General features: G+C 68.3%; 109 protein-coding genes, 3 tRNA genes and 1 riboswitch (2 of these 113 running past the window's edge). Of the genes, 50 read left to right on the top strand and 62 right to left on the bottom strand.

Going from position 1 to position 111,740, the window contains the following annotated elements; all coding sequences use genetic code 11:
- Positions 1-1,737, bottom strand: partial view of a molecular chaperone DnaK gene (gene dnaK / locus FHU39_RS20290; protein ID WP_183322544.1) — the 5' portion only. The gene continues 150 nt to the left of window position 1, outside the view; only the first 1,737 of its 1,887 coding nucleotides appear in the window; it begins with the start codon at positions 1,735-1,737; the stop codon falls past the left edge of the window.
- Between the two features lie 266 nt (positions 1,738-2,003).
- Here dnaK and FHU39_RS20285 point away from each other — a divergent pair, with 266 nt between their 5' ends.
- Complete coding sequence (locus FHU39_RS20285; RefSeq protein WP_183322543.1) at positions 2,004-2,690, top strand: N-acetyltransferase; 687 nt, start codon at positions 2,004-2,006, stop codon at positions 2,688-2,690.
- A 40-nt stretch (positions 2,691-2,730) separates the two neighbouring features.
- On the opposite strand, the gene FHU39_RS20280 is transcribed toward FHU39_RS20285, so the two are convergent.
- Genes FHU39_RS20280 through FHU39_RS20260 form a run of 5 tightly spaced genes read right to left on the bottom strand, consistent with a single transcriptional unit; the run spans position 2,731 to position 6,134 of the window.
- A complete protein-coding gene (locus tag FHU39_RS20280) occupies positions 2,731-3,588 on the bottom strand; it encodes an aldo/keto reductase (protein WP_183322542.1) in 858 nt (285 codons plus the stop codon).
- Positions 3,585-4,019, bottom strand: a complete 435-nt coding sequence (locus FHU39_RS20275) for a cupin domain-containing protein (protein WP_183322541.1) — start codon at positions 4,017-4,019, stop codon at positions 3,585-3,587. The genes FHU39_RS20280 and FHU39_RS20275 overlap by 4 nt, the downstream gene beginning before the upstream one ends.
- Entirely contained in the window at positions 4,016-4,366 is a 351-nt protein-coding gene (locus FHU39_RS20270) for a carboxymuconolactone decarboxylase family protein (RefSeq protein ID WP_183322540.1), read from the bottom strand. Before FHU39_RS20270 ends, FHU39_RS20275 begins: the two co-directional genes overlap by 4 nt.
- A gap of 32 nt (positions 4,367-4,398) precedes the next feature.
- A complete protein-coding gene (locus FHU39_RS20265; protein WP_221185748.1) occupies positions 4,399-4,791 on the bottom strand; it encodes a DUF2255 family protein in 393 nt (130 codons plus the stop codon).
- A complete protein-coding gene (locus FHU39_RS20260) occupies positions 4,788-6,134 on the bottom strand; it encodes an MFS transporter (protein ID WP_183322539.1) in 1,347 nt (448 codons plus the stop codon). Before FHU39_RS20260 ends, FHU39_RS20265 begins: the two co-directional genes overlap by 4 nt.
- Positions 6,135-6,307: 173 nt before the next feature.
- On the opposite strand from FHU39_RS20260, the gene FHU39_RS20255 reads away from it, so the two are divergent.
- Positions 6,308-7,201 (top strand): helix-turn-helix transcriptional regulator, encoded by an 894-nt coding sequence (locus tag FHU39_RS20255; RefSeq protein WP_343066040.1) that lies wholly within the window; start codon positions 6,308-6,310, stop codon positions 7,199-7,201.
- A 13-nt stretch (positions 7,202-7,214) separates the two neighbouring features.
- Here FHU39_RS20255 and FHU39_RS20250 read toward each other — a convergent pair whose 3' ends face one another.
- Entirely contained in the window at positions 7,215-8,660 is a 1,446-nt protein-coding gene (locus tag FHU39_RS20250; RefSeq protein WP_221185747.1) for an MDR family MFS transporter, read from the bottom strand.
- Positions 8,661-8,727: 67 nt separating this feature from the next.
- Between FHU39_RS20250 and FHU39_RS20245 the strand changes: the two genes are divergently transcribed.
- From FHU39_RS20245 to FHU39_RS20235, 3 genes are all read left to right on the top strand, one after another.
- Complete coding sequence (locus tag FHU39_RS20245; protein ID WP_183322536.1) at positions 8,728-9,315, top strand: TetR/AcrR family transcriptional regulator; 588 nt, start codon at positions 8,728-8,730, stop codon at positions 9,313-9,315.
- A gap of 54 nt (positions 9,316-9,369) precedes the next feature.
- Positions 9,370-10,005, top strand: coding sequence for an acyl-CoA-like ligand-binding transcription factor (locus FHU39_RS20240; protein WP_183322535.1), 636 nt, complete (start codon positions 9,370-9,372; stop codon positions 10,003-10,005).
- Between the two features lie 69 nt (positions 10,006-10,074).
- Positions 10,075-11,568, top strand: coding sequence for a DHA2 family efflux MFS transporter permease subunit (locus tag FHU39_RS20235; RefSeq protein ID WP_183322534.1), 1,494 nt, complete (start codon positions 10,075-10,077; stop codon positions 11,566-11,568).
- A 71-nt stretch (positions 11,569-11,639) separates the two neighbouring features.
- Here FHU39_RS20235 and FHU39_RS20230 read toward each other — a convergent pair whose 3' ends face one another.
- From FHU39_RS20230 to FHU39_RS20220, 3 genes are all read right to left on the bottom strand, one after another.
- Entirely contained in the window at positions 11,640-12,275 is a 636-nt protein-coding gene (locus tag FHU39_RS20230) for a pyridoxamine 5'-phosphate oxidase family protein (protein WP_183322533.1), read from the bottom strand.
- Positions 12,276-12,305: 30 nt separating this feature from the next.
- Positions 12,306-13,523: a threonine ammonia-lyase gene (gene ilvA / locus FHU39_RS20225; protein ID WP_183322532.1), complete on the bottom strand. Its 1,218-nt coding sequence runs from the start codon at positions 13,521-13,523 to the stop codon at positions 12,306-12,308.
- 77 nt (positions 13,524-13,600) lie between these two features.
- On the bottom strand, positions 13,601-14,062 hold the full coding sequence (locus FHU39_RS20220; RefSeq protein ID WP_183322531.1) for a phage tail protein: 462 nt from the start codon (positions 14,060-14,062) through the stop codon (positions 13,601-13,603).
- 133 nt (positions 14,063-14,195) lie between these two features.
- Here FHU39_RS20220 and FHU39_RS20215 point away from each other — a divergent pair, with 133 nt between their 5' ends.
- From FHU39_RS20215 to FHU39_RS20200, 4 genes are all read left to right on the top strand, one after another.
- Positions 14,196-14,801: a CDP-alcohol phosphatidyltransferase family protein gene (locus tag FHU39_RS20215; protein WP_183322530.1), complete on the top strand. Its 606-nt coding sequence runs from the start codon at positions 14,196-14,198 to the stop codon at positions 14,799-14,801.
- Positions 14,798-15,730 carry a phosphatidate cytidylyltransferase gene (locus FHU39_RS20210; protein WP_183322529.1) on the top strand — a complete coding sequence of 311 codons (933 nt, stop codon included), beginning with the start codon at positions 14,798-14,800 and terminating at the stop codon, positions 15,728-15,730. Before FHU39_RS20215 ends, FHU39_RS20210 begins: the two co-directional genes overlap by 4 nt.
- A gap of 9 nt (positions 15,731-15,739) precedes the next feature.
- On the top strand, positions 15,740-16,924 hold the full coding sequence (locus tag FHU39_RS20205; protein WP_183322528.1) for a lysophospholipid acyltransferase family protein: 1,185 nt from the start codon (positions 15,740-15,742) through the stop codon (positions 16,922-16,924).
- Between the two features lie 101 nt (positions 16,925-17,025).
- On the top strand, positions 17,026-17,406 hold the full coding sequence (locus FHU39_RS20200) for a YciI family protein (protein WP_183322527.1): 381 nt from the start codon (positions 17,026-17,028) through the stop codon (positions 17,404-17,406).
- A 1-nt stretch (position 17,407) separates the two neighbouring features.
- Here the strand turns inward: FHU39_RS20200 and FHU39_RS20195 are convergent, their stop codons facing one another.
- Positions 17,408-18,307 carry an EamA family transporter gene (locus FHU39_RS20195; RefSeq protein WP_183322526.1) on the bottom strand — a complete coding sequence of 300 codons (900 nt, stop codon included), beginning with the start codon at positions 18,305-18,307 and terminating at the stop codon, positions 17,408-17,410.
- 98 nt (positions 18,308-18,405) lie between these two features.
- Between FHU39_RS20195 and FHU39_RS20190 the strand changes: the two genes are divergently transcribed.
- On the top strand, positions 18,406-18,942 hold the full coding sequence (locus FHU39_RS20190) for an Lrp/AsnC family transcriptional regulator (protein WP_183322525.1): 537 nt from the start codon (positions 18,406-18,408) through the stop codon (positions 18,940-18,942).
- Positions 18,943-18,951: 9 nt separating this feature from the next.
- A complete protein-coding gene (locus FHU39_RS20185; RefSeq protein WP_183322524.1) occupies positions 18,952-19,419 on the top strand; it encodes an NUDIX hydrolase in 468 nt (155 codons plus the stop codon).
- A gap of 4 nt (positions 19,420-19,423) precedes the next feature.
- Here FHU39_RS20185 and FHU39_RS20180 read toward each other — a convergent pair whose 3' ends face one another.
- A complete protein-coding gene (locus FHU39_RS20180; RefSeq protein ID WP_183322523.1) occupies positions 19,424-20,236 on the bottom strand; it encodes a ribosomal RNA small subunit methyltransferase A in 813 nt (270 codons plus the stop codon).
- Between the two features lie 215 nt (positions 20,237-20,451).
- On the opposite strand from FHU39_RS20180, the gene FHU39_RS25105 reads away from it, so the two are divergent.
- From FHU39_RS25105 to FHU39_RS20160, 4 genes are all read left to right on the top strand, one after another.
- The gene (locus FHU39_RS25105; RefSeq protein WP_183322522.1) at positions 20,452-21,435 is read left to right on the top strand and encodes an NUDIX domain-containing protein; all 984 of its coding nucleotides are present in this window, start codon (positions 20,452-20,454) and stop codon (positions 21,433-21,435) included.
- A 94-nt stretch (positions 21,436-21,529) separates the two neighbouring features.
- Positions 21,530-22,204, top strand: coding sequence for a class I SAM-dependent DNA methyltransferase (locus FHU39_RS20170; protein WP_183322521.1), 675 nt, complete (start codon positions 21,530-21,532; stop codon positions 22,202-22,204).
- Between the two features lie 25 nt (positions 22,205-22,229).
- Entirely contained in the window at positions 22,230-22,616 is a 387-nt protein-coding gene (locus tag FHU39_RS20165; RefSeq protein WP_246336772.1) for a pyrophosphohydrolase domain-containing protein, read from the top strand.
- Between the two features lie 48 nt (positions 22,617-22,664).
- On the top strand, positions 22,665-22,823 hold the full coding sequence (locus tag FHU39_RS20160) for a hypothetical protein (RefSeq protein ID WP_183322520.1): 159 nt from the start codon (positions 22,665-22,667) through the stop codon (positions 22,821-22,823).
- On the opposite strand, the gene tadA is transcribed toward FHU39_RS20160, so the two are convergent.
- A complete protein-coding gene (gene tadA / locus FHU39_RS20155) occupies positions 22,807-23,292 on the bottom strand; it encodes a tRNA adenosine(34) deaminase TadA (RefSeq protein ID WP_343066039.1) in 486 nt (161 codons plus the stop codon). The two genes, FHU39_RS20160 and tadA, sit on opposite strands and share 17 nt — an antisense overlap.
- A 16-nt stretch (positions 23,293-23,308) precedes the next feature.
- Here tadA and upp point away from each other — a divergent pair, with 16 nt between their 5' ends.
- Positions 23,309-23,947, top strand: coding sequence for a uracil phosphoribosyltransferase (gene upp / locus FHU39_RS20150; RefSeq protein ID WP_183322519.1), 639 nt, complete (start codon positions 23,309-23,311; stop codon positions 23,945-23,947).
- Here the strand turns inward: upp and FHU39_RS20145 are convergent.
- From FHU39_RS20145 to FHU39_RS20135, 3 genes are all read right to left on the bottom strand, one after another.
- Positions 23,932-25,188 carry an MFS transporter gene (locus FHU39_RS20145; protein WP_183322518.1) on the bottom strand — a complete coding sequence of 419 codons (1,257 nt, stop codon included), beginning with the start codon at positions 25,186-25,188 and terminating at the stop codon, positions 23,932-23,934. The genes upp and FHU39_RS20145 overlap by 16 nt on opposite strands.
- Complete coding sequence (locus tag FHU39_RS24440; protein WP_183322517.1) at positions 25,185-25,745, bottom strand: ArsR/SmtB family transcription factor; 561 nt, start codon at positions 25,743-25,745, stop codon at positions 25,185-25,187. The genes FHU39_RS20145 and FHU39_RS24440 overlap by 4 nt, the downstream gene beginning before the upstream one ends.
- Positions 25,746-25,936: 191 nt before the next feature.
- The gene (locus tag FHU39_RS20135) at positions 25,937-26,929 is read right to left on the bottom strand and encodes a small ribosomal subunit Rsm22 family protein (protein WP_183322516.1); all 993 of its coding nucleotides are present in this window, start codon (positions 26,927-26,929) and stop codon (positions 25,937-25,939) included.
- A 187-nt stretch (positions 26,930-27,116) separates the two neighbouring features.
- Here FHU39_RS20135 and FHU39_RS20130 point away from each other — a divergent pair, with 187 nt between their 5' ends.
- The 9 genes from FHU39_RS20130 (at position 27,117) to FHU39_RS20090 (ending at position 33,330) form a co-directional block, all read left to right on the top strand.
- Positions 27,117-27,326: a hypothetical protein gene (locus FHU39_RS20130; protein WP_183322678.1), complete on the top strand. Its 210-nt coding sequence runs from the start codon at positions 27,117-27,119 to the stop codon at positions 27,324-27,326.
- Positions 27,327-27,370: 44 nt separating this feature from the next.
- The gene (locus tag FHU39_RS20125) at positions 27,371-28,135 is read left to right on the top strand and encodes a PH domain-containing protein (protein WP_183322515.1); all 765 of its coding nucleotides are present in this window, start codon (positions 27,371-27,373) and stop codon (positions 28,133-28,135) included.
- 89 nt (positions 28,136-28,224) lie between these two features.
- Positions 28,225-28,524, top strand: coding sequence for a WhiB family transcriptional regulator (locus FHU39_RS20120; protein ID WP_183322514.1), 300 nt, complete (start codon positions 28,225-28,227; stop codon positions 28,522-28,524).
- 83 nt (positions 28,525-28,607) lie between these two features.
- A complete protein-coding gene (gene def, locus FHU39_RS20115) occupies positions 28,608-29,183 on the top strand; it encodes a peptide deformylase (protein WP_183322513.1) in 576 nt (191 codons plus the stop codon).
- Between the two features lie 66 nt (positions 29,184-29,249).
- A complete protein-coding gene (locus FHU39_RS20110) occupies positions 29,250-30,119 on the top strand; it encodes an SMP-30/gluconolactonase/LRE family protein (protein WP_183322512.1) in 870 nt (289 codons plus the stop codon).
- Between the two features lie 118 nt (positions 30,120-30,237).
- A tRNA-Arg gene (locus FHU39_RS20105) sits at positions 30,238-30,310 on the top strand.
- Between the two features lie 88 nt (positions 30,311-30,398).
- Positions 30,399-30,731 (top strand): hypothetical protein, encoded by a 333-nt coding sequence (locus tag FHU39_RS20100; protein WP_183322511.1) that lies wholly within the window; start codon positions 30,399-30,401, stop codon positions 30,729-30,731.
- Positions 30,732-30,748: 17 nt separating this feature from the next.
- Positions 30,749-31,168, top strand: coding sequence for an NUDIX domain-containing protein (locus FHU39_RS20095; RefSeq protein ID WP_183322510.1), 420 nt, complete (start codon positions 30,749-30,751; stop codon positions 31,166-31,168).
- A 47-nt stretch (positions 31,169-31,215) separates the two neighbouring features.
- Positions 31,216-33,330 carry a phosphoinositide-specific phospholipase C-related protein gene (locus tag FHU39_RS20090; protein ID WP_183322509.1) on the top strand — a complete coding sequence of 705 codons (2,115 nt, stop codon included), beginning with the start codon at positions 31,216-31,218 and terminating at the stop codon, positions 33,328-33,330.
- Here FHU39_RS20090 and FHU39_RS20085 read toward each other — a convergent pair.
- Entirely contained in the window at positions 33,308-34,009 is a 702-nt protein-coding gene (locus tag FHU39_RS20085) for a response regulator (RefSeq protein ID WP_183322508.1), read from the bottom strand. The genes FHU39_RS20090 and FHU39_RS20085 overlap by 23 nt on opposite strands.
- Positions 34,006-35,163 carry a sensor histidine kinase gene (locus FHU39_RS20080; protein WP_183322507.1) on the bottom strand — a complete coding sequence of 386 codons (1,158 nt, stop codon included), beginning with the start codon at positions 35,161-35,163 and terminating at the stop codon, positions 34,006-34,008. The genes FHU39_RS20085 and FHU39_RS20080 overlap by 4 nt, the downstream gene beginning before the upstream one ends.
- A 129-nt stretch (positions 35,164-35,292) precedes the next feature.
- Here FHU39_RS20080 and FHU39_RS20075 point away from each other — a divergent pair, with 129 nt between their 5' ends.
- Together FHU39_RS20075 and FHU39_RS20070 are read left to right on the top strand one after the other, a co-directional pair.
- On the top strand, positions 35,293-35,970 hold the full coding sequence (locus FHU39_RS20075; RefSeq protein ID WP_183322506.1) for a hypothetical protein: 678 nt from the start codon (positions 35,293-35,295) through the stop codon (positions 35,968-35,970).
- A gap of 58 nt (positions 35,971-36,028) precedes the next feature.
- The gene (locus FHU39_RS20070; RefSeq protein WP_221185744.1) at positions 36,029-36,949 is read left to right on the top strand and encodes a glutaminase; all 921 of its coding nucleotides are present in this window, start codon (positions 36,029-36,031) and stop codon (positions 36,947-36,949) included.
- A gap of 228 nt (positions 36,950-37,177) precedes the next feature.
- On the opposite strand, the gene FHU39_RS20065 is transcribed toward FHU39_RS20070, so the two are convergent.
- Positions 37,178-37,264, bottom strand: a tRNA-Ser gene (locus FHU39_RS20065).
- Between the two features lie 140 nt (positions 37,265-37,404).
- Between FHU39_RS20065 and FHU39_RS20060 the strand changes: the two genes are divergently transcribed.
- Positions 37,405-37,779, top strand: coding sequence for a hypothetical protein (locus tag FHU39_RS20060; protein ID WP_183322504.1), 375 nt, complete (start codon positions 37,405-37,407; stop codon positions 37,777-37,779).
- Between the two features lie 199 nt (positions 37,780-37,978).
- Positions 37,979-38,257, top strand: coding sequence for an HU family DNA-binding protein (locus tag FHU39_RS20055; RefSeq protein WP_183322503.1), 279 nt, complete (start codon positions 37,979-37,981; stop codon positions 38,255-38,257).
- A gap of 119 nt (positions 38,258-38,376) precedes the next feature.
- Here FHU39_RS20055 and FHU39_RS20050 read toward each other — a convergent pair whose 3' ends face one another.
- The 5 genes from FHU39_RS20050 to cysK all read right to left on the bottom strand — a co-directional run bounded on the left by FHU39_RS20050 (position 38,377) and on the right by cysK (position 42,332).
- Positions 38,377-38,820: an SPW repeat protein gene (locus tag FHU39_RS20050; RefSeq protein ID WP_183322502.1), complete on the bottom strand. Its 444-nt coding sequence runs from the start codon at positions 38,818-38,820 to the stop codon at positions 38,377-38,379.
- An 86-nt stretch (positions 38,821-38,906) separates the two neighbouring features.
- Positions 38,907-39,869, bottom strand: coding sequence for a phosphotransferase family protein (locus FHU39_RS20045; protein WP_183322501.1), 963 nt, complete (start codon positions 39,867-39,869; stop codon positions 38,907-38,909).
- A gap of 17 nt (positions 39,870-39,886) precedes the next feature.
- Positions 39,887-40,645, bottom strand: coding sequence for an SDR family oxidoreductase (locus FHU39_RS20040; RefSeq protein ID WP_183322500.1), 759 nt, complete (start codon positions 40,643-40,645; stop codon positions 39,887-39,889).
- Positions 40,646-40,765: 120 nt separating this feature from the next.
- A complete protein-coding gene (epsC, locus tag FHU39_RS20035) occupies positions 40,766-41,392 on the bottom strand; it encodes a serine O-acetyltransferase EpsC (RefSeq protein ID WP_183322499.1) in 627 nt (208 codons plus the stop codon).
- A 7-nt stretch (positions 41,393-41,399) separates the two neighbouring features.
- The gene (gene cysK / locus FHU39_RS20030) at positions 41,400-42,332 is read right to left on the bottom strand and encodes a cysteine synthase A (protein WP_183322498.1); all 933 of its coding nucleotides are present in this window, start codon (positions 42,330-42,332) and stop codon (positions 41,400-41,402) included.
- A gap of 179 nt (positions 42,333-42,511) precedes the next feature.
- Here cysK and FHU39_RS20025 point away from each other — a divergent pair, with 179 nt between their 5' ends.
- The gene (locus FHU39_RS20025) at positions 42,512-44,782 is read left to right on the top strand and encodes a (Fe-S)-binding protein (RefSeq protein ID WP_183322497.1); all 2,271 of its coding nucleotides are present in this window, start codon (positions 42,512-42,514) and stop codon (positions 44,780-44,782) included.
- Positions 44,783-45,002: 220 nt separating this feature from the next.
- On the opposite strand, the gene FHU39_RS20020 is transcribed toward FHU39_RS20025, so the two are convergent.
- From FHU39_RS20020 to FHU39_RS20000, 5 genes are all read right to left on the bottom strand, one after another.
- Entirely contained in the window at positions 45,003-45,746 is a 744-nt protein-coding gene (locus FHU39_RS20020; protein WP_183322496.1) for an amino acid ABC transporter ATP-binding protein, read from the bottom strand.
- Position 45,747: 1 nt separating this feature from the next.
- Complete coding sequence (locus tag FHU39_RS20015) at positions 45,748-46,842, bottom strand: amino acid ABC transporter permease (protein WP_183322495.1); 1,095 nt, start codon at positions 46,840-46,842, stop codon at positions 45,748-45,750.
- A gap of 34 nt (positions 46,843-46,876) precedes the next feature.
- Positions 46,877-47,767, bottom strand: a complete 891-nt coding sequence (locus FHU39_RS20010; protein WP_183322494.1) for an ABC transporter substrate-binding protein — start codon at positions 47,765-47,767, stop codon at positions 46,877-46,879.
- Positions 47,768-47,965: 198 nt separating this feature from the next.
- Positions 47,966-49,015 (bottom strand): tellurite resistance/C4-dicarboxylate transporter family protein, encoded by a 1,050-nt coding sequence (locus tag FHU39_RS20005; RefSeq protein WP_343066038.1) that lies wholly within the window; start codon positions 49,013-49,015, stop codon positions 47,966-47,968.
- A 63-nt stretch (positions 49,016-49,078) separates the two neighbouring features.
- Complete coding sequence (locus FHU39_RS20000) at positions 49,079-49,606, bottom strand: DNA-binding protein (protein WP_183322493.1); 528 nt, start codon at positions 49,604-49,606, stop codon at positions 49,079-49,081.
- Positions 49,607-49,730: 124 nt separating this feature from the next.
- Here FHU39_RS20000 and FHU39_RS19995 point away from each other — a divergent pair, with 124 nt between their 5' ends.
- Complete coding sequence (locus FHU39_RS19995) at positions 49,731-51,755, top strand: vWA domain-containing protein (RefSeq protein WP_281379814.1); 2,025 nt, start codon at positions 49,731-49,733, stop codon at positions 51,753-51,755.
- Positions 51,756-51,759: 4 nt separating this feature from the next.
- Here FHU39_RS19995 and FHU39_RS19990 read toward each other — a convergent pair whose 3' ends face one another.
- A complete protein-coding gene (locus FHU39_RS19990) occupies positions 51,760-52,743 on the bottom strand; it encodes a serine/threonine-protein kinase (protein WP_183322491.1) in 984 nt (327 codons plus the stop codon).
- 106 nt (positions 52,744-52,849) lie between these two features.
- Between FHU39_RS19990 and FHU39_RS19985 the strand changes: the two genes are divergently transcribed.
- From FHU39_RS19985 to FHU39_RS25100, 3 genes are read left to right on the top strand one after another with little or no spacing between them, the layout of a single operon-like run.
- Positions 52,850-53,158, top strand: coding sequence for a hypothetical protein (locus FHU39_RS19985; protein WP_183322490.1), 309 nt, complete (start codon positions 52,850-52,852; stop codon positions 53,156-53,158).
- Positions 53,155-53,805 carry a hypothetical protein gene (locus tag FHU39_RS19980; RefSeq protein ID WP_183322489.1) on the top strand — a complete coding sequence of 217 codons (651 nt, stop codon included), beginning with the start codon at positions 53,155-53,157 and terminating at the stop codon, positions 53,803-53,805. The genes FHU39_RS19985 and FHU39_RS19980 overlap by 4 nt, the downstream gene beginning before the upstream one ends.
- Positions 53,798-55,315: a PGAP1-like alpha/beta domain-containing protein gene (locus FHU39_RS25100; protein ID WP_183322488.1), complete on the top strand. Its 1,518-nt coding sequence runs from the start codon at positions 53,798-53,800 to the stop codon at positions 55,313-55,315. The genes FHU39_RS19980 and FHU39_RS25100 overlap by 8 nt, the downstream gene beginning before the upstream one ends.
- 78 nt (positions 55,316-55,393) lie before the next feature.
- On the opposite strand, the gene FHU39_RS19970 is transcribed toward FHU39_RS25100, so the two are convergent.
- The 9 genes from FHU39_RS19970 to dcd form a co-directional block, all read right to left on the bottom strand.
- Entirely contained in the window at positions 55,394-57,400 is a 2,007-nt protein-coding gene (locus FHU39_RS19970; RefSeq protein ID WP_183322487.1) for an ABC transporter ATP-binding protein, read from the bottom strand.
- A complete protein-coding gene (locus tag FHU39_RS19965) occupies positions 57,400-59,136 on the bottom strand; it encodes an ABC transporter ATP-binding protein (RefSeq protein ID WP_183322486.1) in 1,737 nt (578 codons plus the stop codon). Before FHU39_RS19965 ends, FHU39_RS19970 begins: the two co-directional genes overlap by 1 nt.
- Positions 59,137-59,161: 25 nt before the next feature.
- Positions 59,162-59,773 (bottom strand): TetR/AcrR family transcriptional regulator, encoded by a 612-nt coding sequence (locus FHU39_RS19960; RefSeq protein WP_183322485.1) that lies wholly within the window; start codon positions 59,771-59,773, stop codon positions 59,162-59,164.
- 84 nt (positions 59,774-59,857) lie between these two features.
- Positions 59,858-60,790, bottom strand: a complete 933-nt coding sequence (locus FHU39_RS19955) for an ABC transporter substrate-binding protein (protein ID WP_183322484.1) — start codon at positions 60,788-60,790, stop codon at positions 59,858-59,860.
- Between the two features lie 32 nt (positions 60,791-60,822).
- Positions 60,823-61,560 carry an ABC transporter permease gene (locus FHU39_RS19950; RefSeq protein WP_183322483.1) on the bottom strand — a complete coding sequence of 246 codons (738 nt, stop codon included), beginning with the start codon at positions 61,558-61,560 and terminating at the stop codon, positions 60,823-60,825.
- Positions 61,557-62,201, bottom strand: coding sequence for an ABC transporter permease (locus FHU39_RS19945; protein WP_183322482.1), 645 nt, complete (start codon positions 62,199-62,201; stop codon positions 61,557-61,559). Before FHU39_RS19945 ends, FHU39_RS19950 begins: the two co-directional genes overlap by 4 nt.
- Before the next feature lie 5 nt (positions 62,202-62,206).
- Positions 62,207-63,349 carry an ABC transporter ATP-binding protein gene (locus FHU39_RS19940; RefSeq protein ID WP_183322481.1) on the bottom strand — a complete coding sequence of 381 codons (1,143 nt, stop codon included), beginning with the start codon at positions 63,347-63,349 and terminating at the stop codon, positions 62,207-62,209.
- Between the two features lie 39 nt (positions 63,350-63,388).
- Positions 63,389-64,087 carry an alpha/beta hydrolase gene (locus FHU39_RS19935; protein WP_221185742.1) on the bottom strand — a complete coding sequence of 233 codons (699 nt, stop codon included), beginning with the start codon at positions 64,085-64,087 and terminating at the stop codon, positions 63,389-63,391.
- The gene (dcd, locus tag FHU39_RS19930) at positions 64,084-64,659 is read right to left on the bottom strand and encodes a dCTP deaminase (RefSeq protein WP_183322480.1); all 576 of its coding nucleotides are present in this window, start codon (positions 64,657-64,659) and stop codon (positions 64,084-64,086) included. The genes FHU39_RS19935 and dcd overlap by 4 nt, the downstream gene beginning before the upstream one ends.
- Positions 64,660-64,761: 102 nt before the next feature.
- On the opposite strand from dcd, the gene FHU39_RS19925 reads away from it, so the two are divergent.
- From FHU39_RS19925 to FHU39_RS19910, 4 genes are all read left to right on the top strand, one after another.
- Positions 64,762-64,832, top strand: a tRNA-Gly gene (locus FHU39_RS19925).
- A gap of 267 nt (positions 64,833-65,099) precedes the next feature.
- Positions 65,100-65,311: riboswitch (cobalamin riboswitch) on the top strand.
- Between the two features lie 134 nt (positions 65,312-65,445).
- Entirely contained in the window at positions 65,446-68,262 is a 2,817-nt protein-coding gene (locus FHU39_RS19920) for a ribonucleoside-diphosphate reductase subunit alpha (RefSeq protein WP_343066036.1), read from the top strand.
- A complete protein-coding gene (locus FHU39_RS19915) occupies positions 68,259-69,269 on the top strand; it encodes a ribonucleotide-diphosphate reductase subunit beta (RefSeq protein WP_183322479.1) in 1,011 nt (336 codons plus the stop codon). Before FHU39_RS19920 ends, FHU39_RS19915 begins: the two co-directional genes overlap by 4 nt.
- A gap of 41 nt (positions 69,270-69,310) precedes the next feature.
- Positions 69,311-69,928 carry a TetR/AcrR family transcriptional regulator gene (locus FHU39_RS19910; RefSeq protein WP_183322478.1) on the top strand — a complete coding sequence of 206 codons (618 nt, stop codon included), beginning with the start codon at positions 69,311-69,313 and terminating at the stop codon, positions 69,926-69,928.
- 4 nt (positions 69,929-69,932) lie between these two features.
- Here the strand turns inward: FHU39_RS19910 and FHU39_RS19905 are convergent, their stop codons facing one another.
- The gene (locus FHU39_RS19905) at positions 69,933-70,841 is read right to left on the bottom strand and encodes a LysR family transcriptional regulator (protein ID WP_183322477.1); all 909 of its coding nucleotides are present in this window, start codon (positions 70,839-70,841) and stop codon (positions 69,933-69,935) included.
- 111 nt (positions 70,842-70,952) lie between these two features.
- Between FHU39_RS19905 and FHU39_RS19900 the strand changes: the two genes are divergently transcribed.
- Positions 70,953-74,396 (top strand): proline dehydrogenase family protein, encoded by a 3,444-nt coding sequence (locus FHU39_RS19900; protein WP_183322476.1) that lies wholly within the window; start codon positions 70,953-70,955, stop codon positions 74,394-74,396.
- An 18-nt stretch (positions 74,397-74,414) separates the two neighbouring features.
- Here the strand turns inward: FHU39_RS19900 and FHU39_RS19895 are convergent, their stop codons facing one another.
- The 6 genes from FHU39_RS19895 to paaA form a co-directional block, all read right to left on the bottom strand.
- The gene (locus FHU39_RS19895) at positions 74,415-75,149 is read right to left on the bottom strand and encodes an enoyl-CoA hydratase/isomerase family protein (RefSeq protein WP_183322475.1); all 735 of its coding nucleotides are present in this window, start codon (positions 75,147-75,149) and stop codon (positions 74,415-74,417) included.
- Positions 75,150-75,164: 15 nt separating this feature from the next.
- On the bottom strand, positions 75,165-76,256 hold the full coding sequence (gene paaE, locus FHU39_RS19890) for a 1,2-phenylacetyl-CoA epoxidase subunit PaaE (RefSeq protein WP_183322474.1): 1,092 nt from the start codon (positions 76,254-76,256) through the stop codon (positions 75,165-75,167).
- Positions 76,257-76,258: 2 nt separating this feature from the next.
- On the bottom strand, positions 76,259-76,771 hold the full coding sequence (paaD, locus tag FHU39_RS19885; protein ID WP_246336771.1) for a 1,2-phenylacetyl-CoA epoxidase subunit PaaD: 513 nt from the start codon (positions 76,769-76,771) through the stop codon (positions 76,259-76,261).
- Positions 76,772-76,774: 3 nt separating this feature from the next.
- On the bottom strand, positions 76,775-77,698 hold the full coding sequence (gene paaC / locus FHU39_RS19880; RefSeq protein WP_183322473.1) for a 1,2-phenylacetyl-CoA epoxidase subunit PaaC: 924 nt from the start codon (positions 77,696-77,698) through the stop codon (positions 76,775-76,777).
- Positions 77,699-77,857: 159 nt separating this feature from the next.
- Positions 77,858-78,151 carry a 1,2-phenylacetyl-CoA epoxidase subunit PaaB gene (gene paaB / locus FHU39_RS19875; RefSeq protein ID WP_183322472.1) on the bottom strand — a complete coding sequence of 98 codons (294 nt, stop codon included), beginning with the start codon at positions 78,149-78,151 and terminating at the stop codon, positions 77,858-77,860.
- Entirely contained in the window at positions 78,144-79,148 is a 1,005-nt protein-coding gene (paaA, locus tag FHU39_RS19870; protein WP_343066035.1) for a 1,2-phenylacetyl-CoA epoxidase subunit PaaA, read from the bottom strand. The genes paaB and paaA overlap by 8 nt, the downstream gene beginning before the upstream one ends.
- Positions 79,149-79,253: 105 nt before the next feature.
- Between paaA and paaZ the strand changes: the two genes are divergently transcribed.
- On the top strand, positions 79,254-81,374 hold the full coding sequence (gene paaZ / locus FHU39_RS19865) for a phenylacetic acid degradation bifunctional protein PaaZ (RefSeq protein ID WP_183322651.1): 2,121 nt from the start codon (positions 79,254-79,256) through the stop codon (positions 81,372-81,374).
- A 112-nt stretch (positions 81,375-81,486) separates the two neighbouring features.
- Here the strand turns inward: paaZ and FHU39_RS19860 are convergent, their stop codons facing one another.
- Both FHU39_RS19860 and FHU39_RS19855 read right to left on the bottom strand, forming a co-directional pair.
- On the bottom strand, positions 81,487-81,948 hold the full coding sequence (locus FHU39_RS19860) for a Fur family transcriptional regulator (protein WP_183322471.1): 462 nt from the start codon (positions 81,946-81,948) through the stop codon (positions 81,487-81,489).
- A gap of 26 nt (positions 81,949-81,974) precedes the next feature.
- Positions 81,975-82,613, bottom strand: a complete 639-nt coding sequence (locus FHU39_RS19855) for a CYTH domain-containing protein (RefSeq protein WP_183322470.1) — start codon at positions 82,611-82,613, stop codon at positions 81,975-81,977.
- A gap of 122 nt (positions 82,614-82,735) precedes the next feature.
- On the opposite strand from FHU39_RS19855, the gene FHU39_RS19850 reads away from it, so the two are divergent.
- Together FHU39_RS19850 and FHU39_RS19845 are read left to right on the top strand one after the other, a co-directional pair.
- Positions 82,736-84,595, top strand: coding sequence for an acyl-CoA dehydrogenase (locus FHU39_RS19850; RefSeq protein WP_183322469.1), 1,860 nt, complete (start codon positions 82,736-82,738; stop codon positions 84,593-84,595).
- 216 nt (positions 84,596-84,811) lie between these two features.
- A complete protein-coding gene (locus FHU39_RS19845; protein WP_183322468.1) occupies positions 84,812-86,878 on the top strand; it encodes a neutral/alkaline ceramidase in 2,067 nt (688 codons plus the stop codon).
- Positions 86,879-86,908: 30 nt separating this feature from the next.
- Here the strand turns inward: FHU39_RS19845 and FHU39_RS19840 are convergent, their stop codons facing one another.
- The 3 genes from FHU39_RS19840 to FHU39_RS19830 are packed head-to-tail and all read right to left on the bottom strand — an operon-like array spanning position 86,909 to position 89,697.
- On the bottom strand, positions 86,909-87,415 hold the full coding sequence (locus tag FHU39_RS19840) for a hypothetical protein (RefSeq protein WP_183322467.1): 507 nt from the start codon (positions 87,413-87,415) through the stop codon (positions 86,909-86,911).
- Positions 87,416-87,459: 44 nt separating this feature from the next.
- Positions 87,460-89,355 carry an NHL domain-containing thioredoxin family protein gene (locus FHU39_RS19835; RefSeq protein WP_183322466.1) on the bottom strand — a complete coding sequence of 632 codons (1,896 nt, stop codon included), beginning with the start codon at positions 89,353-89,355 and terminating at the stop codon, positions 87,460-87,462.
- Positions 89,356-89,403: 48 nt separating this feature from the next.
- Positions 89,404-89,697 (bottom strand): hypothetical protein, encoded by a 294-nt coding sequence (locus FHU39_RS19830; RefSeq protein WP_183322465.1) that lies wholly within the window; start codon positions 89,695-89,697, stop codon positions 89,404-89,406.
- Between the two features lie 63 nt (positions 89,698-89,760).
- Between FHU39_RS19830 and FHU39_RS19825 the strand changes: the two genes are divergently transcribed.
- Positions 89,761-90,387, top strand: coding sequence for a LysE family translocator (locus FHU39_RS19825; protein WP_183322464.1), 627 nt, complete (start codon positions 89,761-89,763; stop codon positions 90,385-90,387).
- On the opposite strand, the gene FHU39_RS19820 is transcribed toward FHU39_RS19825, so the two are convergent.
- Together FHU39_RS19820 and FHU39_RS19815 are read right to left on the bottom strand one after the other, a co-directional pair.
- Complete coding sequence (locus FHU39_RS19820) at positions 90,384-91,178, bottom strand: carbon-nitrogen family hydrolase (RefSeq protein ID WP_183322463.1); 795 nt, start codon at positions 91,176-91,178, stop codon at positions 90,384-90,386. The two genes, FHU39_RS19825 and FHU39_RS19820, sit on opposite strands and share 4 nt — an antisense overlap.
- A gap of 5 nt (positions 91,179-91,183) precedes the next feature.
- Entirely contained in the window at positions 91,184-93,193 is a 2,010-nt protein-coding gene (locus tag FHU39_RS19815; RefSeq protein ID WP_343066034.1) for a bifunctional copper resistance protein CopD/cytochrome c oxidase assembly protein, read from the bottom strand.
- A gap of 72 nt (positions 93,194-93,265) precedes the next feature.
- Between FHU39_RS19815 and FHU39_RS19810 the strand changes: the two genes are divergently transcribed.
- The 3 genes from FHU39_RS19810 (at position 93,266) to FHU39_RS19800 (ending at position 96,457) form a co-directional block, all read left to right on the top strand.
- Positions 93,266-94,057 carry a hypothetical protein gene (locus FHU39_RS19810; protein WP_183322462.1) on the top strand — a complete coding sequence of 264 codons (792 nt, stop codon included), beginning with the start codon at positions 93,266-93,268 and terminating at the stop codon, positions 94,055-94,057.
- 139 nt (positions 94,058-94,196) lie between these two features.
- Positions 94,197-94,706, top strand: a complete 510-nt coding sequence (locus tag FHU39_RS19805; RefSeq protein ID WP_183322461.1) for a MarR family winged helix-turn-helix transcriptional regulator — start codon at positions 94,197-94,199, stop codon at positions 94,704-94,706.
- Positions 94,703-96,457, top strand: a complete 1,755-nt coding sequence (locus FHU39_RS19800) for an MDR family MFS transporter (protein WP_343066032.1) — start codon at positions 94,703-94,705, stop codon at positions 96,455-96,457. The genes FHU39_RS19805 and FHU39_RS19800 overlap by 4 nt, the downstream gene beginning before the upstream one ends.
- 53 nt (positions 96,458-96,510) lie before the next feature.
- Here FHU39_RS19800 and FHU39_RS19795 read toward each other — a convergent pair whose 3' ends face one another.
- Positions 96,511-97,221 (bottom strand): GntR family transcriptional regulator, encoded by a 711-nt coding sequence (locus FHU39_RS19795; RefSeq protein ID WP_183322460.1) that lies wholly within the window; start codon positions 97,219-97,221, stop codon positions 96,511-96,513.
- A 16-nt stretch (positions 97,222-97,237) separates the two neighbouring features.
- Here FHU39_RS19795 and FHU39_RS19790 point away from each other — a divergent pair, with 16 nt between their 5' ends.
- Entirely contained in the window at positions 97,238-100,093 is a 2,856-nt protein-coding gene (locus tag FHU39_RS19790) for an FAD-binding and (Fe-S)-binding domain-containing protein (protein WP_246336770.1), read from the top strand.
- A gap of 110 nt (positions 100,094-100,203) precedes the next feature.
- Here the strand turns inward: FHU39_RS19790 and FHU39_RS19785 are convergent, their stop codons facing one another.
- The 4 genes from FHU39_RS19785 to hisC form a co-directional block, all read right to left on the bottom strand.
- Positions 100,204-101,646 carry a dihydrolipoamide acetyltransferase family protein gene (locus FHU39_RS19785; protein ID WP_183322458.1) on the bottom strand — a complete coding sequence of 481 codons (1,443 nt, stop codon included), beginning with the start codon at positions 101,644-101,646 and terminating at the stop codon, positions 100,204-100,206.
- A 94-nt stretch (positions 101,647-101,740) separates the two neighbouring features.
- On the bottom strand, positions 101,741-102,730 hold the full coding sequence (locus FHU39_RS19780) for an alpha-ketoacid dehydrogenase subunit beta (protein ID WP_183322457.1): 990 nt from the start codon (positions 102,728-102,730) through the stop codon (positions 101,741-101,743).
- The gene (pdhA, locus tag FHU39_RS19775) at positions 102,730-103,941 is read right to left on the bottom strand and encodes a pyruvate dehydrogenase (acetyl-transferring) E1 component subunit alpha (protein WP_183322456.1); all 1,212 of its coding nucleotides are present in this window, start codon (positions 103,939-103,941) and stop codon (positions 102,730-102,732) included. The genes FHU39_RS19780 and pdhA overlap by 1 nt, the downstream gene beginning before the upstream one ends.
- Before the next feature lie 267 nt (positions 103,942-104,208).
- Positions 104,209-105,306 carry a histidinol-phosphate transaminase gene (gene hisC / locus FHU39_RS19770; RefSeq protein WP_183322455.1) on the bottom strand — a complete coding sequence of 366 codons (1,098 nt, stop codon included), beginning with the start codon at positions 105,304-105,306 and terminating at the stop codon, positions 104,209-104,211.
- Positions 105,307-105,381: 75 nt separating this feature from the next.
- Here hisC and FHU39_RS19765 point away from each other — a divergent pair, with 75 nt between their 5' ends.
- Positions 105,382-105,777, top strand: a complete 396-nt coding sequence (locus FHU39_RS19765) for a phage holin family protein (RefSeq protein ID WP_183322454.1) — start codon at positions 105,382-105,384, stop codon at positions 105,775-105,777.
- 88 nt (positions 105,778-105,865) lie between these two features.
- Here the strand turns inward: FHU39_RS19765 and FHU39_RS19760 are convergent, their stop codons facing one another.
- From FHU39_RS19760 to FHU39_RS25095, 4 genes are all read right to left on the bottom strand, one after another.
- Positions 105,866-106,807 carry an NUDIX hydrolase gene (locus FHU39_RS19760; RefSeq protein ID WP_183322453.1) on the bottom strand — a complete coding sequence of 314 codons (942 nt, stop codon included), beginning with the start codon at positions 106,805-106,807 and terminating at the stop codon, positions 105,866-105,868.
- A gap of 181 nt (positions 106,808-106,988) precedes the next feature.
- Positions 106,989-107,726 carry a hypothetical protein gene (locus FHU39_RS19755; protein ID WP_183322452.1) on the bottom strand — a complete coding sequence of 246 codons (738 nt, stop codon included), beginning with the start codon at positions 107,724-107,726 and terminating at the stop codon, positions 106,989-106,991.
- A 104-nt stretch (positions 107,727-107,830) separates the two neighbouring features.
- Complete coding sequence (locus FHU39_RS19750; RefSeq protein ID WP_183322451.1) at positions 107,831-109,771, bottom strand: S53 family peptidase; 1,941 nt, start codon at positions 109,769-109,771, stop codon at positions 107,831-107,833.
- 165 nt (positions 109,772-109,936) lie between these two features.
- Complete coding sequence (locus FHU39_RS25095; RefSeq protein WP_183322450.1) at positions 109,937-110,833, bottom strand: L,D-transpeptidase family protein; 897 nt, start codon at positions 110,831-110,833, stop codon at positions 109,937-109,939.
- A gap of 217 nt (positions 110,834-111,050) precedes the next feature.
- On the opposite strand from FHU39_RS25095, the gene FHU39_RS19740 reads away from it, so the two are divergent.
- Positions 111,051-111,488 carry a hotdog fold thioesterase gene (locus FHU39_RS19740; RefSeq protein ID WP_343066030.1) on the top strand — a complete coding sequence of 146 codons (438 nt, stop codon included), beginning with the start codon at positions 111,051-111,053 and terminating at the stop codon, positions 111,486-111,488.
- A protein-coding gene (paaK, locus tag FHU39_RS19735) for a phenylacetate--CoA ligase PaaK (protein WP_183322449.1) crosses the window boundary here: on the top strand, positions 111,485-111,740 show its beginning. 1,046 nt of this gene lie beyond the right edge of the window; only the first 256 of its 1,302 coding nucleotides appear in the window; the start codon lies at positions 111,485-111,487; the stop codon falls past the right edge of the window. Before FHU39_RS19740 ends, paaK begins: the two co-directional genes overlap by 4 nt.

The following is a 111,740-nucleotide window of genomic DNA, read 5'->3' as shown; positions in this document are numbered from 1 at the left end:
ACCCATCTTCTGGGAGGCGTCGTTGACCTTGGTGGTCTTGGCCGAAATGTCCTCGGCAGAGGTGTTTTCGTCCTTCAGCGCATCCTTGAGCTCGCTGACGGCGGCCTCGACCTCGGACTTGGACTCGGCCGGGACCTTGTCGCCGTTGTCGGCGAGGAACTTCTCGGTCGAGTAGACCAGCTGCTCCGCGGTGTTGCGGGCCTCGGTCTCCTCACGCCGCTTCTTGTCCTCCGCCGCGTGCTCCTCGGCGTCGCGGACCATGCGGTCGATGTCCTCCTTCGGCAGCGCGGAGCCACCGGAGATCGTCATCGACTGCTCCTTGTTGGTGCCGCGGTCCTTGGCCGACACGTGCACGATGCCGTTGGCGTCGATGTCGAAGGTGACCTCGATCTGCGGCACGCCACGCGGCGCGGGCGCGATGCCGGACAGCTCGAAGTTGCCCAGCGGCTTGTTGTCCTTGGCCAGCTCACGCTCGCCCTGGAACACCTGGATCTCCACCGACGGCTGGTTGTCCTCTGCGGTCGAGAACACCTCCGAGCGCTTGGTCGGGATCGCGGTGTTGCGCTCGATCAGCTTGGTGAACAGGCCACCCTTGGTCTCGATGCCCAGCGACAGCGGGGTGACGTCGATGAGGAGCACGTCCTTGCGCTCACCCTTCAGCACACCGGCCTGCAGCGCGGCACCGACCGCGACGACCTCGTCGGGGTTGACGCCCTTGTTGGGATCCTTGCCGGTCAGCTCCTTGACGACCTGGGTCACGGCCGGCATACGGGTCGAACCACCCACCAGGACAACGTGATCGATGTCGTTGACGGTCACGCCCGCGTCCTTCATGACCTGCTCGAACGGGCCCTTGGTGCGCTCCAGCAGATCCTTGGTCGTCTGCTCGAACTGTGCACGGGTGATCGTCTCGTCCAGGTGGATCGGGCCGTTCTCGCCCATGGACAGGTACTGCAGGCTGACGTTGGTGGACGTCGAGCTGGACAGCTCCTTCTTGGCCTGCTCCGCGGCGTCCTGCAGACGCTGCATGGCGATCTTGTCCTTGGACAGGTCGACGCCGGTCTGGTTCTTCACCTGCTGGACCAGGTGGTTGACGACCCGCTGGTCCCAGTCGTCACCGCCGAGCTTGTTGTCACCGCTGGTGGCCTTGACCTGGATGGTGGAGAAACCGTCCTCGGGGTCCTTGCCGACTTCGAGCAGCGACACGTCGAAGGTGCCACCACCGAGGTCGAAGACGAGGATGAGCTCGTCCTCCTTGCCCTTGTCGAGGCCGTAGGCGAGCGCGGCCGCGGTCGGCTCGTTGATGATGCGCAGCACGTTGAGGCCCGCGATCTCACCGGCCTCCTTGGTCGCCTGACGCTCGGCGTCGTCGAAGTATGCCGGCACGGTGATGACCGCGTCGGTGACGTCCTCGCCGAGGTAGGCCTCCGCGTCGCGCTTCAGCTTCTGCAGGATGCGCGCCGAGATCTCCTGCGGCGTGTACTCCTTGCCGTCGACTTCCTTCTTCCAGTCGGTGCCCATGTGGCGCTTGACCGAGCGGACGGTGCGGTCGACGTTGGTGACGGCCTGACGCTTGGCGATGTCGCCGGCCAGCACGTCACCGTTCTTGGCGAACGCCACGACGGACGGCGTGGTGCGGCCGCCCTCGGCGTTGGCGATGATTTCCGGGTCGTTGCCCTCCAGGACCGCGACCGCTGAGTTGGTGGTGCCGAGGTCGATACCTACCGCACGTCCCATATCGATGTTCTCCCTTGGTTGAGATGTTGGTCTGTCATGTCTCGTCGCCGGACGCAGAGCAGCCCCACGTCATACCTGCGAAGTTGACTGCCTCCGACTCAACTCCGGCGTCGCGGTCATGTCAAACCGACGACTCCAAAGTTGCGCTTACTAGACTCAACTTTCGACCTGGTCGAATGATTCCCGGCTGCGGAAACTTACTTTGGTTTTTGTCACGACTGCGTGTCGGGACAGCCGGTTCCGTGGTGACAAGGGAGTCTCGGACGATGCCGACCGACCCCTCGCAGCGCTTGCTCCACCCGGTCGGACGGCTGCTCGAGCGCGCCGCGGCCGGCGAGCCACCCCCGGCGGATGGCACGTGGTCACGCGAACGCCCCTGGTCGGCAACGGTGTATGGCGTGCTCACCTTCACCGGTCACGCCGTGCTGTGTGTGCCGGACTCGGTGACGGACGCCGACCTCGCCGGACTGCACCCGGACGGTTTCGGTGGGGCGGCCGATCCGCGGCTCATCGTCGCGCTCGCCGGGCAGCGAGGCTGGATCGACTCGCTCGATCTCGTTCTGTCGGCGCCCGGGCTGGTCGGCCGACCGCAGTGGCTCGTGCCCCGCCCCGATCTGGCCGACCAGCCTCGCGCCCTACGCGCGGCCGGGTTGCGCACCGCCACCCGCGTGTTCGGCCTCGCCGACCGGGACGACGCGATCCTCACGATCGGGAACGGGATCGGCGGCCTCCGTGAGCTGAGCTTCGAACTCGATCCGACGAGCCGCGATTCGGGCCTGGGACGACGGCTCATCGCTGACGCGCGACATCTGATCGTCCCCGACGAGATCGTGCTGGCCTCGGTCGCGCCGGGGAACATCGCGAGCATGCGTGCGACCCTCGCGGCCGGCTTCCGTCCGCTCGCGGGCGTACAGCTCTTCCGGCCGGACGTCGCCTCCGGCGGCGACACCTGACGAATCCACCACCACAGCGTCTCGGCCCAGCCTGAGGAGACTACTTGCCGCTGTAGACGGGGAAGGCGCTGTGCTCGCCGTAGTCCTGGGCGTGCAGGTCCCGCAAGGCGGCCATGTCCTCGTCCGAGACGACGAAGTCGACCTCGGCGTTGGACCGCAAGTGGTCGGGGTTGGCGGTCTTGGGCAGCGACACGGTGCCCAGTTGCAGCGTGTAGCGGATGCACAGCTGCGGAACGGTGACGCCATACCGCTGCGCCATGACCGCGACATCCGGGTTGTCCAGGATCTCGCCGTGCGCGATCGGCGAGTACGCCTCGACGCGGATGCCCAGGGAGTCGCAGTAGGCCAACAGCTCGCTCGGGGTGTTGCCCGCGTGGACGAGCAACTGGTTGACGTGCGGCACGACAGTGCCGCCGGCCAGGATGTTCTCCACGTCCTCCTGCAGGAAGTTGGACACACCGATGGAGCGCAGCTTGCCCGCCGTGTGCGCCTCCTCCAGGGCCCGCCAAGCCTCGCGGTTCCCCTCGGCGTAGTCCCCACCGCGGAAGTCCTGCCAGGGCTGGGGTGCGTGGATCAGCATGAGGTCGAGGTAGTCCAGACCCATCGTCCGCAGCGAGCCGTCGATCGCCGCGACGGCGCCGGCATAGTCCTTGATCTCGGCGGCGAGCTTGCTGGAGACGAACAGCTCTTCGCGAGCGACGTTCGCGGTCCGGACCCCTTCGCCGACACCGCGCTCGTTGCCGTACGCCTGGGCGGTGTCGATGTTGCGGTAGCCGATCTCCACGGCGTCGCGGACCACCTGGGCAACCACGTCGTCGTCGATGAACCAGGTGCCCAGCCCCAGCTTCGGGATCTCCAGGCCGCCGGTCAGGGTGTAGGTCTCGTTCAGGATGCTCATACGTTGTCTCCGTTCTGCGGCAGTCGGCCGTACACCTCGTCGGTGACGGGTTCGAGCCATTCGTTGCTGACGTCCGTGCCCGGGGTGATGAAGGCGACGTGCGAGAACCACGAGTCCGCCGTCGCGCCGTGCCAGTGCTTCGTACCGGCCGGGACGCGGATGACGGTGCCGGGCACCATGCGGACCGGCTCCCCACCGTCGGCCTGGAACCAGCCGCTGCCCGCCGTGCAGAGCAGCACCTGGTCACCACCGCCGTCGCTGCCGTGGTGGATGTGCCAGTTGTTCCGGCAACCCGGCTCGAACGACACGTTGCTCACCGGGACGCTCCCTGCAGCCAGCGGCGCCAGGTAGCTCTGGCCGATGAAGTACTGCGCGTAGGCCTCGTTGGGTTCCCCGAGCGGGAAGATCTGGTCGAATTCGTTGTCACTCATCGTGTCTCCTTGCTTTCGAAGATGTTCTTGGCGACCGCCATGGCGGACATACCGTTGGGCCAGCCGGTGTAGAACGACAGGTGCAGGATCGCCTCCTTGAGTTCGTCCTCGGTGGCTCCGTTGCGACGGGCGTAGTCGAGGTGGAAGTTCAGCTGATCGGCCTTGCCGGTCGCGACCAGCGCGGCGACGGTGATCAGGCTGCGGTCCCGCTTGGAGAGTTCGGGGCGTTCCCAGACCTCGTCGAAGAGCACCTGGTCGGTGTAGTGGACCATTCCGGGCGCGAAGTCGCCGAAGGCGTTCTTCCCTCCCGTCCAGCCGGTGGATTTCTGGGTTTCGTTGTCAGTCATCGGTTTTCACCTTTCGTCTGATTGGGTGCGGATCAGTTGCCCGGGTGAATCTCGAGCGTGGCCGCCACCGCGGTTGTTGCGACCATGGGTCTCAGGTAGCTGTCGCCGTAGCGGGCGTACTTGGCCCGGTATGCCGCGTCGATGGCGTCCTGCACGTCGTCGCCGGCGGGTGCGAACGCGACGTCGATCTGCTGACCGTGCGCACGGATCGCGCCGACCGGGCTCCGGGTGGCGTGCCGGTACCACGCGCCGTCGACGCCGCGATAGGACCGCACGTACAAGGTGCCGTCGACGGAGACCACCCAGATCGGTACGAAGGGCCGCAGCGTGCCGTCGGCGCGACGGGTGCTGATCCCGATCTCTTCGGCATCGCCGAAGAGATTGCGGCTGTTGTCGTCCCACATCGCGGGTTGCAGGTTGTTCACGGGACCTCCTTGGTGGTGGGCAGGAAGAGGGCGAGCACGCCGGTCGCGGCTGCCACAGCGGCCGCGAGCAGCAGACTGGTCCGAACCCCGGACACGAAGGTGGCGGGATTGGTGAGCAGGCCGCCGAACGCGGCGACGGCCAGCGCTCCACCGATCTGGCGGCTGGTGTTGAAAACACCGGACGCGACACCGGCTTGCCGCTGGGGAACCGCATCGAGCAGGATCGCCGTCGCCGGCGGCGACACGGCGGGGCCGGCCAGCCCGACCAGCACCATCAGCAGGGCCAACACCCACAGTGGCGCGCTCGTGGGCAGCAGCGCGACTGCTGCGAGTCCGGCGGTCATCAGGAGCAGTCCGGCCACGATCACGGTCCTGCGGCCGATGCGTTCGCTCAGCCGAGCGGAGAACGGGGTGAGTAGGAGTCCGATGAGCATCATCGGCAGGAACACCAGACCGGTGTGCAGGGCGGTCAGACCGCGGTGTTGTTGCAGGAAAAGGCTGATCACGAACGGGAGTCCGTAGTACCCGACCATGAACGCGAACCCGCTGACGACGGTGATGACCACCGTGCGGGACCGGAACAGGTCCAGCGGCATCATCGGGTGGGCACCCGTCCGCTGGGCCCGGATGAATCCGGCCAGCGCGAGGACCGCCAGGACGAACGCGGCCAGCACGACCGGGTCAGCGAAGCCCTCGGACCCGGCTCGGATGGCGCCGAACGTCAGCCCGCCCATGGCGAGCACTCCGGTCAGCTGCCCGGTGAGGTCGAACGCGACCTTCCGCGGCACCGACGGGCGGGCGCGCGTCAGCAGCAGCAACGCGATCACGCCGACCGGGACGTTGATGAAGAACACCAACCGCCAGTCGACCAGGGTGAGCACACCGCCCAGCACGGGTCCGGACGAGGATGCGATCGCGCCGCCGACCGCCCAGATCCCGACGGCCCGGCCGCGCGCCCGCGCCTCCGGGTAGGCCTGGCGGATCAGTGCCATCGACGCCGGCATGATCGCCGCAGCCGCGGCACCCTGGAGGAATCGCGCCGCGATGAGCACCCCGAGGGTCGGCGCGAACCCGCAACCGACCGAGGCAAGGACGAAGAACACCAAGCCGGCACCGAACGCGCGCCGCGCGCCCAGCCGGTCGGACAGCGAACCTGCGGTGAGCATGAGCGCGGCGAACATCAACGTGTACCCGTCGACAACCCACTGCAGCCCGGTCACTCCGCCACCCAGTTCTGTGCCGATGGTCGGCAGAGTCACGTTCACGACGACTGCGTCGAGAGTGACCACGAAGAACCCGAGGACCGAGGCCAGTAATGCAGAGCGGGCTCGGTGGTCGGTCATCGCTGGTGCGGCGGTCGGTGCCGTCGGAATCCTCGCTGTGGTCGGTGCGGCTGTATAGGCGGAACTTGTCACGTCATCCATTACAGGCCGGGCCGTGCGCCGGAAACAGGTCGCGTTATGGGGGGCACCGGCAGAACCTGGCTAACGACGGACGGGCGCCTACCGTAGTGAGGGTGGACAACCGAGCAGACATCCGGGATTTCCTGGCGTCCCGCCGCGCGAAGCTGACGCCCGACCAGGTGGGGCTACCCACCAGCGGCCGTCGCCGCGTTCCCGGGCTGCGCCGTGAAGAGGTCGCCGTACTCGCCGGGGTGAGCCCCGAGTGGTACACCAGGCTGGAGAAGGGCCACATCGCCCACGTCTCCGACGACGTCCTGGACGCAGTGGCCACCGCTCTGCGCCTGACCGACATCGAGCGGGAGCACCTGTTCAACCTCGCGCGTGCCGCCAAACCCGCGAGAACCCCTGCCCGGCGTACCAAGCCCAAGATCCCGGCCAGTCTGCAGCGGATCCTGGACTCGATGACCGGAACCGCCGCGTTCGTGCGCACCGGCCGCCTCGACATCGTCGCGGCGAACACGCTGGGTGCCGCACTGTACTCACCGGTGCTCGACACCCCGGCCCACCGTGGCAACATCGCCCGGTTCGACTTCCTCGACCCCCGGGCAGCCGACTACTACCCCGACTACAACGGTGCCCTCTCCGTGGCGGTCGCGTTGCTCCGCACCGAAGCCGGGCGCAACCCGCGCGACCCTGCCCTGACGGAGCTCATCGGCGAACTCGCCACACAGAGTGAGGCTTTCCGCACCCGCTGGGGGGCCCATGACGTCCGCGCCCACCGGGGCGGTGTCAAGACGTTCAACCATCCCGAGGTCGGACACCTGCAGCTCGCCTACGACTCCATGGAGCTGGTCGCCGCGCCCGGATTGATCCTGACCGCCTACACCGCCGAGCCGGCCACCCCCTCCGCTGACAATCTGAACCTGCTCGCCAGCTGGGCGGCGACCGAGCGTGATCGCGCCACCATCGACGACCCGACGCGCACTGGGGCCCACGAGAACCGCTAGGGCCACATCACTTTCATCGAGGTCGCCCTGGTTCCCGAACCGATTCGTCACTCGGGGTCGAGGGTGCTGCCACCGTCCCGACCGCGCGGGATCGCGTTGGGAGCAGCAGACAGGGAATGACGGCGACCATTGTCAGACCGAGGCTGCAGAGGAATGCAGCATGAAATCCGGCCGGCGACGCTGTGACGGCGAACCCCGCCACCACGGTGGCCAGGATCGCCGTACCGGCAGAGCCGCCGAGTTGCTGCACGAGTCGCACGACGGCCGAGCCGGCCGGGACGTCCGGCCGGGCGAGGTCGACGAACGCGCCGGCGCTGACGGCGATGTTGACCGCGCTGAGTGCACCACCGCGGACGATCAGGGCCGCACCGAGGAGCAAGTATCCCGTGTGTGAGGTGGCGACCGCGAACGGAGTGGTCGCAATGGAGCAGCCGAGAACGCCGATGACGGCGATGGGCTTCGCGCCGATCTTGTCAACGACGCCGCCGACCCACCTGGTGAGCAAGGAGCCGACGCCCTGAAGGGCGAGGATCGAACCCGCCTGCAACGCGGTCATGCCGCGTTCCTGCTGGAAGTACAGCGGGATCAGGAAGAGCGCACCATAGAGGGCGACTCCGGTGAGGAACAGCACACCGGCGGCGATGCCGAAGGATCGCTGCGCGAACAGGCGAACGGGAATCGCGGCGCGGTCACCGAGCTTCACGCTCCGCACCGCAAAAGCGCCGATGAGGACAACGCCGACCGCGAGCGGGGGCCACGCCCGAAGCGCCGCCCCATCGCCGCTCGAAGCGGCGTTGCTGAGCGCATACAGGAGAATCGTCGAGCCCACCCCGAGCAACAGCACGCCGAGCAGGTCGAGCTCTCTGCCACGCTGCGGTCGCTCGTGAGGAACGTAGGCGGACGCGAGCGCGATGGCGGCGATGCAGAGCGGGACGTTGATCACGAACACCCAGCGCCAGCTGCCGGAGGTCACGATGAGCCCACCGACCAACGGTCCGGCGATCGGCGCGATCGTGGCCACGAGCATGACGACCGTCAGCACTCGAGCGACCTTCGTGGGCCCAGCCGCACGCACCAGGATGGTCTGCATCACCGGCAGCATCAACCCGGCCCCGATGCCTTGGAGGACGCGGAAGGCTACCAGCGCCCCGAAGCCCCACGCTGCGGCGCACAGCCCCGATCCGACGACGAACAACATCAATCCGACCAGCCAGAGGGTCTTCGCACCGAAGCGGTCGGACGCCCATGCGGTCACCGGCACCGTCACCGCCAGAGCAAGCAGGTACCCGGTCGTCAGCCACTGCACTGCTCCGGAGCCGACGTGGAAACCGTCGCCGATCGTGTGCAGGGCGACGTTGACCACGGTCGTATCGATCAACGGCGTGACGCCTCCGACCATGATCACGAGAGCCAGCCGGATCATCGGCCACCCCAACGGCTCCAGCTTCCGTTCCTGCATCCGCACCGTCATCGCATCCTAAGAGTCATGTGTATCTTATCTCAAGATACACCTGTATCCTCGTTGGATGGATACGGCCACCGAGACGTCTTCGACCCGCCGCCGACGACGCGGACCCGCGCTGGACGGCGCGCTGCTCGATGCCGCCTGGGAGCAGCTCCGGAGCGAGGGATACGCGGCATTCACCATCGATGCCGTCGCACGAGCGGTCGGCACGAGCCGCGCCGTCGTCTACCGTCGCTGGCCGAATCGAGCAGCGCTGGTGCTCGCCACCGTGCGCGCACACACCGGGACGGTCGTCGGGCACGTGCCCGACACCGGAAGCCTCGCCGGAGACGCCGTCGCCCTCCTTCACGAGTTCGCGGACCGCATCCGGCAGATCGGCATCGACGTCGCGGCCGGCCTGTTCAGCGAGCTCGACGAGATCCCCGAAGAGACCAAGGTCGCTCCGACCGCTTTCCGTGAGGTGGTCCGGCAGGCCCGCGCACGCGGCGAGATCGGCGACTCCCCCGTTCCCGACGCAGTGCTCGCCATGCCCGGCATGCTCCTGCGGTATTCCATGATCGCCGAACGAACCGCACCGTCCGACGAGGAACTCGAGCGCATCGCGCACCAACTCTTCGTGCCGCTGGTGCACCACCACGCGCCCCTCTGAAACCGCCGACAGGGATAAATTTGCAGTTCATGCAATTTTGCGTATGATGCAATCATGACGTTGGGTGAGCTGAGCATGCGCGAGCGCAAGAAGCTGCGCACACGCGAAGTCCTGATCCGGGTCAGCACCGACCTGGTGGCGGAGCACGGTTTCGACGGTGTGTCGGTCGATCAGATCGCGGCGGCTGCGGACATCAGCACCCGCACGTTCTTCAACTACTTCCGGACGAAGGAAGACGCCGTGGTCGGCTGGGCACCGGACGAGTTGGCGCGCGTCGTCGACACCATCGGTGAAATACCCGCGGGTGTCAGTGCTTTCGACGCACTGACGCAGGCGCTGCGCGAGCAGCTCCATCGGCGCCGGCCCAACGGCGACGAGGTGTTGAAGCGCATGCGCGTCATTGCCGGCGATCCGCGGCTGCTCGCGAACCAGGCCGGTCGGTTCAGCGAACTGGAGCACGAGTTGGTCGCCGCCCTGATCGCCCGTCGGGGGGCCGGTGAAGGTGACGGCCTTCGCGAGCACGTCATGGTGGCATCGGTCCTGGCCACTACTCGCGCCACGCTCCTCGCGTGGGGTGAGAACGGCGGCCGAACGCCACTGGAGCAATACGTCGATGCGGCACTGTCCGAGCTCCGTACCGGCTTCGGTGACACCGCCGACACGGAAGGGTCCGCCGCCGGGCGTTCCTGACGACCACGCCGCGAGCTGAGCCGCGGCAGCACTGCACACGACGAATTTCTATCCATTGAAGGTGATTTTGTGAGTACCCCTGTGCCAATTTCGCAACTTCCGAGCCAACAGCGCGCCGACAACGGCAGATGGCTCATCCTCGGCGTGGTCTGCTTGGCCCAGCTGATGGTCGTGCTCGACGCGACCGTGGTGAACATCGCTTTGCCGTCGGCGCAACGTGACCTCGGATTCAGTGACGCCGACCGGCAATGGGTCGTGACGGCATACTCCTTGGCCTTCGGCGGGCTACTGCTGCTGGGTGGCCGGTTGTCCGACCTGATCGGCCGCGAACGGATGCTGATCGGCGGGATGATCGGCTTCGCCTGCGCGTCGGCATTGGCCGGTGCCGCAACAGGATTCGGCATGCTCATCGTCGGCCGCGCCATCCAGGGAGCGCTCGGCGCGATGCTTGCCCCGGCGGCCCTGTCCACGCTGACGACGACGTTCACCGATTCCAAGGAGCGCGCCAAAGCGTTCGGGGTGTTCGGCGCCATCGCAGGTGCCGGCGGCGCGGTCGGCCTGGTGCTCGGTGGGCTTCTCACCGAGTATCTGGACTGGCGGTGGACGCTGTTCGTGAACGTGGTCTTCGCCCTGATCGCCGTTCCGGCAGCCCTCAAACTGCTGACCTTCCACCCGCGCAACCGCGACGTGCACATCGACGTACCCGGCGTCGTCCTGGCGAGCGCCGGCCTGGTCGCGATCGTGTACGGATTCTCCCAAGCAGAGTCCAACGGATGGAACTCGATCGAGACCTACTCCCTGCTCATCGGTGGTCTGGTGTTGCTGATGGCCTTCGTCTGGCTCGAACGGCGTGTTGCACATCCCCTGCTGCCGATGCGGATCGTCACCAACCGGTTCCGCGGGGGCGCCTACCTCACGATCGGGTTCTCGGCGATGGGGATGTTCGCGATCTTCCTGTTCCTTACCTACTTCCTGCAGATGCTGAAGGGCTACTCCCCGGTGCAGACGGGGTTGGCGTTCCTGCCGATGATCGCGGCCCTGATCGGGGTGTCGACCGGTTCCAGCACGCTCCTGGCGACGCGTGTGGGCCCCCGGGTGCTCATCCCGATCGGGCTACTGGTCGGCGGAGCCGGGATGGCCTACCTGGCATGGCAGCTCGGGGCGGACTCCAGCTACGTGAGAGTGGTGCTGCCGGCGCTGGTGATCGTCGGTGCCGGCCTCGGGATCGTCTTCTCCAGTGCCATGAACACCGCCACCTCGGGGGCGGTCGGGTCGGACGCCGGCGTGGCGTCCGCGATGGTCAACACGACCCAACAGGTCGGCGGGTCGATCGGCACCGCCTTGCTCAACACGCTCGCAGCGAACGCCTTGACGACCTACCTCGTCGACCACGCCGGTGACCCGGCCGCCAAGGTCGAGGCCGCCGTGCACAGTTACGTGGTGTCGTTCGGCGCCGCCGCGGCCATCTTCGCTGTCGCCGCCATCGCCGCGAGCCTCGTCCTGCCGTCCGGCCTCATCCCGGCCGGCAAATCCGACGACGTACCCACCCCGGCATCCGTGTAGATCGCGTGCAGGTAGTCGACCGAGTGCTGGCCCGCCATCCAGGTATTCGGAGCGGGACGGGAGTCGGCCTGTCAGCCGATCCCGTGGATGGCGGCGACGCTCGGTGGCACGGGGATGCCCTGTGCGAGCCCCGGAGCGGGTACGGCGCGGACGGCAGCGGGTTCGAAACGTGCGTGCCCGGCCCAGACCTCCGTACCCAGGTCCGCCTCGTCGTCGTCCGGCCAATCGTCGGAGATGCGCACCGCCCACCTCGTGACCGGCATCGCGAGAAGCAGCGTCGCCGCGTGTTCCTTCACCGATGACTCACGCACCTCAGTGGTCCTCCCGGGCAGGATGCGTTCGGTCAGGATCCGCAGCGCGGTCGACTTGTCCGCGCCGTCGAGCACAGTGAATGACCCGAAGAGCACCGCACTGCGGTAGAGCACCGAGGACTCGAAGGCAGATCGCGCGACGACCACCCCGTCCACCGCCGCCATGGACAGCGATGCCGGAACCCCTCGTGCCAGCGTGCGCATCCACCGCGATCCGGTGGATCCGTGGATCACGACCCGGTCGCCCCACAGCACGGCCGCGGTCGGCATGGAGACCGGTGAGCCGCCCACCACGAAGCCGACGTGCGCGACGAGGGCGTCGTTGAAGATCCGGTCGAGGTCGGCCCGGTCGTGACTCATCATCTCCGGAGAGCGCGTCGGCTCGAGGCGAGTCATGTCCGCCAGCGTCGACGTCGGCGGACCGGCTCAGGCGACGGTCGGCTGGTAACCGTCGGCCCGCAACGCGGCGAGCAGTTGCTCGCGGTGCTCCACGCCCTTGGTCTCCACTTCGACCTCGATCTCGACCTCGTCGACGGACAAGGTCGCCTCGCTGCGTGCGTGCCGCACCTCGACGACGTTGGCGTCCTCGGCGGCGAACTTCGCGAGCAGCCCCGCGAGGGAGCCGGGGCGGTCCGGCATACGCACGACCACGGACAGGTAGCGTCCCGCGGCCGCCATCCCGTGCCGGATGATGCGCATCATCAGCAACGGGTCGATGTTGCCGCCCGACAGCACGGCCACGACCGGGCCCTCGACCTGGGCGATGACGCCCTCGAGCAGCACCGCCACCCCGGCAGCCCCGGCCGGCTCGACAACCAGCTTCGCGCGCTCGAGCAGGAAGAGCATGGTGCGCGAGAGAGCTTCCTCGCTGACCGTCACGACCTCGTCGACGAGCTCCTCCACGATCGCGAACGGTATGTCGCCGGGGAGGCCGACCGCGATGCCGTCGGCCATCGTGGCCATCCGCTGCAGCGCGACCGGGTGGCCGGCGGCGAGGGACGGCGGGTAGGCGGCCGCCTGCTCCGCCTGCACACCGACGATCCGCACATCCGGCTTGAGTGCCTTTGCGGCACAAGCGATCCCCGCGATGAGACCGCCGCCCCCGATGTTGACGACGATGGTGCGGACCTCCGGGCACTGCTGCAGGATCTCCAGACCGCAGGTGCCCTGGCCGGCGACGATGTCACGGTGGTCGTACGGGTGGATCAGCACTGCTCCGGTGTCGGCAGCCCACTGCTTCGCGTGCACCATCGACTCATCGAGAGTCGCGCCGACCAGCTCGACCTGTGCGCCATACCCGCGGGTCGCCTGCAGCTTCGGCATCGGCGCACCGACCGGCATGTAGACCTTGGACGTGATGCCCAGCAGCTGCGCCGCCAGGGCGACGCCCTGCGCGTGGTTACCGGCGCTGGCGGCCACCACACCGCGGGACTTCTCGTCGTCGGACAACCGAGACATCCGCGTGTAGGCGCCACGGATCTTGAAAGACCCTGCCCGCTGAAGGTTTTCGCACTTCAGCAGAACCTGCGCACCCACCTTCTCGGAGACCGCCCGGGAGTACTCCAGCGGCGTCTCACGGATGACGTCGGTCAAGCCGTCGCGCGCCAACTCCACGTCCTGCAGGGTCACCGGCATCGTGCTCATCTTCCGAGCGTATCCCCGTGCTCACCAAGCCATCCGGCACCTCAGCACAGACCGTGCCCGGGCGGGTTCGAGCCCTCTCAGTACGCACCCTTGATGACGAAGTAGGAGCCGCGGATGGTGCCGGCCAGCTTCGACTTCTGCCGCGCGAACTTGAACGCGCCGAGCTCCTCGGGCACGTCCATACCGTCGGAGAGCTTGAAGCCGACGGCCCGCTTGCCGTCGTCGGCGAGCGTGTACATCACGTTGATCGACAGACCGCTCTCGTAGAAGACATACGCCATCCGGATGCCGTCGACCTCGAACTCCGTCGCCTCCAGCGCCGGTGACCCGATCACGATGTCCCGCTCGTCCTTCAGGATGCCGCTGACCCACTCGATCGCCTGCTTCGCGTCGGCGGCCGGCTCGACCGTGAACGTGTGGACGTACTTGTTCTTGAAGTAGCGCGCCTCATTGGCGCGCAGCCCGGCCAGCGCCTCCGCGACCGGAGATGACTCGAGGCCGACGGTGGACACGTTCTTGAAGTCAACGGCGTAGGACATGCGGCGCTCCCGGCGAGTCGTGACGAGGTCGATCGGTACGACGGGCAACACTACCGATGACATCCCGGGAAACCGCCGCTGCGGTCGCTGCGTCATACCCCACATTGGCCGGGGATCGACCGAGGGAGGTCCGGTGCAAGGGCTCTACGCGCTCAAACCGTGGTACAGCCGGCGGCTGGGCCGCATCGTCCGGTTCGCCGTCGACCGGGGCATCTCCCCCGACGTCTTCACCCTGCTCGGTATCGCCGGGGCACTGCTCGCGGCCTGCTGTGTCGCGCTGGGCTGGTGGCTGCCGGCCATCCTCATGCTCGCGGTTCGCCTCGGCGGCGCCAACCTGGACGGCGCCGTGGCACGTGCACGAGGGGTGAGCAGGCCGTGGGGATTCGTGCTCAACGAGATCGGCGACCGCTGCTCCGACCTGATCGTCTTCGGTGGACTCTTCGCGCTCGCCGCCCGCAGCGACGGTATGGCGAGCACGCCGGCCGTGCTGGTTGCGACGGCTGCTGTCGCCGCCACCCTGCCGACAACCGCATCGCTGGCCGCGGCCGGTGCCGGAGCGACCCGGCGCAACGGCGGACCGTTCGGCAAGACCGAGCGCTGCCTGGCGATGGTTGTCGCGACCGCATTCCCCGGTGTGCTCGGGTGGGTGTGCGCAGTGATCCTCGCCGGTTCACTGCTCACCGCCACGGTGCGCCTGTGGGCGGCGCATCGTGAGCTCGCCGAGCAGGTGGCCGGATGAACGACTCACTGCCGCACGAGCTCCTCGACGCCTACCTGCGGATCCTCCACCTCGATCGCAGGTCGATGCACCTGGACCTGGACGTCTGGTTCGTCCATCTGCACATCACCGGCCGCGGGGTGTTCTTCTTCTGGGTGACCCTGACCATCCTCGCGCTCGCAGGCATCGCCGTATTCGCTTCCCGCAAGCGTGAACTGATCACCAAGTGGGTCACCTGGGTGATGATCCTGCCGGTCGTCGGGATCCCGATCTGGATCGGCCCGGGGCCGACAGCGGCACTGTGCGTCGTGCTTGCGCTGATCAGCGTGCGGGAGTACGCCCGGCTCATCGAACTCCCGGCGATCGACTCCGCGGTGCTGTACGCGCTGTCGATCGCCTACCCACTCGCCGCCTGGCAGCGTCCGGAGTGGCTGCACCTCGTCCCGGTGCTGGTCCTGCTGTGTGCGTTGCCGTCGGTGCTCGCAGGGGACCTGGAGCACGGCATCCGACGGGCCGCCTTCACCGGTTTCGGCTCGGTGTGGATCTGCTGGTCGTTGGCCAGCATGGTGTTGATCTGGCGAGACGCGTTCCTGGTGTGCTTCGCCGCAGCGGCCACCGACGTCGCTGCCTGGTGCGGTGGCAAGGGATTTCACCGCTTCCGATGGGCGAGCCGGCCACTGTCCCCGCTCAGCCCCAACAAGACGGTCGGTGGTCTCGCCGGCGCGGTGATCGGCGCCTTTGTGGTGCTCACCCTGCTGGGCACGATCTCGGTCGGGTTGCTCCTCGCGGTCGCACTGGGTGGTGTGCTCGGCGACCTGTTGGAGTCCATGTTCAAGCGGCAGGCCGGTGTGAAGGACGCCGGCGAGTGGCTGCCCGGTTTCGGCGGTCTCCTCGACCGCATCGACTCGCTGCTGCTGGTGCTGCCACTGGCTGCGGTCGCGCTCACCTAGGAGGCACCGATGTCATTCATTCCCAGCAGGTTCCGGCGGCGACTGTGGCGGTCGGTGTGTTCGCTGGCCGGCGGGCTGACGGTCACCGGCAACTGGGACCGGTCGCCGACCGGACGCGTGGTCGTGGCCAATCATGCCTCGCATGCGGACACCGCCGCGCTCCTGGCCGCCATACCGGCCGAGAGCAGCCCGGTCTTCGCCGCTGCCGCTGACTACTGGTTCGACGTGTGGTGGCGACGTGCCCTGATCTCCGGGCTGGCCGGCGGGTTACCGGTGCGGCGCGGCGAACGCGGTGGGTATGCCGAACTCCTGGAAGCTGCACGGCCGGCGCTGGCGGCCGGCCGCACCGTGGTGATCTATCCCGAGGGGACACGCAGCACCGACGGATCGGTCGGCGAATTCCATTCCGGCGCGGTGCGTCTCGCCCGTGATTGCCGCGTGCCCGTCGTGCCGGTTGCGATGCTCGGGACCGGTGAGGTGCTGGCCAAACATGGCAGCTTCAAGGCAACTCCGATGGAGGTGCGCTTCGGCGCACCGGTCGATCCGACCGGCGCGGACGCGGAGACGTTGCGCGATGACGTCATCGCGCTGCTCGACGCAGGTCCGGTGCTGCTGCGGCGTTCGCCGACGTGGCGGACGATCCATGCACTGACCGATGGAAACCGCGGTATCGCAATTGGTTTCGTGTGGGGTCTCGCTGAGGCTGTGAGCTGGCCGATCATGGCGGAGATGGCGGTCGTGTTCCTGGGAGTGGCGGCGCCCCGTCGCATCCCCACACTCGCCGCGTCGATCACCGCGGGCTCGGTCTGCGGTGTGCTGCTCACCTCGACCCTTGCCCGTCGCGGCGTGCGGGTGCCGGCACCGTTGACGACACCCCGCATGTATGCCGCCGCGCGGCGTCACCTCGACAGCGGCGCGTCGGGCATCTGGCATCAGGCACTCGGCGGCATACCGGTCAAGGTCTACGCACGCGTGGCCGGCGAGCTACAACTGCCGGCGGGCCGGCTGGCGGGAGCGACGCTCGCCGAACGCGGTGCCCGGATGGGTGCGTGCGCCGGCGGCATCATGGTCGCCGAGCGGCCGTTGCGGCCCGTCATACGACGTCTGTACGGCCCGTACCTGGGAGTGACAGCGACGGTCTTCAGCGTCACCCTGCGCAAGATCGTCCGGGCGTGGAGCGGCCCGACCCGTTGACCTCTTGAAATCGCTGCACGGCAGGTGTCGGATCGGAGGGTCGCCGTTCGTGGAGTTTGGTGAGCGGCCCACCGGGGGCCGCCGGAGAAGAGGAGCCGACCGTGCCCGAATACCTGATCGCGTTCAACGACGAGTGGGTGCCGGAACACACCGAGCAAGAGATCGGGGCAAAGGGACGTGCATCCCGTGCCGTGCTCGAGGAGATGACCGCCGCCGGGGTGTTCGTCTTCAGTAACGGTGCGCTGGACGCGTCGTCCGTGTTGTGCAGCGTGACCGCGAAGGACGGCGAGCCCGTGTTCAGCGACGGCCCGTACGTGGAGAGCAAGGAGCACCTGGGCGGGTTCTGCGTCGTCGACGTCCCTGACGACGACGCCGCGCGGTACTGGGCCGGGCGGCTCGCGGTCGCCCTGGACTGGCCGCAAGAGGTGCAGCGCTTCCCCCGCAGGCGGCCGGACGACCCGGGCGACCACACGAAGAACTGAATCAGCTGCCCGCGGCGTCCTGGTGGACGGCGAGCGCGAGCGCGACGGCGGCGATCCCGACAACATCCCGGACGCCCGGCACCTGATGGAGCACGACGAGGCCGATCACCGTTGCGGATGCCGGGAGCAGACACAGCAGGAACGCGAACGTCGCCCGCGGCAGCCTGGCCATGGCGAGCTGATCGGTCACGTAGGGCACCACGGACGAGCAGACTCCGACCCCAGCTCCCCACAGCAGCCAGGTCGGATGCGCGAATGCCGTTGCAGCTTGGGAAATTCCGAATGGGGTGACGACTAGGGCGGCGATCAGCATGGACGCGGCGAGTTGGTCGATGCCGGTCTGCCGGCCCTCGTGGGCCGAGGCGATTCGGTGGCCGAGCACGACATACCCCATGAACCCGGCGCAATTGAGGAACGCGAAGGCGAAGCCCCGGGGGTCGACCGACCAGCGCGCGTCGGTCAGCACGGCGACCCCCGCCACCGCGAGCAGGAGCGCCGCCAGGTTCCGGGAGGTACGGGTGCCGACCAGGGCCAGCACGATGACGCCCAGGAACTCGATGGCGCCGACGGTGGCGAGCGGCAGCCGATCCGTCGCGAGGTAGAACGCACAGTTCATCGCCGCGAGCAGCACGCCGAGCGCGAGCATCGTGCGGCGACCGGCCGGCGACATGGTGCGCAGCGTGGTGATCGGCCGTCGCCAGCAGAGGAACACCAGCGCCGCTGTGACGATGCGCAGCCAGGCGACACCGAGCACGCCGATGTGCACGAAGAGCAGCACCGCCAGGGACGGGCCGAGGTAGTGGAAGATCGCGCTCGATCCGATGAACACCGAGGGCGGTATGCCGTCCCCGACGCTCGAGGGGCGGTGGCGAGGGCCCACGAGTGACTTCACCTGCTCCATGACGCTCTCCTCGGGACTCTTGACGGTCGACCTGACGGCAATAGTCTTTCGACAGATGAGCCGTCAGAGAATGCATGATTGAAGGGTGCGTGGGCCAGATGCCTTCAAAACGTCAAGTTCCTGAACAAATTGCTTTCGGACCGCACCATCCGGAGCTGGATGAGGTCAATCTGCGCATCCTCGCCGCGCTGCACCGCGATCCGCGACTGTCCATGTCGGCGCTCGCCCGCGCGGTCGGCCTGTCGGCGCCGACGGTGACGCAACGGGTGCGGCGCATGGAGGAGGCCGGCATCATCACCGGCTTCTCGATGCTCGTGGACCCGGCCGCGTTGGGTCTGCCGGTGACCGGTCTCGTCCGCGTGCGGCCCGGTCCCGGTCAGCTGCCGAAGCTCATCGAGCTGGCACAGAGCCACCCGCAGGTCAGCGCATGCGACCGGATCACGGGTGAGGACTGTGTGATCCTGCGCGTGCACGCGGCGACCGTCGAGGGTCTGGAAGGCGTGCTCGACAGGCTGCTGCTCTTCGGGCAGACCACGACCTCCATCGTGGTCTCCCAGCCCGTCGCGCCACGTCCTCTTCCGTTACCCGAGATCGGCGCCTTCGATCCTACGACCGGCCGCACCGGTCGGTCGTAGGCTGAGTGCATGACTGTCCGGCGTTATGCGGGTGTTCTTGCGTTCGACGGCGATTCGGTCGCGCTGGTGCGCGAGTCCTATCCCACGTGGGGCGGCAGTTACTGGAACGTGCCGAGCGGCAGCGTCGAGTCCGGCGAGGACCCAGCCACAGGTGCGGCCAGGGAGCTGGCCGAGGAGATCGGGCTGGTCATCCCGGCCGAGTCGCTGTCCGTCGTCTCGACGAGCACGAACCGCACCGGCGACCGTACTTCGCAGTCCTGGAACTTCGTCGGCCACGCAGCCGATCCGCACCTGCAGGTGGACGACCCAGACGAACTGATCGAGCAAGCCGCCTGGTTCACCCGAGCGGACGCGATCCGCGAGCTCTCTCGGCTGCCCTACGCCCCGCTGCGCGAGCCTGCTGTTGCCTACCTGTCGGGGACTGCCGAATGGACTGTCGCGCACTGGGAGTTCACTGAGGGAGTCCTCCAGGACTGACGGTTCACCGGCGTCTGGCTTTTCGCGGTGCTCGGTTCTGCGACTGCTGCGTGTCCCGGGCGCTCGCAAAAGCGATGGCCCAGTCCTCGGGGCGCAGGTCGCGTGGCAGCGGCGCGCGTCGACCCCGGGACAGCTCGCTGACGATCCGGGTGCTGACGTCCCGCGGCACGCCCCGTCGGACGAGCACGTCATACAAGCCCCGGCCCCTGCTGCCGAACACGGAGACGACCCATCGCTGGTAGCGGCTGCGTTCGGCGGGATCGAGGAGCCCCTGCTGACGTCGATCGATGACGAGGAGGCCGGCGTCGACCGACGGGCGGGGACGGAAGGCCGATGCCGGAATCCGTTGATCCAGGCTGAATTCGAACCACGGCCACGACTGCGCGGTCAACTGGGTCGCGCCTCCGATGCCGGCCCTTTTGCGCGCCACTTCCCATTGCAGGATCAGCACGGCGCTGCGCCAGCCGGGGGCGGACAGCAGGTGCCGCAGGATCGGAGTGGTCAGGTGGAACGGGACGTTCGAGACGACGATCGATCCTGCGGGCGGCGCGTGGCGCAGGATGTCACCCTGGCGAATGCAGACGTGCGGTCCGAGACGGCGGCCGAGTTGCTCGGCTCGGCGGCCGTCGACCTCGATCCCCTCCACCGGACGTCCCAGATCGGCGAGGTACTCAGTGATGGCACCGGAACCGGTGCCCCACTCGAGGATCGGACCGGGCCTGTCCCGGACGAGTTCGGTGACACGACCGATGACTCGGTGGTCGACGAGGAAGTTCTGTCCGAGTTCGTGACGACCTGGACGTAGTTGTGCGCACATGAGGCTCCTTGGAGGGGCTGGAAGGAGCCGGGCAGCCTGAAGCGCCGCCCGGCAGAATTGCCGGAGCGCGGCGCGAATACGACTGCTGCTGGTGAGGATCCGCGCCGCTAGAAGCGACGGGTCCGAATGATCGTCATGAAGCAATTCACGGCCGTCAAGGTAGCCGCAGCGTCGACTTCCGGCAACGGATTTAGCGTCGCCGTTAGGCTCGACACGTGTCGCGTGTGCTGATCACCGGAATGTCGGGTGCCGGGAAGACAACTCTGCTCGACGAGTTGGCCCGGCGCGGACACTCCACCGTCGACACGGATTACGACGGCTGGGAGCTGGCCGACGGCACCTGGGACGCGCCGCGGATGGCAGGCCTGCTCGCGACCCACGACACGATCGCCGTCTCCGGCACGGTCCGTAACCAGGGTGACTTCTACGACCGGTTCGAGCACGTCATCCTGCTCAGCGCGCCGGTACCGGTCCTGTTGGAGCGGGTCGCCATACGCACCAACAATCCGTACGGCAACTCCGCAGCCGAACGCGCCGAGATCGCAGGGTATGTCGAAACGGTGGAGCCGTTGCTGCGTCGGACCGCAACGCTCGAACTCGACGGCCGGCGGGGGATCTCGGAACTCGCCGACATGGTCGAAGGACTGATGCGTGAGCCTGTCCGGACAACGATTCCGGCCGGTTTCGAAGCGCTCTTCGGCACGACGTATGTCGACTACGCGAACGCGGACATCAGCGGCACGTTCGACACCCCGCCACCAGAGTTGGTGCACCGGATCCACCTCGTCGCCTCTCCCGCCCCCGGCATCGTGACGGTCTGCGGCTCGATCGAAGGCTGGCGCTTCCTCCCAGGTGGTCGGCTCGAACCCGGTGAATCGCTCGAATCTGCAGCGGCCCGAGAGCTTTACGAAGAGGCAGGCTCCCGACCGACGGGTCCGATCAACGTCTTCTTCAGCCACGTCGCGCACAGCCGCAACGCCGCTCCCTACCTGCCGCACGTCCCGCACCCGGTGATGTGGTGGGCGTTCGCTGTCGTTCCGACGACGGTCGTCGGGCAGCCGCCGGCCGGAGTGGATGGCGCGGAGCAGATCACCACGGTGCAGCATCTGCCCGTCGCCGAGGCGATCGACTGGCTCGATGTCCAGGACCACACCTGCGCAGAGGTGCTCCGCCTCGCAGCGCACCTGGAGCTCGTCTGAGCCGGCAGAGCACCCCGACATAGCACCCCCGCCGCCACACGTGGTCGGGAAGATCACGTGGCCGCTCCCAGCGCCACCGCTTAGGTTGTTCGGTATGACGACCGAGCTACCCGCGGAGGGACAGGTCGCTGCGGCCTACAACGCAGTGGCCCAGGAGTACGCCGAGACGCTGCGCGACGAACTCGCCGGCAAACCGCTGGACAGGGCGCTGCTCGCGGCCGTGGTCGAGATGTGCCAGGACGGCCGCATCGCCGACATCGGCTGCGGGCCGGGACACATCACCCGCCACCTCGCCTCGCTCGGCGCGCAACCCCTCGGCATCGACATCTCGCCCGCCATGATCGACATCGCCCGCGAGGAGAACCCGGACCTGGAGTTCAAGCTCGCGTCGATGACCGACCTCACCGAGCCGGACCAGAGCCTGTCCGGCGCGGTTCTGCTGTACTCGATCATCAACCTCAGCCCCACCGAACGGGAGCGGACCTTCGCTCAGATCTTCCGCACCCTGCGAGCCGGCGGGATCGCGCTGGTCTCCTTCCACATCCGCAGTGAGGAGTTCTCCGCCGGCGAGGTCCAGCACCGCGACACCTGGTTCGGGCACAGTGTCGACATCAACGGACACTTCCTCGAGCCGGATCAGGTGATCGACGAGATCGCGGACGCCGGTTTCGACATCGTCTCGGTCACCACCCGGATGCCCCACCCGGAGGTCGAGATCCCGACCGAACGCGCCTACGTGCTGGCGCAGCGGCCCGGCCCGTCGGAGTGAGCGGCTGTCGGCCACGAATGACACGATGACCGGCATGGACCTCGCCGAATGGACCCGCCGACTCGAGACCGTTTCCACCGGGTATGCCGAGGTGTATGCCGTCGACCGCACACCCGAATGGATGCTGCTGAAGCTGATGGAGGAGCTCGGCGAGCTGAGCCAGGCGTGGCTCGTGGCCAGCGGCCAGGGCCGTGACCGGGGTCGTACCCACGAGGAGCAGCGGCAGTCCGTCGCCGCGGAGTGCGCAGACGTGGTGGCCATGGCGCTGCTCACCGCACACCGAATGGGCATCGACGTGGAGGCCGCGCTGGAGCAGAAGTGGCTCCCGTGGGAGGACTACCACGCGAAGCGACGCAAGTCGGAGTCGGTCATGCCGCCGATTGCCTTGGATGCCAATGCTTTCCGGTCCTGAAGCAACTCATGTGCGAGACTTGGGTACTGGACGCACCGAGGAGCTCCCATGAACAACTGGCCCACGTCGGCGAAAGTTGTCGTCGTCGTGCTCATCCTGCTGATCGTCGTGCCCGCCATCTTCAAACTGGTCTGGCTGGCGGTGACGGCAGCGCTGGTGCTCGGCATCGGCTACGTCGCCATACAGGCCATCAGTCGGAAGCGCTGACGTTCTTCCGACGCGCGCGGAAGAAGTCGGTGAGCAACTGCGCGCACTCCTGCTCCCGTATGCCGCCCACCGCGTCCAGCCGGTGCGGGCTCGGGTTGTGCGCGACCACGTCCCACGCGCTCCCGCACGCACCCGCCTTCGGGTCCCACGCCCCGAAGACCAGGTGTGAGACGCGCGACTGCATGATCGCGCCCGCACACATCAGGCACGGCTCGAGGGTGACGACCATGGTGCAGCCGTCCAGCCGGTAGTGCCCGAACTGCCGCGCCGCGGAACGAATCGCGACGATCTCGGCGTGGGCGAGCGGGTCACCGTCGGCGACCCGCCGGTTGGGCCCGAACCCGACCGGAGTGCCTGCCTCGTCGAGCAGCACCGCGCCGACCGGCACGTCGTCGGTCGTGATGGCCAGCCGCGCCTGCTCCAGCGCGAGAGTCATCCATTCGACGTGGGCGGCTTCGGGCGTGGGCACGACTAGAGTTTGCGGCATGCGCGTCGAGCTGGCCAACCACCCCCTGATCGCCCACAAGCTGACCTACCTGCGTGACAAGCGCACGGACAGCCCGACCTTCCGGCGACTGGCCGAGGAGCTGGTGACCCTGCTCGCCTACGAGGCGACACGGGACGTGCGGGTCGAGCCGTTCGACATCGAGACACCGATCGCCGCGACCAGCGGCATCAAGTTGTCCTCCCCCAAACCGCTGGTCGTGCCGATCCTGCGCGCCGGCCTGGGCATGCTGGAGGGAATGGTGCGGTTGCTGCCCAGCGCGGAGGTCGGCTTCCTCGGCATGCAGCGCAACGAGGAGACACTGGAGGCCATCACCTACGCCAACCGGTTGCCCGACGACCTGTCCGGGCGGCAGTGCTACGTGCTCGACCCGATGCTGGCCACCGGCGGCACCCTCGCGATGGCCATTCGCTACCTCGCCGAGCGTGGCGCCGACGACATCACCGCGGTCACCCTGCTGTCCGCGCCCGAGGGCATCAAGGCCGTCGATGAGCAGCTGTCCGACCTGGAGATACCCGTGACCCTGGTGACGGGCGCGATCGACGAGCGCCTCAACGAGAACGGCTACATCGTGCCCGGTCTCGGTGACGCCGGCGACCGGCTCTACGGCGTCGTCTGAAGCTCACCCTTGTCGCTGGGCTGGTCCGGGAGACGGGTCAGGCCTCGCACCGACGGCACCAGCAGGGTGACCAGCGCCACGAGGGCGTAACAGCAGCCGGCGACGATGACCAGAGGTCGTATGTCGATGTGGCTCGCCAGCCACCCGAACGCCATGGTTCCGATCGGTATGGCGATGAACGATCCCAGCATGTCGTAGCTGGAGACCCGGGACAGGACAGCACTCGGAATCTGCTCCATCATCGCGACCGTCCACGCCGTGCCGAACACCTGCGACCCCGCACCGCCGAGGAGTGCGGCGACGGCAAGCACTCGCGTTTCCGGGTGAATCCCGAGCAGTAACAACGGGATCGAGATAAGCGAGATGCACGCCATACCGTTCAGGAGCAGCCGGTGGATGTGCACTCGCATCAGCACGACCGACATCAGCAGCATGCCGACAGCTTCCGCGCCGAGCACGATGCCCCAGCCGCTGATGCCGAGCTGCGGATTGTTCTTCGCGATCACCGGGCCGACGACGACCCAGACACCCATCTGGATGGCGTTGAGGATGCCGAACGCCAACACGACGACCCACAACCAGGTCCGTGAGATGAACTCGCTCCAGCCCTCACGCAGCTGCGTCAGCATCGACGTCGCCGACCGCGCGGCCGGCGGGAGCACCACTTTCGCCAGGAGCACCGCGGCGCCCAAGAACGACAGCCCGTCGACCGCCAGCGCCAGCTCCGGCCCGAGGGAAGCCACGAGGACGGTCCCGATGACCGGGCCGATGAACGTCGCACCGTTGCGGACGAACGACATCAGCGAGTCGGCCTGCTGCAACTGTTCACGAGTGACCAACTGCGGGATCAGACCCTGCTGCGCCGGCATCGAAAATGCAGAGACCCCACCGGAAATCGCACCGAGCACGGTCATCGACGCCACCGTGGCCCAGCCGGAGAGCAGCGAGAAACACATGGTCAGCTGGACAGCCGCCATCACCAGGTAACACGTCTGCATCACCGCCCGGCGCGGCAGCCGGTCCGCAATGACACCACCGAAGAGCAAACAGAGCACGTTCATGCCCATTTCCGCGGTGAGAACGACGCCGAGGGCGCTCGCCGAGTTGTCGATCTTCAAGACTGCGAAGGCGATCGTGACGGGCGTCATCATCCCGCCGACCGTGTTGATCGCCCGGGAGAGGAAGAACCACCGGAAGTTCCGCTGATGCAACACCGGCAGCGCGGACGCGAGCCTGCTCACTCCGCACCGGCCGTGTCGTCGCGCTCGTCCCGCATGCGGAAGAGCTCTGCCTGGAAATTCACATGCACCGAATCGGCGGCGTGCGGACGCAGTGCCTCCTGGTGCACCAATCGAGAGGCTTCGTGCACCAACTCCCTTGCCTTCCGCCACGTTTCGGGCGTCACCCAGACTTCGGCATCCGCGCTCAGCGCCTGGCCGTCGATCCGTTGCTCCGATCGGCGTACGAGCTCGCGGTACAGCACGTGGATGTACTGCTGCCATTCCTCGGGCGTTGCCCCGCTCGGTGGCTTACGGTTCGGGCTCACCTTCTCCCGAGGGTAGCGGTAGCGGTATTTCTTGGCCTGACCGCCGCGCACCGACTCGGTCTCGGCGATCTCCACCTGCCCGGCCCTGGCCAGCATGCGCAGGTGGTAGCTCGCGTTGGCCTGCGTGATGTCGAGCTCGCGGGCCAGCTCCGCCGCGCTCATCGCGGCACCGGTCAGCAGCGACATCATCCGCAACCGCACCGGGTGCGCAGATGCCCGCAACTCGGTGAGCGCCTCATCCTCCAAAGACATGTTTGGAAGTATGCGGCCGGGCGGCGCGCACTGTCAAACGGTTATTTGGAGGTTGGATCGAGCGGCATACCCCCGTCACGAGTGGCGCACCAATTCAGGCGGTTTTCGTATGCCGGTGAATGCCGGGGTGTGCCGCTCGATCAAGTGGATGGGAGCCTCGGCCGGTCCGTACGTGACCCACTGGCACTGAGTCAGAGCCGCCAGGCGTCGCCCCAGCGCACGTCCCGTGCCTGTTTGTATGACGCACCCTGCCGCTTCGTCACCACCTGCCGGCCCGCCGAGCCGTCCGGCCGGCACAGCTGCAGCTCGACCAGGCCCTTGCGTTTGACGGGGTGCCGCAGGATCCGGGCTTCCGCGCCACCACCGTCGGCAACCGCACCGTCGACCGAGTCACCGGGCACCGCCACGACATACGAGAACTTCTCGTCCTCATGCCCGAGATCGCCGCCCTTGAGCTGCCGGTGCAGGGACGAGCGCTCGACGCGGGCGCTGAAGTGGCACCAGTCGGGCTCGCGCAACGGGCAGGGGTGCTGGTGCGGGCACGGTGCGACGATCCGCCAGCCGGCGTCGAGCAGTGCGGTACGGGCCGCGAGGATCCGCCGGTAACCGGTCGGGGTCCCCGGTTCGACGATCGCGACGGCCCGCCGCGCCGCACCGGCAGCGGCCGCCACCAGCGACCGCTGCGCGTCGGGGGTGAGTTCGGACAACACGTAGGACACCGTCACCAGGTCCGCGGCGGGCACCGCCGCACCGACCCGCCAGGAGGCGAACTCCACGTCGGCGGCTTCGCCGGCCAGGAGCTTTCGCCCCAGCGCCAGCGCATCGCCGACCTGGTCCAGCACCGTGACCCTCGCCTCCGGCCACTCCGACAGCGCCGCCCACGCGGCAGCGCCGGTGCCACCACCGAGGTCGACGACGGATTCGATGGGCGGCAACCGGAACGCACCGTGTCGCAGCATGCTCCGGCAGGCCGCGAGCGTCGCCGGCATCCGGTAGGCGGCATACGCCAGAACGTCGGTCGGACTCGTCAAGATCGGCGCAGCCGCGGCGCCGCCGGCGCGATAACGCTCGATCAGCCGCTCCACCGACCCCGACAGCGCCCCGCGCGGAACACCCACCGCCGCGGCGTCGAGTGCATCGCGCAGCCGCAACTCGACCGGACGCTGCGGGTCTGCTGCTGGCATGGAGGGCCTCGCACGGTGCGGATCGACGGGACGGGCGCCGGAAGACGACCGGTCGAATCGTAGCCATGGCGGGCCCGCAGAGGCGTAATGTCAAGAGGCGGTGCGGCGGCATACGACACTCCAGCGCAACATCATCGCGAGTCACAGCAGTCACATCTGCCACAATGAAGCTCAGGTCCGTGCGCCCATGCCACGAACCACCCACGCACTACCGGAGGAAATGATGGCCCTCGACAAGGTCCGCAAAGTCGTGATCTGGCTAGTCGTGGCCTTCATCGCCTACGCGATCTTCACCTCGCCGGACAAGTCCGCCGACATCGTGCACAACATCTGGTCGATCATCACCAACGGGGTCAGCCAGGTCGGGCACTTCTTCGACAAGATCCTGAACAGTTAGGTCCTCCGGCGATGGGTCCGGTCGATCCCAGCGCCAGGAAGACCATGGCGCAGGTCCTCCTCGAGGACGAGACGGTCGTCGTGGCACAGCGCCAGCACTGGTTGGCGCTCGCGGGGCCGGTCTGCACAGTCGTCGCCGGCCTCGTCCTCACGCTGATCGCCGGCTTCACGGCACCCGCGCGGCTCGGGATGCTCACCGATCTCGCGTGGAAGCTGTGGATCATCCTGCTGGCCTGGGGCGCGATGCGTGTGTTCCTGTGGCGCCGCAGTTGGTTCGTCGCCACCGACAAGCGGCTGCTGATGGCGTATGGCGTGTTCTGGCGGCGCACCCCGATGATGCCGCTGGCCAAGGTCACCGACATGTCGTTCAACCGGAGCCCGCTCGGACAGTTCATCGATTACGGCCAGTTCGTCCTGGAGAGCGCGGGGCGGGACCAGGCGTTGCGGCAGATCGACTTCGTCCGCGACGCCCGGGCGACATACCTCACCATCGTCGGGGAGATCTTCAGCGAGCAGGAACCCGCGGACCGGGAGCTGGACGACACCGATCCCAACCTGCACCAGCAGCTCGCCGCTGCACGCGTGGCCGCCGGCGGCCGCCGCGACCCCACCGACGTGCCGATCCGCCCGATCGGGTCCTATCTGCCGCGCACCGAGCGGCCGCGCCGCAACGGCCTGCGCGAGCGCATCCTGCGGCGGGCCAGGGACGAACCGCCGCCACCGAGGTTCGGGCACGAGAACGACGTGGGATGGGAGCGGTCGAACCAACCGGAACGGCCGCGCAGACCGCGCGACCTGAGGGACGACTGAGGCAGAAATAAGGCATCTGCCGGAGGCGGCGGACTACCTCAGACGGCCAGTGTCGATGTCATCAGCACAAGGCATCGAAAGGTACGCCGTTGAAACACCCCTACTCCGCCGCACCGGACCGTGACGAAAAGCCCGCACTGCCCTGCCAGACCCGCCACCCCGAGCTGTGGTTCACCGACGACCCGGTCGACATCGCACGAGCCAAGACGCTGTGCCGAGCCTGCGTGATGCGCAAGGAGTGCCTCGCCGGTGCGATGAGCCGCCAGGAGGAGGTCGGCATCTGGGGTGGCGAGATCTTCTGGCACGGCGAGGTGGTCGCGGTCCGACCCCGGCGCGGACGACCGCCACGGCACGCGGCGGCTTCCGGCCGAACGCTGCACGCGGTGTGAAAGGAGACCCGCCATACCGTGTTGGACGATGACGCCGGATAACCTTCGTGGTCGAGTCAGTGCGTGCGGCAGGAGTTGAGGTTATGGCAGTCCGTCCGATTACCGTCATCGGGCACAAGGCGTTGCATCAGCCGACCAAGAGGGTCAAGGAGATCACGCCGGAGATCCGCACCCTGGTGCAGGACATGTTCGACACCCTCGACGCCGCACAGGGCGCGGGCCTCGCGGCCAACCAGGTCGGGGTGCGACTGCGCATCTTCGTCTACGACTGCGCCGACGGCGAGGGCGTCGAGCAGCGCGGGGTCGTGATCAACCCCAAGCTCGAGAAGGGCGCCGTCCCGCCGGGCGACCCGTCTCCGGAGGACGGCGCCGAGGGCTGCCTGTCGGTGCCGGGTGAGTGGTTCCCGACGCCACGCTCGGACTGGGCGCGGGTGACGGGCATCGACCTGGACGGCAACGAGGTCGTCGTCGAGGCCACCGGCGGCACGCTGGCGCGCTGCCTGCAGCACGAGACCGACCACCTCGACGGCAAGCTGTATGTCGAGCGGCTGACCCCCACTTACCGCGGCAAGGCCCGTGAGGCGATGAAGGTCCGCGGCTGGGCGGCCGGCCACATCACCAAGTGGGATCCCGCCACCCAGCAGGCCGAGAAGGTGTAGCGGCGAGCGACCGCCCACTGTCGTCACTTCCTCGCCCGCCCGGACCCTCCCCTTAGGCTGAGGCACATGCGAGCCGAGCCGATTGCCACACCGCACGCCTTCCACGCCGAAGGACCCGTCTGGTGGCCCGAGTGGTCCCTCGAAGGCCCGGGTGAGCTGCGGTACGTCGACATGATGGCCGGCGACGTGTTGATCGCGCGCGGCGACGACGTCGAGCGGATCCACGTCGGCAAGGTGGCCGCGGCGATGCGACCACGCGGCGCCGGCGGTGCGCTCATCGCGCTGGAGCGCGGCTTCGCGCTCGCCGCGAAGAACGACCTGTCGGATCTGCAGGTCATGCAGCCGATCTGGGACGACCCGTCGGTGCGCTTCAACGACGGCGGCTGCGACCCGGCGGGCAACTTCTACTGCGGCACGATGGCCTACGACCAGCACGAGGGCGGCGCCTCGCTCTACCTGCTCACGACCGAGGGTATGGCGTCGCCGGTGCTCGGCGGTCTCACGATCGCCAACGGGATCGGCTGGTCCCCGGAGGGCAAGACGGCATACTTCAACGACACCCCGACTCGCACCATCTGGGCGTTCGACTGGGAGCCGGAGACCGGGCTCACCGAGCGCCGCCCGTGGGTCGCGCTGCCCGATGACCTGCCCGGCAACCCGGACGGCCTCTGGGTCGACCAGGAGGGCGGCGTCTGGGTCGCGCTGTATGGCGGCTCGGCCGTCCATCGTTACGTCGACCGGGAGCTCAGCCAGGTGGTCGAGGTGCCCGGTGTCACCAACGTCACAGCCTGCACGTTCGGCGGCGACGCGCTGCAGACGCTCTACATCACCACCACCCGGGAGAACGTGCCGGACGGCGAACAGCCGCTCGCCGGCGCCGTTTTCGCCGTCGATCCGGGCGTCGGCGGCCTACCCGCGCTGCCGTTCGGAGCCTGACGCTGGCTGAGTAGACGGAGGAGCGAAGCGGAGGAGTACGTATCGAAGCCACCGATTTCGCACCTGGGCACCCGCTCGGGTAGAGTGTCTCAGCGTTGCGCAGGCGACTACGCAGCACGCACCCGTAGCTCAACGGATAGAGCATCTGACTACGGATCAGAAGGTTTGGGGTTCGAATCCCTACGGGTGCACGTACTGAGTTGAGACAGTGCACAAGCCCTGGCAAGCGGTCACGCTGGCCAGGGCTTTCTCACTTCCCGCGACCCGAAGGAGATCCGGATGAGCTGGATCAGCGTTTCGGGCACGATCTCCGGCGAGCGTGACAACCCCTGGAGGGCGTACTTGATCGACCCCCAGCCGTTGAGCCCCGGCGCGGCGGTCATGGAGATCGCCGAGTACGTGGCCGATGACGGCACGTGGTCCCTCATGCTGTGCACGAATTCCAGGTACGAGATCGTCATCCGGTCAACGGGGCATCCCTGGTCCCCCGACCGCCGGGTCGGCAGCATCGTGATCGACACCGGCGACACCGATGTCTCCGACGTGGAGATCCCGATCAGTATGGCGGCGCCGAACGGCACGGACGACCGCCCCGGCCCCTCGCGGAACTGAGCGGACGGGGACGAAGTGTGACCGAGCAGATCGACGTCGTCGGCGCCGTCCTGGTGCGCGATGGCACTGTCCTGGCTGCGCTTCGGGGCCAGGCGATGGCGATGGCCGGCCTCTGGGAGTTCCCGGGCGGCAAGATCGAGCCGGGCGAGTCACCGCAGGAAGCGCTGGTCCGGGAGCTGCGCGAGGAGCTGTTGTGTGAGATCACCGTCGGTGATCACGTCGAAACCACTTCGCACGCCTACGACTTCGGCATCGTCAGATTGACCACCTTCTTCGCGACCGTCATCTCCGGCGAGCCGCGGGCCACCGAGCACGCGGAGTTGCGCTGGATCCCGGTCACCGAGCTGCGCAGCGTTCAGTGGGCGCCCGCCGACCTGCCGGCGGTCGAGCACGTCATACACACGCTGCGGCGACTCGATCCGCAAGCGCCGCAATGACACCGGACAACTGATGCACCGACCCGTCCACCGCTAGTGTCGTGTCGGTGAAGCGGTGGTCGACGGCGTGCACTGCCCTGGCAGCGGTCCTGCTCCTGCTCGGTGTGTTCGCCGCGGTCGTCGACCACAACGTGCTCGACGAGCAGCGGTTCGCGCGCAACGTGGACACGGTGCGCCAGGACCCGGCCGTCGCACACGCGGTCGGTGAGCTCATCGCCCAGCAGACGATCGACGCCTACCCCGACCTGGTCGTGGCACGCCCCGCCGTGGAGAGCCTGTCGATCTCGGTGGCGGGCAGCTCGGCACTCAGCCCGATCGTGCGGCACTCGGCGGCCGTGCTCCACCAGTCCCTCACCGGGCAGCAGTCCGGCGACGTCGCGTTGCGGCTGCTGGACATCGGCACCGTGCTGACCGGGGTCCTGCCGTCGGTCTCCCCACAAGCCGCCGAACACATCTCGCCCGACATGTCGGTGACGCTGGCACACGTCAGCAACCACTCGATGTCCGGCCGGCTGATCGGGCTCGTCCGGCTCAGCGGTCTGCTCAGCTGGCTGCTGCCCCTGCTCGCCGTGCTGCTCTTCGCGGCCGGGATCCTGCTGGCGCCCAGCAGGCAGCGCTCCGTCGTGCGAACCGGGTGGGCAATCGCGTTGTGCGGTGGCGCGATCGGCCTGGTTGCGGTCATCGGCTTGATCGTCGCCTCCGTCCAGGACAGCGACACCCTGACCGGTGCCCTGGTCGCCGCCGGATGGCACGTCCTCGCACCGCAACTGTGGTGGTGTGCCGCCCTGGCCCTGCTGGTCGGGCTGGTCGTCGCCGCGGCGGGGTCGGCCCGCCTGCCCGACGCCGACCTCGGCGCACTGGCGACGCGCTCGTGGCAGCTGATCAGCCGCCGCCCGGAGAACCGCTGGGGCATCGCGGGCCGCGGCGCACTGTTGGTCGTCCTGGGCGCAGGTGCGGTTTTCCGGCCGGCTCTCACCTTCGGTGTGCTGGCCGGGCTCGCCGGCATCGTGGTGCTGGTCTCCGGGCTCGCCGAGCTGGCGTTCGCGGCCGGGTTCCGGCCGCAACAGCCGGAAGCCGGGTCGTCCGCGCCGGCGCGGCGTTGGATGGCGACCCGGGTCGCGTTGGTCGCCCTGGCCGGGATCGTCGCCGTCGTCGTCGCTGTCGCAGCCCTGCCGTCCAGCCGGCCGACGACCGCGGCCGCTGCGGCCACCAAGGGCGCCACCGCGTCCGACGCGTGCAACGGCTACGTCCAGTTGTGTGACAGGCGGTATGACGAAGTGGCGTTCCCCGCGGCGCACAATGCGATGTCCGCCGCCGACGAGAGCGGTTGGTATGCCGCGGAGCAGTCGACCGGCATCGTCGGCAGCCTGGATGCCGGGGTCCGCGTGCTCCTCGTCGACAGCTATTACGGCCAGCATTCGAAGAAGAAGGGGCTGATCATCACCGCCCCGGCCAGTCGCGCGGCGGGGATCGAGGCGGCCACCGAGGACTACGGCCCGGACGTGGTCGCGAGCGCCAAGCGGCTGCGCAACTCGGTCACCTCCGCACCGGTGGGGCCGGTCAGCGAGTACCTCTGCCACGGCCTGTGCGAATTGGGTGCCACTGCTTGGGAGCCGCTGATGGCGCAGGTGCGGACCTGGTTGGCCGCCCACCCCCGGGAGGTCGTGACGTTCTTCGTCGAGGACACCGTCTCCCCCGCCGACACCGCGAAGGTCTTCCGCGAGGCCGGGCTCCTCCCCTACGTCTACACCCCCACGGACGGCAAACCCTGGCCGACCCTCGGCTCGATGATCTCCTCCGGCCACCGCCTCGTCGTGCTGATGGAGCGGCGCGGTGGTGGCAGCGAATTCCCTTGGCTGCTGCAAGGATTCGACTGGGTTCAGGACACGCCGTACACCAACCCGACCCCGGCCTCACTGACCTGCCGGCTCAATCGCGGGGCGAAGACGAACGACCTGTTCATGCTCAACTACTGGCTTGCCAACTTCGACAGCCTGGTCACCGATGCCCGCACCATCAACAAGTTCGACGTGCTCTGGCCGTACGCGTCCCGGTGCGAGCGGAAGCGCGGGCAGATCCCGAACTTCGTGGCAGTCAACTACGCCAGCGAGGGCGACCTGCTGAGAGTGGTGGACAAGCTCAACGGGGTCGGGTCGGGCTGACGGTCCCGGCGTCGCCGTACCGGCCCGTCGGTTGCAGGAAGCCGGTCTCGTACGCGAGCACCACCGCCTGCACCCGGTCGCGCAGACCGAGCTTGGTCAGGATGTTCGCGACGTGGGTCTTCACGGTCGCGTCGCCGAGGACCAGCGCCGCGGCGATCTCCGCGTTGGACCGACCCTGCGCCAGGTGACCGAACACCTCCAACTCCCGAGCGCTCAGGCCTGCCAACCGATCCGGCAGCTTGACCGACGGCGGCGGCACCGCCACGAACCGCTCGATCAGCCGCCGGGTGAGCACGGGCGCGAGGACGGCTTCGCCGCGCGCGACAAGTCGCAGCGCCGCCACCAACTGCTCGCGCGGGACGTCCTTGAGCAGGAAACCACTGGCACCAGCGGCCATTGCGGCATACACCAGCTCGTCGAGGTCGAACGTGGTAAGCATCAACACCCGGCTGGCGGACCCGGCCGTCACCAGCCGGCGCGTCGCCTCGATGCCGTCCATCCGCGGCATCCGGACGTCCATCAACACCACGTCGGGTGCGAGTTCCGCTGTCAGTTTGAGGCATTCGCGCCCATCCACGGCCTCCCCGACCACCTCGAGGTCGTCCTCCAGGTCGAGGATCAGCCGGAAACCGGCGCGCACCAACTCCTGGTCGTCGCACAGCAGCACCGTGGTCGTCATGATGCGATCAGCTCGTCGCTGTCGCGGACCGGCAGCCAGACGACGAGCCGGAACCCGCCGTCCGCCGACGGGCCGGACTCGACGCGCCCTCCGGCCGCGCCGACACGCTCCCGGACACCGACCAGGCCGAGTCCGGTCGACGAATCCTCTTGTATGGCGCGGGCTTCGCCCGGTGCCGCGTTGACGACCTCCACGGTCAGCTCACGGTCCTCGCGGGTCACGCGCAGCGATGTCGGCACGTCGCCGGCGTGCTTGCGAGCATTGGTCAGGCCTTCCTGGACGATCCGGTAGACCGTCAGCTCCATGCCGCTCGACAGTGCGCCGAGCATCCCGAGGTGCGCCTCGAGCGGCATACCCGACTCCCGCATCGTCGCCACGAGCTGCGGCAGATCCGCGACTCCGCGCGCCGGCACGAGCGCGTCGACGGCCTGGTCCTCCTCGGCGCGCAGTACATGCAACAACTGCCGCATGTCCCCCAGCGCGTCACGGGCGCTACCGCGAATCGCGCGCATCGGTGCCGCAGCCCGTGCGGGATCCTTCAGCAGGGCCGCCTCGGCGGCATCGGCCTGGACCGCGATCACACTCAGGCTGTGTGCCACCACGTCGTGCAGTTCGCGTGCGATCCGGGCGCGCTCGTGCGCGACCGAGATCCGGGCCAGGTCGTGCCGGTGTTGCTCGGCATACGTCGCCTGCTTGCGCCACGACCGGGTGCCGCGGCCGAACAGCCAGACGCCGCCGAAAACCAGCGCATCGAACGCGTAGTCCGAGCCGTGGTCGAGCCACTGACAGAGGAACTGGCCGCCGAGCGTCATACCGAGCCCGAGCAGCGCCGGCCCCTCGTCACATTCGGCACCGACGGTGTAGGACATGACGAGGAAGACGACGAGGGACCAAAGGGTTTCGGACTGCCCGTTGGCGAACACCGTCTGCGCGACGGCGAGCAGCGCGACGAGTGCCGCCACGGGCACGGGGAATCGGGTGCGCACCGCGATCACGGCGGTGCTGACGGCGGCGATCGGGAGCGTCACGACGAGGGGGCGTTCGTCGACCGCGCCGGTGACGAGCCCACCGACCGCGAGCACACACAGTGCCGCGGCGAGCGCGACGTCCACCAGGGACAGCCCGCCCGGCATACGCGACCGGAGACGATCCATGGTCGATGGTATGGCGAGCAGCGCCCGCAGCGACTCGACATTGCGGATGATCGTGCTCCCCCTGCGGGTGGAGCGAAATCGGCGGAACGGGCGAAGCGGGCCGCGCCGTCGCGGCGGGACGGTTGCTGCATGAACGAAACAACTCGCAGCCGCGTCGCTGCTCTCCTCCTCGTCCTCGGCCCGGTGGCCTTCACCCTCGGCGATCTGCTCCGCCGGATCGTCGTCCCGGCCGGGAACCCGACCGCGGTGTCGATCACGCAGGTGGTGTCCGATCATCAGGCGATCTGGCTCGCTGCCGGGCTGCTCAATCTCCTCACCGGCTTCCTGCTGGTGCCGGGCGTGCTGGCACTCATCCCGGCATCCGGCACCCGGGGTGCCCGAGCGACCACGATCGGCGCCGTCCTGATGGCGGTGGGGTCGGTGGCAGCCGCGGCACACTCGATCGCGTTCTTCTCGCCGTACGCGCTGTACGGGAAGGCGTCCGCGCCGGCTTCGGCCATCACCGCGATCGACAACGCCTCCGAGAGCTACCCGTTGCTCATCGCCGTCATCGCGATCTTCATGATCGGCATGATGCTGGGTTCGCTGGTGCTGCTCATCGGCCTGCGGCGAGCGCGTCGCGTGCCGATCTGGTCGGTGGTGGCCGTCGTGGTCTTCATCGCCTGCGGCAGCACCGGCGGCATAGTGCCGGGCCTGCTGGGTGTCGCCGCAGCAGTCGTGGCGTTCGTCCCGGCCGCCCGGTCGCTGCTGCGGCCCGAGGCCACCCACCAGCAACTGACGGCCCAGGAGGTGCCGCTGGCCGGCTGATCACCCACCGACTCCGGCCCGCCTGTGCACCCGAGGCGGGCCGGACCGCTCTGTCATCATGGCGCCCGTGGACATGGACCAGTTGCTCGCACAGGTCGTGCAGGACATCGAGCCGCAGATCGGCAGCGGCGTCGTCGCCGACTACATCCCGGCCCTGGCACAGGTGGACCCGGCGCAGTTCGGCATCGCCGTGGCGCTGCCGGACGGGTCGGTCCACGGCACCGGCGATTGGACGGAACCCTTCTCGCTGCAGAGCATCTCGAAACTGTTCACCCTGGCCCTCGCGCTCTCCGAGAACGACGAGAGCATCTGGCCACGGGTGGGGCGGGAGCCGTCCGGCAACGCCTTCAACTCGCTGGTGCAGCTGGAGTACGAGAACGGCATACCGCGCAACCCGTTCATCAACGCCGGTGCGCTGGTGGTGACCGACCACCTGGCCGGGGTGGTCGGCGACGCGGCGGACTCGGTGCTGGACTTCCTGCGCGCGGAAGCGGACAACCCGCAGATCGACTGTGATGACGACGTCGCCGCTTCCGAGGCCGCGCACGCCGACCGGAATCTGGCGCTCGCGCACTTCCTGGCGTCATACGACAACATCCGCGGCGACGTGCCCCGGGTCGTCGACCAGTACGTCCGGCAGTGCGCCATCGCCATCAACTGCCGCGACCTCGCGCTCGCCGGGCTGTTCCTCGCCCGGCACGGTCTGCGCCGCGACGGCTCGCGGATGCTCTCCCCCGGCCAGACGAAACGCATCAACGCGGTCATGCTCACCTGCGGGACGTATGACGCCGCCGGCGAGTTCGCCTACCGCGTCGGCCTCCCCGGCAAGAGCGGCGTCGGCGGCGGCATCCTCGCGGTCGTGCCGGGCCGCTGTTCGGTCGCGGTCTGGGGCCCCGGGCTGGACAAACGCGGCAACTCGGTGGCCGGCGTCGCCGCCCTCGACCGGTTCACCGCGCTCACCGACTGGTCGGTCTTCTGACCGACCAATCCAGGCGTTACGGTCTGCACAGAGTGCGCCATAGCGCACCTTCTGCTGACCGTAACCGCCGCTACTTCGCGACGAGCGGAGGGCGTGGGAACCGTCGCTGCGCTCCTCCCTCATGCGGAGCCCTCAGGGACCTCACTGCGTTCGGTGTGCGGAGGGCGTGGGAACCGTCGCTGCGCTCCTCCCTCATGAGGAGCCCTCGAGAGGTCGCTGCGCGACGAGCGGAGGGCGTGGGATTCGAACCCACGATGGGCGTAAACCCATAGCGGTTTTCAAGACCGCCGCACTAGGCCACTATGCGAGCCCTCCTTGCCCGTGCGGCGAGCCGCCCGAGCGCGCACCATCCTAAGGGTGCCGCGTGTGCGCCGACGATCTCCCCGCCCTGAGGGCGCCGCGCGCGTCATACCGGGAAAGGTAGGGTCGGGACGAAATCGATGAAAGGAACCGTGATGAGCAAGCTGACCTTCGCCGTCGGTATCGCCGCCGGTTATGTGCTCGGCACCCGTGCCGGCCGAGGTCGCTACGAGCAGATCAAGCAGGTCAGCAGTCGCGCGTGGAACCACCCGGCGGTGGTCGAGCAGCGCCAGAAGACCAGCGCCCAGATCAAGCAGCGGGGCCCCGAGGTCGCCGCGGCGGCCGGCCAGGCTGCCATCAAAGGGATGGGACAGGCGGCGAAAAGCGCTGCCACAGCAGGTTTTCAGGCAGCCGTAGGGCACCGGCAGGGGCCGGTGGTCGCCGGAGCCATCGAGGAACCGCCTGCGGCGGCAGGCTCGACAGCACCCGCCGCCGAGACACCGCCCGAGCCGGTCGACGCGACGCGCTGAAACGCGCCGAAGGCGGGGTGTCGTGGACCTTGTCGCAGTGTGCGTCTAACGTGGTGCGCGGGTCACACCCTTGCAATGGCGCGGAATATCCGGGCTTCAGCACCGGTTGGGCCCACCGACCGCCGCCCACCACGGCGGCTAGCCACGATCGACGGATCGGTTTCCACCGGTCCCCGAGACAGGAACAGGACCCCAATTCATGAACCGCACTGACCTTGCCAGCACCATCGCTCAGCGCACTGGTGTGAGCGTCAAGGACGCCAACGCCGTCATCGGCGGCCTCAACGACGTCATCCTCGAGGCCATCGGCCGCGGGGAGAAGGTCCAGCTGCCGGGCCTGCTCACCATCGAGCGCGTCGACCGCGCGGCCCGCACCGGACGCAACCCGCGCACCCGCGAGGAGATCCAGATCCCGGCGTCCAAGGCCGCGAAGGTGACCGTGGGCTCCAAGCTGAAGGCCGCTGCCAAGGGCGCCTGAGCTTTCTGCTGCAGCACAACAACGCTGAAGGGGTGTGGTGACCGCCGGTCACCACACCCTTTCAGGTATGCCGCGGGTCGGACCACTCCGCAACCCGGAGAGCCCTCATGCGGCACCGGTCAGGTGTGGTTCGACTTCAGGGTCGTGACACCCATGAGCGCGGCGCCCAGCACCAGGACACAGGCCCCGACGATGATGTTGCTGAGCATCGTGCCGGTGGCCGGGCTGATGCCGTTCATCAGCCAGTTGGCGACGATGAGCCAGACGCCCATGACGGGTGCGACCCAGGTCAAGCCGTACATGCGGCCCCTGGAGTCCGCACACACGAGTGTCATCACCATGATCGCCACGCCGACGATCAGGTCGTTGATCGCCAACGGCGTCGTGGTGCCGCTGAAGCCGATGACCCATGGTGAGATCGCTGCGTACCCGCCGGCGAGGACCATCAGACCCTCGGCCAGTTGAGCACGTGGAGTCCCCGCCGCCCGGTCGTAGCGGTCCCGCAGGGCCACGATGTCCGGGTGGTGTGCCATCGACGATTCGAAACTGTGTTGCGTTGCCATGACCCACCTCCTGTGTGGGGGAGTAGTTACCTCTCCATTGTGCGCCCGTTACCGGAGAATGACGCCGCGGCGGGTCACGGCGGCAGCTACCTCGCGCGAGCGTCGTACTGCGCCAGTCGACGATCACAGGCGGCGATCTCGCCAGGCTTGCCGACATACGCGTTGTAGGCGAGGTGGCACAGCCCAATGTGTACGGCGCACAAGCGCATTCGCTCATCGAACACGTCGACCGCGGGATCGGTGGGTCCGAAATGGGCGCGCGCCGCACCGCGTATGTCGAGCCCGGACAGCCCGGGATGCCACGGCGCCCAGAACTCCAGCCAGGCCACGTCGTACAGGTAGTCCCCGGCGAAGAGGCAGCCCCAGTCGAAGACGGCGCTCAGCGTGCCGTCGGCGGCGACCGTGACGTTGCGATTGATCAGGTCGCTGTGCACGAAACTGCGCGGCGGCTCCAGCCCGTCGCTCAACGTCGCCAGCAGGTCCATCGCGGCGTGGAAGCTCCGGTCGCCGGTCGGTGATGCCGCCAGCGGCGCCGACCATCCGCCACCGCGCTCGGCCGGGTCGTCGCTGAGGCCGGTCAGCCAGTCGTGCCAGCTGGTGTCCAGCCCGAGCTGCCCGGGATCGAGCCCGACATCGAGTCCCGGCTGGACCGTGACCGTCGCCGGCAGGTCGGTGCGCAGCGGCACCTGCCGGAGCCGGTCGAGCGCGGCGAACACCGCCGGCAGTGTCCGCGACCAGTCGTCGGCGTCCAACTCCTCGAGGAACCTGCCCGGGTGCCGCGCGGACACCACCCCGAACCCGTCCCCCGCCCGGAAGAGAGCGTGCACCTGCGGCACCGGCAGTTGCGCGGACGACCAGCCGGAGGCCAGCGCGTCCTTCGCGAAGTCGTCGAGGTGCGGCCCGAAGCGGGCCACCAGGTCGCGGTCCGCGCCGTCGAGGCGTGCCTCGAAGAAGTAGGGCGTGGACCAGGCGCCCGGGTGGACCGGGCGCACGTTGCGCACGTCGGCGTAGTGGCCGCTCAGCCAGTCCGTGGCCTGTGTCAGCTCCATCCGCGTCGATACGGAGCTCAGCCGCGGCCGATGAACGGCATGTCGGCGGCCGCCACGGTCAGGTCGAACACGACGGCGTCCTCGGGCATCGTCGCCATCAGGACGACGGCGCGCACCACCGACTCGACGTCCATCGTCGGCTCCGGGCGCACCGACCCGTCGGCCTGCAGCATGCCGGCGGACATCCGTGCGGTCATCGCCGAGGCCGCGTTGCCGATGTCGATCTGCCCGCAGCGCACCCGGTGCGGCCGGCCGTCGAGGGCGATCTGCTTGGTCAGGCCGCTCACCGCATGCTTGGTGACCGTGTATGGCGCGGCCTGCGGCCGGGGCACCTGCGCGGAGATCGAACCGTTGTTGATGATCGTCCCGCCGGACGGTTGCTGCGCGCGCATGTGCCGGAACGCCTCCCGCGCACACAGGAACATCCCGGTGAGGTTCACGTCGACGACCGCCTGCCAGTCGGCGAGCGCGATCTCGTCGAACGAGGTCGCGAAGGCGGATCTGCCGGCGTTGTTGAACAGGACGTCGACCCGACCGAAGCGTTCCACCGTCCGGTCGAAGAGCTGCACCACCGCCGGCTCGTCGGTGACATCGGTCGGGATCGCCAGACCGGAGTCGGCACCGAGCAACGAGGCGGTGTCGGCGAGCGCGTCCTCGCGCCGACCGGCCAACGCGACGGCGAAGCCGGCGCGCGCCATACCCACTGCGACGGCGCGTCCGATGCCACTCCCCGCGCCGGTCACCACGGCGACGCGGCGGGTCTCCTGCTCAGTCATGCTGGAATCCTAGGGCGCCACGCAACTCGCCACTGTCGTGACTTCCTCGCCGAAATCGCGCGGCGAATAACCGACGACAGTCGGCACATCCCCGGGCCGCAGCCGGTCCGCCGCTGGAGGTCAGATGAAAAGCGCCGGGTCCGCCCACGGGTCGGGCTGTTCGACGAGCGGCCGCACCTTCGCCGGCACACCCACGGCCACGCTGGCGCCCGGGACGTCGCGGACGACGACGGCGTTCGCGCCGATCTGCGTCTCGTCGCCGATCTCGATCGGGCCGAGGACCCGGGCACCCGCACCGATGGTGACCTTGTTGCCGATGGTGGGGTGCCGCTTGACGCGGTCCAGCGACCGGCCGCCCAGCGTCACGCCGTGGTAGATCATCACGTCGTCGCCGACCTCGGCGGTCTCCCCGATCACCACGCCCATGCCGTGGTCGATGAAGAAGCGCTTGCCGATCTGCGCACCGGGATGGATCTCGATGCCGGTGGCGGTGCGAGCCGCCTGTGACATGAGGCGGGCGGGCAGGCGCCACCGCCCACCCTTGCGCCACATCTTGTGCGTGACGCGGTGCACCCAGATCGCGTGCAGGCCCGGTGACGCGAGCGCCATCTCCAGACGTGAGGTGGTCGCCGGGTCGCGTTCGAGTGCGGCGTCGAGGTCCTCACGGACGAGTGCAACCGCCGAGCGCACCGACTGGGTGACGGGCTTCTGCTGGCGGCCGGTGGTGAGCAGGGTGCCGTGTGCCATGACGCGCTCAGTCCACCAGGCCCTCGAAGAGCGCGGTCGACAGATAGCGCTCCCCGAAGCTCGGGATGATCACGACGATGGTCTTGCCGGCCGACTCGGGCCTGGCCGCCACCTGTGCGGCGGCCGCCAGGGCTGCACCGGAGGAGATGCCGACCAGCAGCCCCTCCTGGGTCGCCGCCTTGCGGGCCCACTCCAGGGACTGCTCGAAGGTGATGTCGATGACGTCGTCGTAGACGGTGGTGTCCAGGATCTCCGGGATGAAGTTGGCGCCCAGGCCCTGGATCTTGTGCGGGCCGGGCTTGCCACCGTTGAGGATCGGTGACTCGGCGGGTTCCACGGCGAACACCTTGGTCTCCGGCTTGCGCTCCTTGAGCACCTGGCCGACACCGGTGATGGTCCCGCCGGTGCCGATACCCGAGACCAGGATGTCCACCTGGCCGTCGGTGTCCCGCCAGATCTCCTCGGCGGTCGTCTCGCGGTGCACGCGCGCATTGGCCTCGTTGGCGAACTGGCGGGCCAGGACCCCGCCGCGCTCCTGCGCGATCTGCTCGGCCTGCTCGACCGCGGCCTTCATCCCGCCGGCCGGATCGGTCAGCACCAGCTCGGCGCCGAACGCCCGCAGCAGCGCGCGGCGCTCCTTGCTCGCGCTCTCCGGCATCGCCAGCACGACCTGGTAACCCTTCGCGGCGCCGACCATCGCCAGGGCGATGCCGGTGTTTCCGCTGGTCGCCTCGACGATCGTGCCGCCCGGCTGCAGGTCGCCGGCGTCCTCGGCGGCCTGGATGATCGCGGCTCCGATGCGGTCCTTGACCGATGCCCCGGGGTTGTTGAACTCCAGCTTGGCGGCGACGGTGGTTCCTTCGGGCGCGTCGATGATGCGGTTGATGCGCACGAGCGGTGTGTTGCCGATCGCGTGCGTGACGTCGTCGAAGATGCGCACGTCGTTGCCTTCCGTCTGCCGGGTCGCGCCGGACGTCGTCGTCCGGCCATGAACGGTCCAACTCCGGGACCGGTTATGCATATTCCAACAGGTCGTTATTGCGTGCGCAAACGGCTCCGCGCTCGCGCGAGACGCAGGCAGGAAGTTACTGGCGAGTAGCCACCGATAGACTGACCCTTATGTCAGCTCTGCAGATCGTCGCCGCGGTGATCACTCTCGGCATCACCGTCATCGGCATCGCGCTCGCGATCCCTGCCATTCGCGAGTTCATCGCGACCTTCCAGTTGGGTCGTCCGGAGAACCGCGGCGACCGCAAGGGCCGCCGCGTCGGCACCCTGGTCCGGGAGATCTTCGGGCACACCCGGATGTCGCGCCTGCCGATCGTGGCGATGGCGCACTGGGTGACGATGATCTCCTTCCTCATCCTGTCGCTGGCGGTGCTGGCGTCGTACTTCCAGGTGTGGGACCCGACCTTCACGCTGCCGATCATCGGCAACTTCGTACTGTTCGACTGGGTCGTGGAGCTACTGGGCTGGACCGGACTGATCGGCATCAGCTGGCTGATCTGGAACCGCCGCGACAAGCACCCGGCCCGCTCGGCCGGGCAGGACGGCCGCCGCTCGCGGTTCTTCGGGTCGACCTTCTGGCAGGCCTACTTCGTCGAGCTGGTCATCCTGATCGAGATCATCTGCGTGCTGTCGCTGCGCGGCCTGGAGTACGCGATCGGCAAGTACGAGGGCGAGGGCGCCGCGAACGCCCTGCACTTCCCGCTGACCGCCTGGTACGGCGGCTGGCTGCACCACCTGGACCTGGGCACCGTGAAGGCGCTCATCGTGGTCATCTCGACCGTCAAGATCATCACCGCGATGACCTGGCTGATCGTGCTGGCCCGCAACATCACCATGGGTGTCGCCTGGCACCGTTTCCTGGCGTTCTTCAATATCTTCTTCAAGCGGCACGCCGACGGCCGCACCTCCCTGGGCGCGCTGCAGCCGATGACGGTCGACGGCAAGCCGGTCACCATGGAACTGCTGGAAGACCTCGACGAGGACGCGACGTTCGGTGTCGGGGCCGTGGAGGAGTTCACCTGGAAGGGTCTGCTGGACTTCTCCACCTGCACCGAGTGCGGCCGCTGCCAGTCGCAGTGCCCGGCCTGGAACACCGACAAGCCGTTGTCGCCGAAGCTGTTGATGATGAGCCTGCGGGAACACGCACACGCCAAGGCGCCATACCTGACGGCGGCCAAGGCGGCGGCAGGCACCGGTCCGGCGACACCGGACAACCCGATCATGGAGATCCCGTTGATCGGTGCCACCGGGTATGACGAGGCCGCGCCGCTGACGGCATACAACCCGCTGGGTGACGCCGACGCGATCATCGACGAGGACGTGCTGTGGTCGTGCACCACCTGCGGTGCCTGCGTGGAACAGTGCCCGGTCGACATCGAGCACGTCGACCACATCGTCGACATGCGCCGTTACCAGACGCTGATCGAGTCGGCGTTCCCGTCCGAGCTCGGCGGGCTCTTCAAGAACCTCGAAGGCAAACAGAACCCGTGGGGTATGGCGGCCCGGGCCCGCCTGGACTGGGCCAAGGGCCTGCCGTTCGAGGTCAAGGTCTTCGGCCAGGACGTGGAGAACCTGTCCGAGGTCGACTACCTGTTCTGGGTCGGCTGCGCCGGCGCGTACGAGGACCGCGCGAAGAAGACGACCCGTGCGGTCGCGGAACTGCTTGACACCGCTGGGGTTTCGTTCGCCGTGCTCGGCGACGGCGAGGCATGCACCGGTGACCCGGCACGCCGCGCGGGCAACGAGATGCTCTTCCAGGCGTTGGCGACGCAGAACGTCGAGACGCTCAACGAGGCCGGTGCGACCAAGATCGTGGTCACCTGCGCGCACTGCTTCAACACGCTGAAGAACGAATACCCCCAGGTGGGAGGCGATTACGAGGTGCTGCACCACACCCAGCTGCTCAACAAGCTGGTGCGGGAGAAGCGCCTGGTGCCGGTCGCCCGCCCGGACGAGGCCGACCACAGCGACAGCGCGGCATCGACCGGTGCGTCCGTCACCTACCACGACCCGTGCTACCTGGGCCGGCACAACGGCGTCTACGCACCGCCGCGGGAGCTCATCGGCGCGCTGCCCGGTGTCGAATACCGCGAGATGGAGCGCTCCCGGGAGAAGTCGTTCTGCTGCGGCGCCGGCGGTGCACGCATGTGGATGGAGGAGAAGCTCGGCTCGCGGATCAACCTCAACCGCACCAAGGAGGCCGTCGCGACCGGCGCCGACCGCATCGCGATCGGCTGCCCGTTCTGCCGGGTGATGATGACCGACGGTCTCACCGCCGAGCAGTCCGACGGCAACGCCCGCGAAGAGGTCGAGGTCGTCGACGTCGCCAACCTGCTGCTGGCCGCCGTCCGCCGTGGCAAGGAGCCCGCAGCCGCCGAGTAACCCGCGATCGCCGCGGTAGCCCGCGCTGGCGGAGTAGCGCGCGGTGGCGGAGTAGCGCGGTAGCCGCGTCGCGCCAGGTAGCCGCGTCGCGCCAGGTAGCTGAGTAGCGACAGGCTCACATACACACCGAGAGGCCCAGGAATTCGAGCTGAATTGCTGGGCCTCTCGGTATTTGCTGGGCCTCTCGGCGGTGAGTGCGGCGGTCCGTCCGGGCCAGGTTCTACAGGCGGCCGGACTTCACCACCCGGCTGAGGAACTGCTGGGTGCGCTCCTCGCGGGGGTTCTCGAAGATCTCCTTCGGCGGGCCCATCTCCAGGATGGAGCCCTGCTCCAGGAAGCACACCTTGCTCGAGACCTCCTTGGCGAAGCCCATCTCGTGGGTCGCCAGCAGCATCGTCAACCCGTCGTTGGCCAGCTCCCGCACGATCTCCAGCACGTCACCGACCAGCTCGGGGTCGAGCGCCGCGGTGATCTCGTCCAGCAGCATGATGCGTGGTTCCATCGCGAGCGCGCGCACGATCGCGACGCGCTGCTGCTGACCACCGGACAACATGTCGGGATAGGCGTTCGCCTTCTCCGCCATACCCACGGAGTCCAGCAGGGTCATCGCCTTGTCACGAGCCGTCTTGGAGTCCACCCCGCCCACCATGGTGGGTGCGAGCATGACGTTCTTCAGCACCGACATGTGCGGGAAGAGGTTGTAGCTCTGGAAGACGATGCCGACATCGCGGCGCAACCGGTTCAGGTCGACCCCGGCGCCGGTGACGGTGTCGCCCTCGATGAGGATCTCGCCGCCGTTGACCTGCTCCAACTGGTTGACGCAGCGCAACAGCGTCGACTTGCCGGAGCCCGAAGCACCGATCAGGCAGATGACCTCGTGGCGGTTGACATCGATCGAGACACCCTTGAGCACCTCGTTGTGTCCGTATGCCTTTCGGACGTCCTTGATCTCCAGGAAGGCCATCTCAACCACCCGCCCGCTTTGCTGCATCCCGATTGATCAGGTAGTCGACGAAGCGTGCCTGCGGGATGGTGACGATGATGAAGAAGACCGCCGCCAGGGTCACCGGTGCCAGAGTGTAGAGCTTGGACTCCCACAACTTCGCCACCTGCAGTACCTCCGGAATCGCGGCGACCGACAGTAGGGCGGTGTCCTTCTGCAGGCTGATGAAGTCGTTCATCAGCGGAGGGACCATCCGCCGAACAGCCTGCGGCACGAGCACCGCCCGCAGCGTCTGGCCGTAGCTGAGTCCCAGCGAGCGCGCCGCGGCACCCTGACTCGGGTGGATCGAGGCCAGACCCGCCCGATAGACCTCCGCGACGTACGCCGAGTAGGTCATCGTCAGCGCGACGACACCGAGCCAGGCGAGGTTCCAGGTCTGCGTGAAGGTGAACGCCAGCGTTGCGCCGAAGGCCACCAGCATGACGGTCACAATGGCCGGGATCGCCCGGAACACATCGCAATAGACGGTGGCGATGAGCCGCAGCGGCGCACCGGCCCGGCCGGGCAGCATGCGCATGATCGCGAGGAGCAGCCCGAAGATCAGCACCAGGATGAAGGACACGATCGCAACCCAGATGTTGATCCAGAAGGCCTGGATCAGTTCGCTGAACGACTGCTTCCACGCGTCCACCCGAAGGAAGGTGTCGGCAACCGCCCCGGAGTTGGTCATCGCCAACCAGAGCACTCCGCCAACGATGATGACGGCCGCTCCGTAACCCATGCCGATGGCGGCATCCTCGCGGCCGCGGGCGGCGACGCGACGGGCCGCGACGACCTGTTTGTCGCGGAGCAGGCCGGCGCGCTTCGATGCCCCCGCGAATCCTTGGATCGTGGGCCACAGCGGGTAGAGGGATACGAGAACGAGGATCACCGCCACGACCGTGGCTGCTGCGTTGTCGTCGTTGTAGTCGCGCAGCAGCTTCACGGCATACAGCATCAGCGCGATGCCGATGATGTCCACCACCAGTGCGACAACCGCCGAGCCCGCCACCTTCTGCGGCGGGCTCGGCTCCGGCGCCGACTGGACGTCGTCCCGAACGAGTGCGTGAGAACTCATCGTCGCCCGTCCAGCGCTCGCCCTACGGAAGCACTCACTTCAGCGACCACACCGGGACTGCCGACGGGTCGCCACCGAAGGCCGGTCCGAGGTAGTCCTTGGACAGCGTCTTCAGCGTTCCGTCGTTGAGCAGGGTGGTGATGCCCTTGTCGAGGGCCTTCTCGTTGGCCGAACCCTTGGGGTAGATCGCGCCGTACTTCTCACCGGTCTTGTACTGTCCCGGCACCTCGAGCTTGCCGCCGGTCTGCTTCGCCTCCGCCAGCACGATCGCCGTGTCCAGCAACGCGACGTCGGTCTGGCCCGACAGGACACCCTGATAGAGGGTCTGCGAGTCGGGGTAGACCTTCTGCGACTTGCACTTCAGCTTGTTCTTCAAGAAGTCCACCGAGGTCGTGCCGGAGTACGCCGCGCACCGCTTGCCCTTGATGTTGTCGGCGGTGATGCCCGCGCCCTTCTTGGTCAGCACACCGATGTTGGAGTCGAAGTACGGCTTGGAGAAGTCGACCACCTTGGCACGCTCGGGCGTGATCGAGATCTCCGCGAGCGCGAGGTCGAAGTTGCTCGTGTGGCCTGCGACGAGCTGATCGAACGACACCGCCTTGATCTTCAGGTGCTTCAGGCCGGCCATGTTGGCCAGCTCGGCCGCCATGCAGTACTCGTAACCGTCCTTGATCGAGTCTGCCGTCGTGCCGTTCCACCACCCCTGTGCAGGCAGCGTCGTCTCGACGGTCAACGTGTCGGCGACGGCGGGCTTGATCTTGATCGAGTTGGCCTTACTGGTGATCTTGCAGTTGCCATAGCTGCCACCACCTCCCGCAGCTTGCGAACCGGATCCGCCGGAGCCTCCCGAGCTGGACCCGCAGGCCGCCAGGGAGGCAGCGATGGCCATCGCACCTGCGATGCTGAGAGTACGTGTGAATGCCATGATGTGGAATTCCTTCCGGCAGCGAACGGCAGTGGCGAGGTCCAGGGTGTGCCTCGTCCATTGCGCCACACGATATGGCGCACGCGCTGATTGTGTGGGAATTCCGCCGAATGTCTCCGGTTTGCAACAATCGCGTGATGTTCCAGGGGCGCCCCCTTCCCACACCCCAGCGTCCGGACCGAAAGCGCCGAGGCGACCTCAGCCCACCGGAGAAGGGTTCTCCCGCAACAGGATTCGACATACGTGCCGTAAGAACCCGATGAAGACGAGGCACCAGATCGCGAAGGCGAGCCACAGCTCGACGCGCCCGATGCCGAGGACCCAGGGAAGTTCCTCGACCTCCCCGAGGTGCACGGAGGCCACGGCATACATCCCCAACGGGAAGACCATGCTCCACAGCGCACTGTCGTAGGTGAGCGGAACGCGACGGATGAAATGGCGCCAGCAGAACGCGAGGATCAGCATCGGCAACAGCCAGGACGCGAACGACCAGAACACGATGGTCGCGGCATCCAGCATCGGCGTGATGTTGCTGACGATGGTCGAACCCGGTGACGCGAGGATCTCCGACCCCGCAAGCACGGTGATCGACGCCGCACCCATGCACACCCAGTACGACGGTGCGAAGTCCGCGTCGTAGAGCATCTCGCGCAGCGCGATCAGCATGCTCTCGGCCCCATAGAGGAAGACGCCGACCGACCAGGCGACGACCGCGAACATCGCGAACAGATGTTGCGCCGAGTGCAGGTGCCGCTCCAGGATGGCGGCCATCGACGCCACCGACTGACTGGAGACCACCCACAGGAACCACGAGCCGTTCGCGTTGCGCACCGTCGACCGATGCCCGCGGTCCAGCATCGTCGCCCACGGCACGGCATACCCGAGCAGGATCCAGGCGCCGAAGCCGGCGATGAACAGCGCGAGGGTCAGCGACAGGATCCCGTGGGTCGCGACGCCCGACGCCAGCACCCCGGCGGCGGCCACGAACGTGAAGTAGCCGAAGGACAGCTGCGGATTGAAGAAGTCGGCCACCGCCTGCGTGCGGAACTGCGCGAATCGCCACAGATTGAGCACGATCAGCACGACGAAGGCGATGCCGCCGATGATCAGCAGGATGTCGGACAGCCAGTCGGCGCCGTCCAGGCGCAGACCGGCCGAAACGATCCCGGTCGCCATCACGAGGGCGAAGTAGCCGGGTGACAACCTGCTGACGGATGCCCGAACCGGACCGTGCGCGACGGTGACCACGCGCTGACGTTACCGCCGACGGCGGCCGCCGACACGGTATGCCGCGCCGACCGCCACCCGAGCTCAGTGGTCGAGCACGCGGTGCCAGTGTTCCTGCGCCGTCGCGGTGCGGGAGGCGCCGTAGACCCGCAGCACTTCGGCGATCGCCGGGTGGTCGGCCGCGACGGTCTCCGCCGCGGCGAGCCAGTCGGCGGCGTCGGCGACCGCCCGGAAGAGTTCCTGCACGTCCCGGACGATCGTCGTCTCGTCGGGCGCCGCCGCGGCGGCGAGTGAGTGCGACGTGGTCCAGCTGTCCTGGCTGGCCGCGATCTGCGGCACCACGGCAGCGGCCTGTTCGGGCGAAACCCGGCCGCTCGCAACGTCTTCGGCGAGCGACCGCAGTTGCGTCAGCCGGGCGTGCGCCATCGGATTGCCGATCTTCACCCGTCGCCCGCTCACCAGGTGCGACAGCATCGGCGCCGAGAGTCCGAGCACCTGCGCGATCCGGCCCTGGGTGAGCCCCAGGTTGTGTCCGATGCCCTCGATGACTGTCGCGAGCGGCGCGCCGTACAACTGCGCCTGGCTCTGCTGGTTGGCCACGAGATCCTCCACCGTTCGACTCCTCCTTCGACGCGCCGGGAACAGCCTAGAGAAAACTCTTGACGATCGGAAACCAAACCAGGCATGGTTACGTCTGTAGTGATGAAGATTACTACTGGAAACACCTGGAGGAACCATGCGAACCCGACATCCAGCCCTCGCCGCGCTCGGTATCTGTGCTCTCGCGGCGAGCGCCTCCGCAGTCGCCGCGCCCGCCGCCCACGCCGTCGAGCCATCCACCGGAAGGCTTGAAATCCTGCTCGATGCCTCAGGATCCATGGCCGACCCGGCGGGTGACGGACACAGCAAGATCCATGACGCCCGACAGGCGCTGACCACGATGATCGACGGCATGCAGGACAGCACCCAGGTCGGCATGCGGGTGTATGGCGCCACCGCGCCACCCGGGAAGGACACCCGCCAGGCGTGTTCCGACAGTCAACAGGTGGTTCCGGTGCAGCCGCTGGACCGGGCCGCCCTGAAGTCCGCGGTCAAGCGCTATTCCCCCAAGGGCCAGACGCCCACGGCATACGCACTGCAACAGGCGGCGAAAGACCTCGGCACCACCGGCCAGCGATCGATCGTGCTGGTCTCCGACGGAGAGTCGACGTGCTCGCCAGACCCGTGCGACACCGCCAAGGAACTCGCCGCCAAGGGCATCGATCTGCGCGTCGACGTCGTCGGCTTCAAGGTCGGGGACAAGGCGCGCAAGCAGCTGAGCTGCATCGCGTCGGCGACCGGCGGCAAGTACTTCCCGGCATCGGACACGACCGGTCTCACCGAGGCACTCGAGACGACCAGAACCCGTGCAGCGCAACCGTTCTCGATCTCAGGTAAGAAGATCACCGGCACGCCGACGAGCAGTGGCGCCCCGGAGATCGGCGCGGGGCGGTGGACCGACACAGTCCCCGCCGACGGCGAGACCGCCAAGTACTACCACCTCAAGCACACCATGCCGAACAGCGATTTCCTGATCGGCATCACGAGTCGCCCCAAGGTCGAGGACAGTCAGTTGCAGTTGTCGGTGTCGACAGCAGACGGCACGTCCTGCGGCTCGGTGTGGCCGATGTCCATCGGCTTCGGCAAATCGTCGCGGGACCTGTTGACCGGATCCCTGTCGACCGCGGCGACCTACAGCTGGAAAGCCGCCTGTCACACCGACGACCTCATCCTCAAGATCGAGCAGACCAACTGGGGAGACGATGCATCGGGCACTCCGATGCAGCTGAGCGTCATCGAGACCCCCGAACCCACGAACAGCTCGATCCTCAAGGGTGACGACCGGTCGACCTCGGCCACGTGGCAGCCCATGCCGACCCAGGATCCGCAGGGCACCAGCGTCGGCGGCACGGGACTGTCCACCGCCACCCGGCTCACGCCCGGCACCAGCACGAACCTCGAGCTCATCCCGGGCGAGCTGAAGTTTTTCAAGGTGTCCGCGACCTGGGGCCAACAGGTCCAGGCAGTGGCGACCGCCGAGCAGAACCCGGCCTACAAGACGTCGAGCATCCGCGAGTTCAACGTCGACATCCTGTCGCCGGTCGGTGGCATGGCGAGTGCCACTTCCGTCGACGGAATGCCCAAGGGTGATCTCGGCACACTGTCCCACCAGCGTCTGCTCGACGACGACGGCGCCCGGGTGGCGGCCACCACCGTCCCGATCCGGCTGCGCAACCGCACCTCCTACTCGGATCGAGCGGTCGGCAGCTCGGTCGCCGGCGACTACTACGTGGTCGTCGGGCTGAGCACCACCACCAGCGGTACGGACACGGTGCGCACGCCGTTGAAGGTCGACCTCCAGGTGGCGACAACGGGCCGGCCGGGTCAAGATGCACCGCGCTTCGCGGCCGGTGAGGGCGTCCGGCCGGGTACGGGTGCGGCCGCCACGGACACGTCCACCTCGCCGGTTCCGCCGACCAGCGGCTCGACCGGCTCACGGTCGTCGACCGCGCCGTCCTCGTCGAACTCGGGCGGGTCGACCTCGACCGCTCCGGCCAGTTCCGCCGGCTCGGTGCGGGCGGTGGGCACCGAGGCGGGCGGTGTGCCCGTCGCGGACGATTCCGGGCACACCAACTGGCCGCTCGTCGGCGGATTGTCCGGTGGTGCGGCGCTGCTCGCGATCGTCGGAGCCGGGGCTGCGATGGCGCTGCGTCGCCGCTGACCGCTCACCCCAGGACGAGCACCAGCACGATCACCAGCAGGATGGCCGCGAGCACCAGGCTCGCGGCCATCAGCACGCGCAACCGGTCGCGGCTGAACCGCGGCCGCTCCTGTGGCGCGCCAGTGGGCACCGGGCCCGTCGTCGCCCGCGGCAGCACGACCTGGGTGGGAGTGGCTCGCGGTGCAGGTGCCGTGAGCTGCTCGAAGACGTATGGCGGCTCGGCGTCGCCCACCCACGGCTCGCCGCCCGGCAGGTACGGCGCCAGCAGCGCACGGGCGTCCGCCGCCGACGCTGGGCGCTGCTGCGGGTCCGGGGCGCTGAGCCGCTGCAGCAGATGCCAGAGTTGCGAAGGGTGCTGGGCCGGCAGCTGGTCGGGGTCGGCGGCGGTGAGCAGCCGCCTCCCGAGCACGCCCACGGCATACAGGTCGGCCGTCGGCGCCGGGTCCGCGTCCGCTGCTTCCGGGGCGACATAGCCGCGGGTACCGACGTTGTGACCGCGCTGGGTCAACCGCGGCTCGCCGACCCTCGTGGCCACCCCGAAGTCGGACACCCGGGCGAGCGGCCGGGCCGAACCGGTCGGCTCCAGCAGGATGTTCGCGGGCTTGATGTCGCGGTGCACGACCCCTGCCTCGTGGATGGCGGACAGCCCCTGCAGCACCTGGTCGACCAGCACCGCGACGTAGCTCTCGGGCAACGGCCCGTGGTCCCCGAGCAGGGTTTCCAGCGAACCGCCGCGGACCAGATCCATCGACAGCGCGATGTGTTCGTCGTCGGCGGCCCAGCCCTGGGGCGCCACCACGTGCGGGTGCTGCACGCGCAGCGACTGCTCCCGGACGAAGCGCAGCAGGGTGCCGGCTTCGGACTGGGTCAGCACCTTCACCGCGACCCACTGCTCGTGCTTGCGGTCCCAGGCGCGCCATACCGCACCCATGCCTCCGGAGCCGATCTGCTCGTGCAGGTCGTAGCGACCGGCGAACGGGTGCGACATGTCCCGCACGATACTTCGTCCACATCCCCGGGTCATCGACTCGTCGTCCACAGGTCGCGATCTCACGGGTGACGCCGCTCGGCACGAAATGCCTACTGTCATCGGCATGTCCGACGACCCAGAGCAGATCCGCGCCCAGGCCAGACGCGCAGCGCGGCTTGCCACCGAGGCCCGGCGTGCCGCGACCGCGGTGGCCGCCAACGGCTCCATCCGGTGGCGCAGCCAGGGCGCGGACCGCTACCGCAAGAAGCTGACCGACCGTGCCGCCGAGTTCCGGCGCCGCGCGGACGACCTCGACGAGTTGAGTCGGTTGCTCTACAGCCACGCGCGGCACGTCGAGGATCACGAGCACGCGATCGGCAAGGTGGTCGGTTTCGTGGAGCACCACATCGATCCGTTGGGGTTCCTCTCATGAGCGACACCGGGGTCCGCGAGGTTGCGGTCGAGCGACAGGTGCTCGATCCGGGCGCGGCCCACGCCGCCGTCGAGGGTATGGCGACAGGCACCTACGCCACGATCTGCGCGGCCACCCGCACCCGCCGGCGATGGACGCTGTTCTCGATGGACGGTCCGGAATTCCGGCTGCTGAGCCAGCGCGGCGACGACTGGCAGTTGACCAGCGGTCCGGGACGGCATCTACCGGGCGAGCTGGCCGGCATACCGCGGCACCTCGAGACCTCCGCCGGCACGCGGCCCGACGACGATCCGCCGCGGGATCCGCGGCCGTCACGACTCGCACCCGGGGACGCCCTCGCCCTCGCCGACGTCGTCCGGCGCGGTGACGCGAAACGGATCCAGGCCGCCTGCGACGACCTGCAGTTGGCCGGCCTGCCGTGGTGGGTCGCCGAACTCGCGTGGGGTGCCGACGCCCTGCTGTCGATGATGCTGACGGTGCACGGCAGACCGCAGCTCGCCACGATGCTGCACCTGCTCCCGTCCGGCTGGGGCTGCCTGCACGCCGACCCGGACGAGGAGCTCACCTTCCGGTCGATGTCCCGTCTCGAGGTGCAGGCCCGGCTCAGCGCGTTCGCGGCGCTTGCCATGGAGTGTGCCGGTGTCTGACACCACGAGCCGACAATGCACCGTGTCCGGCGGCAGCGCGTCGACCGAGGCGCAGTTCACGGACATGCGCAGCGCCGCCGCCCGGTTGGGTGCCACCGGTGGCCAGACCGGCTACTTACGCAGGCAGGTGCTGGGGATCGCGGCCTGCCTGCCGGAGAAGAGCGCGATTCTGTCGCCCGGCTCCGCCGTCGACATCGCCCAGCAGGTCGCGGGGCTGACACTCAACCTCACCGCACTGGGGCTGCACATGGAGTTCACGGCGAGCACCTTGCGCTGGAGCGCGACCGTCTACGAGCTCACCGACACCGCACAGCGTGCGCTGCTCGCCGCCGTCAACGTCGCGACCGCACCGGCACGGCTGAGCGGCGACCTTGCCGTGGACGCCGTGGTGGCCGCGGCCGAACACCCCTGGTCGGCGAGCACCCTCTCCTGGGACAAGGGCCCGTGGGCGGGTGCCGTCACCTCGCATCTCCAGCAGCAGCTGATCAACGACCCCGCCCTGGTCGACGGCCTGGTCCCGTGGACCGGCGCGGGTGTGTGGGTGGCCGGTTCCGCGGCCGCCGCGCTGGGTGACGTCTACGGACAGGCACCGGACGCGCTGCAACACGCCGCCTCGTGGTTCAGCCCGTCGGCCGCGGTCGGCGACTTCGCGGCGACGCACCACCTCCTCGCTCCCCCGCCGGCGCAGGACTTCGAGGGCCAGATCGCCTGGCTGCTGGCCGTCGGGCGCTCACTCGGCTACTTCGACGACACCAGACCGCTGGCCGTCACGCAGACCCGCGAGCAGCACCGCCGGACCAGGAAGCGGCAACTGTCCGACGTGACGGCGGCCGCGGCGGACGTCGAGCACCGTTCCGGCGCGGACGGATCCGTGCTCCTGGTGCGCCGCGTCGTCGGTGCGGACGGCACGGGTGCGTGGGTCGTGGCGATCCCCGGCACCTCGCACTGGCCGTTACGCAGCGACCACGGCCCGTCCAACACCGCAGCCAACCTCGCAACGATGGCGGGCGCGAGTTCCTCGCTCTACCCGGCTGTCGACAAGGCGCTGACCGCAGCGATGAAGGAGTCGGGGGTGCAACCCGGCACGGAGCCCGTCCTGGTCACCGGCCACAGCCAGGGCGGCATCGTCGCGGCCCGGCTCGCCGTCGATGACGGGTTCCGCACCAAGTTCGACGTGCGCGAAGTCGTGACCGACGGCTCCCCCATCGACCGGATACCGATCCCGGACGACGTCCACGTCTTGTCGATCGAGAACAACCACGACATCGTGCCCGAGTTGGACGGCACGGCCGTTCCCGACTCGATGCACCGGGTCGATGTGCGGTGCGAGGCTCCGCCGGGTGAGCACCTGCACACCGTGATCGACGCCCATGACGCGTCCCGCTACACCAGGTCGGCGGGTGAGCTGACCATCGACAGCGACGATCAGCTCGCGCAGTGGTACTCCCGCAACTCCAGGTTCCTGGACGGCAGCGAGACCGACTACGAGTTCGACCTGCGGCGACCGTAGACCCGGCACACTCCCGCGGCGGCGCGCGGGCCGCCGGAGCGCTTCCCGCCGGAGCGCGGTCCGCCGCGCACCGCGGGCCTACGGGGCGGCGGGCAGCGCGTTGGGATCGACCTCGGTCATGGCTCCCTCGAACTGCGACATGTAGAGGCGGTAGTACGCACCGCGTGCCGCGAGCAACTCGTCGTGGTCGCCCTGCTCGACGATGTGTCCGTCCTCCATGACCAGGATCGTGTCGGCGTCGCGGATCGTGGAGAGCCGGTGGGCGATCACGAAGCTCGTGCGGTCCGAACGCAGCGCGGCCATCGCCTCCTGGAGCATGACCTCGGTGCGGGTGTCGACCGACGAGGTGGCCTCGTCCAGGATGAGCATGGCCGGGTCCGCCAGGAACGCCCGTGCGATGGTGATCAGCTGGCGCTCCCCGACCGAGACGCCGGAGCCCTCCTCGTCGATGACCGTGTCGTAGCCGTCCGGCAACGAGCGGACGAACCGATCGACGAACGTCGCCTTGGCCGCGGCCAGGATCTCGTCCTCGGTCGCGTCCAACCGGCCGTAGGCGATGTTGTCCCGGATCGTCCCGTGGAAGAGCCACGCGTCCTGCAGCACCATGCCGATCCGCGAGCGCAGGTCCTGCCGGCTCACCGTGGTGATGTCCTGGCCGTCGATCAGGATGCGCCCCGAGTCCAGCTCGTAGAAACGCATGATCAGGTTGACCAGCGTCGTCTTGCCCGCCCCGGTCGGTCCGACGATCGCGACCGTCTGGCCGGGCTCGACGTGCATCGAGAGGTCCTCGATGAGCGGCTGGTCCGGTGCGTACCCGAAGTTCACCCGGTCGAACTCCACGGCTCCGTGCGTCGGTCGCAGCACCGCGTGCTCGTCGGGGCTCTGTTCCGGGGCGTCGAGCACCTCGAAGACGCGTTCCGCGCTGGCCACCCCGGACTGCATGAGGTTGACCATCGACGCCAACTGGGTGAGCGGTTGGGTGAACTGCCGCGAATACTGCACGAACGCCGTGACGTTGCCGAGGCTCATCGAGCCGTTCGCGACCTGCAACCCGCCCAGGACACAGACGACGACATACTGCAGGTTCCCGACGAACATCATCACCGGCATCACCAGCCCGCTGACGAACTGTGCCCGCCAGCTCACCGTGGTGAGGCTTTCGTTGGTCTTGTCGAACGCTGCGCCGACCTCGTGCTGCCGGCCGAACACCTTGACCAGGTCGTGCCCGGTGAACGTCTCCTCGATCTGCGCGTTCAGCGCGCCGGTGTGTCCCCACTGGGCGACGAACAGCTTCTGCGAGCGCTTCATCACCTGGCTCGTCACGAGCATCACGACCGGTATGGCGATCATCGCGACCAGGGTCAGCCACCACGAGATCGTCAGCATCATCACGATGACGCCGATGACCGTGAGCCCGTTGACGAGCAGCTGGCTCATCGACTGCTGCATCGACTGGCCGATGTTGTCGATGTCGTTGGTGACCCGCGAGAGCAGCTCGCCGCGCGGCTGACCGTCGAGGTAGCGCAGCGGAACGTTGTTGATCTTCGCCTCGACGTCCTTACGCAGGGTGTTCATCGTGTCCTGCACGACCCGGTTGAGCAGTCGCGCCTGGATCAGCTGGAAGAGTCCGGCCACCAGGTAGAGGCACAGCACGACGAGCAGGATCCGTCCGAGCGCGCCGAAGTCGATACCGACGCCGGGGACGACGTCCATCTTGTTGACCATGTCGGCGAGCGTGCCGTGCCCCTGATCCCGCAGCGACTGCACGACCTGTGCCTTGGTCGCGCCGTGCGGCATCGTCGCACCCACCGCACCCGAATAGATCTTGTCGACCGCCTTGCCGAGGACCTTCGGCCCGATGACGTTGAGTGCCACCGAAGCCACGGTCAGCGCGATGATCACGATGAGCGTCGACCGGTGCGGGCTGAGCCGGTGCATCAGCCGTTTGGCGGATCCGGTGAAGTCCTTGGACTTCTCCGCCATACCCATGCCCATGCCCGGCCCGCCGGGGCGTCGCATCGGTTTGGCGCTGCGCGGCCCCGGCGCCGGAACGGTGGCCGCCTGGGGGTCCTTCTTCTTCGCCATCACGCCACCTCCTCGCCGAGACCGCCCTGGGAGGCGACGATCTCGCGGTACGCCTCGCAGCTGTCGAGCAACTCGTCGTGCGCGCCCATGCCGACCACGTGCCCGTCATCCAGCACCACGATCGAGTCGGCACCGCGGATGGTCGAGACGCGTTGCGCGACGATGAACACCGTCGCCTCGAGCACGTGCGGCGCCAGTGCCTCGCGGAGCCGGCGATCCGTCGCCAGGTCGAGTGCGGAGAAGGAGTCGTCGAACAGGTAGATACGCGGCTGGGCCACCAGTGCTCGTGCGATGCACAGCCGCTGGCGCTGTCCGCCGGAGACGTTCGTGCCACCCTGGGCGATCGTGGCCTCCAGGCCGCCGTCCATTCGCTCGACGAAATCACGGGCCTGCGCGATCTCCAGCGCGGTCCAGAGCTCCTCGTCGGAGGCATCCGGGTTGCCGTACCGCAGGTTCGACGCCACCGACCCCGAGAAGAGGTAGGCCTTCTGCGGCACGATCCCGATGTGGCCCCACAGCAGTTGCGGGTCCAGGTCGCGAACGTCGACACCGTCGATCAGCACGGCGCCCTCCGTCGCATCGAACAGCCGCGCGATCAGCGACAGCAACGTCGACTTCCCCGACCCGGTCGAGCCGATGATCGCGACAGTCTGTCCGGGCTCCGCGCGCAGCGTGACGTCACGCAGCACCGGGTCGTCGGCACCGGGGTACTGCATGGTGGCGCCACGGAGCTCGACCACGCCGCGCACCCGGGTCGGCGTGACGGGACGATCCGGGGCGTGCACCGACGACTCCGTGTCGACCACCTCGGTGATCCGCTCCGCGGCGACCGCGGCGCGCGGGATCATCATGAACATGAAGGTCGCCAGCATGACCGAGATCAGGATCTGGATCAGATAGGTCATGTATGCCGACAGCGACCCGATCTCGACGTCGCCGTTCGCGATCTGGTGCGCCCCGAACCACCACACGCCGATGGTCGACAGGTTCATCACCGAGAAGACGAGCGGGAACATCGTCATCATCAGGCTGCCGACCCTGGTCGAGATGTCGGTCAGCTCGTCGGTCGCGACGTCGAAGCGCCGCTCCTCGTACCCCTCACGGGTGAACGCCCGAATGACGCGGACACCGGTGAGGTGCTCGCGCATCACCCGGTTGACGGTGTCGATACGCCGCTGCACCAGCCGGAACCCCGGCACCATCTTGCGCACGACGGCTGCGACCGCGATGCCCAGCACGACGACCGCGACCAGCACCAGCCAGGACAGCCCGGCGTCCTCACGCAGCGCCATGATCACGCCGCCGACCATCATGAACGGTGCACTCACCATCAGCGTGCAGCTCATCAGCACCAGCGTCTGGACCTGTTGCACGTCGTTGGTGCTGCGGGTGATGAGTGACGGTGCCCCGAACTGGTTGACCTCTCGCGACGAGAAGCGGCCGACCGACCGGAAGATCGACGCGCGGGTGTCCCGGCCGAAGAACATCGCGATCCGGGCCCCGAAGAAGGCCGCGCCGATCGAGCCGCAGATCTGCAGCACGGAGACGGCGAGCATGATCCCGCCGGTGTGCCAGATGTACCCGGTGTCGCCCTTGGTCACCCCGTTGTCGATGATGTCCGCGTTGAGCGTCGGGAGGTAGAGGTTGGCGCCGACGTTGAGCAGCTGCAGCAGCACCAGCCCGACGAGCAACCCGCGGTATGGCGCGAGCCGCTCCCGGATGAGCTTGAAGAGCATCTATCTGCCTCGAATCAGTCGTGTGTCAATGAGTTTCGCGTCTTACCACGCCGTAGAGCACCATCTGGACGATGTCCTCCGCGCGCAGGACCTGCCCGTCGTTGATGTGCCGGTGGCTGCCGCTGAAGGTGAGCAACCGGCACATCCGGGTGACCTGGTCGATCGGCAGCCGCAGCTCGTCGGCATACGGTTGCACCAGGTCGTGCACCAACGTCCCGATCTCCCGCTCTTGGCGACGCTGCACTTGCGGGTCACGAAAACGCTCGGGCGGCCCCATCAGGCTGAAGGCGCCCATGACGTCGAAGATCTCCACGAACCGGGCCTGCAGGAGTCGGACGATCTCGATCATCACCGATTCCAGACCCGCGTCGCCATCGACTTTCTGCAACGCGTCGACCAGCGGTGCGGAGTCGAAGGTGCGCTCCAGCACCGCGTCGAAGAGCTCGTCCTTGGTGGCGAACGCCCGGAAGATGGTGCCCTCGGCAACCCCGGCCGCTTCGGCGATCTCACGGGTGGTGGGGAGCTTGGGGCCCTCGCGGATCAATCCGAGAGTCGTGTCGAGCAGCGCCTCCCGCCGCTCGTGCGGCGGGAGGCGACGCGCTCGTGTGGTGGCTCGTTCCGTCGTCCTGCTGCCCATGGATCGGCAATCTAGCATAAATGAGTGAGTGCTCACTCATTTATTTTCGGGGCGCGGCAGGAGCCGAGGACTTCGTGGGATAGGTCAGCCCAGGCCGTTGCTCGAGATGAACTGCTTGGCGACGGTCGACACGTCCTTGTGGTCGACCTGGACCTGCTTGTCCATCGCAGCCAGCTTCGGCGTCGTCAGCTTGGCCTGCACGGCGTTGAGGATCGTCTGCACCTGCTGGGTGGCCTTCGCCTTGCTGATCAGCGGGATGACGTTGTCGCTGCCGAAGACGTGTTTCGGGTCCTGCAGCACGACGAAACCGTCGGCCTTGATGGACGGGTCGGTCGTGAAGATGTTCGCGGCCTGGGCCTGGTTGTTCTTCAGCGCCTGGGCGATCGCGGTGCCCTGCAGCGCCCGGAAGCTCTTGGGCACCAGGTTGTACTTCCGCTTCAGACCCTTCAGACCCTGCTCCCTTCCCTGGAACTCCGACGGCGCCGCGAAGGTCACCTCACTGGAGTGCTTCGCCAGATCGCCGATCGTCTTCAGGTGCCACTTGTCGGCGGTCGCCTTGGTCACGGTGACCGTGTTGGAGTCCTGCGCCGCCGCAGCGTCCAGGATCGTCTCGCCGGCCGGCAGCTTCTTGACCAGCGCCGCCCGGACCGCGTCGGGTGCGGTCTGCGTCGCCGACGCGTCGTAGAAGGTGAGCAGTGAGTAGGCATATTCGGGGATCAGGTCGATCGATCCCTGCTTCAGTGCCTTGAGGTAGACCTCGCGAGCACCGATCGGGTCCCCGGTCGTTGCCTTGACGCCCTTGGCGTTCAGCGCCGCGGCGTAGATCGCGGCGATCAGCTCCGATTCGGGGAAGTTGGCGGCACCGACCCGGATCGTGCCGGCCGCGGCCGTGCCGCTCGGCACGTTGCCCGCAGTGCTCGAGCCGTTGCCGAGCGGGTTGTCGCTTCCTCCGCCGCACGCGGCGAGCGCGAGCGACGCTGCGATGCCCAGTGCGGTCACGGAGAGTGTGCGCTTCATGGTGTGTCCTCATCTCGGTTGGGATCGGAAGTTCAGGCGGCGGGTGCCGACCGGGCCTCGGCGACCGCGGCGCGGCGCTTGTGGCGGGAAGGACGTGCCGAGCGCAGTCCGCCCGGCACGAGAAGTCGTTGCAGCGCGGCCAGCACCCCGTCGACGACGAGCGCCAGTGCGGCGACCAGGATCGCGCCCCCGGCCATCTGGACGTAGTCGCTGTTGGCCAGACCGTCGATCAGGTAGCGGCCCAGTCCGCCGACGCTGATCGCCGCCGCGATGGTCGCGGTGGCGATCACCTGCAGTGCGGCACTGCGCAGCCCGGAGAAGATCAGCGGCAGCGCACAGGGCAGTTCGACGCGGGCCAGCACCTGCGGGCCCGTCATACCCATGCCGAACGCGGCATCTCGCGCGGCCGGGTCCACCTCGCTCACGCCGCTGTAGGCGCCGGCGAGCAGCGGCGGTATGGCCAGGATGACCAGGACCACGATCGTCGGGACGAGGTATGCCGCGTCGCTGGTGAGCCGGGACACGAACCACATCGCGACCACGAAGAGCAGACCGAGGCTGGGGATCGCACGGAACGCGTTCGCAGCCGACAGGATCCACTTCCCTCGGCCGGAGTGACCGATCACGGCGCCGATCGGCAGCGCGATGACAGCGGCGATCAGCACACTCTCGCCGGTGTATTCCAGGTGCTCCAGCAACCGATGGGTGATCCCGGTGCTGCCCTGCCAGTTCGCGCCGTCGATCAGCCAGCGCCATACCTGCCCGATCATGCGCCCACCTCCCGCTGCCACGGCGTGAGGACCCTGGTGACCAGCTGGATCGCCACGTCGAAGATCAGCGCCAGGACCAGGCAGGCCGCGATGCCCGTCCACACCTCTGCCCAGTAGTTGATCTGGTAGCCGTCGGTCAGGTAGAACCCGAGTTGCCGGATGCCGAGCAGCGCGGAGACGCTGACGATGGCGACGTTGCTGACCGCCGCCACCCGCAGCCCGGCCGAGATGACGGGCACGGCGAGGGGCAGCTCGACACCGAAGAAGCGTCGGATCGGCGTGTAACCCATGGCGATTGCGGCCTGCGTGGTCTCCTCCGACACCGCGCCGAGTGCGTCGGCGACGGTGCGCACCAGCAGTGCGATGGTGTAGATCGTCATCGCGATGATGACGTTCGTCGGGTCGATGATCTTGGTCTTGGCGACGAGGGGTATGAGCACGAAGAGCGCGAGCGACGGGATCGTGTAGAGCAGGCTCGACCCGCCGACCAGGATCACCCGCAGCCAGGCGGCCCGGCGCGCCAGCCAGCCCAGTGGGAGCGAGATCAGCAGGCCGATCAGCAGCGGCAGACCCGCCAACCAGGCGTGCTGGATCCCCCTGCTGAGGATGTCGGACCAGTGGTCCTGGATGAAGGAGAGCATCGGGGCTACTTGTCCAGCGAGAGGCCGGCGTGCTCGGGCGCGATGTCGGCCTCGTCGACCGGTGGGCGATCGGTCGCCTCGATGGCCTGCAGCACCTCGTGGGCCCGCACGGTGCCGAGCAGCCGCCCGTCCTCCCCGGCGATGACTCCCCGCCGACTCGGTGACGACAGCGCGGCATCCAGGGCCGCCCGCAACGGGCCCGAAGCGCGCGCCACCGTGCCGCCGCGGTGCAGCATCGCCGGCTCGATGGGCGCGGCGATCTGGCCCGGCTGGACCCAACCGGCCGGCCGGCCGTCGTCGACGACGAGCAGCCACTCGTCCCGGGTCGCCGCGCGCGCCTGCTCGGGCGTCGTGCCGAGCGGCACCGTCGGCTCCGCCGCCAACGGCAGTTGCGGTGTCTCGGTGAAGGTCAGCGCGCGATAACCCCGGTCGCGGCCGATGAAGTCCGCGACGAAGTCGTCGATCGGGTGCGCGAGCAGGTAGGCCGGATCGGCCAACTGCGCGAGTTTGCCGCCGACGCGCATCACCACGATCTGGTCACCGAGCTTGAGCGCCTCGTCGATGTCGTGGGTCACGAAGACGATCGTCTTGCCGAGATCGCGCTGCAGCCGTAGGAACTCGTCCTGCAACTGCTCGCGCACGACGGGGTCGACCGCGCTGAACGGCTCGTCCATCAGCATCACCGGCGGATCGGCGGCCAGCGCACGTGCCACGCCGACCCGCTGCTGTTGTCCTCCGGACAGCTGCGACGGCCACCGGTCGGCGAAATCTCCTGGCAGTCCCACGAGTTCGAGCACTTCGCGAGCCCGCTCGCGGGCCTGCTGCTTCGATGTCCCGAGCAGGACCGGCACGGTGGCGACGTTGTCGACCACCCTCTTGTTGGGGAAGAGCCCGGCGTGCTGGATGACATAGCCGATGCCGCGCCGGAGCTTGGCCGCGTTGACGGCCTGCACGTCCTCGTCATCGATGTAGATGTGCCCGCTGGTCGGCTCGATCATCCGGTTGATCATCCGCAGGGACGTGGTCTTGCCACAGCCGGACGGGCCCACCAGGACGGTGATCTTGCCGGTCGGCGCCTCGAAGGAGAGATCGTCGACGGCCCTGTCTCCCCCGCCGTAGGTCTTGACCACCTGCTCGAAGCGGATCATGGTCATCAAACGTAACGCAGCGGACCGACATTCCCCTCGCTACCGCGGGTCGAGCAGCGTCTGCGCCAGGAACCTGGTCGTATGCCGGTGCCAGGCACGTGCCTGCAGCAGCATCGCGTGCCAGTCGGCCAGTTGTATGCCGCGCGCGTCCCCGCCGGCCTCGGTGATGCGCCGCACCAGCGTCGCGCTCTCCCGCGGATCGGTGACGACGTCCTTGCGTCCGTGCAGCAGCAGGGTGTGCCGACCCAGGAATGGCTGCACGTCATACTGCTGCGGGATCCACGGCGCCATACCGACCACGGCCACGACACCCTCGCTCCCGGCCAACTCCAGGGCGACCCGGCCGCCCATCGAATGTCCGACGAGCGCGACCGGCAGGCCGGGGTAGAGGTCGCGCACCCGGCGCAGCGCCCACCGGGCGTCGACGACCGGTGACCGTTGCTCGCCGTTGTAGCCGCGCACCGCGTCCCGCAGGGTTGCCACGCCGACCCGCCCACCCAGGTCCGCCTCGATGCGGCGACCGACGGCGAGCATGCGCAGCAGTGGCGGGGTGCGTTTGGTGGTGCGTTCCAGGCCGTGCTCGGCCCCGCCGTGCAGCAGCAGCGCGATCGCATCGGGCGTGCGCCGCCCGTCGGGCAGCGTGAGAAACGGGTGCGCGCCGTCGTGCGACGGGCCGACCTCGAAACGCTGGCTTCCCGTCACCGCCCGACGCCCCAGCAGCACATCGGCGCGCGTCACACGTCGGTCCGGTGGAAGTTCGCGTAGGAGCGGCTGGCCGTGGGACCGCGCTGCCCTTGGTAGTGCGAGCCGTACTTCTCACTGCCGTAAGGGTTTTCGGCTGGACTGCTCAGTTGGAAGAAGCACAGTTGGCCGATCTTCATGCCCGGCCAGAGCTTGATCGGCAATGTCGCCACGTTGGACAGTTCCAGCGTCACGTGACCGGAGAACCCGGGGTCGACGAAGCCGGCGGTCGCGTGGGTGAGCAGGCCGAGCCGGCCGAGGCTGGACTTGCCCTCGACGCGCGCGGCGATGTCGTCCGGGAGCGTCACCTGCTCGTACGTCGAGCCGAGGACGAACTCACCGGGGTGCAGCACGAACGGCTCACCGGGCTCTGTCTCGATCAGCCGGGTCAGTTCGTCCTGTTCGGCCGCCGGGTCGATGAACGGGTACTTGTGGTTGTCGAACAGCCGGAAGTAGCGGTCCATCCGGATGTCGATGCTCGACGGCTGGATCATCGCCTCGTCGTAGGGCTCGAGACGGACCCGGCCGGCATCGATCTGGGCACGTATGTCGCGGTCGGAGAGCAGCACGGTGGTCACGCTACCGGGCGGGCGGTTGCCGCGTGGCGGGCGTTGGTGAGTTAGACTCCTGCCGGTCCGAGCGAGCGCCTGTCGGCGACCGTTTCGCGGCACGCGAGTGTAGTTCAATGGTAGAACATCAGCTTCCCAAGCTGAATACGCGAGTTCGATTCTCGTCACTCGCTCTTCGGAGCTTTCCCCAGCGCCCCCCATCGAGTCCTCCGCGTCGTGCGGAGTTGACCGAGAGGCTCAGAAACACCCTCACCGGCTCAGTAAATGCCCGGCGCGACTGCGGTATTTCTGAGCCTATCGGCGTCTTGTGAGCCTGTCGCCGAGTGGTTTCTCCGCGTCATTCCGCCGATTTGACATCGATGAAATTACACGTTTGCAACTACAGCATGTGGGGGCTTGGCAAACAGGACACCACTAGATAGTGTGTCTGTTGCAGCTGGTTCGAGTGTTGCGACTGTCGTCATACGACGGTCGCAGCACCCGAGGAGAGAGGGAAGCCGGTGAGAGTCCGGCACTGCCCCCGCAGCGGTGAGTGAGGACGAAAGTCGTCATCAGCACTGGGCTGACCGGCCCGGGAAGCGACGACCGGTAGGTGTGCGCGGCCGCGCACGGAGTCACGAGTCCGAAGACCTGCCACTGCCCCGACCGCGCACTCGCGGGCGGGTCCGACCGCAGCCCGCGCGGGAAGGGCTGACGAACGAGCGGCAGCGAGCCACGTGCCCTGCGCTGCCCGCTCGCCGTCCTCCTCGCCGGACCGACAGTGAGGGAAGACGGGAGACAACGCACGTGGCCATACACGTCACCAAGCGCGACGGTTCACGCGAGCCGTATGACGCAGACCGCATCAACCGGGCGATCGAGCGAGCCGCAGACGGCCTGCCGAACGCCATGGCGATGACCATGCAGATCGCCTCGGAGCTGGCGATCACGCTCTTCGACGGGATCACCACCGAACAGCTCGACGAAGCCGCGATCTCGGTGGCCGTCCAGAACGTCAAGGACGACCCGGACTTCGACGTGATCGCCTCCCGGCTGCTGCTCAAGACGATCTACAAGAAGGTGCTCGGCGACTTCGAGACACAGTCGGAGCTCGCGCTGCTGCACCAGGCACGTTTCCCCGGCTACGTGCGGGAGGCCGTCGAGGACGGACTCTTCGACGCGCGCCTCGCGTCGGCGTTCAACCTCGAGCAGCTGGCCGCCGCCCTCGATCACCACCTGGACGACGGCCTGCGCTACATCGGCATCATCACCCTCAAGAACCGTTACATGGCAACGGATTCCAGGCGGCAGCCGTTGGAGGTGCCCGCATACTTCTGGATGCGCGTCGCCATGGGAATGTCGGTGAACGAGAAGGACCCGACGCAGGCCGCCATCGGCTTCTACCGCAAGATGGCGTCGCTCGACTACCTCGCCGCCGGCTCGACCCTGGTCAATGCAGGCACCAACACCCCGCAGCTGTCGAACTGCTTCGTGATGCAGATGGACGACGACATCGAGCACATCGCCAAGTCGATGCGTGACGTCATGTGGCTCACCAAAGGTACTGGTGGCATTGGTCTTTCGGTCTCCAAACTGCGCTCTGAGGGTAGCCCGATCCGGAGCAACAACACCACCTCCACCGGCCCGATCCCGTTCATGCACACGATCGACTCAATCCTGCGCGCCGTGTCCCGTGGCGGGAAGAAGTTCGGCGCGCTGTGCTTCTACATGGAGAACTGGCACCTGGACTTCCCGCAGTTCCTCGACCTCCGGCAGAACGCCGGCGACCCCTACCGGCGGGCCCGCACCGCCAACATAGCGGTCTGGTTGTCCGACGAGTTCATGAAGCGCGTGGTGGCGGACGACGACTGGTACCTCTTCGACCCCCTGGAGACTCCCGACCTGGTCGAGCTCGTCGGTGACGACTTCTCCCGGCGGTACAAGGAGTATGCCGCCCTCGCCGAGACCGGAAAACTGCGCTCCTTCAAGAAGATCCGGGCGCGCGCACAGTGGAAGTCGATCCTCGTGTCGCTGCAGACCACCTCGCACCCGTGGCTGACCTGGAAGGACACCATCAACCAGCGGGCGCTCAACGACAACACCGGCACGATCCACCTGTCGAACCTGTGCACCGAGATCACCCTGCCGCAGGACCGTGACAACGTCTCGGTGTGCAACCTCGCCTCCATCAACCTCTCCCGGCATCTGGTGGATGATGAGTGGGACTGGGACCGGCTCGCCGAGTCCGTCCGCGTCGCCGTGCGACAGCTCGACAACCTGATCGACATCACGCGTTCGTCGGTGCCCGAGTCCGAGCACTCCAACGACCAGAACCGCGCAATCGGCCTGGGGTTCATGGGATTCACCGACGTGGTGGAGAAGCTCGGCCTGTCCTACGCATCGGAAGAAGCCGCGGACCTCATCGACCGGCTGGCCGAATTCATCAGCTGGCACGCGATCGATGCGTCGTGTGACCTCGCCCAGGAGCGCGGCGCCTACCCGAACTTCGAGGGGTCCGGCTGGTCACGTGGCCTGGTCCCGATCGACACCCTCGAGGTGCTGGAGCGGCGTCGGGCGGTCGAGGTCGACGTGCCACGGACCAGCCGGATGGACTGGGACGTTCTGCGGGAACGCGTCAAGGACGGTATCCGCAACGCAACGCTGATGGCGATCGCGCCGACGGCGTCGATCGGCTTGGTCGCCGGCACCACACCCGGACTAGATCCGCAGTTTTCACAACTGTTCTCACGCACGACCTCGTCCGGTAAGTTCCTGGAGGTCAACCGCAACCTGGTTGCGGCGTTGGAGGAGCGCGGCCTGTGGGACGCGGTCCGTGAGGAACTGCTCCGCTCGCGCGGCGACCTGTCGGTCGTGCCCGGTGTGCCGGAGGACCTCCTGGAAATCTTCCAGACGTCGTTCCAGTTGCCTCCCACGGCATACCTGCAGGTTGCGTCCCGAGCCCAGAAGTGGATCGACCAGGCGATCAGCCGCAACATCTACCTGGAGTCGCGCGACATCGGCGGCATGAGCGACCTGTATGTCGATGCCTGGCGCAAGGGTGTCAAGACGACGTACTACCTGCACATGAAGCCACGGCACCGTGCCGAGCAGTCGACGGTCAAGGTCAACAAGGCCGTCGAGAGCGGCCGCGCCGGAGGCGGTTTCGGCTTCGCACGGCGGGCAACGACTGAAGCTGACGCATCGGAACAGACGGGCGGACTTCGATCCGCTCCTCCGCTTCGCTCCCCCGCGACTCAGCCAGCGCCCGTGGATGCTCCCATCACCCAGCCAGCGCCCGTGCATGCTCCCATCACCCAGCCAGCGCCCGTGCATGCTCCCATCACCCAGCCAGCGCCCGTGGATGCTCCCATCACCCAGCCAGCGCCCGTGCATGCTCCCATCACCCAGCCGGCGCCCGTGGATGCCCCCGTCGCCCAGCCGGCGCCCGTGCATGCTTCCATCACCCAGCCAGCGCCCGTGGATGTCCCCGTCACCGAGCCGGCGCCCGTGCATGCCCCCGTCACCCAGGCGATGCCCGTGGCTGCTGCGGATGCGGAGTTCGCCGAGGGCTTCACCTGCCCGACCGACCCCCAAGAACTGCTGAACTGCGAGGCATGCCAATGACATCCACTACTTCGGACACGAGGAGTTCGATCCTCGGCACCGGCATCGAAGATGCCCTGCTCCTGAAGCCGATCCGTTATCAGTGGGCCTACGACCTCTACAACCAGGCCGTCGCGAACACCTGGTTCCCACATGAGATCCAGCTGGGTGAGGACCTTGCGGACTTCGAGCGGATGACCGACGAGGAACGCCACGCGGTCACCTTCCTGATGAGCTACTTCAATCCGAACGAGTTGCTCGTCAACAAAGCCCTCGCCTTCGGCGTCTATCCCTACGTCGGCGCCGCGGAGGCACACCTCTACCTCGCCAAGCAGATGTGGGAGGAGGCGAACCACTGCATGGCGTTCGAATACGTCCTGGAGACCTTCCCGATCGACCGTGCCGAGGCCTACGCGGCGCACGTCGACATCCCGTCGATGGCCGCGAAGGAGGAGTTCGAGGTCCGCTACATCCAGCGGATGGCCGAGCAGACCCTGGACATCTCGACGACCGAGGGCAAGCGCGACTTCGTGCGCAACCTGGTGGCGTACAACGTTGTGCTGGAAGGTATTTGGTTCTACAGCGGCTTCATGGTCGCACTGAGCTTCCGGCAGCGGAACCTGCTGCGCAACTTCGGCTCGCTGATCGACTGGATCGTGCGCGACGAGTCGCTGCACCTGAAGTTCGGCATGAACCTCATCCTCACCGTGCTGGAGGAGAACCCCGACCTGCAGACGCAGGAGTTCGCCGAAGAGATCCAGCAGATGATCTTCGACGCGGTGGAGATGGAGGAGCAGTACAACCGCGATCTGCTGCCGCGAGGGATCCTCGGCCTCAACGCCGACTACATCAACACCTATGTGCGCTACCTGGCCGACCGCCGGTTGGACGAGCTCGGCTTCGGACCGCACTGGGGCGTCAGCAATCCCGCGAAATGGATGGCAACGGCCAACGACACGCTCGAACTGGTCAACTTCTTCGAGTCGATCAACACCAGCTACGAGGTGGACGCCCAAGCGGGGTCGTAACCGATCGGGTCCTCGGCGGCGAAGTGTGAAAGTCTCGGGGTATGACATCCGCCGTCGAGGAGCCGACCCCGCGTCGTCGCGGCAGGCCCGGCAAGGACCAGGAGACCGTGCTGCGCGAGGCGATCGAGCTGTTCAACCTGCAGGGGTATGACGCCACCAGCATGGGCGACCTCGCCGCCCGCCTGGGTTTCACCAAATCGGCGCTCTACCACCACGTTCCGAGCAAGGAACACCTGCTGCAACAGGCTCTCGACGAAGCGCTGGACAACCTGTCCGAAGCCGTCGCGGCGGCGCGAGCCGACAGTTCGGTGACGGCGCTGGAGCGACTGCGGCGCGCTGTGCGCGGCAGCGTCGACGTGCTGATCGAGCACCTCCCTGCCGTGACTCTGCTGCTGCGGGTCCGCGGCAACACCCCGGCGGAGGTCGCTGCCCTGAAGCGGCGCCGCGAGCTGGACGCGCAGCTGGCGCAGTTGGTCGCGGATGCGGCGGCCGAGGGCGGCATACGCACCGACATACCGGCCGACCTGATCAGCCGGTTGCTCTTCGGCATGGTCAACTCACTCGCCGAATGGGTGCGGCCGAGCGGCCGCACCAGCCCGGACACGATCGCCGACGCACTCACCGCCATCGCCTTCGAAGGCTTGCTCGCGCCGCTCTGAGCTGTCAGGTCAGCTCGACCGTCGTCGGGAACACCTCCGCAAGCACCGACCGGCACGCGCGCACGGCGGGCGTGCCGGTGCTCGACCTCCTCACCGAGGTGAATACCGACCGCCTCGGCCGGCCCGGCAGCTCGATCAGTCGTGCCCGCGGACGCCGGGGCACCAGCATCAGATCCGGCAGCACGGCCACCGCGTTACCCGACTCGATCAACGCGACGTGGGCCTGCAGGTCATCGGTCTCGAAGCGGACGTCCGGCTCGAACCCGGCCTGCCGACACAGTTGTTCGGCCCAGTGCCGCGACGCCGCACCCTGTGGCTCCATCACCCAGGGCAGGCCACCCGCCTGCTCGATGGACTCCACTCCCGCGAATGCCGCGCCGTCGACCGGGACGGCGAGATGCAACGAGTCGGTCGTCAGCGGGACCCGATCCAGGGACGGGTGCCGCGGAGCGGCATGGTGCGGGTACTGCTCGGCGATCACCAGGTCGAACTCGTGCGCCGCGGTCTCGCGCAGCCCTTCCTCGGGCTCGCGCTGCGACATGGTGACCCGTAGCCGCGGATGCGCGGTCGCCAACTCGGCCAGCAATCGCGGCATGAATGCGACGGCGGCCGACTGGAACACCGCGATCCGCAGCGTGCCGGACGCCTCCCCGGACAGGCCGACGGCCGCGCTCTCCGCCTCCTCCAGCTCGCTGAGGATGCGCTCGGTGTGCTCCACGAGGACGGCGGCAGCCGGTGTCAGCTCCAGCCGCCGCCCCGTCTTGCGCAGCAGCGGGACACCGACCTCACGCTCCAGCTGGCTCAACTGCTGCGAGATCGACGACGGGCTGAGGTGCAGTGCCTCGGCGACCTCGGCGATGGTGCCGCGGCCGCTGAGCTCACGCAGCAGGCGCAGTCTTCGGACTTCGAGCATGCTTCAGATTATCCGAAGGAAAAACGACGGAAAACATCGCTTTACCTGAAGTGATGTCACCTCGATACTCGGAGTGAAGCACTCTGCCCACCACGCCGCATAGGAGATCCCGTGACCAGCACCCCCGTGGACCCGCAACTCGTCGCCGACGTCGAGGCGCAGGTGAAGGCCTGGCTCGACGTGGCCGCCACCAAGCCGGTCCACTCGTCGGCCACACGGCTCGCCGAGGTGCTGAAGGACCCCAAGGGTCTCGACTTCACGGTCGGCTTCGTCGACCGGGTCATCCGTCCGGAAGATCTGACGGTCGCGGCACAGGCACTTCGCGAGATCGTCGACGACACACCGCAATTCCTGCCGGCGTACCAGCGGGCAGCGCTGCGGACCGGTGCGACCGTGTCCCACGCGGCACCGGGCGTCGTCATCCCGATCGCCCGGCGGGTGCTGCGGCACATGGTCGGCCACCTGCTCATCGACGCCACCGACTCCAAGCTCGGCAAGCAGATCGCGCGGATCAGGCAACGCGGGGTGAAGCTCAACATCAACCTGCTCGGCGAGGCGGTGCTCGGCGCGGAGGAGGCCAACCGCCGTTTGGAGGGCACCCGCCGGCTGCTCGAGCGCCCGGACGTCGACTACGTGTCGATCAAGGCGTCCTCGCCGGTCGCCCCGCACTCCCCCTGGTCGCACGACGAGACAGTCGCCGACGTGGTCGACCGACTGCTGCCGCTCTATCACTACGCTGCGGCCCAATCTGCTTCGGGCACAACGAAAAAGTTTATCAACCTGGACATGGAGGAGTATCACGACCTAGACGTCACCATGGACGTCTTCACCCAACTGCTCGACCGACCCGAACTGCTCGAACTCGAAGCCGGCATCGTGCTGCAGGCCTATCTGCCCGACGCGCTCCCGGCGATGATGCGGTTGCAGGAGTGGTCGGCTGCACGGCGGGCCCGGGGTGGTGCTCCGATCAAGGTGCGTCTGGTCAAGGGTGCGAACCTGCCGATGGAGCAGGTGCAGAGCTCGCTGTTCGGCTGGCCGCTGGCGACGTGGGGCAGCAAGCAGGACACCGACACGTCATACCTGTCCGTGCTGCAGTACGCCTTCCAACCGGAACGCACCGCCAATGTGCGCATCGGCGTCGCGGGGCACAACCTCTTCGACGTGGCATACGCGTGGGTCCTGGCCGGACGCAACGGTGTTCGCGACGGTGTTGAGTTCGAGATGCTGCTCGGTATGGCGGAGGGCCAGGCCGAAGCCGTCCGCGAGACGGTCGGCGACCTGCTGCTCTACGTGCCCGTCGTGCACCCGAAGGACTTCGACGTGGCGATCTCCTACCTGGTGCGCCGTCTCGAGGAGGGCGCCAGCCAGGAGAACTTCATGTCCGCGGTGTTCGAGATCCACGACAACACTGCGTTGTACCAGCGGGAGAAGCAGCGCTTCATCGACTCGTTGGCGCAAGTGAGCGACGGGGTGCCCGCACCCAACCGCACCCAGGACCGGCGGCAGCAGGTCACCGCAGGGCCGCTCACCCACTTCGTGAACACACCGGACACCGATCCGTCGCTGCCCGGTAACCGCGAATGGGGTGCACGGATCATCGGGCGCATCGCGACGTCGACGCTGGGCACCGATCTGGTGGCGGCCCACTCCGTCGACGACGCCTCAGCCGTCGACGCGATCATCGACGACACACACGCGGCCGGTGGGGCTTGGGGCGCGCGACCGGCAGCCGAGCGTGCCGCGGTGCTGCGCGCCGCAGCAGTGGAGTTCGAGAAGCGCCGCGGTGAACTGCTAGAGGTGGCCGGGTCCGAGTGCGGCAAGACGCTCGACCAGTCCGACCCGGAGGTCTCGGAGGCGATCGACTTCCTCAACTACTACGCCGACCTCGCCGAGGGGCTCGACACCGTGGACGGCGCGACCCCGCAGCCGGTGCGGCTGACGCTGGTCGTGCCGCCGTGGAACTTCCCCCTCGCCATACCGACCGGTGGTATCGCGGCAGCCCTGGCAGCCGGCTCAGCGGTGATCGTCAAGCCGGCACCGCAGGCGGCTCGCTGCGGGTCCGTGCTCGTCGAAACCCTTTGGGCAGCAGGAGTTCCCAAGGATGTGCTGCGTCTGGTGCACGTCCCGGAGAACGAGGTGGGTCGCGCGCTGGTGGCGTCGCCCAAGGTCGACCGGCTCATCCTGACCGGTGCCTTCGACACGGCGGCGCTGTTCCGGACGTTCCGCTCCGACCTGCCACTGCTCGCGGAGACCTCCGGCAAGAACTCGATCATCGTCACGCCGAACGCCGACCTGGACCTGGCGGTCAAGGACCTGGTCAACTCGGCCTTCGGGCACGCCGGGCAGAAGTGCTCGGCGGCCTCACTCGGCATCCTGGTCGGGTCGGTCGCAACCTCCGATCGGTTCCGTAGTCAGCTCGTCGACGCGGTCGAGTCGCTCAAGGTCGGCCTCCCCAGCGACCCGGCCACTCAGATGGGTCCGGTCATCGAGCCGGCCGGGGGAAAGTTGCTGAAGGCGCTCACCATCCTGGACGAGGGTGAGTCGTGGCTGGTCGAGCCGCGGCAACTGGACGACGAGGGCCGCCTGTGGTCGCCCGGTGTGAAGACCGGCGTCAAGCGGGGATCCGAGTATCACCTCACAGAGTACTTCGGCCCGGTCCTCGGCCTGATCGAGGCCGCGGATCTGGACGAGGCGATCGCCATCCAGAACGAGACGGACTACGGCCTCACAGCCGGGCTGCACTCGTTGGAGCGCACCGAGCTGGAGACCTGGATCGACCGGGTGGAGGCCGGCAACGCCTACATCAACCGGACGACCGTCGGTGCCATCGTCCGACGGCAGCCGTTCGGTGGCTGGAAGAAGTCTGCTGTCGGTGCGGGCACCAAGGCCGGCGGGCCCAACTACCTGGTGGGGCTGACCGACTGGGCACCGCGTGAAGCGACACAGGCTGCCCCGGTGGCTGCGAAGGTGCAGCGGTTGTTCGACGACGCAGGATTCACCGGCAACGACGCGCTCTTCCTGCGACGCACGGCCGGCTCCGACGCCCTCGCGTGGCACGACGAGTTCGGTACCGCCAAAGATGTTTCGGCGCTGCTGGCGGAGAAGAACGTCTTCCGCTACCGGCCGGTGCCGGTGACCGTGCGGCTCGAGGCCGACGAGCCGGTGCAGCTCCTTCGCGTCGTTGCCGCCGGGTTGACCGCCGGGGCACCGGTGACCGTGTCGCTCGGAGCGCCGCTCGACGCGAGCCTCACCGGTGCGTTGCGGAATGCCGGCGTGCACGTGGTGACCGAGGACGAGGCGGCGTGGGCGGCCCGGTTGCAGGGCGCCGACGCTCCGCACCGGGTGCGGCTCATCGGTGGCTCCCGCGAGACCTTCGCCGCCGCCAGCGGCGGCCGGGTCGACATCGCGCTCTACGCGCAGCCGGTCGTCGAAGCCGGTCGCGTCGAGTTGCTGCCGTTCCTGCACGAGCAGGCCATCGCCGTCACCGCCCACCGATTCGGGTCGCCGACGCCGCTGGCGGAAGACCTCTTCACACCCCAGATGAGGCTCGTCTGACGGCCGGATCGGTTCTCGCTACTTCTTCCTGCGGTCCAGGAACGCCGTCATCCGGTCGTATTTCTCCTCGGTCTCGAAGAGCACGGCCTGGGCGATGTCGTCGATCAGCGGGTGCGCCTCGCGCGGGGCGTGGAAGGCGGACTTGGTGAGCCGAACCGCCAGCGGTGCCTGCTTGGCGATGCGGTCGGCAAGGGCGCTCCCGGCGGCTTCCAGCTCGTCCGATTGCACGACGTCATTGAGCAACCGGCAGGCGAGAGCCTCCTCCGCGGTGAGAACCCGCCCCGCCAGCAGCATCTCCTTGGCGAGCGGCTCCCCGACCAGCTCGGCAAGCCGCCACGACGCACCGGCCGCGGCGAGAATACCGAGCCCGGGCTCGGGGTTGCCGATCTTCACCGACGGCGTGCCGATCCGGAAGTCGCACGCATAGGCCAGCTCCGCCCCGCCGCCGAGCGCGTAACCGTCGATCAGTCCGATGACCGGCATCGGCAACTTGCGGATCCGGTCGAAGATACCGGAGTTGATGCCTCGCAGCGCGTCGTCGCGACGCCGTTCCCGCAACTGCCGGATATCGGCTCCGGCAGCGAAAACCCCTCCGCTGCCGACGATCAGCGCGATGCGCGGCTGCTGCTCCAACGACGCGCACGCGTCGTGCAGCGCGGCGACCGTCTCGGCGTCGATCGCGTTGCGGACCTCCGGCCGGTTGAGTCGTATGACGACCCGGTCGTCGCGTTCGTCCAGTTCGACAGCGCCCATCGTGATGCCTCCGTTTCAGGCGTCGAAGTCGACGGTGACTTCGTCGCTGATCGGGAAACTCTGACAGGTGAGGACGAAGCCCTGCTCCACCTCGGCGTCCTCCAGTGCGTAGTTGCGGGCCATCTCGACCTCGCCGCAGGTGACCTTGGCGCGACATGTGCCGCACACGCCGCCCTTGCAGGCGAACGGCATGTCCGGACGCTTCTGCTGCGCCGAGTCCAGGACCGTGACCGTCTTGGGCACCGCGGTGGTGGTGGTACGACCGTCGAGCACCACTGTCAGGTCTGCGGTTTCGCCCTCGACGACGGCCTCGGCGTGCCGTAGTTGCGGCGGCGGAGCGTCGACGTAGAACAGCTCGTAGTGGATGCGGTCCTTGGCAACACCCAGCTCCTCGAGGATCGAGCGGGACTCCTGCAGCATCTCCATCGGTCCGCACAACCAGACGTGGTCGACCGAGTCGAGCGGCACCAGCTCGCGCAGGATCGTCCGTAACCGGTCGCCTTCGAGCCGCCCGGAGAAGAGCTCGACGTCGCGGGGTTCGCGCGACAGGACGTGGATCAGGTCGAAACGCTGGTGATTGGCGTTCTTGAGGTCGGCAAGCTCTTCGGCGAACATGACCGTGTTGGTGGCCCGGTTGCCGTAGAGCATGGTGACCGTCGACTCCGGGTGGGTCACCACCGACGATGCGATCGACAGCATCGGGGTGATGCCGGATCCGGCCGCGATGCACAGATGACGGGCCGGCTGCTCGGGGTTCGCCCAGAAGCTCCCGCTGGGCCGTTGCACGTCAATGACGTCACCGGGGCGCACGTCGTGCACCAGCCAGCTGGAGAAGAGTCCGTCGGGGATCTCGCGCACGCCGATCCGCGGCAGGCTCCCGACGGGTGAACTGATCGAGTAGGTGCGGCGGTGTTCGACACCGTCGATGACCCGCCGCAGAGTGAGTGCCTGCCCTGCGGCGAAAGCGAATTCGTCCTTCAGCTCGTCGGGGACCTCGAACGTCACGGCGACCGAGTCGTCGGTCAGCTGCTCCACGTCGTGCACGACCAGCGGGTGAAACGGCGTCGTGCGCGAGTTGATGTTGGCCTCGGGGCTCAGCGTGGTCATGCCTAGATCTCTTTCACATGGTCGAAGGGTTCGCCGCACGCACGACAGCGGTAGAGCGCCTTGCACGCGGTGCTGCCGAACTCGCTGGTCACTTCGGTGTCACCGGACCCGCACTGCGGGCACTGTGTGGCGCGACGCGTCGGTGTCAGCTGCAGCGCAACCGGCCCGCGTGGCGCTTCTCCCGGAGGTGAGATCCCGTTGTCGGACAACGCCTTCCGGCCTTCCTCGGTGATCCAGTCGGTGGTCCATGGCGGGCTCAGCTGGACGTTCACCCGGACCGATTCGAAGCCCGCATCGGTGAGGCGGTGCACCAGGTCGTCGCGCATGGTCGCCATCGCCGGGCAGCCCGAGTAGGTGGGCGTGATGGAGACGACGAGAGCGCCGTCGTCGGCCTGCTTGATCTTCCGGAGCACGCCGAGATCGGCCAGTGTCAGCATCGGCAGTTCGGGGTCGGTGACCTCGGACGCGACGTCCCATGCGCGTTCGATCACGGCCCCTGCCAGCCTCGGCATCATCGGTCACCACCGTCCCATCGGATGTGCGCGTGCCACCACCTGCATCTCCGCGAGCAGCCGGGACAGGGCCTCCGAGTGCATGCCGTCCCTACCGGTCCTCCCCTGCACGCCCGCGAGCGCCGGAGCGTCCGGTGTCGCCATACCTGCCGTGGCGAGCACCTGGTCGAGCACGACAGCGATCTCGGGTGCGACCGATGCGGGATCGACACCCACCGCGCGCTCCACCGCCGTGCCCGTCTCGAGTTCCGGGATCAGCGGCCAGACCGTGGCCATCGCTGCGGTCAACCGGCGGTGCGACTCCTCGGTGCCGCCGGCCAGGGTCACGAACCACCGGCCTGCGAAATCCCGGTGGTAGGCAAGTTCTTTCACGCCCTTGGCGGCGATCGCGGCGAGCACGGCGTCCGGGTGGTCGACCAGTCGTTGGAGGGTGGCCAGCCGCCAGGTGGAGAGCACCAGCAGCCGGGTGACCAGCTCCGCGAAATCACCGTTCGGGACCTCGGCGAGTCGTACGTTGCGGAACTCGCCGGCGTCGCGGAAGTACGCCAGCCGGTCCTCGTCCGGCACCGGGGATCCCTCGGGCAGGGACGGCACGAGGGAGGGGTCGGCGGCAGCGGCGCGTGCCAGCAGCAGCCGAGCCTGCCCGACGAGGTCGAGCGCGATGTTGGCGATCGCGATGTCCTCTTCGAGGTCCGGCGCGTTGCTCGTCCACTCCGACAACCGGTGCGCGTAGATCAATGCGTCATCGCCGAGCATCAAGCAGTACTGCGCCAATTCGGCGGCGTCGACGCCTTCTGGGATGGTTGTGTCGACTCCCGCCAACGGGTCCTCGAAGTCGGTGCCGAACGCCCAGTGGGCGTCGTTGCCGAGCAATCCGGCATATGCGTTGTCGTGCTCGCCCTCGGCGTCCTGGGTGATGTGTTCGCTCATGAGAGGTGGCTCTTTCTGATCATCGTCGACTTCGAAACTCGGGGTCCCCGCGAAGTATCCGGAGGAGCTTTGTCGGGGCCCCATGAAGTATTCGGAGGAGCGGAGCGGGGGAGAAACTTCATGGGGTGACGGGGCGGGGGAGGAACTTCGTGGGGTGAGTTACATGTGTGGGACGTTGTCGGGGATGTCGTAGAACGTCGGATGGCGGTAGACCTTGTCGCCGCTCGGTGCGAAGAGCGGGTCCTTCTCCTGCGGGCTGGACGCGGTGATGTCGACCGACTTCACGACCCAGATCGAGACTCCCTCGTTGCGGCGGGTGTAGACGTCCCGAGCATGCCGGAGCGCGAACTCGGCGTCCGGCGCGTGCAGCGACCCGACGTGCACGTGGTTGAGGCCGCGCTTGCTGCGGACGAAGACCTCGTAGAGCGGCCATTCGGCAGTGTTCTCAGTCATTTCCAGCCTCCTGGGCCTTGGTCCCGGTACGTTCTTCCCCGCTGCGCCCCTCCGCGTCTCGACCCACGGAGTCCGCGCGGGCCGCGAATGCCATGGCCGCTTCGCGCACCCAGGCACCGTCGTCGTATGCCGCCTTGCGGTGCGCCATACGCTGCGCATTGCACGGGCCGTTGCCCTTGACCACGGCCCAGAACTCGTCCCAGTCCGGCTCGCCGAAGTCGTGCGCGCCGCGTTCCTCGTTCCACTGCAGCTCCGGGTCGGGCAGCGTGACGCCCAGTGCCTTCGCCTGCGGCACCGTCATGTCGACGAAGCGTTGGCGCAACTCGTCGTTGGTGTGCCGCTTGATGCCCCAGGCCATCGACTGCGCGGTGTTCGGCGAGTCGCCGTCGGGCGGACCGAACATCATCAGCGCCGGCCACCAGAAGCGGTCGACCGACTCCTGCACCATCGCGCGCTGCTCGTCGGTGCCGCGCATCATGGTCATCAGCAGCTCGTACCCCTGCCGCTGGTGGAACGACTCCTCCTTGCAGATGCGGATCATCGCGCGGCCGTAGGGCCCGTAGGAGGTCCGGCACAACGGCACCTGGTTGCAGATGGCGGCGCCGTCGACCAGCCAGCCGATGGTGCCGACGTCGGTATACGAGAGGGTCGGGTAGTTGAAGATCGAGGAGTACTTCTGCTTGCCCTCGATCAGCCGGCGGGTGAGCTCGTCGCGCGAGATGCCGAGCGTCTCGGTCGCGGAGTAGAGATAGAGCCCGTGCCCGGCCTCGTCCTGCACCTTGGCCAGCAGCACCGCCTTGCGCCGCAGCGACGGCGCGCGGGTGATCCAGTTGCCCTCCGGCTGCATGCCGATGATCTCCGAGTGCGCGTGCTGCGCGACCTGCCGGATCAGCGTCTGGCGGTACTTCTCCGGCATCCAGTCGCGTGGCTCGATGCGGTCGTTGCCGGCGATGGTCGCCTCGAAGGCCTCCTCCAGCGGAGCCTGGTCAACCTGCACGATGTCCTCCTGCGGTATTTACAGACCGAGTGGTCAGTTATTAGTCTGGCATGCGACCGCCACAGTTGGCAACGACAAGGGAGCAACCCAGTGACAGACGCACGCATGCTCGAGAGCTACGCCGCCGGTGCGTGGTTCCGATCCGAGGCCGACGGGGACCCGCTGCTCGACGCCACCACCGGTGAAACGGTCGCCAGGATCAGCAGTCGCGGTCTCGATCTGGCGGCGATGGTCCGCCACGCCAAGCAGGTGGGCGGCCCGGCGGTGCGCGCGCTGACCTTCCACGAGCGGGCGATCCTGATGAAGGAGGTCGCGCTGCACCTGTCGAAGCCGGAGATCAAGGACGAGTTGTATGACGTCTCCTACCGCACCGGCGCCACCAAGCGGGATTCCTGGGTGGACATCGACGGCGGCATCGGCACCGTGTTCAGCTACTCCAGCAAGGCGCGACGCGAGCTGCCCAACGGGACGGTCGCACCGGACGGGCCACTCGAACCGCTGAGCAAGGGCGGCAGCTTCGTCGGACAGCACGTCTTCACCTCACGCCCCGGCGTCGCCGTCGAGATCAACGCGTTCAACTTCCCGGTCTGGGGCATGCTCGAGAAGCTCGCACCCGCCTTCATCTCCGGCCTGCCGAGCATCGTGAAACCGGCGAGCCAGACGGCATACCTCACCGAGCTCACCGTGCGCCGCATCATCGAGTCCGGCATCCTGCCCGAGGGCACCCTCCAGCTGTTGTCCGGTAGCGCCGGCACCCTGCTGGACGAGCTGACCGTGCAGGACTCGGTGGCGTTCACCGGCTCTGCACACACCGCGGGCATCCTGCGCCGACACGAGTCGGTGCTGCACGGCGGCGTTTCCCTTGGGGTGGAGGCGGATTCACTGAACTGCTCCGTGCTCGGCACCGACGTGACGAGCGACGATCCGGAGTTCGACCTCTTCGTCAAGGGCGTGGTCGCGGAGATGACGGTGAAGGCTGGCCAGAAGTGCACCGCGATCCGCCGGGTGATCGTGCCCGAGCCGATGGTCGACCCGGTCATCGAGGCGATCAGCGCACGGCTGGACACGACCACCGTCGGCGACCCGCGCGACGAGGCCACGCGGATGGGGCCACTCGCCTCACTCGCGCAACGCGACGAGGTACGCAAGGCGATCGAGGCCCTGCGCTCCGCCGCCGACGTCGTGTATGGCGACCCGAACGCGCCGGTCGGCGACGAGCGCGGCGCCTTCATGCAACCGGTGTTGCTGCGCGCACACGCCGACGCCACCCAGGTGCACGACGTCGAACCGTTCGGTCCGGTCGCGTCGGTGATCGGTTACGGATCCGCAGCGGACGCAGTGCAATTGGCCGCTCGTGGCAAGGGCAGTCTGGTCGGCTCGGTCGTCACGCACGACCGGGACTTCGCCCGCGAGGTGGTGCAGGGACTGGCGCCCTGGCACGGCCGCATCCTGGTGCTCGACCGGGACGACGCGAAGGAGTCGACCGGCCACGGCTCACCCCTTCCGGTGCTGGTGCACGGCGGCCCGGGACGTGCCGGCGGTGGCGAGGAGCTGGGCGGTGCCCGCGGCATCCTGCACCACATGCAGCGCACCGCCATCCAGGGCTCGCCGGACATGCTGACCGCGATCACCGGGCGCTGGACGACCGGCGCCGAGCGGGACGCCTCCGACATACATCCGTTCCGGAAGTCGTTGGCACAGTTGCAGATCGGCGACACCATCGAGACCGAAAGCCGCACGGTGACACTGGAGGACATCAACGATTTCGCGGCGAAGACCGGCGACACGTTCTATGCGCACACCGACCCGGAGGCGGCTGCAGCCAACCCGATCTTCGGCGGCATCGTGGCACACGGCTACCTCATCGTCTCGCTCGCAGCGGGCCTCTTCGTCGACCCCGACCCGGGCCCCGTCTTGGCGAACTTCGGCGTCGACAACCTGCGCTTCCTCACTCCGGTGAAGGCGGGCGACTCGATCAGTGTGCAGCTCACCGCCAAGCAGATCACCCCGCGGCAGAGCGCGGACTACGGCGAGGTGCGCTGGGACTGTCTGGTCACCAACCAGGACGGCGAGCCGGTCGCGACCTACGACGTGCTGACGCTGGTCGCGAAGACAACTACGTCCAGGAACGCTGCAACCTCCTGCTCATTTATGGGAGCTAGTATCGCAGCCTGGAGTAGCTCGCCCGGGCGCAGCACGCTGGTTGACGGCGAAAACCGCGGTTGACCCCGCAATCTCGCCGTCAACGGCCGTTTCGGGCGTCAATCGACGAGGTGGACGAGTCGGTGACCCCGGCACGCGGGTATGACGGCGCCCGGTCGCCGTGCGGTTCCGCCTCTCAGCCTGCTGCGGCGCGGCACTGCGCGCAGGTGCCGAGCAGCGCGGCGTGCTGGGCCTCCAGTTCGAACCCGAGCTCCTCCCGCATGCGATCGCCGAGCGGAGTCAGCCAGTCGCTCGGGATGTCGAAGAACCGCTCACAGGTGGAGCACTGCAAGTGTGCGTGACCGGTGGGCGCACCCGGCGAATGCCGCAGGTGGTAGATCGTGGCGCTGCCCGGCACATGCGTGTGGGCGACGATCCCCAGCTCGGCGAGCGACTGCAGGGAGCGGTAGACCGTCGCGCGGTGCACGCCCGGCTCGGCCTCGTCGACCCGGGTCGCGATGTCCTCGGCGCACAGGTGGCCACTGGCGTCATCCAGCACGTGGAGCACCGCGCGCCGGGCAGCCGTCACCCGCTCGCCCTTCTCCCGGAGCAGATCGAGAGCCTCGGTGACCGCAGCGGAATCCTCGGTATGACGCATCACGCACCTCCTGACACGATTGTCCCTCAGCCTCGCGCCTCCGGCACACGCCCGTCGGGCGGCGGGGTCAGCGCCGTCCTCAGCTTCGAGGCGATGGACACCTGGGGTATGCCGATTCCGGCCAGGTACTCGGTGACCGTGTCCAGGAACGCCGGCGTGCCGTCACCGGTCAGCTCGACCTCCAGCTCGTGCCAGGACTGGTCGAGCCGCGGATCGAGCAGGTTGTGCGTCGTGACGGTGTCGTCGCAGACGCTGGCGACCGGGCCGGTCCCGTCGTCGAGCCGGCGCTCCACCCGCGTCGTGCACACCCGGCAGATCGGGCGCAGTGGCTCACCGACCGTGAGCGGAGCAACCTGCTCGACGAACTCCGCGGGCGGCGCGTCCTGGCCGGCCGCCAGCGGCAGACCGTGCTCCAGCCGGCCCTCGCCCGCACCGGGCACCTTGAGGTGCCACCCGTCGTCCGCGCCCCCGGTCCGCCGGCGCAGGGTCACGCCGGCATTCGCCAGCCGCAGATCGCCGGTGTCGAAGTAGAGGGCGTCCAGCTCGAACCGGTCCGGCGCCGAAACCGTTTCGACGCCGGGCCAGTGCGCCGGATCGGGCGCCTGCGCTCCGGGCTGCAGGGTGAACTTGCGCTCGGTTTCCAGGTGTCGGTGGGCGCGCGTCATACAGCCATTGTCACGGGTCGGCCACGAGTTGCCGCATCCGCCGTACGGACCCCGCATTTGCACGATCTACTGGTGAGTAGCACAATGATGTTACTGACGAGTAGGGCCAGTTGGAGGAGACCATGTCCCATTACAAGAGCAATGTTCGCGACCTGGAGTTCAACCTCTTCGAGGTCCTCGGCCGGGGCGACGTGCTCGGCTCGGGCCCGTACGCCGAGGTCGACGCGGACACCGCCCGCGAGATGATCAAGGAGCTCGCGCGCCTCGCGGAGCACGAGCTGGCCGAGAGCCTGCTGGACTCCGACCGCAACCCGCCGGTCTACGACCCGGAGACCAAGACCGCCACGCTGCCGGCGAGCTTCAAGAAGTCCTACCAGGCATACCTCGACTCGGGCTTCCAGGCGGTCGACCTGCCCAAGGAGTTCGACGGCACAGTCGTGCCCCCGTCGCTGAAGTGGGCACTGAACGAGCTCATCCTCGGCGCCAACCCGGCCATCGGGATGTATGCCGCGACGTTCTCCTTCAGCCGGCTGCTCTTCATCCTCGGCAACGACGACCAGCAGAAGCTGGCCAAGTGGATGGCGCAGGGCTCCTGGGGCGCCACCATGGTCCTGACCGAGCCGGACGCGGGCTCCGACGTCGGCGCGGGACGTACCAAGGCCGTGCAGCAGCCCGACGGCACCTGGCACATCACCGGCGTGAAGCGGTTCATCACCTCCGCCGAGCAGGACATGACCGACAACATCGTGCACTTCGTGCTGGCCCGCCCCGAGGGCGCCGGCGCGGGCACCAAGGGGCTGTCGCTGTTCATCGTGCCGAAGTACCACGTCGACCTGGAGACCGGTGAGCTCGGCGACCGCAACGGCGTCTACGTCACCAACGTCGAGCACAAGATGGGTCTGAAGGTGTCGACCACCTGCGAGCTGACCTTCGGTGACGGCGAGCCGGCCGTCGGCACCCTGCTGGGCGACGTCCACGACGGCATCGCGCAGATGTTCCGCGTCATCGAGCACGCGCGAATGCTGGTGGGCACCAAGGCGATCGCCACCCTGTCGACCGGCTACCTGAACGCGCTGGACTACGCCAAGCAGCGCGTGCAGGGCGCCGACATGACCACGCCGGCGAAGGACGCGCCGCGCGTCACCATCACCCATCACCCCGACGTACGCCGCAGCCTGATGCTGCAGAAGGCGTATGCCGAGGGCCTGCGCTCGCTGGTGCTCTACACGGCCAGCCAGCAGGACATCGTCGACGCGGAGTTCCTGCGCACCGGCTCCGAGCAGCCCGAGCCCGGCTCTCCCGCCGAGATGGCGAGCAGGCTGAACGACCTGCTGCTGCCGATCGTCAAGGGCGTCGGCTCCGAACGGGCCTGGGTGCTGCTGGGCACCGAGTCGCTGCAGACCTTCGGCGGTTCCGGCTTCCTGCAGGACTACCCGGTCGAGCAGTACGTCCGCGACGCCAAGATCGACACCCTCTACGAGGGCACGACCGCGATCCAGGGCCAGGACTTCTTCTTCCGCAAGATCGTGAAGGACCAGTTCGCCTCGCTGATGCATCTCGCGGGGCAGGTCACCGAGACGGTCAAGGGTGGCGACGGCCACGACGGCCTGCACACCGAACGCGAACTGCTCGGCACCGCGCTGGCCGACGTGCAGGGCATTGCCGAATGGCTCGCCACCACGTCGATGGCGGCGCTCGAGGAGGGCAAGGCGACCGAGATCTACAAGGTGGGCCTCAACACCTCGCGCTTCCTACTGGCCGCCGGCGACCTGGTGATCGGCTGGCTGCTGCTGCGCGGCGCCGAGGTGGCGCAGGCCAGGCTGGACGCCGGCGACGCCGGCGCGGACGAGGCGTTCTACCGCGGGAAGGTCGCGGCCGCGAAGTTCTACGCCGCCACCGTGCTGCCGAAGATCACCGCCGAGCGTGCCGTCGCCGAGGCCACCGACCTGTCGCTGATGGAGTTGCCGGAGGAGTCCTTCTGACGCTCCCCTGACCGACAGGCCCAGAAACACCCCGAGAGGCCCAGTTGGACCGCCCGATCCAGGCGCTCCAACTGGGCCTTTCGGCGTTGAGTGAGCCTCTCGGTGTTTTGGGGGCAATCACTTGGTCACTTGTCCACATTCGCGGCGCGATCCCTGCCATAGTCGTTCTCATCGATGCAGTTACTCGTGCGTAACCATCTGCGAAGGAGAACGGCCATGGGAGCGTATGGCGAACAATCCGGTCCCAGCCGGCGGACCGTGCTGCGCGGCGGTGCGGCGCTCGGCCTCGGCGCCGCCGTGGCCGGTACGGCACTGCCCACCGCCGGCGCGGCCGAGGCGACAACGGAGGCGCCATACCTCGTCGGCAGGGGCATGGGCGACACGACGGGTGCCTGCGCGGAGAACGGCATGATGGGCTATTCGATGCCGCAGCAGATCGACGACGGCATCTCCATGCGGTTGCGGGCGCGTGCCTTCGTCATCGTCGATCGCGCCACTGGCAAGCGGATCGCATGGTGTGTCGCCGACCAGGCGCTCATCCCGGTGGCCGCGCATGCCGCGATCGTCGCGAAGCTGATGTCGAAGTACCCGGGGATCTACGACTACACGAATGTGTGTGTCACAGCTACGCATTCGCACTCGACGCCCGGCGGATGCTCACACGACTTCATCTACAACCTGGCGATCCTCGGCTTCCAGCAGGAGACCTTCGACGCGATGGTCGACGGGTATGTCGATGCGATCAGCGCCGCGCACGACGACCTGAAGCCCGGCTCGATCACGGTCGGGCACACCACCCTGACCGACGCCAGCCGCAACCGCTCACAGCAGGCCTTCGAGCTCAACCCGGACGCCGACAAGGCCGTCTTCCCGGACGCGATCGACCCGCACATGATCGTCTGGCGCTTCACACAGGGCGGCACGGACATCGGCGCGATCTCGTGGTTCCCGACCCACGGGACCTCGCTGCCCAACACCAATCTGCTGGTCAGCGGCGACAACAAGGGGTATGCCGCCTGGGCGTGGGAGCGGGAGCAACTCGGACAGGACTACCTGGCGGGGCAGCCGGCGTTCGTGTCCGCGTTCGCGCAGTCGGCCGCGGGCGACATGTCCCCGAACCTGGAGCTGAAGCCGGGCACCGGACCGACCGACGACCCTTGGCAGAACTTCGCGATCATCGGCGACCGGCAGAAGACCGCGATGCAGTCGGCCTGGAAGTCGGCGACCGAGCCGATCAGCGGATCGATCGACAGTATCGCCACCTACATCGACATCGGCGACATCGCGATCGACTCGAAGTGGACACCGGACGGCCAGGAGCATCACACGACACCGGCCGTGATCGGCGCGTCGATGCTGGCCGGCAGTGTGGAGGACGGGCCGGGGCTGGGTTACCCGGAGGGCTGGACCGGGCCGCTGGCGAAGCTGTGGGCGATGTTGCCGACGATGCCGCCCGCGCCGGGCTGGATGCTGTCGGAGCAACAGCCGAAGCTGTGCACCCTGCCGGTCGGGCTCGTCGGCGCCGCGCCGAGCCGGGTGCTGATCCAGGTGCTCAAGATCGGTCAGTTCCACATCGCCTGCACCCCGTGCGAGGTGACGATCGTCGCCGGCCTGCGGATCCGGCGTTCCGTCGCGGCCACCCTCGGGGTGCCGCTGGACCAGGTGATGATCCAGTCCTACTCCAACGGGTACGCCGAATACGTCACAACGCCGGAGGAGTACGCCTCCCAGCAGTACGAGGGCGGATCGACGCTGTACGGCCGGTACGAGCTGTGCGCGTACCAGCAGGAATTGTCCTCCCTCGCGGCGAAACTGCAGGCCGGGGCGAGCATTCCGGTCCGCAGTGCGGGTGCTCCGTCGCCCCTGGGGTTCATCGACCTGGTGCCCGGCGTGGTCTACGACAACCCGCCGCTCGGCAAGAGGTTCGGCCAGGTGGTGACGGCACCCGCGGCGTCATACAAGAAGGGGACGCAGGCGCAGGTGGTCTTCGTCACCGGCCACCCGAAGAACAACCTGCGGCGTGGATCGACGTTCCTCGAGGTGCAGCGCAAGGTCGGCGCGGCCTGGCAACGGGTGCAGGACGATGGCGACTTCGCCACGAAGTTCACCTGGAAACGCACCGACGTAGTGCTCGGGACGTCGACGGCGTCGATCACCTGGGACATTCCCGCGGACGCACCGAGCGGCACCTACCGGATCGTGCACCACGGCTCCGCGAAGGCCTCGCTGACCGGGAAGATCTCCGACTTCACCGGAGCATCAACCGAATTCACGGTCAGCTGACGGCGGTAGCGAGACACCGTACGGCTGGGCTCAGGAGCCGGATGCGGGCCCCTCGTCACGCACCTCGTGGACCGAGGCGACGGCGTCCCGCAGCCGGCCGATCCAGTCGTCCTCGTGCCGGCCCACCAGTCGCACGCACCACGCGAGTGCATCCGATCGCGAGCGCGCGACGCCGGCGTCGACCAGGGTGTCGAGCACCCGGCGCTCCGGCTGCCGCAGCCGGGTCATCACGGGGACCGACAGGTTGGTGAAGACCTCCCGGGTCTCCCCGCAGACGGCACCCCAGGCGACCTTGGCACCGAATCGCCGCTCGGCTTCGTCGGCGATGCGCATCCGTTTGCCGCGGGTGTCCTCACGCCACCGCTTGATACGGCCGCTCTCGGCGGCGCGGGCACCGTCGTCCTGCGCCGCAACCTCCGGTGCCGGCAGGGTGCCGACGACCACGATCTCCTCGCGGTCGACGGTGACCTCGGGAGCGCCTTCGAACCAATCGTCGGGCAACCGCCCGGCGAACCATCCTTCGATCGTGTTCATCATCTGATTACACACTTACATGATTACATCGTCAAGGGAAACTCGGACTACGAGGCCGAGGTGCCGCGCAGGGCCAGCTCGAGACGGTCCGCTCCGTCGGCGACCAACGACACCGGAATACCCCAATCCTGTTGGTAGACATGGCATGCCGCGTGCTCCGGAAGTTCGCCGGTGATCGGATCACCGTCGCAGGCGGCCGCGCGTACCGAGATGTGCAGGACACCCTCGGTGATGTCGTCGGCAAGCTCCAAGGTGCGCTCCAGCCCCTGGGCAGCGCCGGCGCCGTTGCGGAGCAGCCCCTCCGGGCTGGCGGACACCGTCAGCTGGGTCGGGTCGCCGTACCGTTTGTCGAGCTTCTGACCGGTCGGTGGCACGAAGTCGACCGACAACCGCAGCGCGCCGGGAGTCACCCGGGTGACCGGACGTTGCGTCTGCAGGGCCGGTCCCGAAACACGTGCCGCAGCAACGGGTATGGCGACCCGGACGACGCGGTGGGCCGCCGACTCGACGACCACCAGCCGGGCGCCGGCCGGGTCGTCCTCGACGAGCAGATCGCTCGGCTCGGCGAGGTCCGTGGCCAGCGTCGACACCTCGCCGGCCGCCGGGTCGTAGCGGCGGATCGCGCCGTTGTAGGTGTCCGCGATCGCGACGCTGCCGTCGGGCAACTCGGCGACGCCGAGCGGGTGTTGCAGCAACGCCTCGGATGCCGGGCCGTCGAGGTGGCCGAAGTCGAACAGCCCCTTGCCGACATACGAGTCCAGGCGGAAGCCGGTGTCCTGCAACGAGATCGACCGCAACGCAGAGGTCTCGGAGTCGGCGATCCAGACCTTCTTGCCGTCCGCGGATGCGGCGAGCCCGGAGGGTTGCGCCAGCCACGCGCCGTGGGCGTCCCCGTCCCGCAAGCCTTCCTGACTCGTGCCGGCCAGCACCGCGACCGAGTTGTCCTTCGGGTCGGCCGCGAGGTGCAGCGCCCACAGCTGGTGCGTGCCGGCCATCGCGATCACGACCCGGTCGATCCACCAGGCGAGGTCCCACGGGGTCGACAACGGCTGGCCGAGCGCTGCGCCGCTACCGGACCGTTCGCGCAGCTGCTCACCGGTGCCTGCCTGCACCCGAATCTCGCCGTCGGAGAAGCGGATCGAGAAGACCTGGTGGCGCACCGTGTCGGCGACCAACGCGTCGTAGCCGAGCCTCCGCGCGGCGTCCGGGGGAAGCACGAGTACTCCGTGCGGTGAGTCCAGGTGGCCGTCGCCGTAGCGGGCACGTTCGGTCTCCAGGTCGGCCTCCAACTGGACCACCTGGTGGTGTGCGGTGTCCGAGACCAGGTAGCTGCCATCGCCGACCGCCGCGAGCTTGCCTGGGAAACGCAGTGCGGTCGTCGGCGCCTCGGGCGCGACATACGGTCCGTCGCCTGTGCGCAGCGTGCCCTTGGCGCGGTGTTCCTCGAGTAGTTCGCGGATCAACACCTCGAGCCCGTGGGAATGCCCTTCACCGGAGAACTGGCCGACGACATATCCCTCCGGGTCGATGACGACCAGGGTCGGCCAGGCGCGCGCGGTGTAGGCGCCCCAGGTCTGCAGCTCGGGGTCGTCCAGCACCGGGTGGTGGACCGCGTAACGCTCCACTGCCTGCTCCAGCGCAACCGGATCCGCCTCGTGCTCAAACTTGGGCGAGTGGACCCCGATGAGCACCAGTTGATCGGCGAATTCACGCTCCAGCGGCCGTAATTCGTCAAGGACGTGCAGGCAGTTGACGCAGCAGAAGGTCCAGAAGTCGAGCACTGCAACTTTGCCGCGCAAGTCTGCCAGTCGCACGGCTGCGCCGCCGGTGTTGAGCCAGCGGCGACCGAGGAGTTCCGGTGCGCGCACGCGCACCTCCACCCCCCGACGTTCTCCGCTCGTTCCTCGCTCCGATACTTCGCGGGGGCCCCGGTCCTTCGTCATACCCCCATCGTCGCGCGGCGGTGCGTGACGACCACACGCGGCCCTGTGTCACCGACGCTGCGTCGTCGGGTACTCGGGTTGTGACTGGTAGAGGGCCGGCAGTCCACCGGTCCGCAGCAACTTCGCCATCTCCTGGATGCGGTCGCGCGAGGCGCCCCACCCCTTGACCTGCTCGGCGGCGCGCAGCCGCCGCTTCTCGGTCACCTCGATGGTCCACGGCTTGCCGAAGATCGAGCGGGCGATCATCACCAGCGGGAAGACGAGGAGCAACAGCAGGAACTCGCCGAGGAAGACGACCAGGATGACGATGACCGGCACCAGGATGACGCCGAGGATGATCATGCTGGTCGGTCAGCAGTTGGACGGCGGGCCGGTGCGGGCCGCCCGCGGTTCTACCATTTCGGCATGACGCAGTACCTGTCCTTCGTCGCGCTCGCCGCTGTCCTGGCGATCGCGCCCGGCCCCGACTCGCTGCTGACCTTGCGCAGCACCCTGCTCGGCGGCCGGCGACGCGGTGCGTGGACGGCGGCCGGGATATTGGTCGCCAACATCGTGCAGGGGGTCGTGGCCGCGTCCGGGCTCGGCGCGCTGTTGATGCATGCCGAGACGGCCTTCCGGATCATCAAGTGGGCGGGCGCGGTCTACCTGGCCTATCTCGGTTTCCTGGCGATCCGGGCCGCCTGGCGGATGCGGTCGGCGGACGGCCCCGTCGAGGCGAAGATGGTCACGCGGCGCAGCCCCTGGTCGGCGGCGTGGCAGGGTTTCCTGTGCAACATCACGAACCCGAAGGTGCTGGCGTTCAACATTGCGGTGCTGCCGCAGTTCGTCGGCGAACACGCAAGCGTGGCAACGCTGTTGACCTATGCGCTCACGTTGGCCGCGGTCGGCTCCATCGTCCTGGTCGGCCTGGTCGCGGTGGCCGGGCTGGCCTCCCGGGTGCTGCAGCGGCTCACCGTGCGACGCAGCATCGAGGGTGCGACCGGTGTCGTGATGCTCGGCTTCGCGACGGCGCTGGCGGCCGAATCGAGTTAGAGCCGGCGGTCGCGGAGCACCGGGAACGCCTCCCGGAAGTCATCGACCGCTGCCGGGTCGATGTCGATCCGCAGCACCTCCTGATCGCCACCGGCCTCGGCGAGCACCTCTCCGGTCGGCGCGATCACCGCGCTGTGCCCGCCCATCGTGGTCCTGGCGTGCGTGCCGGCGGTGTTGCAGCCGATCACGAAGCACTGGTCCTCGATCGCGCGCGCCCGTAACAGCAGCGACCAGGCGTCGACGCGTGCCTCCGGCCATGCAGCCGGTACGACGAAGACCTTCGCGCCGCGATCCACCTGCGCCCGGTAGAGCTCCGGGAAACGCAGGTCGTAACAGGTGGACAGTCCGGCGCTGACACCGGCGATGTCGGTGACGACGACGTCCTCGCCGGCCTCCATCAGCTTCGGCTCACCGCCGGCGAAACCGAAGCGGTGGATCTTGCGGTAGGTGGCCGTCACCGAACCGTCCGGGGCGATGAGCACCGAGGTGTTCCACAGCGACTTGCCCTCCGGGCCGGTCTCCCCGGACTCCGGGTGCTCGGCGATCGAACCGCCGTGCAACCACACCCTCGCATCCCGCGCGGCTCCCGCGAGCGCGGACACCACCGAACCGCTGACGTCCTGCGAGCGCGCCGGCCACTCCCGGTAGGAGAAGCCGCCCGCCGACCACAACTCGGGCAACACCACCAGATCGGCGCCAGACTCCGCACGCACCAGCGACACCACCCGGTCGGTGCGGTCGGCGAGGGACTCGGTGTCGTCATACGCCAGCTGAACGGCGGCAATCCGCATGCAGATCAGTCCTTTTCGTGGGTGCCGGCACGTGCGCGTGCCGCGAGGTAGTCGTTGTAGGCGTGCAGCTCGGCGTCGCCGTCCCGCTCGGCCTGCCGCTCTGCGCGCTGGCCCTCGGCGCGGTCGGTGCGGTACCACTCCGCGGCGATCAGCATGGCCAGGATGAGGGTCGGGAACTCACCGGCACCCCACGCGACCGTGCCGGCGCGTTGCTGGTCGACCAACGGGTCGGGCACCCACGACAGATGGAGCACCGAGAAGAAGTCGGGTGCCAGCAGCGTCGTGCCGGTCATCATCGCCACCCCGAAGAACGCGTGGAAGGCGATCGCGACGAGCAGGATGAGCATCCGGATGGGCGGCGCCCAGCGCTTCGGCCCGGGGTCGATGCCGACCAGGGAGTAGGCGTAGATGTACCCGGTGATCATGAAGTGGGCGACCATCAGGATGTGGCCGGTGTGCGTGGTCAGCGACAGGTGGAACCACGGCGAGTAGTAGAACGTGATCAGCGTGCCGAAGGACAACACCGCGGCGATGATCGGGTTGGCGAAGAACGCGAAGACCCGGGAGTGCACGATCGCCAGGATGATCTCGCGCGGGCCGAGGGTGCCGTCGCCGCGCTTGGGCAGTGCCCGCATCGCCAGGGTGACGATGCCGCCGCGCACCAGGCAGATCGGCACGAACATCGACACGCCCATGTGCATCAGCATGTGCATCGAGAACATCACGTGGCCGTAGATCGCCGGCGCCGAGTCGGCGAAGTAGGTGAAGCTCGCCCAGCCGGCGATCCACCAGGCCGTGCGGGCGATCGGCCACTTGTCGCCGCGTCGGTGCAGACGCCATACCCAGTGCAGGTAGACACCCAGCGCGACGACGGCCACGACGGTGAAGAGCCACTCGACCCGCCAGGCGGTGAACCAGCTGCTGGTCACCAGCGGGGAGGGCGTCGGGTAGTCGGTGAGGGAGAAGGCGATGTCGGTCTTCTGCAGGGGCGACTCACCGGCGATCGGTGGCTGCGAGCGGGAGAGCGCTGCACCGAGGCCGATGGCCACGGTCATGACCAGCGCCTCGATGGTGGCCAGTCGCGCGAACGCCGCCCGGCCCGGTTGGGACGTGCGCTCGGCACGCAGCCGGTCGACCACCTTGCGGCGCTGGAACCAGCCGAGGACACCGAGCCCGACGAGAGCCGCAGCCTTGGTGAGCACGACGACGCCGTAGCGCGAGGACAGCCCGTCGAGTCCGCCGAGCCGGATCCACGCGTTGAGGATGCCGGAGAGACCGACCATCGCGTAGCACCAGGTGGCGATCGTCGAGAAGCGCGCGACGACGTCGGGCGCGCCCTTCCCGAGCCGGGACCACATGATCAGCACGGCGAGCAGGCCGCCCACCCAGACCGCGACTCCGGCCAGGTGGAATGCCAAAGAGTTGACGGCGGCGTCGTGGTCGTTGCTGCCGGCGGAGTGTCCGACCAGCGCGAGCGGCCAGAGCGCGAGCAGGGCACCGAAGAACAGCCAGACCTGCACCGCCCGGCCGACACCGACGAAACAGACGACCGCGACGGCCAGTCCCACGAGGCTGGTGATCGCCGGGTTGCGCAGGGTCTCCAGCTGCCAGGTCCAGTGCCAGGCACCGGACCAGAAGCCGCTCGCGCCCAGGTGCACACCGGAGTCGTCGGCATAGTTGAGCACTGCACCGGCAGCTCCGAAGACGGCCCAGGCGAGGCCGGACCACGCGGCATACCGGCAGGCCCGGATACGCCGCGCGGTCTTCGTACCCTCCGGCATCAACATCCCGCCGAGCAGCAGCAACCCGATGGTGAGCGCGATGGACAGCTCGAAGAGCAGGTTCGCCAGCGGCAGACCCCAGCGCACCACGGCGCCGGGATCGAGCAACTGCAGCTTGTCCGCGGCGCCGGTGAACCGCACCGCGGCGGCACAGGCGATCAGCCCGGCTCCGACGGCCGCGGCGAGCGCGCCGGGGCGCGCGGTAGGGCGGGCCGTGCGAGGCTGATGGGTCACCCCAAAAGGTTAAGTCCGCCGGTTGTGGCGCAGGCGCTCGGTGCCGGGCGACGCAACCACTACCGTGTGGGTATGCCGACACGACCTCTCCCACCGGAAGCCCTCGACGAGCTGGTGGAGGCGTACGGCGCCACGGCGCAGGCGGTGCTGGACCTCGGCCTGACCTGCCGCCCGGACGATTTCGAGCGGCCGACCCAGCACGAGGGCCGCACCGTCCTGGACCAGATCGCCCGGGTCGCGGGACTGCCGTCCGGCGGACAGCGCACCGGACACGACGTCGTGCAGGAGCTGGCGCACGTCCTGCCCCGCCGGCTGCGGGCGCTGCGCGACCCGGAGCTCACACTGGACAGCCCGACTCCCGGAATCGTCGGTGGCGCAGGCTCGCTCGGCAGCACCTTGCACCGTCAGATCATCGACACCTGGTGTCTCGAACAGGACCTGCGCGAAGCGCTGGACCGTCCCGGCAACCTCGACTCGGCGGCCGCGGCAATGGTCGTGACCGCCGTGCTCACCGACTTCCCGGCGCAGGCGGCGGGTGCCGGACTGGAGCCGGGCACGTCCGTGATCATCGAATGCACCGGACCGGTGCTGGCGCGCGAGGGCGTGCGGATCACGCCGACCTCCGACGGGTCGCTGCGCGGCGAAGCGCTCTTCTCCGGCCGGGCGCACGTCGACGAGACCGACGACACCACCGGCGAGGTCATCATCGTGCCGCCGGGCTCCATCACCACCATCCGGCTGACCACCGAAGCGCTTACCCGCCGGGGCGCCGGCCGGGTGCCGACGGCCGACCTGCGCTACTCGGTCGTCGGCGACGAGGGCGTCGCCGCCCGCGTGCTGGACCGCCTGGCCATCGTGTCCTGACGCGCTGCGGTGCGCTGCGGGCGGCGTGCGCCGCCGCCGCCGCCGAGTTGAAACATCGACCTTCGATGCATATAGTTGTATGCCGCAAGCAACTTGTGTGGTACGCCACACGCGTCCGAACCGATCCTCAGGAACCGAAATGCCCGTTGAGCACGCCGTGGCGATGGAGCTGTCCGCCGAGCTCATCCACCTGGTGAAGAAGATCGAGGCGATCCGTCACTACACGCCGCGCGTGCACCCGGGGTCGGAGCCCTCGACATACCCGGTGATCTTCGCCCTGCGACGGATCGGCCCGGCGCGCATCTCAGCCATCGCCGAGACGGTCCATTCCGACGTGTCCACCGTCAGCCGGCAGGTGAGCCATCTGGTCGGCCACGGTCTGGTCGTCAAGGTGTCCGACCCGGACGACGGTCGCGCGCAGCGGGTCGCGCTCACCGAGGAGGGTGACGCGCTCGTGCAGCGCCTGCAGGACGGGCGCGGCAAGTGGATCCAGCGGATGCTGGCCGACTGGGACGACGACAAGGCGCGCGACTTCACCCGTTACTTGCATGAGTTCGTCGGCGAGCTCAGCCGCGAACTCGACCGGGCCCGGGCCACCGGCGCCGACCTCCCCGAATTTCCCCCAACCACTGGAAAGGACCCCGCGTGAGCAACGCAACGGCGGCCAAGACGGCGCCCGTGAGCGGTGAATACACCCACCGGCAGATCCTGACGATCCTCACCGGTCTGCTGCTCGGCATGTTCCTCGCCGCGCTCGACCAGACGATCGTCAGCACCGCGATCCCCCGGATCGCCAATGAGCTGCACGGCCTGTCCATCCAGGCGTGGGTCACCACGGCATACCTGATCACCTCGACGATCACGACCCCGATCTACGGCAAGCTCGGCGACCTCTACGGCCGCAAGAAGCTGTTCATCTTCGCCATCGGCGTCTTCATCACCGGTTCGGCGATGTGCTCCTTCGCCACCTCGATGTACGAGCTGGCCGCGTTCCGCGCCTTCCAGGGGATCGGCGCCGGTGGCCTGATGACCCTCGTGCTGGCGATCATCGGCGACCTCGTGCCGCCGCGGGAACGCGCGAAGTACACCGGCTATTTCATGGCGACGTTCGGCACCTCGTCGGTGCTCGGACCGGTCGTCGGCGGCTTCCTCGCCCAGACCAACTCCTTCCTCGGGGTCACCGGGTGGCGCTGGGTCTTCCTGGTGAACGTGCCGATCGGTATCCTCGCGCTCTTCGTGGTCAGCGCCACCTTGCACCTGCCGCACACCCGCCGTGAGGCGCGCATCGACTGGTGGGGCGCCGTCGCGCTGGTCGTCGCGCTCGTGCCGCTGCTGACCGTTGCCGAGCAGGGCCGCACCTGGGGCTGGGGGTCGGTGACCTCGATGGCCTGCTACGTGATCGGTGTCATCGGTGTCGCCGCCTTCGTCTGGATCGAGCACGTCATGGGCGCCGACGCGCTGATCCCGTTGCGCATCTTCAAGATCCGCGCCGCGTCGGTGACCATCGTCGCCAGCGTGATCGTGGGAATGGGCATGTTCGGTGGCATCACCGTGCTGCCGCTCTACATGCAGATCGTGCACGGTGCGTCGCCGATGACCTCGGGCCTGATGATGCTGCCGATGGTGGCCGGCATGATGATCGCCTCGATCGTCTCCGGTCTGATCACGGCGAGCACCGGCCGGATCCGCGGATTCCCGATCCTCGGCACCCTGGTCGCGACGGCCGGGATGGCACTGCTGTGGCTCTTCGTCACCGCCGACACCAGCCTCGTCCTGGTCATGCTGATGATGTTCCTGGTCGGCCTCGGCCTCGGCAACTGTATGCAGCCGCTGACGCTGATCGTGCAGAATGCCGTCCCACCGCAGGAGATCGGCGTGGCCACCTCCGCCGCGACCTTCTTCCGGCAGACCGGTGGCACGATCGGTGTTGCCGTCTTCCTGTCGATCCTGTTCAGCACGCTCGGCGACAAGATCAAGGACGCCCTGGCTGCCGCGATGAAGGCCGACCCCTCGCTGGCAACGCCGGCCAACCAGAAGGTCTTCGGCAAGATCGCCGCCACGGTGGAGAACGACTCGACGATCCTGCAGCAGGTTCCGCACAAGATCGCGCACCCGTTCATGGTCGGCTTCGCGGACTCGATGGACCTGATCTTCCTGTGCGCGGCAGTGCTGATGTTCATCGCGTTCCTGGTGCTGCTGCTGATGCCGCCCGTCGAGCTGCGCGCCCAGTCGGCGCAGGCCGCTGCCGCAGCCGAGGGCGGCGCGGAGGACCCCGGCGAGGGCCTCGAGCCGGAGCCGGTCGGTGTCGGCGCGGGCACCGCAGGTCGGCACATCGCGGAGTCGGGTGACACGCTCAGCGAGGTCGACGAGTCGCTGTCCCCGCGGCACAGCGCGGACTGAGCGGTTCCCACCAGAGCGAAGGGGCGTCCGGCAGCTCGCCGGGCGCCCCTTCGTCATACCTGCCGCACGGTATGACGGGCCGGCGCCTCCCCGATCAGCGCTGCCCACGACTCCCAGGCCGACTCGTCCCCGTCGTCCTGCGCCTGCTCGATGAGCAGGCGGCCGGTGGCGAGCAGGTGATCACGCATCTCCCGCGCGGCCAGGCCCGGATCGGCCGCCGCGATAGCGGCCACGATCGGCTCGTGCTCGGCGAGGATGTCGGCGCGCGACCTCGACCGGTCGGCGGTGGAGGCTCCGATCAGCCGCGTGGTGTCCCGCAGCCCGGCGATCAGCGCAGTGAGCCGGCGGTTACCCGCGCAGTCCAGGATCGTCGCGTGCAGGTGCTCGTCGGCGGCCGCGAAGCTAACGTCGTCATCGCGGTCAGCGGCATCGCACATGGCCGCGAGGTGCCGGCGCAGCCGAGCGAGCAGGTCGGCCGACCCGTCCCGGGCGGCGTCCGCGGTCGCCACGGGCTCCAACGCCAGACGCAACGCGAAGATCTCGGCGATGTCCTGGCCGGTCGGACGCACCGCTCGGAAGCCGCGCTTCGGGACGAACTCGATGAGTCCGGCCTCGGCCAGGCCGAGCAGGCCCTCACGCACCGGACTGCGCGACATGCCCAGCCGCTGTGCCACCTCCGGCACCGAGTGGAACGTGTCGCGCCCGATCGTCCCGTCATACAGCCAGGCGCGCACCTGCGCCGCCGCCTCCTCCGCCAAGGACATGGGTAACATGTTACGCATGTCTCTGCTTGCCGCGCTGCGTTCCGCGGGCCTGGAGGTCCGTGACGACTCGACCACTCGTGCGGCATACAGCTCCGACGCGTCGCTCTACCGCGTCCCGCCGACCGCGGTCGCCTTCCCGCGCTCGGCGCAGGAACTGGCCACCGCGTATGCCGTCGCACGCGATGCCGGCGTGCCGTTGACGGCGCGGGGTGCGGGGACGTCGGTCGCAGGCAACGCCGTGGGCCCGGGCCTGGTCCTCGACCTGTCACGACACTTCAACCGGGTGCTCGAGATCGACCCGGACGCACGGACGGCGCGCGTCGAGCCGGGTGTCGTGCAGGACCAGCTGCAACGCGCCGCCGCTCCGCACGGGCTGCGCTTCGGCCCGGACCCGTCGACCTCGACCCGGTGCACCATCGGCGGGATGATCGGCAACAACGCGTGCGGCTCGCGCAGCCTGGGCTACGGACGGACCGCCGACAATGTCCTGGCGTTGCGTGGATTCTTCGGCACCGGCGGCGAATTCGCCGTCACGTCGGGCAGCGCCGATCCTGTCGAGTCGGCAGAGGCGACCGCACTGCGGACGTTGGGAGCCGACCACCTCGCGCACATCCGTACCCAGTTCGGACGATTCGGTCGCCAGGTCTCCGGCTATTCGATGGAGCATCTGCTGCCCGAGCGCGGCGCCGACGTCGCGCGTTTCCTGGTCGGCTCGGAGGGCACACTCGGCGTCGTCACCGAAGCCACGGTCCGGCTCGTGCCCGACCCGAAGCACCGGCGGATGATCGCCCTCGGCTTCGCCGACATCGTCGCGGCCGGCGCCGCATCACCGGCCGTGCTCGCGCACGACCCGACCGCGTGCGAGGGCCTGGATGCCCGGCTCATCGACGTGGTGCGCTCGCGGCGCGGCCCGGGCGCCGTGCCCGACCTGCCCCGCGGCGGCGCCTGGCTCTTCGTGGAGGTGAGTGGCGACGATGCGGCCGAAGTCGACGCCCGCGCAGCAGCAGTGGCGGCGGATTCCTCACTGGGAGCTGTCGATTCGCGGGTGGTGATGTCGGCGGCGGAGACCGCTGAGCTGTGGCGGATCCGGGCCGATGGCGCAGGGTTGGCGGGCCGCTCGCCGGCGGGCGAGCCGGCGTGGCCCGGCTGGGAGGACGCCGCGGTACCCCCGGACCAGCTGGGTGCCTACCTGCGCGACTTCGACGAACTGGTCGCCTCGCACGGGCTGACCTCCGCGCCGTTCGGGCACTTCGGCGATGGCTGCATGCACGTGCGGCTGGACCTTCCGCTGCAGCGCCCGGATGCGAAGCAGGTGCTGCGCTCCTTCATGACCGACGCGGCGAAGCTGGTCGGCCGGTACGGCGGGTCACTCTCCGGTGAGCACGGTGACGGTCGCGCCCGCAGCGAGCTGCTCCCCCATATGTATGACGCCCGCTCCCTTGCCCTCTTCGCGGAGGCGAAGCGAATCTGCGACCCCGAAAACCTGCTGAGCCCAGGTGTGCTCGTCGATCCTGCTCCGATCGACGCCGACCTGCGCTTCCCAGCACCCGCCGTGCCTGTGGCCCGCCGGACGCGCCGGTCCTCTCGTCTGGCATTGGCGTGGGCGGCCGACGGCGGCGACTTCGGCCAGTCGGTGCACCGCTGCACCGGGGTCGGCAAGTGCCGAGCGGACAACACCGGGTCGGGCGGCGTCATGTGCCCGTCATACCTCGCGACCAAGGAGGAGAAGAACTCCACCCGCGGACGCGCACGCGTGCTGCAGGAGATGATCAACGGCTCTGTTGTGCAAGCCGATTGGCGCGCGCCCGAGGTGCACGAGGCACTCGACCTGTGCCTGTCGTGCAAGGGCTGCCTGTCGGACTGCCCGACCGGGGTCGACATGGCGTCGATGAAGTCCGAAGTACTGCACCAGGCCTACGCCGGCCGCCGTCGGCCGATCTCGCACTACACGCTCGGGCGGCTGCCGCAGTGGCTCCGGCTGACGCGTCGGGCGCCGAGAATCTCCCGGCTGGCAATGCGTTTCGGAGACCGCTTCGGCTTCACCAAGCGGCTGGGTGGCGTCGATCCCCGGCGGTCGATCCCGGTCATCGCGCCCACCTCGTTCGCGCAGTGGGCGGCGTCGCACGACCTGGTTCCCTACGCGCCGGGTGTCACCGACCGGCCGGCGCTGCTGTGGGTGGACACATTCACCGACGAGTTCACGCCCGAGATCGGTGCCGCCATGGTCTCGGTCCTGCGGGACGCCGGCTATCGACCGGTGCTGCCACCGCGGACGGTGTGCTGCGGGCTGACCCTCATCTCGACCGGGCAGCTGGACGCCGCCAAATCCACTCTGCAGGCGTTGGTTTCGACGCTTGCACCGGCTGCGGACGACGGTGTCCCGATCGTCGGCGTGGAACCTTCGTGCACCGCGGTGCTGCGCCACGACCTGCTCGAGTTGTTGCCCGACGATCCGGCCGCCCGAGCCGTCGCCGGCGCGACGGTCACCCTCGCCGAGCTACTGAGCCGCACGGACGGGTGGCGAGCACCCGACCTCGCCGGGGTGCGCATCATCGCGCAACCGCACTGCCACCACCATGCGGTGATGAACTGGTCGGCGGACGAGAAGCTGCTCCTCGATGCCGGTGCCGAGGTCACCCGGGTGGGCGGATGTTGTGGTCTGGCCGGCAATTTCGGTGTCGAGCAGGGGCACTACGAGGTTTCGGTCGCCGTCGCCGAGACCAACCTGCTGCCTGCCGTGCGCGAGGCCGGTCCGGACGACGTGATCCTGGCCGACGGCTTCTCGTGTCGCACGCAGCTGCAGGACCTGGCGGGCACGTCCGCCATACATCTGGCGCAGCTGCTCGCCCACGCAGGTGCTGCACGACCCTGACGGCCGGAATCACCGCTGACGGCCGAATTGGGCCGTCAGCGGTGAATCGGACCGTCAGCCTCCGAGATGACTCCGACTCTCGCCGAAACGCGCGAGCAGCACGTTGCCGGTCAGCCCCAGACGAGCGCCTTCGCCGGGTCTTCGAGCAGTGCCGCGATGTCGGCGAGGAACCGCGAGCCCAGGTCGCCGTCGATCAACCGGTGGTCGAACGACAGGCCGAGCTGGGTCACCTGGCGCGGCACGATCTGGTCGACGCCGTCGTCGTCGGTGACGACCCACGGCATCTTGCGGACCTGCCCGAAGGCGAGGATCGCCGACTCCCCCGGGTTGATGATCGGGGTGCCGGTGTCGACGCCGAAGACGCCCACGTTGGTGATGGTGATCGTCCCGCCGGACATGTCCGCCGGCGGCGTGCGGCCCTCGCGGGCGGTGCCGACGAGCGCGCCGAGCGCCTCACCGAGCTCGCGCATCGACATCCGGTCGGCGTCCTTGATGTTGGGGACGACCAGGCCACGCGGCGTCGCCGCTGCGATGCCGAGGTTGACGTAATGCTTGATCACGATCTCCTGGGCGGCCTCGTCCCAGGTCGCGTTGACACCCGGATTGCGTTTGATCGCAACGCAGAGCGCCTTGGCGAGCACCAGCAGCGGGGTGACCTTGAGGTCGCGGAAGTCCCGGTCGGATTTCAGCCGCTCGACCAGCTCCATGGTGCGGGTCATGTCGATCGTGACGAACTCGGTCACGTGCGGAGCGGTGAACGCCGACCCGACCATCGCCTGCGCGGTCATCTTACGCACGCCCTTGACCGGAACCCGGGTCTCCCGCGCCCCGTCGTATGACGCGGCAGCCGCAACCGGCGCAGCGGCTGCCCCGCCGCCGGCGATGAACGACTCGACGTCGGCCCGGCTGATCACGCCGTCCTCACGGGTCGGCTGCACCTGCGACAGGTCGATCCCATTGTCCTTGGCGAACTTCCGCACCGGCGGCTTGGCCAGCACCTTGCCGCCCGACGGGGCGAACGCCCCACCGGCACGGCTGCGCGTCGGCGCCGGTATGTCGTCGCGCGGCACCGGTGCGCTCGGCAACGCGTCGGTCGCGACGTGCAGGTGCAGGTCCGGCGCGGGCAGCGGCGGACCCTGGCTGCCCGGGCCCTGGTTGCCCTCGAAGGCGCGTCGGGCCCGCCGAGTGGTGGCACCCGCGACCGAGCCGTAGCCCACGAGATTGGCGACCCGTTCGCCCGAATCATCTGGCGTCGCAGCGGGTTCCGCCGCGGGTGGGCCGGGCGCAACTGCGGGTGCATCGTCCTCCGCCCCCGCCACCTCGATCGCGACGATCGGTGCGCCGACCTCGACGGTGTCGCCCTCGGCGACGAGCAACTCGACGACGGTGCCTTCCCACGGGATCGGCAACTCGACGAGTGACTTGGCCGTCTCGATCTCGACCACGATGTCGTTGACCTTGACGGTGTCGCCCGGCTTGATCTTCCAGGTGACGATGTCGGCCTCGACCAGACCCTCACCGGGGTCGGGCAGCTTGAACTGCTTCACTCCCATGGAAATTGTTCTCCTCGTGCAAGATTCAAAAAGTTGTGGGCGTGTGGGTCTCGATACGGCTCGCCCAGCGGCTCACCTGCTCGACCCGCAAGCATCAGAAGGCGAGAGCCTGGTCGACGCTGTCGAGGATGCGGTCGAGGTCGGGCAGGAAGTCCTCCTCGAAACGCGACGGCGGGTAGGGGATGTTGTATCCGCCTACGCGCAGCACCGGCGCCTCCAGCGAGTAGAAGCACTCGCGCTGCACCTGCGCCGCCAGCTCCGCGCCCATCGCGAGGAACGTCGGTGCCTCGTGGACGACGACGCAGCGGCCGGTCTTGCGCACCGAGGTGAAGATCGTCTCGGTGTCCAGCGGTGACAGCGACCGCAGGTCGATGACCTCCAACGACTTGCCCTCCCCTTGTGCGGCACCCGCCGCGTCCAGGCAGGTCTTGACCATCGGGCCGTAGGTCAGCACCGTGAGGTCGTCACCGGCGCGCGCGACGCGAGCGCTGTTCAACGGCAGCGGAGCACCGGCGTCCTCGTCGAGCTCCACCTCCGCCCGCTCGTGGTAGCGGCGCTTCGGCTCGTAGAACAGGACCGGGTCGTCGGAGGCGACCGCCTGCTGGATCATCCAGTAGGCGTCGGCCGGGTCGGCGCAGGTGACGACCCGCAGGCCGGCGGTGTGCGCGAAGTAGGCCTCGTTGGACTCCGAGTGGTGCTCGACGGCGCCGATGCCACCACCGAACGGCACGCGGATCACCAGCGGCAGTCGCAAGTGGCCCAGCGAGCGCGCGTGCATCTTGGAGACCTGGCTGATGATCTGGTCGAACGCCGGGTAGATGAACCCGTCGAACTGGATCTCCACCACCGGGCGGTAGCCACGCAACGCCAACCCGATCGCGGTGCCGACGATGCCGGACTCGGCCAACGGGGTGTCGATGACGCGGTCCTCACCGAAGTCCTTCTGCAGGCCTTCGGTGATGCGGAAGACTCCGCCGAGCTTGCCGACGTCCTCTCCCATCAGTACGACCTTCGGGTCGTGCTCCATGGCCTTGCGCAGGCCGGCGTTCAAACCCTTGGCGAGAGACAGTTTCTGAGCAGTCATCACTTGCCCCCCTCGAACGACGCCTGGTAGGCGATGAACTCCGCCTTCTCACGCTCCACCACCGGGTGCGGGTCGACGTAGACGTTGTCGAACATCGCCGGCTTCGGCGGGTTCGGCATCTCCTGGCAGGCCTTGCGGATCCGGGCCGCCAGCTCGTCGGCCTCCTTGTCGACCGCGTCGAAGAACGCCTCGTCGGCATACCCCTTGCTGGCCAGGAAGCCACGCATGCGGGTGATCGGGTCCTTCTCCCGCCAGATGTCGACCTCCGCGGCGATGCGGTACTTGGTCGGGTCGTCCGATGTCGTGTGGGCACCCATCCGGTAGGTGAACGCCTCGATCAATGTCGGGCCCTGACCCGCACGGGCGGCGTCGAGCGCGGCCTTCGTGACGGCATACACCGCCAGCACGTCGTTGCCGTCGACCCGCACGCCCGGGAAGCCGAAACCGCGTGCTCGCTGGTAGGGCGGGATGCGGAACTGCTTGTAGTTGGGTTCGCTGATCGCCCACTGGTTGTTCTGGACGAAGAAGACCAGCGGCGCGTTGGCGACGCCGGCGAAGACCAGCGCCTCGTTGAAGTCACCCTGTGCCGTGCCGCCGTCGCCGGTGAACGCCATCACTGCAGCGTCACGGTCCGGGTCACCGGTGCCGACGTCGCCGTCGCGCTGGATGCCCATCGCGTAGCCGGTCGCGTGCAGCATCTGGTTGCCGATGACGATCGTGTAGAGGTGGAAGTTGTTGGCGTTGCTGTCCCAGCCGCCGTGGTTGACGCCGCGGAACATGCCGAGCAGGTTCTCCGGTGGCACGTCGCGGCACCAGGCGACGCCGTGCTCGCGGTAGCCGGGGAACGCGTAGTCCTGGCGGCGCATCGCGCGTCCGGCGCCGACCTGCGCGGCCTCCTGACCGAGCAGCGACGGCCACAGGCCGAGCTCGCCCTGGCGCTGCAGGGCGTGGCCTTCGGCGTCGATCCGGCGCACCAGCACCAGGTCGCGGTACATCGACCGGCCGTCCTCGGGCGTCAGATCCTCGACGATCTTGGCGTAGGCCTCGTTCGCCGGGGAGGTGGGCAGGCGGTTGCCGTCACCATCGACGAACTGCACCATGTCGGGGCCGCCATCGGTGATGTCGTGCTCCATCGGACCTGTCACCACCGTCTCGTGATGTCGCACGGGTGCGGGCGCCTGCGGCGCCGGCTCCATCGCATCGTCGGGCATGTGCTCTCCTTCTCGGGCGGCCGCGGGCTGGGTGAGCCGTGGCCTGTCGTGCACCGCAGCGGGGTCTCCGAGCGGTGCCGAGCCGGCTCGTCATACCTCTCGCAACAGTGGGTGCAGTTGTATGACGCGGCTCACATTGCCTTACGCGGGAAGGTTACCCTTCGATACGCCCTCCGCAGGCTCCGGGCCACTCAAGACACCTCGAGTCCGTTGAGCTCGTCGAAACGACAACCGGTGACCTCGACAAGCTCGGCCACCGCTCCGCCGCTACGCTCCGCCGGCACCCGACCAGCTGTGCGCAACCTCGAGCAGCCGGTCGGTGGCCTCGACCTCGCCGACGCTGCACCGCACACCGTCACCCGCGAACGGGCGCACCACGACGCCGGCCGCCTCGGCAGCGGCGGCGAACTCCGGCGTCCGGTCACCGAGCGGCAGCCAGACGAAGTTGGCCTGGGTGTCCGGCACCTCGAAGCCCAGGTCCCGCAGCCCGATCAGCAACCGGTCGCGTTCGGCGACCAGCGCCCGGACCCGCTCGTCGAGTTCGTCGTATGCCGCCAGACTCGCGATCGCCGCCTGCTGCGCAACATGGGACACCCCGAACGGCACGGCGGCGGTGCGCAGCGCAGAGGCGACCTGCTCGTGCGCGATGCAGTAGCCGACGCGCAGCCCGGCCAGGCCGTAGGCCTTGGAGAAGGTGCGCAGCACCGCGACGTTGGGCCGCGAGCGCCATACGGCCAGGGCGTCGGCAGCCTCCGGATCCCGGTTGAACTCCAGGTAGGCCTCGTCGATCACGACCAGCACGTCGGACGGCACCCGGGCGAGGAACGCCTCGAGCTCGTCCTGCCGGACCGCGGGACCGGTCGGGTTGTTCGGCGTACACACGATGATCAGCCGCGTGCGGTCGGTGACCGCGTCGGCCATCGCCGACAGATCGTGCCGGGCGTCACCGGTCAGCGGCACCGGCACCCCGGTCGCGCCGGAGAGCCCCACCACGATCGGGTAGGCCTCGAAGGACCGCCAGGCGTGGACGACCTCGTCGCCGGGGCCGCTGGTGATCTGCAACAGCGTGCCGAGCAGCCCGACGCTGCCGGTGCCGGTCGCCACCTGGTCGGGGTCGACGTCGAAGCGGTCGGCGATCGCCTCCCGCAGCGCGACCGTGCCTATGTCCGGGTAGCGGTTCATCGTCTGCATCGCCTCCCGCACCACGTCCAGCACGGACGGGAGGGGCGGGTAGGGGTTCTCGTTGCTGCTGATCTTGTAGGTCGTCCGCCCGGGCTGCTCGGTTGCCGGCTTGCCCGCGACGTAACGGGGGATGGACTCGAGGGTCTCTCGCAGTCGGACGGTCCCCGGTGTGGCGTCAGTCATAGTTCCGCAGCTTAGGACCCCACTGCCGGGCGCGTTCCGGGCGGCTGCCGGACGACGGCATGACAAGCTGGTGTCATGAAGAACTTCCTGGTCAAGACCGGTATCAACGCTGTCGCGCTGTGGATCGCCGCGATCGTCGTGCCAGGCATCACGCTGGCTCAGGACAGCAAGTCCACCGGCTCCAAGGTGTTGACGATCATCGTCGTCGCCGCGATCTTCGGCGTGATCAACGCGATCGTGAAACCGATCGCGCACTTCTTCTCGTTCCCGCTGATCATCCTGACGCTCGGGTTGTTCACCTTCATCGTCAACGCGTTCATGCTGCAGATCCTGTCGTGGCTGTCCAACTCACTGGGGCTGTCGTTCCACATCGACGACTTCTTCTGGGCGGCGATCCTCGGCGCCCTCGTGGTGTCGTTCGTGAGCATGCTGATCAACATGCTGCTCCCGGACGAGCTCGAGCAGCATTGAATTGATTGACCGGCATACCCCTGGAATCAGCGGCGTACCGATTCGCCCGGAATCCGTATGCCGGTCAATGCACAGGTATGCCGCTCGATCACCAGCGGGGTGGGCGGCCGTCCTCGAGGTAGATCGGGGCCGTGCCGGCGTCGAGCGCGGACAGCGCCCGCTCGGCGACCCGCACGGTGTAGTCGGCGGCGTGCTGCGCGAGCTCGGCGGGATCACACCAGTGCACGGCCCGAATCTCCCGGGGCTGCAGGCGTATGGCGGACAGCTCCTCCGGCGGCACCGCCACGTCGAAGAGGAACAGCGTGGCATCGTCCCAGCCGCGCCAGGCGGGTAACCAACTCACCGCTGCCAGCGCGCGGACCCGGGCGCTCACCCCGAGCTCCTCGCGCAGTTCGCGCACGACGGCGTGGGCCGGTGACTCCAGCGGGTCCACCACCCCGCCCGGCAGGTCCCACGGCTTCTTGTAGACCAACTCGCACACCAGCATGCGGCCGGACTCGTCCCGCACCAGCGCCTGGCCGATCGCCCGCTTGGTCGGTAGCGAGCTGTTCAGCCAGGCGGTGAAGGCGTCCCGGGTGCCCGGGACCGCATCGGTCGAGAGCCGGCCGAGCACGGCGGCGTCGACTCCTTCCCGGTACCCCCGCAGCACACCCTCCACGCGCAGTCCCGCGGCCGCTGCGGTCCGGAACGCCGGACGATTGCGCCGGTCCACGAACGCCTCCACCCGGCGCAGCGCCAGGTTGTCGAACGCGTGCTCGATGATCGCCCGGAGCGCGGCACCGGCCAGGCCGTGCCCGCGGAACTCGGGCCGGAGCTGCCAGGCGAGCTGGCCGGCACCGTCGCGGTGGTCCGGCAGCCGCAACGCGACGAATCCCGCCCGGACACCGTCCTCCTCGATCGCGAAGGCCAGCACCTGGTCGTCGCGCACCCAGGACGGCACGTCCGCACCGAGCTGCTCGGGCACATCCGGTCCGGTCAGCCGCTGCAGTGCCCGGCCGTCGCGCAAGGTCGGTGCGAGCGGCTGCGTCATACCCCTAAGCCTTGCAGAGTTCGATCGTTCGACTCCTCGCGGCCCACTCCCGGCACCGGACCCAAGCCGGTCGTCGTCTCACGGGTTCGATCGTTCGACTGCTCGCACCCGCCAGAACACAGTGCCCCCATCCGCCGGACGGCGGACGGGGGCACTGTTACCCAGGTCGAAGCGACGTGCGTCAGCCGGTGACCGGCAGGGTCGTCGTCGTCGGGGTCGGCGTCGGCGGCTCCGTGGTGGGAGGCGGCGTCGTCGGAGGCGGCGTCGTGGTGCTGCTCGACGTCGGAGGCGGCGTCGTCGACGTCGTTGACGTCGGCGGCGCGGTGGTGCTGCTCGACGTCGGAGGCGGCGTCGTGCTGCTCGACGTCGGAGGCGGCGTCGTGCTCGAGCTGGTCGTCGACGAGGTCGTGCTGCTCGTCGGCGCAGCGGCGCAGTCGGCACCGGTCAGGGCGACCCAGGTGCCCGCGAGTCCGGGCGCCAGGTTGATGTAGGCACCCACGGCGTGACCACCGACGGTCTGGGTCGCGAAGGTCACCGAACCCTGGGCGGTCGACAGGCCGGTGAACTTGGCCAGCGTGGTGGACCCACCGGTGTAGGTGCCGGCGGCGCCGCCACCGGACACGGTGACGCTCGGCTTGCCGGCGACACAGGTCGTCGTGACGCTGACGGTGGAACCGCCGGCGTCGAGCTTGAACGAGCCGCTGCCCGCAGACGCGGAGCCGGCGAACTCGACTCCGTACGGGTCCGCATAGGACCCGGTGGTCCACCCGGACGACTGGCCGCTGGTCCCGTCGGCCCAGGCCACGCCGTAGAGCGTGCTACCGGCCGCCGAGCTCGAGGTGCTTGTCGCAATCAGCCCGGAGGCTGCGGCCAGGCCGGCCACCAGCGAAGCCCCGAACAACGCAGTATTGCGTTTCATGGTCTTGCTCCCCTTCATTTGTCTCAACTTAAGTTCTGGGCGGTGGTGCGTGCCGTGCATGCCGCACGGCACGCACCACCGATGGAGCTAGCTCGCAGCGAGCGTCACTTGCCGAACGCGGTCAGGAAGCTGCCGGTCGGCTCGCCGAGACCGGTGACGTTGTCCCAGCCGCTCTTGACACGCAAGGAGTCGGCCGGCTCCTGCAGGCCCTCCAGGATGTTGTCGTGCGGCGCAGCGTTGAGCTGACCCAGCCACGCGCCATACGTGGTGGAGGTCGGCTTGACGTCCCTGATGTTCGCGGTGCCCTTCAGCTTGTAGAAGTACGGCGCCGCGTTGCCGATGTTGCGGCCGGTGAGCTTCTTGGACGAGGCAACCAGGGCAGCGACGAGCGGGGACGACTGGCTGGTGCCACCGCTGGTCGTGGCGTTCTGTCCGTCGAAGGTCAGGTAGATGCCGGTCGCCGTGTCGGCGTCCGCGCTGACGTCCGGGATCGTCCGCTTCGTCGTCGACCCCGTGACGACACCCTTCTGCCATGCCGGCTGGCTGTAGTCCTTGCTGACGCCGCCGCCGGCACCCACGGAGTTCTGCCAGAACGGGTAGCGGGTGACGTTCTTCAGGGTCGTCCCGTCCGGCTGGTCCCACAGGGTGTTCGACCAGCCGAGGGTGAACTTCCGCCCGCCCGAGCTGTTCTCACCCACGGCGGTGCCGCCGACCGCCGTGAAGAACGGCGAGGTTGCGGGGTAGCTCGGGTTCTTGCCGCGGGACGGCTTCGTGTGGTTGACCTCGATGCTGCCGTCACCCATGTCGCCGCTGCTGGCGAACAGGCTGATGCCCGTCACCGAGGCGCGCGCGGCGATGCGGTCGAACTGCTGCTTGAAGCTCGTGGTCTGGCCCGCTTCGTCACCGCCCCACGACATGGAGATCGTGCTCACCTTGTGCTGGGTGACCGCCTTGTTGAAGATGCTCACCAGTGCCGAGTCGGTCGGTGCGGAGGCGCCGTAGTAGTAGATCGACGACTTCGGTGACATGTAGTGCGAGATCTGGACGTCCATGTCCTGCTCGCCGTACACCTCGGTGTCGGAGCAGTAGGTCGGGTTCTCGGCCGCCGACTCGTCGTGGTAGCCGGACAGCGTCGGGTAGGAGAAGTTGTTCGAAATCGCGTTGGCCTTGCTCAGCGCGTCCGGGTCCGAGCACCACAGCAGGATGCCGATGTTGGTCTTGGCGCTCGCGGCCTTGCCGGCGTTGTAGAGCTTCACGGCCTGCTGCGGCGTGTAACCACACTGCGCGTTCGACATGTTGTCAAACTTCTTCGCCGTCACTGCCAGCCGCTCGCCCCAGTACTTGGCGCAACCGCCCTGGGCGGCCGCCGCCTTGACGGCGGACTTGCCGAGCGAGGTCGAGGACTTGCCGACCGGGGAGTCCGACTTCAGCGTCGAGCGCGTCATCGACACCGCGTTGGCAGCGCCGACCACGTTGTTCCTGATCGGACCGGTGGACCGCGTGCTGACGGTCGACAGGCCGACGACGCTGGAGATGCCCAAGGACTTCGGCACCAGCGGAGCGGCGTTCGGAGCCATGCCGGTGTGGGAGCCCAGCGTGACGCGCTGCATGGTCAGCGAGAACGCCTTGTTGACGGTCCGCACCGGTGCGGAGACCTCGACGAATCCGCTCGCCGCGTCGGTCGACGTGACTTTCAGGCCCTGCTTCTTCGCCCAGTCCGCGACCTTGTGCAACGACGCCTGTGACGCGCCGAAGAGGCGCGTGTACTCGGCCGGTGAGATGACGGTGCCCTTGGCGAGCAACGAGTTGAGCAGTGCCTGGTTACGCAACGGAACTGCGATGCTCAGGCTCATGTTGGTGCTGCTGGACGCGTTGCCGAGCGTGTGCAGGTTCGTGTGGTTCGACAAGGCGGTACGACCGGAGTTGGTCAGCCGCACGTTGTCGGTCGATTGCCCGGCGGCGTGCGCCATACTGGCACCTGCTCCTGCCATGGCGACAGCCGTGGTCAACGCGACGGCCCCCGTCGCGATGTGACGACGCTTCATCAAAAATTCCTCCCATTTAATTTGGCCTTGGTCCGCGGTCTGATGGTGAGGGATGACCGGAACACGGGTGTGGCGCGCGCTACACCCTACCGAAAAACTGAAAATGCGGTAATAAGTGCCCGCGACAAGTGCCCTCTCCTCCGTCGTCGACCCCCATCGACCGGCTCAGGCGACGATGTCGACAGGTGTCCCGGTGGGCAGTTTCGCGAAGAGTTTCAGCGCCGCGTCGGGGACGCGGACGCAACCGTGCGAGACGTGCCCGTTCCGGCCGTCCTCGGTCGGCCAGCCATGGACCGCAACGGTGCCCGGGCCACCGCCGTACGAGTCGAGGGTGTCCGAGTGCGCACCCAACGCGTAGATGACGGGTGAGAAGTTCTGCTCCGGGTCGACGAATCCGCTGAGCAGGAACGTCTGACCGACGGGGGTGGGCGTCGACGGCTTGCCCTGGCCAATCGGCCAGGTGCCCTTCGACGTCCCGTCGTGGGTGACCGTGATCGTCCCCTTGTCCAGCTTGACGGTCACGGCCCATTTCGTGCGTGCCTGGCCCAGACCCGCTTCCGGGATCCAGGCGGTCGCGCCGTTGGGCCGGGACGGCAGACGAACCTGCGCCCAGCCCGCCTGCGTGCGGATCACCGGCAGCCACGTGGTGCTGCCGATCTGCTTGTCGGGTATGACGGCGATCGGGTCGGCGCCCGGTTCGGCGAACGCGGGCATGTCCTGCGCCACCTCGATGGTCCGGCCGTCGCTGGCCGACGTGAGGTCGATCGGCGCCTTGGACACCTTGCCGTCGGTGGTCGCTCTCGGCAGTTTCGCGAGGACCGACTTCGGCACGTCCGGCACCGGTATGACGGCGGCGCCGGTGCCGCCCGTGCCGTTCGCCCCCTGGGAGTTGGTCGGCGACGATGCCGTCGGGTCGTTCCCGTCGTGCCCGAAGACCTTCACGCCGAAGAAGACGACGAGGGCCACGATCACGAAGCCGGCGACGACTCCCGCGGCCGACATACCGACCGCCCCGAGCGGACTCGAGCCCCCGCCCCCGCGGTGCCTGCCTGGTTGCGTCACGTCCCCCTGCTTCCTGCCTCGATGACCAGCGGTATGGCGCGCGCCGAGCTCCCTGCTGCCGGGCGCCGCACGGCATTGTCCACCGCGACGCTGGGATTCGCCGAATCAGCGATCGGTTCCACGGAGCGTCCCACCCTGTGAACAAATACTGACCGTTCGATCAGTATTTCTGGCAGAATGGGCGCGCGGCCGGCTGCGTGGTGGCAAGCTGGCCCGCGTGACAGGAACGGAGTCGGACCACGTGGAGACACTGGAACACGTCCGGGCGATGTGGCGTGAGGACCGCGCCTCTGCCGCGCAGGACATCGAGCTGATCGACGTCGGGGTGCGCGACGACGGCCTCGGCTTCGCCCGCACCCGCATGCGTTTGGGCGAACATCAGGTCAACGGGCACGACATCGCACACGGCGGGCACATCTTCCTGTTGGCGGACTCGACGTTCGCCCTCGCGTGCAACGCCGGCGGTCACACCACCGTCGCGTCCGGCGCCGACATCTCGTTCGTGACGGCGGGCCGGCTCGGTGACGTGCTCGTGGCAGACGCGAGCGAACGCACCACCTACGGCCGCTCCGGCATCACCGACGTCACCGTTCGTCGGGAGTCCGACGGTGCGGTGATCGCAGAGTTTCGTGGCAGATCAAGGAGACTTCGATGACGAGTGCCGACCGAGGCGAGTTGGACGCGGCCGAGAAGTGGTCGGTCGACGAGCTGCGCACCCACCAGCTGAAACGCCTGCAGGAGACGGTGGCTGCGGCATACGCCAACGTGCCGCACTATCGCAACGCGCTGGACTCCATCGGTGTCCACCCGAGTGACATCAACGAGCTCGCCGACGTGCGGCTGCTGCCGTTCACCGGCAAAGCCGACCTGCGCGAGAACTATCCGTTCGGGATGTTCGCGGTCCCGC

This window comes from Flexivirga oryzae (genome assembly GCF_014190805.1).
Taxonomy (GTDB): Bacteria; Actinomycetota; Actinomycetes; order Actinomycetales; family Dermatophilaceae; genus Flexivirga; species Flexivirga oryzae.
The sequence above is the reverse complement of the archived record's forward strand: the minus strand, read 5'-3'. Positions and strand labels throughout refer to the sequence as shown.

Excerpts from the sequence above, each read along its gene's own strand:
- FHU39_RS20285 (WP_183322543.1), top strand. The coding sequence starts at position 2,004 with ATGCCGACCGACCCCTCGCAGCGCTTGCTCCACCCGGTCGGACGGCTG.
- FHU39_RS20280 (WP_183322542.1), bottom strand. The coding sequence starts at position 3,588 with ATGAGCATCCTGAACGAGACCTACACCCTGACCGGCGGCCTGGAGATC.
- FHU39_RS20275 (WP_183322541.1), bottom strand. The coding sequence starts at position 4,019 with ATGAGTGACAACGAATTCGACCAGATCTTCCCGCTCGGGGAACCCAAC.
- FHU39_RS20270 (WP_183322540.1), bottom strand. The coding sequence starts at position 4,366 with ATGACTGACAACGAAACCCAGAAATCCACCGGCTGGACGGGAGGGAAG.
- FHU39_RS20260 (WP_183322539.1), bottom strand. The coding sequence starts at position 6,134 with ATGACCGACCACCGAGCCCGCTCTGCATTACTGGCCTCGGTCCTCGGG.
- FHU39_RS20250 (WP_221185747.1), bottom strand. The coding sequence starts at position 8,660 with ATGCAGGAACGGAAGCTGGAGCCGTTGGGGTGGCCGATGATCCGGCTG.
- FHU39_RS20245 (WP_183322536.1), top strand. The coding sequence starts at position 8,728 with ATGGATACGGCCACCGAGACGTCTTCGACCCGCCGCCGACGACGCGGA.
- FHU39_RS20240 (WP_183322535.1), top strand. The coding sequence starts at position 9,370 with ATGACGTTGGGTGAGCTGAGCATGCGCGAGCGCAAGAAGCTGCGCACA.
- FHU39_RS20230 (WP_183322533.1), bottom strand. The coding sequence starts at position 12,275 with ATGACTCGCCTCGAGCCGACGCGCTCTCCGGAGATGATGAGTCACGAC.
- ilvA (WP_183322532.1), bottom strand. The coding sequence starts at position 13,523 with ATGAGCACGATGCCGGTGACCCTGCAGGACGTGGAGTTGGCGCGCGAC.
- FHU39_RS20220 (WP_183322531.1), bottom strand. The coding sequence starts at position 14,062 with ATGTCCTACGCCGTTGACTTCAAGAACGTGTCCACCGTCGGCCTCGAG.
- FHU39_RS20210 (WP_183322529.1), top strand. The coding sequence starts at position 14,798 with ATGAACGACTCACTGCCGCACGAGCTCCTCGACGCCTACCTGCGGATC.
- FHU39_RS20205 (WP_183322528.1), top strand. The coding sequence starts at position 15,740 with ATGTCATTCATTCCCAGCAGGTTCCGGCGGCGACTGTGGCGGTCGGTG.
- FHU39_RS20195 (WP_183322526.1), bottom strand. The coding sequence starts at position 18,307 with ATGGAGCAGGTGAAGTCACTCGTGGGCCCTCGCCACCGCCCCTCGAGC.
- FHU39_RS20190 (WP_183322525.1), top strand. The coding sequence starts at position 18,406 with ATGCCTTCAAAACGTCAAGTTCCTGAACAAATTGCTTTCGGACCGCAC.
- FHU39_RS20185 (WP_183322524.1), top strand. The coding sequence starts at position 18,952 with ATGACTGTCCGGCGTTATGCGGGTGTTCTTGCGTTCGACGGCGATTCG.
- FHU39_RS20180 (WP_183322523.1), bottom strand. The coding sequence starts at position 20,236 with ATGTGCGCACAACTACGTCCAGGTCGTCACGAACTCGGACAGAACTTC.
- FHU39_RS20170 (WP_183322521.1), top strand. The coding sequence starts at position 21,530 with ATGACGACCGAGCTACCCGCGGAGGGACAGGTCGCTGCGGCCTACAAC.
- FHU39_RS20165 (WP_246336772.1), top strand. The coding sequence starts at position 22,230 with ATGACCGGCATGGACCTCGCCGAATGGACCCGCCGACTCGAGACCGTT.
- FHU39_RS20160 (WP_183322520.1), top strand. The coding sequence starts at position 22,665 with ATGAACAACTGGCCCACGTCGGCGAAAGTTGTCGTCGTCGTGCTCATC.
- upp (WP_183322519.1), top strand. The coding sequence starts at position 23,309 with ATGCGCGTCGAGCTGGCCAACCACCCCCTGATCGCCCACAAGCTGACC.
- FHU39_RS24440 (WP_183322517.1), bottom strand. The coding sequence starts at position 25,745 with ATGTCTTTGGAGGATGAGGCGCTCACCGAGTTGCGGGCATCTGCGCAC.
- FHU39_RS20135 (WP_183322516.1), bottom strand. The coding sequence starts at position 26,929 with ATGCCAGCAGCAGACCCGCAGCGTCCGGTCGAGTTGCGGCTGCGCGAT.
- FHU39_RS20130 (WP_183322678.1), top strand. The coding sequence starts at position 27,117 with ATGCCACGAACCACCCACGCACTACCGGAGGAAATGATGGCCCTCGAC.
- FHU39_RS20125 (WP_183322515.1), top strand. The coding sequence starts at position 27,371 with ATGGCGCAGGTCCTCCTCGAGGACGAGACGGTCGTCGTGGCACAGCGC.
- def (WP_183322513.1), top strand. The coding sequence starts at position 28,608 with ATGGCAGTCCGTCCGATTACCGTCATCGGGCACAAGGCGTTGCATCAG.
- FHU39_RS20110 (WP_183322512.1), top strand. The coding sequence starts at position 29,250 with ATGCGAGCCGAGCCGATTGCCACACCGCACGCCTTCCACGCCGAAGGA.
- FHU39_RS20100 (WP_183322511.1), top strand. The coding sequence starts at position 30,399 with ATGAGCTGGATCAGCGTTTCGGGCACGATCTCCGGCGAGCGTGACAAC.
- FHU39_RS20085 (WP_183322508.1), bottom strand. The coding sequence starts at position 34,009 with ATGACGACCACGGTGCTGCTGTGCGACGACCAGGAGTTGGTGCGCGCC.
- FHU39_RS20080 (WP_183322507.1), bottom strand. The coding sequence starts at position 35,163 with ATGGATCGTCTCCGGTCGCGTATGCCGGGCGGGCTGTCCCTGGTGGAC.
- FHU39_RS20075 (WP_183322506.1), top strand. The coding sequence starts at position 35,293 with ATGAACGAAACAACTCGCAGCCGCGTCGCTGCTCTCCTCCTCGTCCTC.
- FHU39_RS20070 (WP_221185744.1), top strand. The coding sequence starts at position 36,029 with ATGGCGCCCGTGGACATGGACCAGTTGCTCGCACAGGTCGTGCAGGAC.
- FHU39_RS20060 (WP_183322504.1), top strand. The coding sequence starts at position 37,405 with ATGAGCAAGCTGACCTTCGCCGTCGGTATCGCCGCCGGTTATGTGCTC.
- FHU39_RS20055 (WP_183322503.1), top strand. The coding sequence starts at position 37,979 with ATGAACCGCACTGACCTTGCCAGCACCATCGCTCAGCGCACTGGTGTG.
- FHU39_RS20050 (WP_183322502.1), bottom strand. The coding sequence starts at position 38,820 with ATGGCAACGCAACACAGTTTCGAATCGTCGATGGCACACCACCCGGAC.
- FHU39_RS20045 (WP_183322501.1), bottom strand. The coding sequence starts at position 39,869 with ATGGAGCTGACACAGGCCACGGACTGGCTGAGCGGCCACTACGCCGAC.
- FHU39_RS20040 (WP_183322500.1), bottom strand. The coding sequence starts at position 40,645 with ATGACTGAGCAGGAGACCCGCCGCGTCGCCGTGGTGACCGGCGCGGGG.
- epsC (WP_183322499.1), bottom strand. The coding sequence starts at position 41,392 with ATGGCACACGGCACCCTGCTCACCACCGGCCGCCAGCAGAAGCCCGTC.
- FHU39_RS20025 (WP_183322497.1), top strand. The coding sequence starts at position 42,512 with ATGTCAGCTCTGCAGATCGTCGCCGCGGTGATCACTCTCGGCATCACC.
- FHU39_RS20020 (WP_183322496.1), bottom strand. The coding sequence starts at position 45,746 with ATGGCCTTCCTGGAGATCAAGGACGTCCGAAAGGCATACGGACACAAC.
- FHU39_RS20015 (WP_183322495.1), bottom strand. The coding sequence starts at position 46,842 with ATGAGTTCTCACGCACTCGTTCGGGACGACGTCCAGTCGGCGCCGGAG.
- FHU39_RS20010 (WP_183322494.1), bottom strand. The coding sequence starts at position 47,767 with ATGGCATTCACACGTACTCTCAGCATCGCAGGTGCGATGGCCATCGCT.
- FHU39_RS19995 (WP_281379814.1), top strand. The coding sequence starts at position 49,731 with ATGCGAACCCGACATCCAGCCCTCGCCGCGCTCGGTATCTGTGCTCTC.
- FHU39_RS19990 (WP_183322491.1), bottom strand. The coding sequence starts at position 52,743 with ATGTCGCACCCGTTCGCCGGTCGCTACGACCTGCACGAGCAGATCGGC.
- FHU39_RS19985 (WP_183322490.1), top strand. The coding sequence starts at position 52,850 with ATGTCCGACGACCCAGAGCAGATCCGCGCCCAGGCCAGACGCGCAGCG.
- FHU39_RS19980 (WP_183322489.1), top strand. The coding sequence starts at position 53,155 with ATGAGCGACACCGGGGTCCGCGAGGTTGCGGTCGAGCGACAGGTGCTC.
- FHU39_RS19970 (WP_183322487.1), bottom strand. The coding sequence starts at position 57,400 with ATGGCGAAGAAGAAGGACCCCCAGGCGGCCACCGTTCCGGCGCCGGGG.
- FHU39_RS19965 (WP_183322486.1), bottom strand. The coding sequence starts at position 59,136 with ATGCTCTTCAAGCTCATCCGGGAGCGGCTCGCGCCATACCGCGGGTTG.
- FHU39_RS19960 (WP_183322485.1), bottom strand. The coding sequence starts at position 59,773 with ATGGGCAGCAGGACGACGGAACGAGCCACCACACGAGCGCGTCGCCTC.
- FHU39_RS19955 (WP_183322484.1), bottom strand. The coding sequence starts at position 60,790 with ATGAAGCGCACACTCTCCGTGACCGCACTGGGCATCGCAGCGTCGCTC.
- FHU39_RS19950 (WP_183322483.1), bottom strand. The coding sequence starts at position 61,560 with ATGATCGGGCAGGTATGGCGCTGGCTGATCGACGGCGCGAACTGGCAG.
- FHU39_RS19945 (WP_183322482.1), bottom strand. The coding sequence starts at position 62,201 with ATGCTCTCCTTCATCCAGGACCACTGGTCCGACATCCTCAGCAGGGGG.
- FHU39_RS19940 (WP_183322481.1), bottom strand. The coding sequence starts at position 63,349 with ATGATCCGCTTCGAGCAGGTGGTCAAGACCTACGGCGGGGGAGACAGG.
- FHU39_RS19915 (WP_183322479.1), top strand. The coding sequence starts at position 68,259 with ATGACATCCACTACTTCGGACACGAGGAGTTCGATCCTCGGCACCGGC.
- FHU39_RS19910 (WP_183322478.1), top strand. The coding sequence starts at position 69,311 with ATGACATCCGCCGTCGAGGAGCCGACCCCGCGTCGTCGCGGCAGGCCC.
- FHU39_RS19905 (WP_183322477.1), bottom strand. The coding sequence starts at position 70,841 with ATGCTCGAAGTCCGAAGACTGCGCCTGCTGCGTGAGCTCAGCGGCCGC.
- FHU39_RS19895 (WP_183322475.1), bottom strand. The coding sequence starts at position 75,149 with ATGGGCGCTGTCGAACTGGACGAACGCGACGACCGGGTCGTCATACGA.
- paaE (WP_183322474.1), bottom strand. The coding sequence starts at position 76,256 with ATGACCACGCTGAGCCCCGAGGCCAACATCAACTCGCGCACGACGCCG.
- paaD (WP_246336771.1), bottom strand. The coding sequence starts at position 76,771 with ATGATGCCGAGGCTGGCAGGGGCCGTGATCGAACGCGCATGGGACGTC.
- paaC (WP_183322473.1), bottom strand. The coding sequence starts at position 77,698 with ATGAGCGAACACATCACCCAGGACGCCGAGGGCGAGCACGACAACGCA.
- paaB (WP_183322472.1), bottom strand. The coding sequence starts at position 78,151 with ATGACTGAGAACACTGCCGAATGGCCGCTCTACGAGGTCTTCGTCCGC.
- paaZ (WP_183322651.1), top strand. The coding sequence starts at position 79,254 with ATGCTCGAGAGCTACGCCGCCGGTGCGTGGTTCCGATCCGAGGCCGAC.
- FHU39_RS19860 (WP_183322471.1), bottom strand. The coding sequence starts at position 81,948 with ATGCGTCATACCGAGGATTCCGCTGCGGTCACCGAGGCTCTCGATCTG.
- FHU39_RS19855 (WP_183322470.1), bottom strand. The coding sequence starts at position 82,613 with ATGACGCGCGCCCACCGACACCTGGAAACCGAGCGCAAGTTCACCCTG.
- FHU39_RS19850 (WP_183322469.1), top strand. The coding sequence starts at position 82,736 with ATGTCCCATTACAAGAGCAATGTTCGCGACCTGGAGTTCAACCTCTTC.
- FHU39_RS19845 (WP_183322468.1), top strand. The coding sequence starts at position 84,812 with ATGGGAGCGTATGGCGAACAATCCGGTCCCAGCCGGCGGACCGTGCTG.
- FHU39_RS19840 (WP_183322467.1), bottom strand. The coding sequence starts at position 87,415 with ATGATGAACACGATCGAAGGATGGTTCGCCGGGCGGTTGCCCGACGAT.
- FHU39_RS19835 (WP_183322466.1), bottom strand. The coding sequence starts at position 89,355 with ATGACGAAGGACCGGGGCCCCCGCGAAGTATCGGAGCGAGGAACGAGC.
- FHU39_RS19830 (WP_183322465.1), bottom strand. The coding sequence starts at position 89,697 with ATGATCATCCTCGGCGTCATCCTGGTGCCGGTCATCGTCATCCTGGTC.
- FHU39_RS19825 (WP_183322464.1), top strand. The coding sequence starts at position 89,761 with ATGACGCAGTACCTGTCCTTCGTCGCGCTCGCCGCTGTCCTGGCGATC.
- FHU39_RS19820 (WP_183322463.1), bottom strand. The coding sequence starts at position 91,178 with ATGCGGATTGCCGCCGTTCAGCTGGCGTATGACGACACCGAGTCCCTC.
- FHU39_RS19810 (WP_183322462.1), top strand. The coding sequence starts at position 93,266 with ATGCCGACACGACCTCTCCCACCGGAAGCCCTCGACGAGCTGGTGGAG.
- FHU39_RS19805 (WP_183322461.1), top strand. The coding sequence starts at position 94,197 with ATGCCCGTTGAGCACGCCGTGGCGATGGAGCTGTCCGCCGAGCTCATC.
- FHU39_RS19795 (WP_183322460.1), bottom strand. The coding sequence starts at position 97,221 with ATGTCCTTGGCGGAGGAGGCGGCGGCGCAGGTGCGCGCCTGGCTGTAT.
- FHU39_RS19790 (WP_246336770.1), top strand. The coding sequence starts at position 97,238 with ATGTCTCTGCTTGCCGCGCTGCGTTCCGCGGGCCTGGAGGTCCGTGAC.
- FHU39_RS19785 (WP_183322458.1), bottom strand. The coding sequence starts at position 101,646 with ATGGGAGTGAAGCAGTTCAAGCTGCCCGACCCCGGTGAGGGTCTGGTC.
- FHU39_RS19780 (WP_183322457.1), bottom strand. The coding sequence starts at position 102,730 with ATGACTGCTCAGAAACTGTCTCTCGCCAAGGGTTTGAACGCCGGCCTG.
- pdhA (WP_183322456.1), bottom strand. The coding sequence starts at position 103,941 with ATGCCCGACGATGCGATGGAGCCGGCGCCGCAGGCGCCCGCACCCGTG.
- hisC (WP_183322455.1), bottom strand. The coding sequence starts at position 105,306 with ATGACTGACGCCACACCGGGGACCGTCCGACTGCGAGAGACCCTCGAG.
- FHU39_RS19765 (WP_183322454.1), top strand. The coding sequence starts at position 105,382 with ATGAAGAACTTCCTGGTCAAGACCGGTATCAACGCTGTCGCGCTGTGG.
- FHU39_RS19760 (WP_183322453.1), bottom strand. The coding sequence starts at position 106,807 with ATGACGCAGCCGCTCGCACCGACCTTGCGCGACGGCCGGGCACTGCAG.
- FHU39_RS19755 (WP_183322452.1), bottom strand. The coding sequence starts at position 107,726 with ATGAAACGCAATACTGCGTTGTTCGGGGCTTCGCTGGTGGCCGGCCTG.
- FHU39_RS19750 (WP_183322451.1), bottom strand. The coding sequence starts at position 109,771 with ATGAAGCGTCGTCACATCGCGACGGGGGCCGTCGCGTTGACCACGGCT.